Here is a 108,098-nt window from a genome sequence, read left to right on the forward strand (position 1 = left end):
ATTGACGCTCGGCACCTTGATCCTGTCGTCGCTCGCCGGCTACGGCTTTGCACGGCTGAATTTCCCCGGCCGAGACGTGCTGTTCGTGATCGTGCTGTTCGGCCTGGCGGTCCCGGAGCAGGCCGTGCTCGTCGCCCGTCACCAGATCTTCAGCATGCTGAAGTTCCACAACACCTATCAAGGGCTCATTCTGCCGGGCCTTTCGGCTCCGTTCGGCGTCTTCCTGATGACCCAGTATTTCAAAGCCATCCCGAAGGAGTTGGACGAAGCCGCCATGCTCGATAACGCCAGCCGGCTCAGGATTTTCTGGAAGGTGCTTCTGCCGCTCACGCTGCCTGCGCAGGCAACGCTCGGCATCTTTACCTTTCTCGGCGCGTGGAACGATTATTTCTGGCCGCTGATTTCGGCAACGAGGAAGGACATGTTCACGCTGACGGTCGGCATGGCCTCGACGCAGACCAACTTCGCCCAGTCCGAAGGCATCGGCTTCCTGATGGCGCAGGCGGTGTTTGCCGGTGCACCGATCCTGATCGTCTACCTGTTTTTCCAGAAATACATCGTCACGGCGGTCTCCGGCGCTGCGGTGAGATAACGAAGATTGCCTGACGGCCGGGGGGAATGCGCAGCGATTGAAGCACGAAGGCCAATCCAGGGTGGAGCGGCGGAAACTCAGTAGGAGGAACTGATATGAAACTGAAGAAAATGCTGTTTGCCGCAGTCTCTGCGGGCGCAATGATGCTCGCAAGTCCAAGCTTCGCCGCCACGGAACTCAGCGTGCAGCGCTTTTTCGGTGCCTGCGATGCCGATTTCGGCACCAACACCGATCCCACCAAAGCCGTTGGCGAATGCGGCATCATCACCTCGCTGATCAACAAGTTCAACGCCGACAATCCCGATGTCCACGTCAACGTAACCACCGTGGAATGGCCCGGCTATGATCAGCTGACCGCGCAGTTCGCTTCAGGCGACGCTCCAGACATCGTCACAATCCATGAATCCGTACTGTCGGATTATCAGTCGAAGGGCCTGTTGATGCCACTCGACGATCTCTTGAAGTCAGTCGGCGTGACACCCGACGCCTTCACCGACGCGGCGCGCAATGGCGCCACCAAAGACAGCAAGATCTATGGCCTGCCGATCGACAGCTGGACGATGCTCTATCACGTCAACATGGATCTTTTCAAACAAGCCGGCCTCGTCAATGCCGACGGCACGCCGATTTTCCCAAAGTCGCCCGAGGAACTGCTCGCCCAGGCCGAACAGTTCAAGCAGAAGACGGGCAAGCCTTATTTCGTCCAGAACCTGACCAATGAGACTGCGCTCTACACACGCAATCTCTACACTTATCTTTTCCAGCAGGATTCCGATTTCTTTGCCGATCCGAAGCATGTGAAGTTGAATACGCCGGAAGCCAAGAAGGTGGTCGAGATGTACAAGGCGATCTTCGAGAAGGGCTACACCACCAAGGACCTCGATTATGGCGGCTCGATCAATGCCTTCCTTGCCGGCGAGGGTGGCGTCCACCTCAACGGCACCTGGGTGGTCGGCGATTACAACGCCCAGTCCGAAACCAAGGGTACGGCGCTCAACAAGGGCGGCTATGCGGTTTATCCGTATCCGCAGCTGTTTGGCGGCACCCACGCGCAATATGCCGACGGCCACACCTGGGCCGTGTCGCAGAAAGACCGCACGCCTGAACAGATCGCGGCCATCGGCAAATTCCTGAAGTTCTTCGCCGACAACGATTTTGAGTGGTCGCGCACCGGTCACCTGCCGGCCTATAAGGCCGTCATCACCTCGGACGCCTTCAAGGCCCTGCCGCATCGCAACACGATCTCTGCGGTCGCCGACCTCGGCAAGCCGCTGCCGTCGGCCGTACAGCGCCAGTTTGCGATCCAGGACATTATCGGCGAAGAGATGAGTGCAGCAATCAGTGGCCAGAAGGACGTCGACACCGCCCTTGCCGACATGGAAAGCCGCGTCAACGAATTGCTCGCCAACATTTGACCACGGGTTTCGAAAGGCCCTCCCAAGGCGCCCCCGCGGCTGGAAACGGCCGCGGGGTTTTGGCGAGGTGGTGGTTATTGTCCTCGAATTGCGCGACTTGCCGCTGGCGACCGGGTCAAACACGCCAGCCACGGCGCCGCAACCTCGGCAGCAGCCGACGCAAGCCCTGGCTGGCGGATTCCGCTAGAACGCCGCGGCCATGGGCATTGCGACTTTGTTGGGGATCTGGATGTCGATCTCCAATCTCGACGTCGTTTCGCCGTGATCCATGCTCACCTGCAGGAAATCCTGGTCGACCTGAACATGCCGGGCGATCACCGCCATGATCTCCTCGCGCAACACGGAGACGAGATCGGGCTGGTTGCGGCTTCGACGCTCGTAAGCCAACAGCAGTTGCAAGCGCTCGCGCGCCACGGGTGCGCTGCCGCGGCGCTTGAAGATATCGAGCAGGTTCATGCTGCCCTCCTTCCCAACAGCCGGTCGAGGAGGCCCCTCCGCTCGAAAGGCAGAATGACCGGCAGGTCCTCGCCCTCGAGTCTTCTTGCCGCGTCGATATAGGCGCGTGCGGCGGGGTTGGTGTTTTCGCTGAGCGTAACCGGCGCGCCCACATTGGATGCGCGCAGCACGTCCTGGCTCTCGGGAATTATTCCCAGCAGAGGCGTGGACAGGATCTCGAGCACGTCATCGATGCTGAGCATCTCGCCGCGGGCAGCGCGGGCAGCGTCGTAGCGCGTGACGAGGACGTGTTTGGCAATCGATTCACCTTGCTCTGCTTTCATCGTCCTGGAGTCGAGCAGGCCGATGATGCGATCGGAGTCGCGGACCGAGCTCACTTCCGGGTTGGTCACGATAACCGCCTCGTCGGCAAAGCGCATCGCAAGCTGCGCGCCGCGCTCTATGCCGGCCGGGCTGTCGCAGAAGACATAGTCGAAAACCGAGCGCAGCTTGTCGATGACATCGGCGACGCCTTCCTCGGTGAGAGCATCCTTGTCGCGCGTTTGCGAGGCCGGCAGCAGGAACAGCGTGTCGAGCCGCTTGTCACGGATCAGCGCCTGCGAGAGCTTGGCGGTTCCCTGAATGACGTTGACGATATCGAAAACAACGCGCCGCTCGGCGCCCATGATCAGATCGAGGTTGCGCAGGCCGACATCGAAGTCGACGAGGGCCACCCGCTTGCCGGTTTTCGCGACCGCGGCGCCGAGAGCGGCCGTCGAGGTCGTCTTGCCGACACCCCCTTTGCCGGATGTGACAACCACTACCTTGCCCATATTTGTGCCTCCAATGTTGTTAGTTGAGCGGTGCGACGCAAAGTGCGCCGTCCTCGAGAAAGGCCTGTACCGGCCTTCCTCGCGAGGAGGCGTCCATCTCCTCGGCGGTGCGGTACCAGCCGTCTACCGCCAGAAGTTCGGCTTCATTTTTCCGGCAAAAGATACGAGCCGCGGAATTTCCGGTGGCGCCGGCGAACGCACGTCCACGCAGCGTGCCGTAGACGTGGATCGATCCTCCGGCGATGATCTCGGATCCGGAACTGACGGAGCCGACAATGACCACATCGCCATCGGGGTGAAAGATCGACTGGCCGGAGCGGATCGGTGCCTTGATCATCAATGAGTTCGGCGCCTGCGGCTCTTCCGTGTTGGCCTCAGCGGCGGCTTTCGGGTCCGGCTGCACGTAAAGCGCGTCAGCGGTGGCCTCCTTGGCGCCAACGAGGAGCGGCGGCAGATCAGCGTCGAGACCAACATTGCCGTCCGCCTCGATCGCGTAGATGCGAATCCCGCGCTCCGCGAGCTGTGAGACCAGATCTCCGATCTCGCCCGCCTCGGGCTTGAGTATATTCAGGTCGAGCACGACCGGGCGACCGGCAAAGAAGCCGGGAGAGTTTTCGGTCCAGTGATCCAGGCTTTGCAGCCATTCCCCCAACGGGGCCTCAGGGGTGAGGGTGAAGGCTACAAACGAGCGCGCTCGAAAGCGTATGGACTTGTTTTGGATGGGAGCGACGCAGGTCACAGAGGCGAGTCCTTACTGATTGGTTAAGGCTAGCCCGGCATGGTTAACGAAAAGTTAATGGCGGCTTTCCGAGGCTTCCATTCTTGCTGTTTCGGAGCACCAACGGTCGATCTGATTGGGCCCTGGAGACCCTCGCCCTTGCCGAAGACCGGCCGAAGGGCGGAAATGAGGCGTTGCGACGGTGCGGAGGTGCCATTCGACCTCCGCACCGCAATCGCCATGGCACTTTTGTCAGTTACCCATCATCTGCTTGGCGTTTTCCGGCGTGATCGCCGTCGTTGCAACGGTGACCGTCGGCTCGACGGATGTGGCGCAATCGAGAAGAACCGACTTTGCCATATCGATCGCCTCCTTGGCGCCCGTCGGATAAGTGAAGGTTGCAGCCCATTCGCCTTCGGCAACGGCCCGGATGCCGCCGGCAGGACCTGGCAATCCGTCGGTGCCGATGATCTTGATCTGCCCTTCCTTGCCGGCGCCCTTGGCGGCAAGGCGCGCTCCGGCGGCCATCATGTCGTTGCTGGCGTAGACCATCTTGATATCGGGATTGGCCTGCAGCATGGCTGCGAACGCCGTCTGTGCCTTGTCCGGCAGCCAGTCCGCCGCCTGCTCAGCGACGACCTTGATCTTGTCGTTCTCCTTGACGCCGTCCTTGAAGCCGTTGAGCCGTTCCACGGCAGGGGTCGAACTGGGCAGCCCTTCCAGAACGGCAACTTCACCGCCGTCAGGAAGCAGTTTCGTGGCGGTGTATTTGCCGGCTTCGAAGGCGATCTTGTAATTGTCGCCGCCAATAAAAGCCGTGTAGTCCTTGCCCGGATCGCCAACCGTCTTGCGGTCGAGCTCGATGACGGGGATGCCGGCCTCCATGGCCCGCTTCACCGCCGGCGTCAGCGGCGATGCTTCGAAGGGCGATATCAGCAGCAGGTCGACCTTCTGGGTGATGAAATTGTCGACCTGTGAGGTCTGGGTGTTCACGCTGCCGGCGCCATCGGCGATCTGCAAGGTGAACTGGGACACTGCCTTGGCGGCGGCGGTGAGTTCGTCATTGACGTGCTGGCGATACGGCTCGGCATTGTTGGCCTGAGAAAAGCCGATTACGAATTCGCCGGTCTTGGAGCAAGCCTTGACCAATGGTTCCGCAGCTTGAGCCCCTCCGGCGGCTGCGAGAAAGGTCCCGGCAAGCAGACACGTTTGCCAGGCCCTTTGTCTGCTATTGCGTGTGCTCCTGATAACCATGGTTGTTTCCTTCCTGTCGATGCCCTTGGCTCGACTGTTGGTTTGCTGAGCTTCACTCTCCCGACGCCGGGTAAGCTGGCGTTCAGGGGTCTTCCAATGTCGCCCACTTAACGGACCAGACCTTCGCGGCGACGGACGAGGGACTGAAGAACCGCCGCCAGGATGATGATCGCGGCTGTCGCGAGCAATTGCAGGGCGGGTGTGATGTTGTTGAGTTGCAGGACGTTGGCGAGCGCGCCGAGCATGATCGTGCCGGCGACCGTGCCGACCATCGATCCGGCTCCACCGAACAGGCTGGTACCGCCGATGACGACCGCGGCGATGGCGGTAAGTTCGTAACCGGCGCCGTCATTGGCACTGCCGAAGTTGAACTGCCCTGCATGGACGATGCCGGCGAGAGCGGCCGCGAAGCCGGTGATCGCATAGACGGTGATCTTGACGGCGGACACCGGAACGCCCGAGAGGCGCGCCGCCCGCTCATTGCCGCCGACGGCAAAGACATAGCGGCCAAAGCGGGTCGTGTTGAGAACCACTGTGGCGATCGCCGCAAAAGCGATGAAGACGATGGTTGCCACCGGCACCACATTGTTGAACAAGCGCTCGCCCAGAATGGCAAATACCGGAGGGGCAAGCCCGGGTCCGTCGCCATAGGAGATGTTGATGTACTCGTTGCCCGAGACGACCAGGGCCAGACCGCGCGCGGCCTGAAGGCCCGCGAGGGTGACGATGAAGGGCTCAAGGCGGAAGCGCGTCGAGATCGAGCCCTGAACGGCACCGAAGACCACGCCGGCAAGAAGCACGGCAAGAATCGTCGGCACGAGGCCAACACCGCCATTGATCATCATCGTAGCCGTGACGACACTGGCCAGGCCAAGCAAAGCGCCAACCGAGAGGTCGATCCCCGCAGTGATGATGACGAAAGTCATGCCGATCGCGATGATGCCGGTCTCGGACACGGCGCGTACGATGTTGGCGATGTTGTCCGGGGCGATGAACAGTATCTGTCCGTGCCGGCGCGGCGAGAAGATGATGCCGCCGATCACGACGACCACCAAGCCGATCAGGCTCTGGAAGCGGACGATGAGTGCAAGCGGATCGCGCCGCTTCTGAGCTGTCTTGCCGCTCGGCAGTTCGGTATCCGCCGTGCTGGTGTCGGACATCAGGAGGCCTTTCCGGTTGCGGCGGCAAGCACCGTGTGTTCATCGACGCCGCGCTCGAATTCCGCCACGTTGCGGCCCTCCCGAAGAACCACGATGCGATCGCATAGGCCAATCAGCTCAGGCATTTCGCTCGAGGCGACGAGTATGCCGAGGCCTTGCGATGCCAGATCGCGAAGCCTGGCATAGATTTCCGCCTTGGCGCCGACGTCGACGCCACGCGTCGGTTCATCCAGCAACAGCAGCCGCGGATTGCCGAGGATCTCCTTGGCGAGCACCACCTTCTGCTGGTTGCCGCCCGACAGCGCGCCGACCGGGATGGCCGCATTGCGCGGTCGTATGTCGAATTGGCCGAACGAGCGCGCCACAGCGGCTGCTTCGCGTGCAATCGACATGAAGCCGCGCGGTGAGATTCGTCGCAGCACCGACATGACCAGGTTGCGGCCGACCGTCGTACGCAGCATCAGTCCGCTTCCTCGCCTGTCGTCGGTGACGAAGGCGACGCCGGCCCTGCGCGCAGCTCTGATGGACTCGAGGCGCACCGGGCGATCGTCGACCTCGACGGTGCCGGCCCAACGGCCTGCCAGGCCGGTGCCATAGAGCGCGCTGAGCAACTCGGTACGGCCGGCACCCATGACGCCCGCCAGCCCGACAATTTCGCCCTCATGCACGTCGAGCGAAACGTTTTGGGGAACCTGCCAGCCGGCGCTGGCTCGAGCGGGATGGAAACGGGCGTCCTTGAGATGAAGGAGCCGGCGACCTACGGTGCGTGTGCGTTTCGGGTAAAGGTCCTCCAGAGGCCGGCCGACGAGAAGGCTGACCAGTTCGGCCTGTGGTGCGTCCGGGGCTGTCGTCCCGGCCACGCGGCCATCGCGCATCACCGTTACCCGGTCCGCAACTTGGGGAACCTCCTCAAGCCGATGCGAGATGTAGATGATGCCCACGCCGGTGGCACTGAGCTTGCGCATGATGGTGAAGAGCCTGTCCACCTCGCTGACCGTCAGGGCCGCCGTCGGCTCGTCCATGATCAGGACACGCGATGCATAGGACAGTGCCTTGACGATCGCCACGACCTGACGATGCCCGATCGACAGTTCGCCGACGGGCCGTTCGACATCGATGTCCAACTCGATGGCGGTCAGCCGGGTGCGGGCTTCTTCGCGCATCCTTGCGACATCGAGAAAACCGCCGGGCTTCACCAACTCGCGACCGAGGAAAAGATTGGCCGCGACATCGAGGCCAGGCACGAGATCGAGTTCCTGGAAGATCGTGGCGATGCCGGCGGCCTGCGCTTCGCGCGGATTGGCAAAATGCACCGGTGCGCCATCGATCGTGATCGTTCCTTCGTCAGGGGCGTGCACACCGGACAGGATGTTCATCAATGTCGACTTGCCAGCGCCGTTCTCGCCCAGCAGGGCATGGATCTCGCCCACGCGCAGTTCGAAATCGACGCCGCGCAAAGCGTGAACGCCACCGAAACGTTTAACGACGCCATTCATGGTCAGAAGCGGCGAAGTCATGCCGGTCTTCCGCAGGATGCGCGCAGGCGCAGCGTTGGCTCAAGGCGAACCGTGCGTCGTTGGCCATCTGGAAGTCCAATCCGCTCAATCAGCAACGCGGCTGCCTGCCGGCCCAAATCCTCGCAGGGCTGTTCGACCAGCGTCAGTCGCGGCTCGAAGTAATCGGCCCATTCGAAATCGTCGAAGCCGACCACCGATATGTCCCTGGGGACAGCGAGCCCTCGCTCACGGACCGCGCGCATCACGCCTATCGTCGACAGATTGTTGCCGGTCACCAGGGCAGTCGGAGGCACCAGCAGCGACAACAGCGCATGGGCGGCGGTGCTCGCACTGGCGGTGGTCGCGTTTCCCGTCACGACGTAGTCCGGCACAAACTCCAGGCCGTTGGCCTCCAGTGCCGCGCGAAATCCGTTCATGCGCTCCAGCGTGGTGGCAAATCCCCGCTGTCCGGCAACAAAACCGATGCGGCGATGTCCGAAGGACACGACGTGGTCGATCAGCGCGCGGATGGCCTCGAAATTCTCGACACCGACCTGATCAAAGCGATCGTCAGGTAGTCGGTCGATCAAGACGCAGGGCAGGGACCGTTCCGAGAGATATCGCAATGCAGCTTGCGGCGCGGCAGAGGGCGCCAGGATGATCCCGTCGACGCGTCGCTGGTGCAGTGCCTGGACGACAGCCAGTTCCTTGTCGGGATCGTCCTGCGTATCCGACAGGAACACCATGAGGCCAAGGCGCGCGCACTCGGTCTCGACGGCGCAGATGATGTCGCTGAAATAGGGGTTTGAGATCGCCGAAATCGCCAGGCCGACACTGCTCGTCGAGGCCAGCTTTAGCGAGCGTGCGACACTGTTGGGCATATAGCCGAGAGCAGCGATCGCCTCGCTCACCGATCTGGCAGTGGCCGGGGAGACATAGCGGGTTTGATTGACGACGTGTGAAACGGTCGACACCGACACGCCTGCCCTGCGAGCGACCTCGACGATCGTCGTCATCGCGGAGCTGTCGCGCTCGACGTGGTGACGGGCAAGCGCACGCACGCTCCTCCTCGAATCTTGCGTTTCCCAGTCTCACAATCTTTGAATCCGCCTGGGCGGCCGTTGTGACTTTCCGAAAGCTAGCGCCATCGAAACGTTTGCGCAACCGGTTTTCTGGCTTGATGTGACTTGCTTGCGCCGAAATCAGCCAGGACTTCCGTGCCGGCCATCAGCTGCGGCTGGATGCCACCGCGATCTGTTGGCCGGGCGCGACAACTAGAGCAAGGCTTCGTACCGATCGCCAATCTTGTCGACTGTGAAATCCGCCGCCCGGCTTTTCAGGACGGCAGCAGGGGTGGGGTGGTCCAGCATCTCGGCCATCGCCTTCGCCAGGGCTGCGGCGTCACCGACCGGCACCAAGCTGCCGAAACGGCCGTCACCGAGTATCTCGCGCGGGCCATGCGGAGCATCGGTGGAGATTACCGGGACACCGGCAGCCATGGCCTCGACCAACACGTTGCCAAAGCCTTCGCTGGTGGATGTAAGGAGGAACAGATCGGCTGCGGCATAACAGGCTGCCGGATCGTTGACGTAGCCGGCAAAGAGCACTTCCCCGCCTATGCCGGTCTCTTCGGCATAGGCGTGCAATTCGGCAGCCAGCGGACCTTCGCCGAAGATGACAAGCCGGGCAGGGCGGCCGGCGCGCAGGGCAGCGAAGGCCCGCAGCAAAGTCCGGTGGTCCTTGACCGGCACCAGGCGCCCGGCGGTGGCGATGACCGGGCCATATCCCATCGCTGCCAATTTTGCCTGCCAGGCATAGGAAGTCCCCTGCGGTGCTTCAGCCGGCGGCAGCGGGTTGCTGATGACCACGACCTTGGATTCGGGGAAGCCGCGGGCGATGATGTCACGGCCGACACCCGCCGAAACGGCGATGGCTTTGGTCGCGCGCGCTGCAACCAGCGCGGAAAGCCAGATCGCCAGCCTCGCGCCGAGGCCGCTCGCAGGCAGCGAGGCGGCGGCGTGGAAGCTTGGAAAGAATTTTGCGCGGCTTCTGGCCAACATGAGTGACAGCGCCATGACCAGATTGGCGAATTCCGGGGCACTATAGACCGCATCAGGATCAAGGCGGCGGAACAAATTTGCGCTTCGCACGATGCCTTTTAGCGTCGCCGACTTGGCGTAACCCTCGCCGCACAAGAGAAGGCCGAAGTCGACCAGATGCACGGCGGCGGAGCGCAGCGCCGCGTTAGGCCCTTGCGCGTTCCAGGTAAAAAGCGTGACCTCGTGGCCACGCGACGCCATTTCATTTGCCATCAGGACGAAGACACGCTCGGCGCCGCCGCCTCGCAGGCTGGCGATGTGGAAAACGATGCGCTTCGCCATGCCTTGCTTCAGGCTCGGCTGGCAGCAAGGTCTGATCTGTTCGGCGGCCGGCGCATGTCGCGGATAATGCCCATGCCAATGGCCAGCAGCATGCCCAGGGCAAAGCCTGCGAACGCTCCTGCGCCTGCCACCAGGGCAGTGCGCGGGGGCCATGAGCGCCCTGGCGGGGGCACCGCGGTCGAAATCACCTGTACGTTTGTGGTGTCGATCTGCTCGCGCTCGCTGATTTGGCGCGCACGTGACAGAAAGCTCTCATAGACCGCTCTCTTCGAGGCCGCATCGCGTTCAAGCTCACGCAGGGCGACTTCGGACTCGCTGTCGGTGAAAACGTTGCTCTTCAGATCGTTCATCCTGGCGTTGAGAGAGGCCAACGAGGCCCTGGCCTTGTCCAGGCTGGACTTTGCCGTTCCGACGGTGCGGGAGAACTCGGCTCGGAGTTGCGAGTTGACGGTCTCGAGCTCCGTCCTCAGCCTGACAATCGTCGGGTGGCGCGGACCGAAGGTCATCGACTGTGAGTCGATCTGCTGTCGCAGGCTGTTTGACCTGTCGCGCAGCGCCGCGAGCGCTTCCGAAACCGTGGGGTCGGGATTGGCCCCATTTATACCGGAGGCAACCAGGGCGTCGTAGCTTGCCTGCGCGGCGATCACGCGCGATTGCGCATCGACGATTTCGCCGTTGAGCTGCGTCATCGTCTGCGAACTGACGAGCTGGCCATTGCTGGAGGACAGGTTGTGGCTGCGCCTGTAGCTCTCGACCTTCTCTTCGGCTGCCTGGACGTCGCTCTTGAGTTGGCCAAGCCGGCTGTCGAGGGCAGCCGCGGCACGGCCGGCACCGGCAGCTTCGGCCTTGGCCAGTTCTTCCTGGAAGTTTTTGACTATGGCCTGCGAGATCAGGATCGCTTTGGCAGTGGTTTCAGCGGATACCGAGAGGGTTGTGACAAACGAGGTTGGGTCCGCAGCGGCGTTTACCCGGTCCGCCAGGTTCTTCAAGGCGATAAGCTTCGGGTCGGGCTTCGCCACCGCGCCAGACGTAGACGTGCTCCGGTCTGGATCGAAAAACTCTGGATCGTGAGTCAGATTCAGTTCGTCCACCACACGGGAAAGCACGTTGCCCGAGGTCAAGATGCGCTGCTTGCTGCGTGTGTTGAGCAGCTGGCTATCGACCTGGCCCGGTTGTGAGTAGAGGTCGTTTTCCACAACCTGCAAATTGGAGGGGTTGATGAGTACCTCTGTCGTGACGGTGTAACGCTGCTTGCTCAGCAATGCATAGGCGCCGCCGACAATGCCGCCGATTACCGCCAGCATGAACGCCAGGGCGAGACCGGCCCGCAGCCAGACGAACAGGCGTCGAAAATCGAGCTCGAGGAAATCGCCGATCTTGTCCAGGGTCACCGTCGCGACAGGCTCGGATGGTTGCGGCGTCACCGGTGCGGAGCTGCGCGCCGCGACTGGGTCATGCTGTTGCAGCATCGCCCTGCGCCGCGCATTGGCGATACGCTCGAACGCACTGTTATTGGAAGCCGTCGCGGAGATGGGGGGTGTGCCGGAACCGGCAGACATGGTGACAACCCTTGTTAAATCGTTACGCTTGGCCTGCTCTACAGAAACATCGTTAATATCTTATTTTCCAAGCTGGCCCATTTTGCCGTTCATCCCCCCTTCCGTCCGGCGGACGTTGAAGGGATTCGTTGCCCAGAATTTGGCGCGCATTCTTGCCGTCGCCCGATTTGCGTCCGCAACCGGTGAGTGATTTTCATGAAATCGGTAACGCGCACTTAACGGCGCGGTTGTATTGAAAAGATGGCAATGCCTTTTGAATGACATCTGAAGCACTGACCGCGACCTGCAGGATGGCGTCAGTCGCCTGCAATTGCAGGAGAGGAACGTGACGAAATTCTATTCGGTCCAGTATCTTCGCGCCTGCGCCGCTTTGTTGGTTCTGTTCGCGCACGCGTTTTCCTACCAGATCGGCATAGATAATCCGATTATCGTGACTGCGGGCCGCCTTGGTGTCATTCTGTTCTTCGTCATTAGCGGATTCATAATGGTCTATATTACGGGGAGCGGTCCCTTCTCTGCTCCAACCTTCCTGAAACGCCGAGCGATCCGGATCATCCCCCTCTACTGGCTTTTCACAAGCGTCGCCGCACTTCTGGCAGCTCTTGCACCAAGTCTCTTCCAGAAGACCGTCTTTACGTGGCCCCATTATCTCCAGTCGCTGTTCTTCGTTGTCCACCAAGCGCCCGAACGAGATGGCGTCAGCCCAATTTTGTCACTCGGCTGGACGCTCAATTATGAGGCCTATTTCTATATCGCATTCGCGGTGCTCGCATTCCTATCGGTGACCGCGCGCGCATTTGTGTTGACGGTCTTTTTCATTGCGATGTGGCTGGCCGGGCTGTTGATAGCTCCCACCAACCCTGTTCTCCAGTTCTATCTGAACGCTTCGCCGGTGGCCTTCGTCGTCGGCATGTGGATAGGCCGGCGCTATCTGGACGGCGGCTTTGCTTCCGACACACGCCATGTCTGGCTACTCGGCCCTATGGCCGCTGCAGGCGTGTTGCTTGCATTCGTCGATGACGGCACGCCGCTGATGAGCCAGATCAGCTTCGCGGGGCAGGTAATGTGGGCCGCCAGCCTGCTTCACCTTGGCCTCATTCTGGAACCGAAACTGAAGCACTGGAGCCTGCTCGAAGAGCTCGGCAACGCCTCCTACGCGCTTTACCTGTCGCATATCTTCGTGATCGGCGCCGTAGCCTACCTGGCCAGGCGCACCATCGGCTACGACCATCCGGCAACAGTGTTGCTGGTCTCGGTGGTCAGCATCGTGACTGCCTGCATAGCCAGCCTGGTGATCCACCAGATGATCGAGAAGCCGATTCTTCTCATTCTGAACGGCAGAAGGAAGGTTAGAGCCACATCGCTTCCTTACGCTGCCACGGGGAACAAATAAGGAGACCGTGCAAACGTCCGGGCATCGAACTTAACGGTTGTGGCAAACGCATGGCCCGGCATATTTTGACAACACACACGCCGCATCCGTTCGGCAGTCTCTTGAATGGATCTCGTGGCCGGAATGCCGTTTGAATACCTTCACTTGGATGGGCCATGAGCTATCCTGCTGCCGCATCGGAACGATTGTTGTCCAGCCAGGCGCGCCGTCAAAACGCGTTGTCGCTGCTGTTTTTCCTATGCGCCGCATTCGCGTTCCTGCTGCGCTTTACGGTGTCGCCGCAGGTGATGAACATGGTCGTCGACTATACGGCCCAGGGAGGCTCGTTCTACGAGAAGCTGCATTTCGGCACTTACGCGATCTTCCTGCTGCTTGCTGTCGTTCTTTTCAGCCGACCGTTTCTGCTGCAGGGCGACGAAATTGGAATATTCAAGGCGTTGATGCGCTATTCGGTGCTGATGTTCGCGCTGGTGCCTTATCTGTTCATTACCGGCCGTGCGGGCTCCTCCGGGTTCATCATCGATACCTATCTGGTGGCCGGCGCCACAGGCCTGTTGATGCTGGCATTAAACGCGGAGTCGCGGCGGGCGCTGGGCGACGTAGTGCTTGGAATGGCCATCCTGAGCGCCGTGATCGGCACTATCGAAGCGGTGACTCAACATCGATTCCTGCCTTACGGCATCAACGAACTGCAGTTCAGGCCGATCGGCCTAGCGGCCCATCCGCTGTCACTAGGCGCGCTCTGCGCCACAGTCATCGGATTCGTACCGCTGACGCGCTGGCGCATATGGGTGCGGGTGGTGGCGATTTTCGTATTGGTCGTCGGTTGTGCTGCATCGGGCGCTCGCGCCGCGCTTCTGCTCGCTGCCGGAGAAATCCTCATTCTGCTGCTGTTCGTGCCTTGGCCGGGCCTGTCGCTCAAGTATGAGCGGCAGGCCAAATTTGTCGTGCTGATGTTCACTATGACAGGCGGCGCGGTGCTTGTTGCGATGCTGTTTGCTGGCGGTCTGCTGAACCGGTTCAGCAACACCATTTTCGACCAAAATTTTATGGCGCGGGTGACGATCTACCAGGTGTTCGGACTTGTCAGCTGGAAAGACATCCTGTTTGGCATGAACGGCGACGAACTCCTGGCGATCGTCAACGAGAAGCTGCATCTGCCGTTCATCGAGAGCGCGCCGGTGGTCATCGTCATGCTCTTCGGCCTGCCCATAGCCGTGCTCTTTACGGTGCTGATATTCTGGTTCGTTTTTCGGCTGCTGCGCGGGGCGCCGCTGCCCGCATGGATAGGCATCATCACCTTCCTGCTTGCTGCGCTGTCGAACAACGCGCTCTCATCAAAATCGCCTGAAATCGCGATTATCGTGGTGTTGCTGCTTGCCTATAGGAAGCAGCCCGATAGAGGCCAGCTCGAGAGCATGCCTTCGGCCGCTGCATCCCACCCAAACCCGGCCGGGTCTCGTTAAGCACGGACCTCGGATCCGGTCAGCCGGCGCTATCCACGACCTCGACATCGCCGGCGCGATTGAGCGTGTGGATACCCGCCCGCGCCCATGCCGGCCCCGGATCGATTGGGCGGGGCAGTTCAAAACGGACGTCGAAATCATTAAGCCGATCCAGCCGCATCAACCCCAGGCCACCGCCATAGGCTCTCGAGCCGTTTTGCACCGGCAGCAGCAAGGCGTCGCCCTGACGGATGAAAGCGCCGCCCGGCCGAGTGGCCGAGTGATCGACGGCGACGGGATTGAGCGCATGCGCTACCCAAGGCCCACGCAGCGCCGTGGCGGAATAGACGGTCATCGTGTCCGACGCGCTGCCGTGACCGAACCGCTCCGTCCCCAGCAACCAGAAGCGGCCGTCGGATTCTAGCAGCGTGGCGTCGTTGAAATCCCTGTCCGCGATCAGCACCGTATCGCGTACCCAGCGATCCGGAAACTGCACGGCACGGTAGAGCACCAGTTCGCGTGCCGTAGCGCTTTCAGGAATCATGAAAATTTCGCCGGAGTGGGCGAACACCTGCGGATATGACAGGTGATGCGCTTCCTCCAGCACCAACCTCGGCACGCCGAAAACGCCGTCGTCGCCAAGTTCAGCGACGGAAATCACGCCGCGGCCGGTGGCGTAGGGGAACTCCTCGACAAAAAGATAGTGGCGGCCGTCGCGTTCGAGAACGAACGGATCGGCGTAGAATCGCTGCCCGTCATCGGCAAGCACGGTGAACGGCTTGCCATCCAGCTGTCCGGTTTCGGCGACGCCTGGACCGTCGATCAGCCGGTAAGCAACCTGCCAATAGAAGGGGCGCCGGCCACGTCGCAGTTTTTGCACGGCACGGTCGACCAATCCCCTGCCGAAAAAGGGCAGATAGTGCCGGATAAATCCGCCTTTCTGCAGGGGTGGCGCCGGGCTCTCGGCAATCGGCGCAAGTTTGCCCGTGGAAAAGCGGGCGACACATTGGGCAATCAGGGAGATGGCGCCGGCGAGCAGGTCGTTGCTGCTGCGGGACAGCCAGAGCCGATCGCTGATCATCGGCCGCGCCCTGGCGATGGCAACGCCGTCGAGGCGGGCGGTGAGTTCGGGTAGCCGCCCGCTCGCCAGTATCTCGGTCATGCCCGCGGCAAAGCTGCTGCGGCCACAAAATTCGAGCGTCAGGACAGGCGTGCCCCGTCGTGCGGCGGTAGCGGTGAGATCGACTATAAGGTCGGCGGGGCCGGTATCGCCGGACGGCAACGGCTCGGAACGGCTTGCCAGTGAGGGGCCGAAGCGCCGGCCCTCGAGCGCCAGCACATTATCCATCCCGCGCGCGTTGGCTTCAGGCGTCGGCGCGCGGCAACTCGAGACAACGTGTCCAGCCGCGCTCAACCGCACCAGAAGCTCATTTTCCCAGCGCCGGGATGCGTCGGCGTGGCCGATGATTAAAATATTAGTCAATCCAATATATTCTTTTTCAAGACTACTACCATAGACTATTTGTCAGCCCGACCTTTCACAAGAGTTAACCCGGGAGAACGCGGCCTTGGTTGTTAATCATATATTAAGAATTGAGATCACGAAGGCGTTTTCCGGCGCTATTATGGCTGTTGCGGACAATAGTCGGCATGTTTCGAGTGCTGCAGGCGGCCAGGATCAGCAATGAACGTCCTTTCACGTCCAAAACTGCCGTCCAGGCGGAAACTGCTGATCGTGTTCGGCACGAGGCCGGAGGCGCTCAAATGCTTTCCGGTGGCGCGCGCCGCCCTTGCTCATCCAGGCTTCATCACCGAAATATGCATCACCGCCCAGCATCGCGAGATGGTCGACCAGGTTGTCGAACTGACCGGCCTGCCGGTGCATCACGATCTCAACATCATGCAACCCGGCCAGTCGCTGTTCGACGTGACCTCGCGCGTGCTCTTGGGCATGGCCGAGGTGCTGGACAAGGCGAAGCCCGATATCGTCATGGTACAGGGCGACACCACCACGGCGATGGCCGCGGCTCTGGCTGCCTTCTACAAGCGCATCCCGGTCGCTCATGTCGAAGCAGGATTGCGCAGCCACAACATCAACTCGCCGTTTCCTGAAGAACTGAATCGCAAGATTGCCGGCGACATCGCCACCTGGCATTTTGCGCCGACCGTTCAGGCGCGCGACAACCTCATCGCCGAAGGAAAAGCCGAAAGCACTATCTTCGTGACCGGTAACACCGTGATCGACACGCTGTTGCATTTTTCAAGCGCGATCGATGCCGACAGGTTGATGAACGCGAAGCTCGCCGCCCGTTTCCCCTTCCTCGACCCTACGAAGAAAATGATCCTCGTCACCGGCCATCGCCGCGAGAATTTCGACGGCGGCATCCAGCGCATCTGTACGGCGTTGAAAGGATTGGCGGCGCGCGGAGACGTGCAGATCGTCTACCCTGTCCATCCAAACCCCAATGTGCGCTCGGTGGTCAACGCAGAGCTGGAAGGCGTGCCGAACATCCATCTGGTCGAGCCGCAGGACTATCTGCCGTTCCTGTATCTGCAGAAGCAGAGCTATCTGGTGCTTACCGATAGCGGCGGCGTGCAGGAAGAAGCGCCTTCGCTCGGCAAGCCGGTGCTGGTGATGCGCGAGAATACCGAGCGACCCGAGGGGATCGTGGCCGGCACCGCCCGCCTCGTCGGCACCGATGTCGAGAAAATCCTGTTCAACGCCAATCGCCTGCTCGACGATCAGGCTGCCTATCGCGGCATGGCGGAACGACACAACCCATATGGCGATGGCCGGGCCAGTAACCGGATTGTTGAGGAACTGCTGCATCATGGCTGAAATCAAAACCGTTTCCGTAATCGGCATGGGCTATATCGGCCTGCCGACCTGCGCCATTTTCGCCAGCCGAGGGCTCGACGTCATTGGCGTCGATGTGAACGGAGCGGTCGTCGAGAAAGTCAATCGCGGCGAAATCCACATCGTCGAGCCGGACCTTGACGGCCTGATCCAGAAGGTCGTGGCGAACGGCAAGCTCAAGGCCTACAGCACGCCGCAGCCGGCGGATGCGTATATCATCGCCGTGCCGACCCCGATGACCCACGACCATAGGCCGGACGTGACCTACGTGCTGGCGGCGGCACGAAGCATCGCCCCGGTGCTGAAGCGGGGAGACCTTGTTGTGTTGGAATCGACATCGCCGGTCGGCACGACACGCATCATGAACGGGCTGCTTGCCGAGTTGCGGCCTGACCTCAAATTTCCTGTCCTGCATGGCGAAGACGCCGATGTGCTGGTCGCCTATTCGCCCGAGCGCGTGCTGCCGGGAAAGGTGCTGACCGAGCTGATCAATAACGATCGCTCGATCGGCGGATTGTCCCGCAAATCGTCGGAACGGACCGCGGCACTCTATTCAAGCTTCGTCACCGGCGACCTGTTCATGACGACGGCCGAAAGCGCTGAGCTGGTGAAACTTACCGAGAACGCGTTCCGCGACGTCAACATCGCCTTCGCCAATGAGCTTGCCGCAGTGTGTCAGGACCTGTCGCTCAATGTCTGGGAAGTGATCGATCTCGCCAATCGGCACCCTCGCGTGAACATCCTCCAGCCGAGCCCGGGCGTTGGCGGTCACTGCATTGCGGTCGATCCATATTTTATCATCGACGCCGCACCCAACAGCACGCGGCTGATGGCTTCCGCACGCCGGATCAATTCCGAGCGGCCCATGTCGGTGGTCAGGGATATCGAGGCCTTGCTCGACCCCTCCCGCAAGCAAACGATCGCCTGTCTTGGCCTCAGCTTCAAAGCCAATATCGACGATTTGCGCGAGAGCCCGGCCGTCGAGGTGGTGAAGCTTCTGTCCGATAACCCCAATGTGAAGATCATTGCGGCTGAACCCAACACAAATGCGCTGCCGCATGAACTCGAGGGCAGGGGCATCGTGTTCACCGACGCACTTTCGGCCATCGACAAGTCCGATATCGTCGTCCTCCTGGTCGACCATCGGCAGTTCAATCTGGTCGACCCCGAAGCGCTTAAGGACAAGAAGCTCGTCGATACAAGGGGCCTATGGACCTGGCGCAAGGCACGCAAGCCCGACGCCCGTATCGAAGGCAAGAAACCAGAAGTCGCACAAGTGACGCTCGCAAGGGAGCAGGCTGCATGAACGCGCACGACCCGGCTTGGGCGCAGCATTCCCTGTTGGCATCACGGCGCCGGGAGTTCCTTGGCGCACCGATCCATGCGCTGACCATGGCCGAGACGCTGGCCATCGCCGACGAGGCGATGACCGTGCGGCGGCCGCTGCATCATGTGGTCGTGAATGTCGCCAAGCTGGTGACCATGCGCCAGAATGCCGAACTGCGCGAGGATGTTGCAGGGGCGGACGTGGTCAATGTCGACGGGATCGGCGTGCTTTGGGGCGCACGTCTGTGTGGCGTCGCGCTGCCCGAGCGGGTGGCGGGCGTCGACATCATGATCAATCTGCTGAGCCTCTGCGCGAAGCGTGGGTTCAGGCCCTATCTGCTGGGGGCCGAACAGCACGTTCTCGACGCGGTTGTAGCGAGACTTGCCAAGGACCATCCGAGCCTGGTCATAGCGGGGATGCGCAACGGCTATTTCAAGCCGGAGGATGAGGCCGGGATCGTTGCGGCGATCAACGCGTCGGGCGCCGACTGCCTGCTGGTGGCCATGCCGACACCGCGTAAGGAGCGATTTCTCAAGCGCTACCGCGACGAACTCGCCGCAAGCTTCGTGATGGGCGTGGGCGGCAGTTTCGATGTCTATGGCGGCAAGGTTGCCCGTGCGCCGAGGCTGATACAAGCAGCCGGCCTGGAGTGGCTGTTCCGCGTGGTCCAGGAGCCGCGACGCTTGTGGCGCCGCTACTACGACACCAACACTGCCTATGCCGGGCTGCTGTGCCGGGAGTTCTGGGAGCGTCGCTGGCGCCGAAACGCCGGTTTATGAGATCCGGCTGCCTCGACCAAACTTTTGCCTGAGATTGAGTTTCGCGCTCACGAGCCTGAGGCGCTGATCCAGTGCTTGCCGCTGGTCAACTGATGCTTCACGATGGGACGACGCCCGTCTCGAACGCGATATGCATTTCCAAGGTAACCGAGCACGCCGAGTTGGGCGTTCTCAGGAGCGTTCCTGGCCTGTCGGCTGCGGTTGCATCATTCATCTCATGACCGACAAGCGTAGAACGAACGTCCGATGCGCAAAGAACCGATCCATGAGACGGATGTTCGCCAACCAATGGCGAAAACAGAAAGGATATCGGTCATGGTTTCAAAACTGCATGTTGTCCTTGTTCTCACAGGCCTCGGACTCACCACCTCAAACGTTCTTGATGCGCAAGCTGCGGGGGCGCCAGAGCCAGGCGGGCCAAGAAGGCACGACTGCATTGGTTATGAACACCGGGATTTCGGTGGCGCAACCATTACTCAAAACGCCGGGAGGGGTTGGAGGTATGTAGGTGGCGGTTGGAACGATAAGATCTCGTCTTTCAGAATGAGGAACGGTTGCGGCATTCGCGCCTATCAGCATCGGGACTATCAAGGAGACAGCAAAGTGTTTCGCGGCAGCTACCGTTATGTCGGCGACCTGTGGAACGATCAGATCTCGTCATGGAAGTGCCAGTGCGACTGAGTGAAACATCAGTCAGACTTACTTCGGGGATAACGGCCGGGGTCTTCCTCAGCCGTGCCCTTCGCCGCTCAGCAGGATGCTGACCAGCTCCGCCTGGCGGCGCACGCCGGTTTTCTCAAAAATGTGGGTGAGATGCGTCCGAACAGTCGTCACTGAGACACCAAGCTGGGCAGCCACTGCATCACGCCCGCCTCCCTTAAGAACTTCCGCGGCCACATCGGCCTCGGCTTTGGTCAATCCAAACTGGCGGCGCATGTTCTCTTTTGTTTCGCCAGGCGGCACGTCAAAGGCTGCCCGGATCGGCGCCCCAATGAATATAGCCGCCGCCGCCTGAGGCTGCAGCCTTGCACGCTGCTGGCTGCCATTCATCGGCAGAACATGGGCGAAGATTGGCCGCGCTTCGGGTTCGGTTAAGCGGACGGCAAGGCCGGCCTTGCCGAGCATGACTTCGTTGTTGGCTGCAACGCGGATCGCCTTGCGCAGCTCATGCGCTGCCGCCGACGATTTCGCGCTGAGGACACCTCGTGTGCCTTGCACCGCCGCTCCGGTGCCAAACATGTGCTCCGCCGCGCGATTCGCGTGCAGAATGGTGGCTTTGTCGTCGGTCAGCACTACACCACAGCGGAGCGTATCGAGCACTTCGGCCATGCGCGCGCTTTCGACAGTGCGGGCGTCCAGCACATTGCTGATGGTGATCGCACGACGCAGGTGCGGGAGGAGAAGTGCCCCAATCTCAATTTCCCGATCAGTGATCGCGCCGTGCTGTTTGTGGCGTCCAATAACGAGTTCCGAGAAATGCGATGGGGTACGCATCAGGAATTGATGCATGACGTCGACAATGCCGAGCGGCTTCAGGCAGCGTTGGACGTATGGCGACCTCCGCAGGTAGTCGGGCGAGAGCTGCCGCGAGGCCACGTAAGGCTCGTTCACCGAGCATCCCTTAGCGAACCATTCCTCTAGCCGCGCATGGATTTCGGGAATATGCTTTTGTCTTTCCTCGAGCCCAAACCTATCCCAGCCTACGCTCTTGTCGATCAAGAGCCGGTTATGGCGGAGATCGTTAAGGGAGAGGATTGCGGATTCGCTTGACAGTGCCGCTGTGATTTCCGCCAACGTCTGCTCCCAGCGTGAGGGATCGAGCGCGCAGTCGTAAATGGCGCCAATCAGCGCCGGAAAGTAATCCGGCAATATCTGGCAGTCCTGAACCAGAATTCCAGGCTCGTTCTCTGCCGAAACGATGGAACTGCGCACGTTTCGTCCACTCCGCGATGAACGGCCGGGCAAGCCTTGGAAGACCAAAAATTTCCATTTCCGCAAGCCGCGGGATGTTGTTTGCAGATTTAGGAAAGAGCCGCTTACAGATCGCTTATGCGCCTACGCGATCCGTAGCCGCGCCCGCAGCTGGGCGAGGAATTGCGTCGCTGCCACAGGGTGGAATAGCGAGGTCAGCCCGAAGAAAACCGCAGCTCCGGCGGTGCCGCCGGCGATAAGCGAGAAGATTGCCGGCACATCGCCGGCCACCATGCTGGCAAGCTTGGCGGCCACCCCTGTGCTGAGCGAGATGATTGCCGAAACGCCAATGTCGCGCCACGGCACCGGCACCGGCGTGAGCCGTTCGCTGATGATGATGCAGGTTATGGAGCCCACCACCGAGCCGCCCGCCAGCGCCAAAGCGGCGCCGATCTCCGCCATCGAAGGGATCAATAGCAGAGACAATGCGATTGTTGCCGCCGAGCCGAAGAGATTGGCGATGATCAGCAGCCACGGCCGTTTGTGCGCGTGCACCACGACGCCATAGACGAAGCTGGTGAGGTTGGCACACAGCACGCTGAAGGCGATGATCGGAAACAGCAGGCCGAAGCGGCCGTGATATTGCGAGGGCAGCATGAGCTCAGTGATATCGCTGCTGAGCGCGACCAGCATAGCTGCAATCGGCAGGCAAAGCCGCATCATCAAGGCCATCAACTGCGATAGCAACCGACCCGATGCGGCGGGCCCGTCCTCGTCGAACCGGCTGACCACCTCGGGAAAGGCGCCCATGTTGATGGCGTTAGCGACCATGTCGATCGGTTGGCGGGCCAGCGCATAGGCTGCGGCGAAGATCGCCACAGCGCTGGCATCGTAATAGAACTTGAGGAACAGACGCTCCGCGCTGTTGAGCCCGAAGCCAACCAGCGCCATGATGATCAGCGGCACACCGAGCGCAAAGAAGTCTCTGTGGGTGAAGCGCGGCGGACCGGTAACGACGCGTCGGGATGCCATGATGCCCGCCACGATGCCGGCAATCAAGGCGCCGAGGCTCGAGCCGAGCGATACCGTCAGAAAGCTATCCTGGAAGATAAGGATGGCGCCGATCGGCAGCGCGAGTTGCAGCAGGGCACGCAGGGCTTCGAGCATCGAATAGACCGAGTGGCGCTGCTGCATCTGCAGCACCGTCAACGCGAAGCGGCTGATGGATCCGGCGACGAGATAGCCGCAGACCGCGATCGCGAACTCGACCCAGCGTTCCGGCACGACCACCGCCGACGCGCCTACCGATATGACCAGCGCCAGTGCCGTGGTGGCAAGCAACACCTGCCCGGCCAGCATCAGGCTGCCGCGGCTGACTTCGCCCTTGCCGCCAAGCCTGAGCAACGCGATGCGCAGCCAGTTGGTGACGGCAATGTCGGTCATTTCGCCGACGGTCACCACCAGAGTGAGCAGGCCATACTCGGTCTGGTCGATCAAACGCGTCACGACGACCAGCAGGAGCAACGCCGAGATTCGCGTCAGCAGGATCGCCGGAGCATAAATGAGCGTGGAACGGAGCAGCAAAGGCGTGTCCCTGGAAAATTCACCTTCGACTAGCCGCCGACTGGCGGAAAATCCAGCGCGATGACGGCGAAGGGTGAACAGATTCAGTTTGAACTAAAAGATTTGCCGTAAACCTTATCGGGAACGTTTGCTTTGCAGTTACCCGGTCTGTGTTATTTAGAGTACCATCATGTTGCAGCGCCTCATATCCGATCGAAAAATACATGTCCTGGTCGCGACGCCGTCGGGCGTTTCGGGCCAGGGCGGCATCGACCGCATCATGGGGGCGCTGAAGCAGGAGTTCGAACGGCAAGAAGTCACCGACATCGATGTGCGCTTCCTTGCCAGTCGTGGCTCGGGGCATGTCGGACTTTCGATCTTCTATATGCTCGGCTTTTGCTTACGGATGCTTAAAGCGCGTCTGGCTGGACGCGCCGATGTCGTTCATATCAACATCTCAGTCTCCGGCAGCACCTATCGCAAGATGGTGATCGCCGCCTGCGCACGGCTGCTGTCGATACCCTATGTCCTGCATTTGCACGGGGCGCAGTATCAGACATTCTGGAAAGACGATCACGGGTTCATAAGCCGCCGTATCAAAGCTCTGTTCGAGCATGCCGATCGGGTGATCGTTTTGGGCAGGCTTTGGCGCGATTTCGTCGCCAACCGGGCGCCAGGCGCTGCCGGCAATATCGTGATCGTGCCCAATGCGACCGAAGTCCCGTCGCTGGCGCATGTCGGTGGCGGCGGCCACGTGCATATCCTGTTCCTGGGTCGTATCGGCGACCGCAAGGGCGTACCGCAATTGTTGGACGCGCTGCATCGCATGAACCCCGTCAAGAACTGGCGCGCCACGATTGCCGGCGATGGCGAAATCGATGCGGCACGGGCAAAATCGGCCGGGCTGGGGATCGCAGACCGGATCGCCTTTCCGGGTTGGGTGGGACCCGACGATGTCGCGTCGCTGATCTCTTTCGCGGATATTCTGGTTCTTCCCTCCTTCGCCGAAAACCTGCCTATGTCGGTGATCGAAGGGATGGCAGCCGGTTTGGCGGTGGTGGCAACCCCGGTTGGCGCGGTCGAAGACATAATTACCGACGGGCAATCCGGGCTGCTGGTGCCGCCAGGCGATGTTACTGCGTTGACCGACGCGCTGGGCCGCCTCGTGGAGAGCCCAGCACTGAGGGCGAGGCTTGGTGCCGGTGCCATGGCCGTGCATCGGGAACGGCTTGAACTCGCCCCGTTTGTCGGCGCAATCTGCGATGTCTGGCGGTCGGCGGCGTCAAGCCGTCAACCGGTCAAGCGCTGAGGCTGATGATCGCGGCGGCGCCTCAAGCCCGAATTCGCGGTGGAATATCTCCAAATTCAACAGCGCCCATATCAGCTTTTCGTGGTCTGCGGCACCCGTGGTGTGTTCCGAGACGATTTGATCAAGCTGTTTCGGGCTCAAATAGCTGCGAATGACGGAGTTAGGCGAGCAAAGGTGGTCGTGCACGTAGTTCCTCATCGACCCCCGAAACCATTCGGCGACGGGCACCTTGAATCCGATCTTGCGGCGGTTGAGAATTTCCTCCGGAAGTATGTTGGCCATGCTGCTGCGCAAGATCAGCTTACCCTTCCGCCAACCCACCTTGTAGCGATCGGGCAATTTGCTGACGAACGCAACCAGATCGCGATCGAGGAACGGCATTCTTCCTTCGATTGAACCGGCCATCATCATCCGGTCGCCTCGTTCCAGGAGATTGTCGGGCAACCACGATGTCTGATCGAAAAATAGCGCGCGGCGAAGATGGGATGCTGTCGCGCTTGAGGAAAACGGTAAGTTGTTGCGTCCATTGCGGCAATTGGCCGGCGCACTGATGAGGCGACTGTGTTCCTGCTCTGTCATGGCTCCAAACCAGGAGATCATCCGGGTGGCAAAGTCCCTTTCACCCGCGCTTCGGGCAAATGTATCGAACTTGGCCGATGCGCCAGGCATGGCACGTATCAAAGGGGCGAGGAGGTTGTTGTGGAGCAAGGCTGGAACGAGCGACCGGTAGATTCCAGCCAGTGACTCTGCGCGATGTTTGGGATACCCGCCGAGAACCTCGTCTGCCCCTTCACCTGTGAGCACCATCTTGACGTCCTGTGAGGCTCGCTCCGACATCAGGTAAATCGGAATGTCCGAACTTTGTGAAACGGGCGCCCCCAGATGGCGAATCAACTTCGGCAGGTGGTCAATCAGGTCGTCCGCTTCTATGACCAGTTCGCAATGATCGGTCTTGAAATGATCGGCGACGCGTCGGGCGAATGGAAGTTCACTATAGGCCGGTTCGCTGAAACCGACCGAAAATGTGCGGATGGGCTTGTCGCTGTGCTTGGTCATCAGGGCGACGATTGCTGACGAGTCGAGGCCTCCGGAGAGAAAGGCGCCGAAAGGTGCATCGCTGCGCATTCTGATCTCGACGGAATGGTCGAGCAGTTCCAGAAATCGTCGCTTGGCGGTTTCGTGGTCGATGTCCTCGGTCAGGTCCGTTTGATCTGGAGGCGTATAATAGCGCGTTTCCGTCACAGTCCCTTGCGACCAAACGGCATAGCTTCCGGGGTTGAGCTTGCGGATTTGTTTAAAAAGCGTGCGCGGTCCAGGCACGTAACGCCAGCGCAGGTACTCGTGCACAGCGTCCAAATCGAGTTGCTGCGCATTTGGCTGCGATGACAACAACGCGTTGATCTCTGAGGCAAAGGACAGCAGTTTTTCGCTTTGCATGAGGTAAAGGGGCTTTTTGCCGAACGGATCACGGGCGAGGATCAATTCGTGCCTCTGAGCATCCCAGAGCGCAAAAGCGAACATGCCGCTCAACCGGTCGAACATGGACAACTGCCACTGATCATAAGCTCTGAGCAGCACCTCGGTATCGGAGCGCGTTCGAAAATGATGGCCGAGGCCGATCAGTTCCTGGCGCAGCTCGATATAGTTGTATATTTCGCCGTTGAAAATTATTCTGAGATGGCCGTCCTCGATATGCATCGGCTGATTTGACTCTGGCGCTAAGTCAATAATCGCCAGGCGGCGATGGACCAATGCCAATTGTTCCTCGCCAGTATTCAAGTCCAAGAACTCGATGCCTTCGGCATCGGGACCGCGATGCCGCAATGCATTTGACATTCTGGCGGCCCGCTCTTGTGGATTCTCGGCCCTTCGGCCGATCCACCCGGCAATTCCACACATTGTTCCCCCTAGGCGCGCGTATTCCTCACTCCAGTACAACAAATGTATTAAACACTTCGTGGCTAACAGATCGAGCCGCGAGGGAAAAACTGCCACAGGCCGTTCTCGATCCAACCTGGCGTTGAGAGGATCGAAGTTGACGGCTGCTCATCCGCGACGAGAACTGACGGCAATTAGGGCAGGCCCAGTGCCTGCAGCATCTCCGGGTCGGGCACCGGGGGGCCATCGGGCCGGATGAGGCTCATCCCATAGCGATTGGAGAACTCCCAGACAGACCATGGGATCGCGAAGCGTTCGGCCTCTCGGCGCACCGCCTTGAGATAGCGCGAACGGTCGGCCTCGAAGGCGCCCATGCGGCCGTCCGCTGACATGAGGATAGCGCCGAATTCGCCCATGAAGAGCCGCCGGCTTGGAATGCCATGGCCTTCAGCCCAGTCGACGGCCTGACGAAAGCTCGTCTCGAGTTGGCTCTGCCCCCAGTTCTGCTCGAAATATTTCGCTACTGCTTCGCGCGCGGTGGCCATGTTCATCATCTGCTCGACCCTGCTCAAGCCGGCAGCTTCCATCCGCGCCCTAAGGGTTTCGGTCACCACTTCGGGTGTACTGCTGTCGGCAGGCCAGGGAAGTCCCGAAACAAAGCTGTTTGTGTCGTCGGGCCGCTGGTGGGTGAAGCTGTGCGGCTCATACATATGGAAGCTGTAATAGAGGTTTGGGTCATCAAAGCCGGGGCTGAGGTTGACCAGTCCGGCAATGCTGCCGCCGCAGGCGCCGGTCGCAACGATGGTGAGTTCGCTGCTGACCGCTCGAATGTCGTGGACGGTCCCCGCCATGATCCGCTGCCAGTCATCGCTGCCGCTTGGATCGCAAGGGTAATATGCTGGCTCGTTGTAAGGTTCGAGGGCGACTTTGTCGGTGCCTATCTTGACCAGCATGGCGGCGACCGCCACAACCATCTGGCGGTAGCCGGCGACGCCCTCGCTGTCGGCGCCGCCGTAGATCATCTCCATGCTGTAGTCCGGAACCTGAGTGACGCCATGCAGGTCGAAAACCACCTTGAGGCCGGTCGACGTGATCCGCTCGACGGCGGCGGCAAGTATGTCCAGCGCCTGCTGCCGCCTGGCGCCCTCGCTGGCAAGCAGAGGGCCGGGATCGACGCTCAGCCGGACGAAGTCGAAGCCCATCGATCGGATGTGGGCAAACACCTCCCCGGCCGGCCAATCGGTGAACGGCCTGCTTCCCGCAAGCCACTCCTTTTCGCTGCGATAGGGCGGCCAAACGTAGGTTCCGTCTTTCTCCACCGGCGACCAGTTGAGCCACTCATGCACGCCAACGCCGCGCTTGAGAGGGATGGGCGCTGCCTCGGCCGCCATAACCAAGGCGAGCACCCAGGCAACAACACACACCGCTTTTCTCATCGCTCTCTCCGCATGGTCGCCGGAGATATTAACCGCAACGAACGGGAAAGAAGATTGCCGGCGCGCAGCTTTTCGACGGCATGGTATACAAGGACCGAAACGTTGACGGGGCGTGCATGAGAATCGGCTGGTACATCAACCGATTGCGCAGCATGGGACCGGCCGAGGTGTTGCACCGGCTGAGCGAGCAACGTCGAAGGATCGCGTCGCGCCGCCGCGATGATGGGTGGGAGCGCTATCCATCGCCGCAGTTGCACCCGGTGCTGCCGGGATTTCGCCACGCTGTGCTGGCAGCGACCGACGCTCAACGGCAAGCCATAGCGGCGGCCGCGCAAGAGACGCTTCAGGGCCGGTTTTCGGCACTCGGGCGGACATGGCCAAAGCGCGAGCCCGATGTTTTGTTTCCTGCTGAGCTTTGGCGTCTTGATCCGGTGACCGGCAGGCTTTGGCCTGGCTCCGAGGCTCATACTTTCGACATCGATTTTCGCCATGGCGGCGACCTTGGCGATATAAAATATGTCTGGGAAATCAACCGGCTGCAGCAATTGCCGCCACTGGCTGCACACCTGCTCCTCAGCGAGGACAATCGGTCCCGGAGGGCCATCGAGGTGGCAATCGGCAGTTGGCATTCCGCCAATCCGCCGTTCCGAGGCATTGGCTGGGCGTCCGGCATCGAGGTAGCGCTGCGAGCCATCAGCCTGATCGTCACCCTGGACCTCGTTGGCGACCGGCTTGACCCGGCGACCCTGCGGAAAGCCGGTGAGATACTCGCGGCAAGCGCCTATTGGCTGCCGCGGTTTCCATCGCGATATTCCTCCGCCAACAACCATCTCGTCGCAGAATTGGCTGGCGAATATCTGGTCGGCCTGGCGCTCGGGGCCGAATCCGAAATCGCCCACGGCGCCCTCCTGAATGAGACGCACAAGCAGATACTCGCCGACGGCGCCGGTGCCGAGCAAACGCCGACCTACGCAGCCTTCAGCGCCGAACTCATCTTGCTGTGCGCCGCCGCGGCACGCCAGGCGGGAACGCCGTTTCCCCCCGCTGTCGAAGCGCGTCTGGGTGCCTTCGCCAATTTCGTCGGCTGGCTGCCACTGAAAGCCGCCCGCTTCGGCGACGACGATGAGGGCCGCGTGCTGAAGCTGGGGGACGAGCCGAACTATATCCGATCCGTCGCGGCCGCCATCCAAGGCTTGCTGGGGACGCCGGGCAACGTGCCGGGGCCCGACGACTTTCGTTCGCTTTTCTTTGGTGCGCCGTCGGGCCCGGCACCGGCGGTGCATGGCTTGCAGACATTCGCGCGAGGTGGGCTCTCCGTCTGGCGCGGAGCAATGAATGGCCGCGATGTCGAACTGACGTTCGATCATGGACCGCTCGGTTATCTCTCGATAGCGGCGCACGGCCATGCCGACGCGCTGTCGCTCAGCCTGTGCATCGACGGTGAGCCGGTGCTGGTCGATCCGGGCACCTGGCTCTACGGTTCGGGAGGCGCATGGCGCGACTGGTTCCGCTCGACGCCGGCGCACAACACGCTGAATATCGAGGGTAAAAACCAAAGCACCATCGCTGGGAATTTCAACTGGTCGCACAAGGCAGTTGCGACGCTGGTGGACAGCGAGCCTGGAACGCACTGGAGGCTGTGTGGCCGGCACGACGGGTATAGAAGCCGCTTCGGCGTCATGCATCAGCGCACTTTGGCGCGCCAGGCCGATGGCATCCTCATCACCGACCAACTGCTCGGCGGCAAGCACCAGTCCGAGATCGTCTTCCAACTGGCCGCCGGCCTCCATACCGACCGGCATGAAAACACGGTCACGGTGTTGCGCGGCGACGAGGCGCTATTGGCCATCCGCTTTCCTGATGCCGCGCTCGACATCCGCGCCGGCGGTGACATGCCGGGGCAGGGCGGTTGGGTTTCACTGCGTTTTGGTACCAGGCAGCAAGCCGAACGCCTCGCCTGGCACGGTGAAGTGGGCGAAGCCGGAATCCATATCCATCTTGCTCCAATTCACCCGCCGCAACGGCAAAAACCGGCGCCAACGTAGAGTTGCCGGGCGAGTTCCAGCCGTATTCGACATTAATTACGTTTGGACATTTAGCGGTTTCGTTACTGTTGATCTGCTAGTCTCGCACCATCCAGCCTGCTTTGCCCGCTGCGCCCGCAACAGCCACTGGTTGCAGGCGGCGTAGCGGGTTTGGCGGGAATTTCGTGCTTTGCAATTCGCCCCAGGAGCCGCTGCAACGATGTTTTCCGAATTTGCCAGAGCGATTGTGGAAAAGCTTTCGAACGTCAATCTGACCACGCTCGGCCTGCTTCTCCTCACCGCACTGGGCAGCGCGGTGATCGCCTACTGGCGAACTGCCGAACATAAATCCCTCAGGGATTTTTTCGATTTCGCCTTCCCGGCGGAAGTCATCCTGCATCCGTCGGCGCGAGCCGACGCCCTGTTCTGGATCACGAAACGGGCGATGATGCCCTTCCTGCTCATTCCTGCCGGCGTCACCTTCGTCGTCGCGGTGGGCTACGGCACACGCGAGGCAATCGGCTGGCTCCTTAACACCCACGCGCCGCTTCTCGGCGGCCCGGCGGGACCGATGACGATCGTCATCTTCACCGCAACCATGCTGGTCGCCTATGATATTTCATACTACCTCTACCACGTCGCCCAGCACCGCTTCCCGTTCCTGTGGGAATTGCACAAGGTGCATCATTCGGCCGAGGTGATGGTGGGGATCACCAAGGACCGGGTTCATCCGCTGGACGATCTGATGAACCGTATGTGGGATGGCGTCATCCCGGGCATCTGCTTCGGCATCTGGAGCCTCATTGCACTCGATCCGGTAGAGGTCGCTATCTTCGGCATCAACGTCTACGTCATCCGCAACATCCTGATGATGGATTTTGTTCGCCATACGCATCTCAAGATCTCGTTCGGCCCGTTGAACAACATCATCCTGTGTCCGCACTGGCACCAGGTTCATCACAGCATCGACCCACGTCATTATGACAAGAATTTCGGCCTGCTTTTTTCGTTCTGGGATCGGCTGTTCGGAACGCAATTTGTCCCGGAGCCTGATGAAGACCTGAAATTTGGCCTGATCGATCGCGATGTGCGCGATTATCAGTCGCTCTTTGGGCTCTACATCCTGCCGCTCAAGAAGATGACAAGGCATGTCATGCGACTGTTTCACAGGCGGCCCAATGTGGTCGCGCAGCCACAGGACAGTTCTCCTTCATGAACACCGTTGTTTCCATCGACGTCCTAGGCGCGGAGCGTCTGGAAATCGTCCGTTCGGCGGATCGCCTGGCGGCGGTCGAAGCCGCTTGGATGGACCTTTGGCATCGTACCGACGGGCTGATCTTTCAAAGCCATGCCTGGATTTCGGCATGGTGGAGTACCGTACAACGCCGTGACCAGCGCGCGTTGCGGATCGGCCTGGTGTGGAAGGGCGAGAAACTCGTTGCCGTCGTTCCGCTGGCGATCGGCAGGCGCAGGGGGCTGCGGTTTCTCGAATGGGCGGCCGGCAGCTATACCGACTATGGAGATATTCTCGTTGCCCCGGACTGCTCGTTGTCGGCGCTGCAGGAGCTATGGAGCCAACTCTGCGATGCCGGTGGCTTCGATCTTGCCCTGATCAATCGTCTCTCACCGGATGCGGCGGCCCGCAAAATTTTCACGCCGGGAGCTTCCAGCGGCATCAGGCTTCGTCCGTTTCACCGAACGGAAGTCAGCTATCGCGTTGCCGGACAATGGGAAAGCGGAGCGGCATGGTTCGCGGATCAGTCGAAAAAGACGCGCCAGAACTATCGGCGCGGCATCAAAGCGCTGGAAGAAACCGGAGAGGTGAGATTTCGCCTGCTTGCCCCCGACGAGCCGCTGCAACCGGTACTGGAGCGCCTCGCGGCCTTGAAGCGGAAATGGCTGACCGAGCGCATGCGTGAGTCCGACCTGTTCGAAGAGGGCGTGCCGGTACTCGCCGCGCTCGTCGACGCGCTGGCGCACGCCGGCGTGCTGCATATCTTCGTCCTGGAATGCAATGGCATAATGGTCGCGGTGTCGATCAACTTCGTCCAGCACGACGTGATGATGGCCTTCGTAACGACCTTCGATCCGGATTTCGGCCGGGCGTCGCCGGGTGTGATCCTGTTGATGGATTACGTACAGTGGTCGATCGATCACGGCTTGAGCGTGGTCGATTTCCTCTGTGGTGCAGAGTCGTTCAAACACAAATTCTCAACGCAGGCGGTTACGCTGGAATCCGTCATCGGAACGCGCACGGCACAGGGCGCGCTTGCATCCCTTGCCGATCGTGTCCTTCAGACCGTCAGGCACATGCGCGAGCGTTCATTGGCACCACCAGAGGGGCGCGATATCCCCGCCCAAGCCGAAGCAGCCTTGGACTAGCGGGACGCTGGCAAAAAAGCTCAAATGAAGCGCGGTATTGGACCGTTTTGCGGCGTAGTGCGGTCGCCGAGGTCGAGGAAGATTTCGTCGATGTAGCACCATCCCCAGCCTTCCGGCGGATCGTAGCCTTCGATGACGGGATGGCCGGTTGCCCGAAAATGCTTGGTGGCATGACGGTTGGGCGAGTCGTCGCAGCAGCCGACATGGCCGCATGTGCGGCAGAGCCGCAGATGCACCCACTGCGAACCGCTCTTCAGGCATTCCTCGCAGCCGAGCGCGCTCGGCGTCACGTCGCGAATGTCCCCGGCATGCCTGCATTCGTCCGCCATCATGCGCTCCTGGCCAGTTGAGGCGCCACGGCGAGACTGCCGCCTTGCGCGAGATATGCATGCAGCGCCGCAACCACCTGGGCACCTTCACCGACGGCAGCGGCGACGCGCTTGATCGAGCCAGCGCGCACGTCGCCGATGGCGAACACGCCGCTGCGGTTCGTCTCCAGCGCACCCGCTTGGCCAATGTCCGGCCCAGTGCGCACGAAGCCCTTCGCGTCCAACGCCAAGCCGCATTGCGCCAGCCAATCGGTGTTCGGATCGGCGCCGATGAACAGGAAGAGATGGTGGATCGGACGTGCTGTCTCCGTGTCGCGGTTGCGCCAGCGTACATTGCCAAGATTGCCGTCGTCGCCTTCCAGCGCCGTGATCTGCGTCTCAGCCAGCACCTCGATGTTCGGCTGTGCCCTGACGCGCTCCACCAGATAGCGCGACATGCTCGCATCCAGGCTGCTGCCGCGCGCCAGCAGCCATACCTTCTTCACATGCGCCGCCAGATAAACAGCAGCCTGGCCAGCCGAATTGCCGGCGCCGACCAGGGCCACCTCTTGCCCGGCGCAAAGCCGGGCTTCGATCGGCGAAGCCCAATAGTGCACGGAGGTTCCCTCGAATTGCGCCAGGTTTGCCATATCAAGGCGGCGATAGCGCGCTCCGCTGGCGATCACCACCGACCGTGCCCGCACGGTCTCCCCGCCGCCGACGGCGAGCGTGTAATGGGCGCCCGGCGTGTCGCTTGCACTGCCCAGCCGCTTCGCTTCGTCCGGTATCACCATTTCGACGCCGAATTTCTGCGCCTGATTGTAAGCGCGCGCCATCAGCGCCATTCCCGAAATGCCGGTCGGGAAGCCGAGATAGTTCTCGATGCGCGAGGAGGCGCCCGCCTGTCCACCAAAGGCACGGCAATCGAGCACGATCGTCGACAGCCCTTCGGAAGCCGCATAGACGGCCGCCGCGAGGCCGGCTGGTCCGGCGCCGACAATGGCCACGTCGTACAGCTTGTCGGCGTCGATCGGCCTCACCAGGCCGATGCAGCGGGCGAGCTCGTTCTCTCCGGGATTGAGCAGCAGCTTGCCGTTCGGGCAGAGCACGATCGGCAAATGGTGGATATCGACATGGAAGCGTTCGATCAGCGTCTTGGCGCAGGGATCGGTAGCGGAATCGAGAACCCGATGCGGCTGACCGCTGCGGGCTAGGAAACCTTGCAGCCGCAATACGTCACCGCTGTCGACCGGTCCGACAATGATCGGTCCGGCTGTGCCGCTCTCGAGCAGGCCGACACGGCGCAGGATCAGCGCCCGCATGATGCGCTCGCCGAGGTTTGCTTCCTGTACCATCAGGTCCCGCAGCCTTTGCGAGGCGATGACGAGCGCCTCGACCGGCTCGACCGCCTCCACATCCACCAGTGAGGGCCGGGCTGAAAGCTGCGCCAGCTCGCCGACGAAATTGCCCGCACCGTGCGTGACGATCGTTTCGCGCCGGCCGAAGCTGCCGCCCTGGATTATATCCACTTTGCCGGACAGGACCACGATCAGACCGGGCGCCAGCTCACCGGCTTTGACGATCTGTTCGCCTGCAGCATAGGACACGGCTTCGCCGAAACGGCCCATGCGGTCCAGGTCAGGTTCAGCCAGCGCGGGAAACATCTGATCGCGACGGGCAATGGAGATCGGATTGGCAGATTGAGACATGGTTCGAGCCTATCGCCGCTGTCCGACAGATTGAAGCGGTTTTTTGCGGCTTGCGGGCCGTAGGAACCTAACCCGCCTGTCGGTAAACGCTGCGCCCCTTCGCTTCGCATTTCACTAACAGCGGGCCGTGCGCCGGTGCCGTCGCGAGGTGCCTCACATTCCGTTGCATCTCCCTGATTTGTTTGATTTGCGTATTCCGGCAAACCCGACGCATGCTGCTTCGGCCGGCGCCTGTCTAAGCCGGCCAGGCCCGGCGCGCCGTCCTGTGTCAAACTCTCGGCCGCCGGGCTTCTGAACAGGAGAAACGGCCTGCGTCCGCTAGGCGGCTACCTGAAGCACGATCTTGCCGCGCGTATGCTGCTTCTCGAGCCGTTCCTCGGCTTTGGCGACGTCCTCGAGAGGATAGATTGCCTGCACGAACGGCCTGACCTTCCCGGCGTCGATGAGGCGGCTGATTTCGGCAAGCTGTGCTGCGTTCGGCTTGGTCAGATAGGAGACGCCGCGAGCCCGATGCTGGCGGGCCTTTTCCGCCGACGGTTCGGAAAGCGTTGAGACGAGCGTGCCGCCGGGTTTGAGCACGTCCCACGAGCGGTCCTGTGTTTCACCTGCTACTAGGTCGAAGACGAGGTTGACGTCCTCGACAACCTCCTCGAAGCGCTGGTTCTTGTAGTCGACCGCCTGGTCGGCGCCAAGCGCGCGGACGAAATTGAAATCCTGCGCGGAAACGGTCGTCGCGACGAAGGCGCCCGCAACCTTTGCAAACTGCACCGCCAGATGACCGACGCCGCCGGCGCCACCATGGATGAGGACCCGCTGCCCGGATTTGAGGCCGCCGTGATCGAAAAGGCCTTGCCACGCGGTAAGGCCCGCAAGCGGCACGGCGGCGGCTTCGGCGTGGTTTAAGCGTTGCGGCTTCGCCGCCGCCTCCGTTGCCTTGACGACGACATATTCGGCGTTGCCGCCGCGGTCGTTGCCGAGCATGGCATATAGCGGATCGCCCTTCTTCAGCGTATGGGCCCGCGTGCCGCACAGTTCCACCACGCCGGATACGTCACGGCCGAGCGTGACGGGCAGATCCGCGCCCGAAGAGCCCTCGCGAACCTTGTAGTCGACGGGATTGACGCTTGCCGCGTAGACCTTGAGCGTGACCTCGTCGTCATGCGGCTGAGGCAACGGAACCGCGTCCAGCGAAAGAGCCTCCGGTCCACCAAAATCGTGGATACGGACGGCCTTCATGGTAATCATGGCTTGCTCCTCGTCGGTTTGCGGTCCAGTTCGCCTCTGAACAGTTTCACCGGCAGGCTGGCGTCTATCCGGCCGGCGGTTCGGTCGTGGCAAGGCCGGTCGACGGTGCGCCGTCAGTGTATCGTTTGCGAATGCTCGCCGCCGGGTTGCGAGATGCCGCTTAGCGCTTCACCGGCTGTCGCCGTCTCGCTGTTGGTGGCGAGGTCGCCCAGCGAAACGATGCCGACCCGGCGCTTGTCGCGATTAAGCACCGGCAACCGGCGCACTTTCAGATCAGCCATGTTGCGCAGAACATCCTCCGCGTCTTCGTCGTCGAAGCAATACCTGACCTCGGTGCTCATCACTTCCCGTACCTTGGCGTCAGGTGTCTTGCCTTGGGCGACGCCGCGGATTGCGATGTCGCGATCGGTTATCATGCCGACGAGCCGGTCGTTCTCGCCCACCGGCATCGCGCCGGCGTCGAGGCGACCCATCATTTCTGCCGCATCACGTAGGGTTTGCTGCGGACTGGCGATCTCGACGTCCTTTGTCATGCAGTTGCCAACTTTCATTTTAACCTCCGTTGGTTGCAGGCCCTGCCGCCGAATTCCGTGATGGAAGGGTGAATGAGCGCCAGCGCAAAACGTTCCATGGCAAGACCCGTTTCGAGCGCTCCGCCAAATCACCCTTGCCATCCTCCACTCCGACCGCCCTTCAGGCGGTCGGCCCGGGAAAAGTCGGTTCCGAAGGAATTTCGGAAGGGGTGCCAGGAGGAATCCCGATTGGCTCCTGGTCCGGCATTGGAATTGGATCCGGCGAGGGTGGGGGTACGCCTGGAGGTTCTCCCGGCGGAGTCTCCGGCGGGGCAGGCGGCCGGGCCGGCTCGGGATTGGGATTGTCCGGCAGTGGATTCGGGTTGTTCGGATCGGGATTGTCCATCGATCACTCCCCTGACATCTGTGGCCTGATCTCCGCTCAGAGTGGGTTGTCGCAGCGGCGATCAGGCTCTCTTGTCCTAAACCAAGGGGAAGCAAAAGCGTTCCCGATTCCGACGCCAAGCGCGGTGCGAATCTATCGGGCGGTTCCCAGGCTGGCATACATTCCGTTGGTGCGGAATTGCGTCGGGTTGATGCCGTAGAGGCGGCGGAAGACCTTCGAAAAATAATTGGCATCCTCGAAGCCGCACATGATGGCGACTTCCTTGACCGGCAGGAAATCGGCCTTCGTCAGCAACTTCGCCGCGCGCTGCAGTCGCTGCTGCAGCACGAATTCGGCGGGCGGAAGACCTTCACTCTCGGCGAAGCAGCGCGAGAAATGCGCGCGGCTCAGGCCGCTGATCTCGGCGAGATCGGCAACGCGGAGCGGCCTGTCGAGATTGGCCTTGATGTGATCGATGACCGGTTGCATGGCGCTCTTGTCGTCGGTGACGGCATGCGAGCCGAAGACATCGTCGTAGAGCGCCATGGCGGCTTCATAGGCGACAGCCGAGGCGGCTCCGGGCGAGACCGCGCCTGTGATCAGGCGTACGCTGCAATCCGCGAGATGATCGATCGTCGAGGGCTTCAGCCGAAGCACCGGACCGACGGCGGCAAGGATCGACTTGTGAATGCGCAGTGCCTCCTCGCCGTTCATCGATATCCAGAAGAATTCCCAGCGTTCGCCCCTGGCCAGCCAGTAACGGTGGTTGTGCGGCACGAGAACCAGTAACGTATCGCCCCTTTGCAGACGGTAGTTCCGGTTCTCGTAGCGCAATCGGCCGATGCCGCTGATCGTGTGCTGGAGCACGGTAAACGGCGTCTGGCCGCGCCTGCGCCCATCCCAGTCGTAGACCTCGTTCTCGCGCACTTCATAGCCCGTGCTTGTCGGCATGGTGTGCAGGCGCTGGCGGCCGCGCGGCAGCGATACCGTCCTGCCCGCCGGCCCGGCGTCGATCAAGTTCCGCAGCACAAAATTACCCCTAAAAGCATAATCCTTCTCTGGTCGCGTGCTGAATTAGGCGCATAATCCCTCGAGAAAAGCAAAAGAAACCGCGGTCAAAGAGCGGACGGGAGGAAGCGCCGGAGTCCAGCCTGCACGCCATGGCAGGCGGGCCAGGCCTGTTTTCGCCGCCTTTGCCCTAACATTCGATCAGGTCGAGGTGAGACTGATGAGTTTCAAGATCGCTATCATCGGTGCGGGAAGCGTCGGCTTCACCAAGAAGCTCTTCACCGACATTTTGTGCGTTCCTGAATTCAGGGATGTCGAATTCGCGCTGACCGATCTCAGCGAGCGCAATCTCCAGATGATCAAGTCGATCCTCGACAGGGTCGTCGAATTCAACAGGCTGCCGACCAAGGTTACAGCAACGACCGACCGCCGTGCTGCCCTCGAGGGTGCCCGCTACGTCATCAGCTGCGTTCGCGTCGGCGGTCTCGAAGCCTATGCCGACGACATCCGCATTCCGCTGAAGTATGGCATCGACCAATGCGTCGGCGACACGATTTGCGCCGGCGGCATCCTCTACGGCCAGCGCAACATTCCGGTGATCCTCGATTTCTGCAAGGATATCCTCGAAGTCGCCGAGCCTGGGGCGAAATTCCTGAACTATGCCAACCCGATGGCCATGAACACCTGGGCGGCGATCGAATATGGCAAGGTCGATACCGTCGGCCTCTGCCACGGCGTCCAGCACGGCGCCGACCAGATCGCCGAAGTGCTCGGCGCCAAGTCGCGCACCGAACTCGATTACATCTGCTCCGGCATCAATCACCAGACCTGGTTCATCGACCTGCGTCTCAACGGCCGCAAGATCGGTAAGGACGAGCTGGTTGCCGCCTTCGAGGCGCATCCGGTCTATTCGCAACAGGAAAAGCTGCGCATCGACGTCCTGAAGCGGTTCGGCGTCTATTCGACCGAAAGCAACGGCCATCTTTCCGAATACCTGCCCTGGTACCGCAAGCGGCCGGACGAAATCACCCGCTGGATCGACATGTCCGACTGGATCCACGGCGAGACCGGCGGCTACCTTCGTTATTCGACCGAAACGCGCAACTGGTTCGAAACCGAATTCCCGCAATTTCTGGAATCCGCCGCGAGGCCGATCGATCCTGCCAAGCGCTCCAACGAGCATGCCAGCCATATTCTCGAGGCGCTGGAGACGAACCGCGTTTATCGCGGTCATTTCAACGTCAAGAACAATGGCATCATCGCCAACCTGCCGCAGGATGCGATCGTCGAGTCGCCCGGCTTCGTCGATCGCTTCGGTATCAACATGGTGGCCGGCATCACGCTGCCGGAGGGCTGCGCCGCCACTTGCATTTCCTCGATCAACGTCCAGCGCATGTCGGTTCATGCGGCAATCTCCGGCGATATCGACCTGCTGAAGCTCGCGGTCCTGCACGACCCACTGGTCGGCGCGGTTTCGACCCCGGAAGAGGTTTGGCAAATGGTGGACGAGATGGTCGTCGCCCAGGCCCGCTGGCTGCCGCAATATGCCGATGCGGTGCCGGCCGCGAAGGAACGGCTTTCGAAATCCAGGGTCAAGACCCGAGAATGGGCCGGTGCGGCACGGCGCGACGTCCGTTCGATCGAGGAATTGCGTGCGGAAAAAACGGCTCTCAAGCAGGCCGTCTGAATTTCATCGGGACGGATTGCGGTAAAGTTTCGGAGGGATTTTCGGCGCCGCACCGTCTGCATAGCGTTCGAGGAGAAATGGAGCGGCGTCAACGCGCTCCTGAACAACAGGGAGGAGAGACGATGAGGAATTTTCGAAACATTGGCATTCTCGCAGGGCTGGCGCTTGGCGTCTCGGCCTCGGCGCTGAGCGCATATGCATCCGAGCCGACCGTGCCGCCGGTGCCCGCGCAATTTCCCGCCGAGGGAAAGATCAAATATGTCGCGCGCGACTCCATCCTGGAGTTCAAGGCACTTCCAGAATACCACGAACCCGATTGGGTCACCGACAAATACGTCAAGCCAGGCAAGCTGCCGCCGGTCAAGGACCGGCTCCCGAAGGAGCCGCTGGTCTTCAAGACCGGCAACATGCCGGACGGCGTCGGCGTCTACGGTGACACGATGCGCCATGTCATCGGCGGCCGGCCGGAGGGCTGGAACTACGGCGCGGGGCAGACGCAAGGCTGGGGCGGCATCGACATCGGCCTCTCCGAATGCCTTACGCGAACGGCCCCGCTTTTCCAGGTCGAAGCCAAGGACACCGAGCCGCTGCCGAACCTCGCCAGGGGCTGGGACTGGTCGAAGGACGGCCACACGCTGACGATGCATCTGGTCGAGGGCGCGAAATGGTCGGACGGCGTTCCGTTCAACGCCGACGATGTGATGTTCTACTGGGACGACGAGGTGATCGACCCCAATGTCTCGCCGCTGAACGGCGCCACGCAGGAGACCTTCGGCGTCGGCACGACGCTGAAGAAAATCGACGACTACACCGTCGAGTGGACCTTCAAGGACGCCTTTCCGAAGCAACACCTCTACGCCATGGCTTACGGCAAGTTCTGCCCCGGACCGTCGCACATCCTCAAGCCGCAGCATCCGAAATACTCGAAGAACACTTACGAGCAGTTCAAGAACGCGTTCCCGCCGGAATATATGAACATGCCCGTGATGGGTGCCTGGGTGCCGGTGGCATACCGCCCCGACGACATCATCGTCATGCGCCGTAATCCGTACTATTGGAAGGTCGACGAGAAGGGCAACCAACTGCCGTATCTCAATGAACTGCACTACAAATTATCGACCTGGGCCGACCGCGACGTTCAGGCGGTGTCGGGGGCGGCCGACATCTCCAATCTGGAGCAGCCGGAGAATTTCGTCGCCTCGCTGAAGCGGGCGGCGCAAAAGGACGCGCCGGCCCGGCTTGCCTTCGGTCCGCGGCTGATCGGCTATAATCTGCGGATGAACTTCTCCGCCAACGGCTGGGGCAATCCCGACGAGCGTGGGCAGGCGGTTCGCGAGCTGAACCGCAACGAGGATTTCCGCAAGGGCGTTACCATGGCGCTCGACCGCAAGGCGCTCGGCGACTCGCTGGTCAAGGGTCCGTTCACCGCCATCTATCCGGGCGGCTTCTCCTCGGGTACGAGCTTCTACGACCGGAAGTCGACGGTCTACTACCCCTTCGATCTCGAAGGCGCCAAGGCGGAACTCGCCAAGGCAGGCCTGAAGGACAGCGACGGCGACGGCTTCGTCAATTTTCCTGCCGGCACCGCCGGCGGAAAGAATGTCGAGATCGTGATGCTCGTCAACAATGACTACACCACCGACAAGAGCCTCGCGGAGGGCGTCGTCGGCCAGATGGAGAGGCTAGGTCTTCGCGTTGTCCTGAACGGGTTGAACGGCGTCCAGCGCGACGCGTCCATGTATTCTGGCCGTTTCGATTGGATGGTCAGGCGCAATGATGAGGAGCTCACCTCGGTCGTACAGAACACCGAGCAACTGGCGCCGATCGGCCCACGCACAAGCTGGAACCATCGCGCTCCGGAAAACGGCCAGGTCGATCTGATGCCGTTCGAGAAGGACCTCGTCGACATCGTCAACAAGTTCGTCTCGGCGCAGGACAACGACGAGCGCGCCAGCCTGATGAAGCAGTTCCAGAAGATCTCGACGCAACACGTCTATACCGTCGGGCTGACCGAATATCCCGGCGCGCTGATCATCAACAACCGCTTCTCCAATATTCCGCAGGGAACGCCGATCTTCATGTTCAACTGGGCCGAAGATTCGATCATTCGTGAAAGGGTCTGGGTCGCTGTCGACAAGCAGCAGAAATATGAACTGTTCCCCGAACAGCTTCCCGGAAAGCCCGGCGACAAGGGTCCGACGAACTGAGTTTCCTCCCCTGACTTGAAAATTCCCGGCCGCGCTGCTGGCGCGGCCGGGACAAAGCCAGCGGCAAGGGGATAACTGAAACCGAGCGAGGAGAGAAACGGCCGATGCTGCGATTTCTGCTTATGCGCATAGCATCCGCATTACCGGTTCTCGCCATTTTGAGCGTGGTTACCTTCGCGATCATCCAGGCCCCGCCGGGCAACTATGCCGACTACATCCGCTTGCAGCTCATCAACCAGGGTGGAGCCTCCTTTGCCGAGGCCGATGCGCAGGCGAAGGCTTATAGCGTGGAGCATGGCCTCGATAAGCCGGTTCCGCTCCAATACCTGAACTGGATCGCCGGCATCGTCACCCGCGGCGACTTCGGCTACAGCCTGTATTACAACAAGCCCGTCGCCGACGTGGTGGGCGAGCGGCTGCCGCGCACGCTGCTGCTTGCGCTTGTCTGCCATCTCTTGGCTTCGGTGCTGGGCATCGGCTTTGGCATCTGGGCGGCGACCAGACAGTACAGCTGGATCGACAGTACGCTGTCAGCGATTTCCTTCCTCGGCATGACGGTGCCGCGCTTCCTGATGGCGCTGATCATCGTCTACCTGCTGGTCTTCCAGTTCAATGTGTCCGAGATCGGCAGCTTCTTTTCGCCGCAATTTGGCGGGGCGCCGTGGTCCTGGGCGAAGTTCGTCGATCTCGTCCGGCATGTCTGGCCGGTTGTCGCCATCGCCACCTTTGGCGGGCTCGCCTACAACATGCGGGTGATGCGCGGCAATTTGCTCGACACGCTGAACGCGCAATATGTCGAAACCGCTCGCGCCAAGGGTCTCAGCGGTGGTGCGGTCGTGATGCGCCATGCGGTGCCCAATGCGCTGCATCCGCTGGTCATGTATCAGGGCGTGGTGCTGCCCTATATGCTGACCGGCGAGATCGAGACTGCGATCATCTTTGCCCTGCCGACCGTCGGCCCGGCGATCGTCGGTTCGATGGCGGTTGGCGACGTCTATGTCACGGCGACCTTCATGATGGTGCTGTCGGCGACGCTGATCGTCGGCAACATCATCGCCGACATGCTGCTCGTCATGCTCGATCCGCGTGTGCGCCAATATGCAGGGTCCTGAGATGCTTGTGTTCGAGCCCTCGCTGCCGCCACTTGCCGAGGAGCCGGCCAAGATCAAGCCGCGCGGCAATGAGAGCTACATCGCACTCGTCTGGCGCCGCCTGAAACGGTCCTGGACCGGCATGGCCGGGCTCATCCTGGTCGCGTTTCTGGTGCTGCTGGCGGTGTTTGCCGACTTCTTCGCACCGATGGATCCCAAGGTGACCGATGTCGGCTTCGCCCCGCCGCAGATGATGAGCTTCCATGACAAGGACGGCAACTTCGTCTTCCAGCCACGCGTCTATGCCCTGGCGGATTCGGAAGACCTCGACCCGGTTACCTTCCAACCCGTCGTCGGGCCGGACTACGACCATCCGCGGCTGCTCGGCTTCTTCGTCAAGGGAGCGGAGTACAGACTGCTCGGCCTGCTTCCCGCGAACCGGCACTTCTTCGGCTCGACCGACGGCCAGCCGGTGCACTTCCTTGGCACCGACAAATTCGGCCGCGATGTGCTGGCTCGTGCGATTTATGGTTCGCGCATCTCGTTGATGATCGCATTGACCGTGGTTTTCATCGTCACCGTGATCGGCACGACGGTCGGCATGGTGTCGGGTTATTTCGGCGGCACATTCGATGTCTGGGTCCAGCGCTTCGTCGAACTGGTGCTCGCATTTCCGCAATTGCCGCTTTATCTGGCGCTAACGTCGCTGGTTCCGGTGACGGCGCCGACAAATGTCTTCCTGGCCTTCGTGATCGTCGTCATGTCGGCGCTTGGCTGGGCGCAGATGTCGCGCGAGGTGCGCGGCAAGACCCTGGCGCTGGCGCGAATCGACTACGTCCGTGCGGCGATGGCGGTCGGCGCCACGGATGGCCGCATCATCATGCAGCACATTTTCCCAAACGTGATGAGCCACGTGATCGTTGCCGTCACATTGGCGATCCCCAGTGTCGTCCTGCTCGAATCCTTCCTCGGTTTTCTCGGCTTCGCGGTGAAGCCGCCACTGATCTCCTGGGGGCTGATGCTGCAAGACACCGCCACCTATTCGGTCATTGGCACCTATCCCTGGATCCTCTCGCCGGTCGGCTTCGTGCTTGTCACCGTCTTCGCGTTCAACGCGCTTGGCGACGGACTGCGCGATGCAGTCGATCCTTATTGACGTGACATGATGCAACACGCGCTCGTCAAATCTTTCGCACCGCCTGTCCGGCTCGACCATGATGGACGTTCGGAAAACCCGGTCATCGATGCCCGCAACATCGCCGTCGATTTCAAGGTCGAGCACGGCATGGTGGAAGCGGTCAAGGACATCTCCTTCCAGCTCTATCGCGGCGAGACGATCGCCATTGTCGGCGAGTCCGGATCGGGCAAGTCGGTGACGGCGCGCACCGTCATGGGACTGTTGTCGAAGCGTGCGGTCGTGTCGCCGAAATCGACCGTCGAATACAATGGGGCGAACATCCTGAAATTTTCCGAGCGTGCCCGGCGCAAACTGCGCGGCGACCGCATCTCGATGATCTTCCAGGAACCGATGAGTTCGCTCAACCCGATCTACACGATCGGCAGCCAGATCGTCGAGGCGATACGGGTGCATCGCAAGATGAGCCGCAGGCAGGCCGAGGCAAGGGCGCTCGAGCTGCTGCAGCAGGTGCAAATTCCTGAGCCCCAGGCGCGGCTGAAGCAGTATCCGCACCAGCTTTCCGGCGGTCAGCGCCAGCGTGTGATGATCGCCATGGCGCTGGCCAACGATCCGGACGTGCTGATCGCCGATGAGCCGACGACGGCGCTCGACGTGACGGTTCAGGCGCAAATCCTCAATCTCATCCGCAACCTGCAGAAGAAACTGCGCATGGCGGTGATCCTGATCACGCACGACCTGACCGTGGTGCGGCAGTTCTCCGACTATGTCTACGTCATGCAGCATGGGGAGATGCGCGAGCACAATGTGACGGAGAAGCTGTTCGCCAATCCGCAGCATCCCTACACATGCCACCTGCTTGCCTCCGAGCCGCGCGGCCAGGCAAATCCGTTGCCGGAAGGCGCCGACGTCATTCTTGAGGCCAAGGGTGTGCGCGTCTCCTTCATGCTGCGGCACGGCACGTTCATGAAGCCGGATCTGCGCGAACTTGTCGCCGTCGACAGCCTCAGCCTGACCCTCCGGCGGCACGAGACGCTGGGCCTCGTCGGCGAATCCGGATCGGGCAAGACCACGTTCGGCGAGGCGTTGCTCAGGCTCAACACCACGGACAGCGGCGAGATCTATTTCGATGGCCAGCCGATCCATGGCTGTTCGCGGGCGCAGATGCGGCCGCTGCGGTCGCGCATGCAGGTCGTCTTCCAGGACCCGTTCTCGTCGCTCAACCCGCGCATGACGATCGGCCAGATCATCGAGGAAGGGCTTGTCGTCAACCGCATCGGCGCCACGAGGAACGATCGGATCGAGCGGGTGCGCGAGGCACTGATCAGCGCCGGCATGCCGGGCGATATCCTGTCGCGCTTCCCGCACGAGTTTTCCGGCGGCCAGCGCCAGCGTATTGCGATTGCCCGCGCCGTCGCGCTCGAACCGGAATTCATCGTACTCGACGAGCCGACATCGGCGCTGGATCTCTCGGTCCAGGCGCAGATCATCGAACTGCTGCGCAAGCTGCAGCGCGAACGGGGCCTGAGCTACATCTTCATCTCGCACGATCTCAAAGTCGTGCGGGCGCTGTGCCATCGCGTCATCGTCATGCAGCACGGCCGGATCGTCGAAGAGGGGCCTGTCGACGAAGTCCTGTCCCATCCCAAAACCGCTTACACCGAACGGCTGGTCAAAGCCGCTTTCGAGGTAGCCTGATTGTTATGCCGGAGGTTATTGTGGCAAGAAATCCCAAGGTCGCTTTCATCGGAGCTGGCTCGACGGTGTTCATGAGGAACATCGTTGGTGACATATTGCAGCGTCCGGCTTTATCCGGCGCGACGATCGCACTGATGGACATCAATCCGCAAAGACTTGAAGAAAGTGCAATCGTCGTTGGCAAGTTGATCTCGACGCTTGGCGTAAAGGCCAAAGCCGAAACCTATTCGGACCAGCGCAAGGCGCTGGCGGGCGCCGATTTCGTCGTCGTCGCCTTCCAGATCGGCGGCTACGAGCCCTGCACGGTCACCGACTTCGAAGTTCCGAAGAAATACGGGCTGCGCCAGACCATCGCCGATACGCTCGGCGTCGGCGGCATCATGCGAGGCTTGAGAACCGTGCCGCATCTGTGGAAGATCTGCGAAGACATGCTCGCGGTCTGCCCGCAGGCTATCATGCTGCAATATGTCAACCCGATGGCGATCAACACCTGGGCGATCGCGGAGAAATACCCCGACATCAAGCAGGTCGGCCTCTGCCATTCGGTGCAAGGCACGGCAATGGAGCTGGCGCATGATCTCGACATTCCCTACGAGGAGATTCGCTATCGCTCGGCCGGCATCAATCACATGGCCTTCTACCTGAAGTTCGAGCATCGCCAGCCGGACGGCTCCTATCGCAACCTCTATCCGGATCTGCTGCGCGCCTATAGCGAAGGGCGGGCGCCGAAGCCGGGGTGGAACCCGCGCTGCCCGAACAAGGTGCGCTACGAGATGCTGAAGCGCCTCGGTTACTTCGTCACTGAAAGCTCCGAACATTTCGCGGAATACACGCCCTATTTCATCAAGGACGGGCGCGAAGATCTGATCGAGAAATTCGGTATCCCGCTCGACGAGTATCCGAAGCGCTGCATCGAGCAGATCGAACGCTGGAAGGGGCAAGCGGAAGCCTATCGCTCGGCTGACAAGATCGAAGTGGAGCAGTCGAAGGAATATGCGTCCTCGATCATGAATTCGGTCTGGACCGGCGAGCCGTCGGTGATCTACGGCAATGTCCGCAACAATGGCTGCATCACGTCATTGCCATATAATTGCGCGGCCGAGGTGCCGTGCCTCGTCGACGCCTCCGGCATTCAACCCACCTTCATCGGCGACCTGCCGGTGCAGCTTACTGCGCTAATCCGCACCAATATCAACGTCCAGGAGCTGACGGTCCAGGCGCTGATGACCGAGAACCGCGAGCACATCTATCACGCGGCGATGATGGACCCGCACACGGCGGCTGAGCTCGACCTCGACCAGATATGGTCGCTGGTCGATGATTTGCTGGTTGCGCATGCCGATTGGCTGCCGGCCTGGGCGCGCGGAGCGCGCAGCGTTCGGGCGGCCTGAGGCGCAGGGCTGTCTATTTCACTCGCCTATGCCGACCATAAAGCCCGCTTTGAAAGCGGCGCGGCGTTGCCGGCCGATGTCTCGAAATCGAAGAGCTTCTGCGTCACCAGTGCAGCCGCCCCTCTTGCCCAGGAATTGTCCTCCCAGTCCAGCAGCATTGGCGGTGCTTGTCGAAAGGTGTTTTGCCCGAGCATCACCCGCATCGGGCCAAACAGCGCGTCGCCAAACGATACCGCTTCACCGCCGACAACAATGACCTCCGGGTCGGTGATGTTGACAAGATTGGCGAGATGCCGGCCGATGCCACGTCCGGCTTCTTCGAGAATGGCGACGGCTCGCGGTTCGCGGTCTGCCAAGGCTTCCATAAGGGTCGCTTTGCAATCCGCTTCGTCGTGCCCGGTGGCTTCGCGCCATGTGCGCAGGATCGCCGGCTCGGCGTAATAGGCCATCAGGCAGCCGCGTTTTCCGCACTCGCAAAGGCGGCCGTTCTCCTCATAGGAGGTGTGACCGAATTTGCCGGCAGCACCGTTCGCACCGCGATAGAGTTTGCCTTCGAAGACGAGCGCACAGCCGATCCCGACGCCGATCGCCAGCACCGCCATATTGCGGTGCTGGCGTCCGAGGCCGAAGAGTTGCTGGGCAATGGCGTAGGCATTGGTGTCGTCCTCAAGCCACACGGGGACGTCCACCCGTTCGGCCAGCATCGGGCCAAGGGGAACGTTGTCCCAGTTATAGCGATTGCTGCGGATACACACGGCCTTCTGGTTGTCTATAACGCCAGGCATTGAAACGCCGATCCCGGCAAGCTTGGCGCCGGGCCGATCGACAATCGCAATCAGCTCCGGCACCGCCTTGGCCAACGCCTTTGTAATACGGTCGGGATCGCTGTCCGAGAGCTTGACGCGCATGGAACCCAGCGGATTGGTCGCAAGATCGGTGACCACGCATTCGACCGACCCGACCATCAGCTTGAAACCTATGGCGAGGCCGTTTGCGTAGTTGATATCCACCGGGATAGGGCGGCGCCCGGCCGAGCCCACGACTGTCTTGCCCTCGATCAGCAGGCCATCCTCGATGAGGTCCGCCACGACGAAGGTGACGGCCGCCGGACTGAGGCCGGTAACGGACGCTATGTCGGCCCGGCTGCGCGGACCCTCCTGCCGCAAGAGATTGAGGATCAGTCTCCGGTTCATCGCCCGGGTCGTGCTCGGGTCACCCTTGAGCTTCACGGATTTATTCCTTAATTTTGTAAATTAATTATTGCCTCTCGATCAAACATATGCGTAAGTTTGCCCAACTGTTCAACACCCGAACCGGGGTTAACGAAAATAATCCGGTTCATACCGGCAGCCACCGCGCTCTGAAGGAGCGGGCAAGCATGTTGTCTTGCCCGGGAGATGCGTTGTCGGGTTCGCACAGCGCCGGTGAGGGGGACGACCGCGTCGGCCGCGATGCCGGGCAGAATTAACAACAAGGGAGGAGTGACAATGACGTTCAAGTGGATCGAAAAGCCGTCGACGCGGCGCAATTTCCTTAAGGGAGCCGGTGGCGTTTCCGCCGCGGTGCTCACGGGCTTTCCAATGCCGGCACTCAGCCAGTCGAGCGAAGTCACCATCATTTCAGATGAAAACAATGCCGATGCCCTGCAGATTTTGCGGCGCATCGCGGCCGATTTCGAGAAGCAGTCAGGCACCAAAGTTGTGATCAACAACATGGATCACGAAGCCCACAAGACCGCGATCCGCAACTACCTTGTGGCCGGCGCGCCGGATGTCTGCTTCTGGTTCTCCGGAAACCGCATGCGTGCCTTCGTCAACCGCGGCCTGTTCGACGACATTTCGGATCTGTTCGAGAAGGAAAAATACAAGGACGTGCTGGGTGCTACGACCGGTGCCGTCACGGTCGACGGCAAGCAGTATGGACTGCCGACCGGCGGCACGATGTGGGGCATGTTCTATCGCAAGGACGTCTTTGCCGAGCACGGACTTACGGTACCGGCGACCTGGGACGAATTCCTCGCTTACGGCCAGAAATCCAAGGCCGCCGGCCTAATCCCCGTCAGCATCGGCACCAAGGAACTCTGGCCGGCGGCCGGATGGTTCGATCAGATGAACCTGCGCATCAATGGTCTCGACAAGCACTTCGCCTTGATGAACGGCAAGATGGCCTATACCGACCCGGCGCTGAAGCCTGTTTTCGACCACTGGGAGGAGCTGATCAGGCAGGGTTTCTTCACGCCGGATCAAACCTCGTTCGGCTGGCAGGAGGCCGGCGCCTTCCTCGCCCAGAAGAAGGCCGGCATGATGAACCTCGGTGCCTTCGTGAAGGCTACTTTCCCTGAGCAGGATCTCGAGCAGCTGACATTCGCGCCTTTCCCGAAGATTGACGCCGCCCTCGACCGCTACGAAGAATTCTCGGTCAATTCGGTCCACATCCCGGCCAACGCCAAGAACAAGGCGGGTGCCCGCGAGTTCCTCGCCTTCTTTTACCAGCCGGAAAATTTCGGCCCCTATCTGGAACCTGGCGGCAACGTTCCGCCGCGCAACGACCTTCCAGCCAGCAAGGACCCGCTGGTCAACGCGGCTGTGGAAAGCCTCAAGACGGTGGCCGGCACGTCGCAATATTACGACCGCGACACCGATCCCGACATGGCCCAGGCGGGTCTGGTCGGTTTCCAGGAATTCATGGCCAAGCCGGAGCGCCGGGATGCCATTCTTCAGCGACTCGAGGGAACCCGTCGCCGGATCTTCAAGATCTAGCGCCTCCCAGCCGAGGGGAGCGGGGTCTTGCCCGCTCCCCGATGCGTTCCGGTGAATGAGGTCTCCCAAAATGACGAAGCTTTGGCGCCGCCATCGCTGGTGGCTGACACCGACACTTCTGATCCTGCCCGCTGCTGTGCTGTTTTCCGTCGTCATTCTGGCCTCTGCGGTCGAGAGCCTATGGATCAGCCTGCACGAATGGGACGGCTTCAGCCCGATGGTCTGGATCGGCCTTGGCAACTACCGCGAATTGTTCGCCGACCCGCAGTTCTATGTTTCGCTGAAGAACAATCTGATCTGGCTGGTGATGTTCATGCTGGCGCCGCCGCTCGGCCTCGCCATCGCGCTGCTCGTCAGCCAGAAAATCCGCGGCATGCGCCTGCTCAAGTCGCTGTTCTTCATTCCGCTGGTGCTGGCTTCGGTTGCCGTCGGCGTTGTCTTCACCTGGGTCTATACGCCGGAATTCGGACTTCTCGCCCTGATCTTCCGCACCTTCGGCGCGACCGCCCCGGCAGTGCTGTCGGATGAAAACTTCGTCACCTTCGCCGTCGTGATCGCAGCGTTGTGGCCGCAGATCGCCTTCTGCATGGTGCTCTATCTCGCCGGCCTCAACAATCTCAGCGAGGACCTGATCGGCGCCGGGCGGGTCGACGGCGCCAGGGGCTGGAACATGCTGCGCCACATCGTGTTGCCGCAGCTGACACAGGTCACCTTTATCGCCATCGCTGTCACCGTCGTCGGCGCACTGCGTTCCTTCGACATGGTCTCGGTGATGACCAGCGGCGGCCCCTTCGGTTCGTCCGAGGTGCTTGCCTATCAGATGTTCGAGCAGTCCATCTTTTCCTACCGCTTCGGCTATGGCGCGGCCATTGCCTCGGTGCTGTTCGTGATCATGGCGGTCTTCATCGCCTGGTACCTGACGCGGATGATCCGCGCCGATGAAAGGGGCGGCTGATGTTTCCCCGCCCGATTCCCGAAACTGCTATTTGGCAGCGTCGCCTCTATGTCGTGCTGGTGGTCGGCATCCTGATTGTCTGGCTGGCGCCGCTCTTTGCCATCATTCTTACCTCGTTCCGCTCTACGCAGGATGTCATGGGCGGCAATCTGTGGGGCTGGCCGACCCAATTCGGCCTGGTCGACAACTACACGGCAGTCTTCACCCAGACGCCGATGGCCCGCTACTTCCTCAACAGCCTGACGATCACCATCCCCTCGGTGATCGGCGTTCTCATCTTGAGCACGCTCGCCGGGTTCGTGCTCGCCCGTTACCGATTTCGCGGCAACATGCTCGTCTTCGCCCTGTTCGTCGGCGGAAACTTCCTGCCGCACCAGATCATGATGATCCCGGTCCGCGATCTCATGGTGCGGCTCAACCTCTACGACACGATGTCGGCCCTGATCATCTTCCACATCGCCTTCCAGACCGGGTTTGCAACACTGTTCATGCGCAACTTCATCGCCGCCTTGCCGGGAGAACTGTTTCAGGCAGCCAGGGCCGAGGGCGCGACACCGTTTCAGACATTGGTACACGTCGTCGTCCCACTGGTACGGCCGGCTCTCGCGGCGCTTGCCATCCTGCTCTTCACCTTCATCTGGAACGATTATTTCTGGGCGGTCGTGCTCACCATCAGCGATACCGTAAAACCGGTCACCGCCGGCCTTGCCAATCTGCGCGGCGAATGGGTCTCGGCCTGGAACTTGATCTCGGCTGGAACCATCGTCGTGGCTTTGCCACCAGTCGCCATGTTCTTCCTTATGCAGAAGCACTTCATCACCGGCCTCACCATGGGAGCGGTCAAGGGATGAACGACCATGGCTTCAAGGCGTCGCCCATCCGATTCGAAACTGATTTTGCAAGCAGGGCTCCATGACCAGTCTTGAACTCAGGCAGATACAAAAGAATCATGGCACCTATCATGCACTGCGCGGCATTGATCTCAGCGTCGAACAGGGCGAGTTCATTGTCACCGTCGGGCCGTCCGGTTGTGGCAAGTCAACGCTGTTGAAGATCATTGCCGGGCTTGAAACCGTTTCGACCGGTGAAATTCTCATCAACAACCGTGATGTCACCACCACCGAGCCGGGTGAGCGCGGCATTGCCATGGTTTTTCAGTCTTATGCGCTTTACCCGCATATGACCGTCGCCGAGAACATGGGTTTCGGCCTGCGCATGGCGCATCGCCCCAAGGCCGAGATCGATGCCGCCGTGCTGCGAGCCGCCAAGATCCTTCGCATTACCGACCAGCTCGACAAGCGGCCGAAACAGCTTTCCGGCGGCCAGCGTCAGCGTGTGGCGATTGGCCGTGCCATAACCCGCTCGCCCGACGTGTTCCTGTTCGACGAACCGCTATCCAACCTTGACGCAGCGCTGCGCACGCAGATGCGCGTCGAGCTTTCCGATCTGCACGCCAGGCTCGGCGCCACCATGGTCTATGTCACGCACGACCAGACCGAGGCGATGACAATGGCGAGCCGTATCGTCGTGCTCAATCGCGGCTCGGTCGAGCAGGTGGGCGCTCCGCTCGAACTCTACCGCAATCCGGCCAATCTCTTCGTCGCGGGCTTCCTCGGCGCACCCCGAATGAATTTTTTCGAAGTGACCGTCGCTGCTGTCTCCGGCGGCGCCGCCACGCTGTCGACCGCCGGTCTTTCTACTTTGACTGTCGAACTGTCGGAAGCGGCATCCGTACAGGTCGGCGATAGGGTGACGATGGGGATTCGGCCGGAGAGCATCAGCTTGGCCGCGGAAGGGACAGCGAGTTTTGCAGGACGGGTGCGACTGGTCGAGCATCTCGGCCGCGAGACTATCCTCTATGCCGACGCCGGCCCGCTGCAATGCGTCAGTTCTGAAAGCGGCAGCGGCAACGTCACCGTCCAGATCGGCCATGCGAGCGCTGTCTCTGCCGACGCGACCGTCGGCTTAAAGGTCGAGCCGCGTGACGTCTATCTCTTTTCCTCTGTCGATGAGCGGACCATCAGTGCCCGTAAACCCACCATCACCGACTGACCTGCAGGAGTATCCTTCGTGAACAAGACTTCAAACGGCCGCGCCCTGTCGGTCTGGCGGACGATCCAGACCGACCGCTTTCTGGTCGGCGCGCCGCATTACCCCGAGCATGTGGACGAGAGTTACTGGGACAATGACGCCAGGCGCATGGCCGAGGCCGGCTTCAACGTCGCCCGCCTCGGCGAATTCGCCTGGCACATTTTCGAACCGCGTGAAGGCACCTTCGATTTCGACCTGTTCGACCGGGCAATCGAGGGACTCGCGCGTCATGGCGTCAACACGATCCTGTGCACGCCGACCGCCACCCCGCCGCGCTGGCTGACCGCAAAGCATCCGGAAATCCTGCGGCTTGATGGAAATGGCCGGTCGATGGGCCACGGCTCGCGCCAGTATGCCGACACCAGCAGCCCGGTGTTTCGCGACTATAGCCGCAAGATTACCAGGGCGATGGCGGACCACTACCGCGACAATGCAAATGTCGTAGGCTGGCAGACCGACAACGAACTCAACACCAGCATGCCGGAATCCTATTCGCCGTCGGCATTGAAGGAATTCCAGGCTTATCTCCAGGAAACCTACAAGACGATAGACAGGCTGAACTTCGCCTGGGGTGGCGATTTCTGGGCGACGGCTTACGGCGATTTCAGCGAAATTGTCTTCCCGCTGGATTTTTCCCCGTCCTTTCCCGGTCCCGGTCACCTCCAGGACTATCACCGTTTTCTCGCCTTTTCGACAGCACGGTTCCAGCACGACCAGGTCGAGATCCTGAGAGCCACGAATGCCGGTTGGTTCATCTTCCACAATCTCGGCGGATTGCGCGATATCGATTTTCGAGGCCAGTTCTCCACCGATCTCGACTTTGTCGGCTACGATATCTACCCGTTCCTCTATGACGAGTTCTTTCGCCTCGGCAACCACGCCAAGATCCAGGCACTGCATCTCGACATCTGCAGGGGATTTTCCGGCAACTACATAGTGCCGGAACAACAGTCGGGTTTTGGCGCCCAGCCGGGCTTCTGCACGCTGACGCCGGAGCCGGGCGAAATGCGACGCATGGCGATGTCGTCGGTTGCGCGTGGCGCCGATGGCATCATGTTCTTCCGCTGGCGTCCCGCGCATTTCGGCGCCGAGATATACTGGATGGGCATCATCGATCACGATAATGTCGCTCGCCGCCGCTATGACGAAGCGAGGCAGTTCGCCACCGAGATGATGGCGCTTAAAGACAAGATCCTAGGCACCCATGTGCGGATGGATGTCGGCATCGCCGGCTCGGACTTCGACAATCAGGAAGCCCACAAAACGTTCCCGATCGGCTTGCCAAGCCCGCAGGACGACGCAACCTTGCTACATCAGTATTGCTATGACCGCGGCATCGCCTGCGGCTTCATCCACCCGGAAGACGATCTGTCGAAGCTCAAGGTGTTCTACGTGCCGCATTGGGTGATCTGGAAGGACAGCTGGACCGAGCGGCTGCAAGTCTTTGCCGAAAATGGCGGTACCGTCATCGTTGGCGCGCGCACGGGAACCCGCGACGAAAACAACCACGTCATCCGCGAGACAGCGCCGGGCCGGTCGCTGTCGAAGCTGACCGGTGTTCGCGTCGAGGATTTCGGGCGGCTGGCGGCACCTGGGGCCAACGGCCTGTTCAACACCATGTCGCGCTCCGGCGGGCTCGTCATTCCCCCCGACAGACCGGCCGAATCCAGCCGCCGCATCCGTCGTTATACCTTCGGCAACCACGAGTTCGATGCCGGTTATTTCTATGAGAACCTCGCAGTCGAACCGGAAGTCGAAATTATCGGGGTTTGGTCGAACCGCTACGCGGTGGGAGCGCCTGCAATCACTTCCCGCGCCGTCGGCAAGGGCCGTGTGCTCTATGTCGGCACCTACCTGACTCCGGAACTGACGGCTCAGCTCGCAACCCGCACTTTCGCCGACGCGAACGTGGAGCCTCTGGTTCCGGATCTGCCGGACGGCGTCGAGGTGACGATGCGCGAGAATGATGAACGCCAGCTTCTGTTCATGCAAAACATCAAGGACACGCCGGTTGCGGTAACCGGCGTTCCCGCCGGCAGCAACCTGCTCGACGGCAAAAGGCCTGTCTCCGGAGTGCTGACCCTGGACGGCTATGGCTGTGCTATCATCGAATTGATCTGATGCGATACGATATGCCGCCAGCAGGTTCAAGATAGAAGAAGAGGGAGGTCAGTTTCCAGTCCACAGAATATCGAAAATGGTGAGAGCGTTGATTTTTTGGTAATGTTCTACTGGGAGATTTGGTAGACTGTTGACAGAGGAGGAGAAGTTCTGTGGACGAGATGCCGAAAACTACTCGGAATTTGCGTTTCTCCCTGGCGCTTGGAATCGTGTCCTGGCTGTTGCTCGGTTCGTCCGTTCCGGCCGCGGCTGCCAGGCTTTCGCCAGCGCAGGCTTCGGTCGTTACGGCGGAGATAGCAAAGCTCAAACATCCTGAGGAGCGTGCGCTCGCCAAAGGTTGGACGGATGCGAAGAAAGTAGCCGAGTTCATCTGCCGCCCAGCTGCCATGAAAGCGCTAAAGCGTCGCATCAAGGGTGTCGATCGGGTGTTTCTGGGGACCGACGATCCCAGCACGCTGCAGCTCGTGAGCAACCGTCGGCTGACGGGCAGCGGCCAGGCCCGAACGGGCGACGACTGGCAAGCCTTCAGCTTTTCCTGCGGGCTGAACCCACAGACCGGGAAAGCCATATCTTTCGAGATTGCCCCCTTGCCGTCAACCAGTTCGGTTCCCGCTGCCGAGGACAAGCCCGCGCCTAAATGGCCGCGTTACTTCGGGCCTGGGCCAGTGCGTTCTCCCACCTTCAATCCAAAGAAGTGGCCTGGTCAAACTCCGTAGCTGCGACGAGCACGGCGTTTGCCGATGCGCCTCTACCCGGATTGTGAAACCAGCCGGACCGAAACGATGCCGGCGAATGGCCCTAAAGTCACGCAAAGAATGATGAACGGCGAACAGCTGTTGACGCTGGAGCAAAAGGGTAATGTCGCACAGGATATTCACATCCTAAATAGAGCTCTTGCGCCTTACAACTGGCAGGATTGTCATAAAACGTTCCAACGATTTTCATGACATGGCAAGACTGTTCTGCTTTTCGGCGAATACCGCCATTGCGGAACGGCCCCGACTCGCGAACTATACATGGGAGGCGAGCCGACCAACTGTCCGGTCCGGCACTTGGCCAGTCGGGGAGGCGGTATGAACGGCAGGGTTTCGCGGCGCCAGTTCATCGCGGCGGCTGCCGGCGCGGGAATTTCGGTCAAGGTCGGTTTTCTGGGTCGGCCTGCATCGGCGGCGCTCATTGCCAATCCGTCGGACGGTTCGCTGAACTGGATCGGACCGGATGGTCGGCCGCGCTTTCGGATGGATGCCGTGGCCAAGGTCACCGGCGACAAAACCTTCACCCGCGATTTTCGCGCCCGCGACGTGGCGGGCTGGCCGCAGGAACAGAGCCACGCCTTCCTGATCCGCGGAACCCGGGCCGACGCTCCGTTCGACGGACTGGACCTCTCATTGCTCGGCGAGGATCTCAAACCCGACCGACTTGTCCTCGGCGAAGACCTTGTGCGCGATGGCCTTGTGCCGCCGGAAACAACGGCCCCTGGCTTTTATGGCGACATGTTCCTGGTGCCGAAGGGGCGCACGCCGCGCCTGCTCGGCCAGCCCGTTGCGCTCTTGATCTACAAGGATTTCGCGCGGTTCGACGCCGCGAAGCGGCTGGTCCGTTTCGCAGACGGCGTCGTGCGCTGGCGGGCGACCAGCGGCTACGACACGCCGCCGCATTACGGCGCCGGCCGTTTCGTGCGCATCGGCGGCGCGACGTCGGGCGATCCCGACATTTATGCCCCGCTCGAAGGCACGACGATCTACGGCGACTTCGACGGAGATCAGGTCGTCTGGCCGAAGCCGGATCAGAGCGGTGATGCCGCGGCGCGTGCCATGTGGGCGGCGGGCGAGATCGAGCGCGAAATCGCGGCCACCGGCGACGACGCATTGATCCTGAAGCGAAGCTATTTCTCGCAATCGGTCGACGCCTCGGCGATGGAGGCCGACAACGGCAATGTCTGGTTCGAGCCGGCCAGCTTGACGCTACATGCAATCATCGCAACCCAATCGCCCTATGAGGTCGCGACCTCGACCCTGGCGATGCTGTCCACATCGCGGTTCGCACTCAAGGCGTTCGATCTCTCGATCGGCTATACCGTCGGATACGGCACCAAGGACCACTCGATCTTTCCCTATTACGCCGTCCTGGCAGGCCTCTATGGCGACGGGCGGCCGGTGCGCCTTGCCAACGACCGGTTCGAGCAGTTCCAGATGGGGCTGAAGCGCCACGCCTTCTGGATGGAGAACACGCTTGTCGTCGATCGCTCCACGCACGCCTTCCGCATCATGAAGGGGAGCTATCGTACGGATGCTGGTGGGCGGCGCAATTTCTCGCCCGACGTCGGCAACGTCGGCGCCAGCGCTTCGCAGAGTATCTATTACCTACCGAAGAGCGATTTCTCGGTCGAGGTCCGCGCCTCGCGCGCCGTTGACGCCGGCTCGACGCGTGGATACGGCACGCTGCAGACCATGGCGGCGACCGAGATGATGGTCGACGAGGCGGCCGAACTGCTCGGCATCGATCCGATCGAGCTTCGCCTCAAGAATGCGTTCAAGACCGGCATGAAGAACTCGCAGGGTGCCATTCCCGGCGGGGCGCTGAGGACGGAAGAGATCCTGGAGCGGGCCCGTGCCCATCCGCTCTGGAAGGATCGCGCCGCGAAGAAAACTGAGTTCGACACCGCTAATCCCGGCAATCACTATGGCGTCGGTTTCGCGCAGGTGCAGAAGGATTACGGGACCGGAGCCGACGCAGCGGTGACCACGCTGTCGCTGGATCCGTCCGGTCGGTTGGCGATGCGGCAGAACGGCAACGATATCGGCACGGGCCTGACCACCTCGCAGGCGGTCATGGTCGCCGACATCATCGGCCGGGTGCCGGACGAATGCGCCTTCGGCGTCGTCGACTGGCCGGAAATGCCGCTCGTTTCGACCGAGGAGCCCTATACAACGCCACAGGACAAGGAGGATGCGCTGGCGCAGAATCCGCGCTGGACGCCCTCCTTTGTTTCACCGATGAGCGCTTCCAACAGCGCCTATTTCGTCGGCCACGCAACGCGGACGGCGGCGCGCGCACTGCTGCGCCTGTCGCTCTGGCCGGCGGCAGTCGCGCTCTGGTCGAGCGGGCCGGGTGGCGGGCAGGCGCGGCCGCTCGCGATCGATATCGGGGATGCGCGGGTGGTCGATGGCAGGCTGACGGCCGGTGGAATGGAGCCGCTCGGACTGGAGCAACTCGCGGCAGCGGCGCACAAGCTTGGCCTGGTCACGGGCGTCAGCGTCCATGTCTTCAACCGCTGGCAATGGGCGGAGGCGGTGTTCGACGTGCCGAATGTCGGCACGGTCCGGTTGCCAGCCGATGCACTGTCGGCGTGCTATGGCCAAGGCGCGCCGGCTGAATTGAAGGCCCTGATGACCTCGGATGGCTTCCATTTCCTTGACCGGCGTGAGGTGTTCTACCCGCCGGTGCAGCGCCTGAATGCTGCCGTCACCTATTACACCGGGATGGCGACGATCGCCGAGATCGCCGTCGACACCGCCTCAGGCGAGGTGAAGCTCCTGTCACATCATTCGATCCTCGAATGCGGCACTCAGGTCGTGCCGGAACTCGTCTCCGGTCAGATCCAGGGCGGTCTGGCGATGGGAGTCGGGCACGCCTTGCTCGAGGAGTTGCCACTCTATGAGGACGGCCCCGGCGACGGCACCTGGAACTGGAACCGTTATCGCTTGCCGCATGCAACAGACGTCGCGGTCTGGACGCAGACGTCGGAGGTGCTGCCGCCGCTTTCTGAAACCGATCCGCCGAAGGGAATGGCCGAGGTAGTGATGATCGCGATCGTTCCGGCGATCGCCAATGCCGTGAACCATGCCATCGGCAGGCGCTTCTATCAGACGCCGATCACATCCGAGAAAATCCTGGAGGCCCTGTCGTGACCCTCGCCACGCGACCACTCTCCATGACCGTCAACAATCGGACGGTCGGCCCGGTCGATGTGCCGGACGATCTGATGATGATCGACTTCCTGCACGAATATCTGAACCTTACGGGATCGCGGCTCGGCTGTGGCCAGGGCATCTGCCATGCCTGCGCGATCATCCTCGATGGGCCGGATGGAAGCTCCCGGGAAATCCGGAGCTGCATCACCGGAGCGCATTTCTTCGAGGGCAAATCTGTCCGCACCATCGAGGCACATGCCGAACGCGACGCGAACGGCAATGTCGTGCGCCTCTCTCCGGTCCAGCAGGCCTTCATCGAGCATTTTTCCTTCCAGTGCGGCTATTGCACGCCGGGCTTCGTCACCGCCGCGACCGTGTTGATCGAGCATCTGAAGACGGCGCCCGTCCGGCGTGCCGACGTCGAACAGACGATCGAGCAGGCGCTTGCGCCGCATATCTGCCGTTGCACCGGTTATGTCCGCTATTACGAGGCCGTTCGTGACGTGATCCTGAGCACGCCCGGGCTGGTACAGGGCTGAGGCGCGATGATGAGGCGCCCCTGGATATTCCGCCTGCCGCGCTTTCTAATTCTCGGTCTGGCGGTCACTGTGATCGCAGCGCTGGCGGTCTTCCTCGGCCTGTTCGAAAAGAGCGCCGTCAGCGCGGTGGTCGATAGGCCGTTGTCAGCCGAGGAGATGCAAAAATTGGCTCCGCAGGGCCGGTATCTTGCCCAGGCGGCCGATTGCGCCGCCTGTCATACGGCGCCGGGCGGCGCGCCCTTCGCCGGCGGTCTCGCCTTTGCCATGCCCTTCGGCACGCTCTACGCCTCCAACATTTCGCCGAACAAAGAGACCGGCATCGGCGCCTGGACCCGGGCCGACTTCCATCGCGCCGTCCGCGACGGCGTCGGGGCGCATGGCCGGCATCTTTATCCGGCCATGCCCTATACGTCCTATCGGCGGCTCACGGAGGCAGATGTCGATGCGATCTACGCCTTCCTGATGACACGCGAGCCGATCCGGCAGGCGAATCGGGCGGGCAGCTTTCCGTTCCCCTATGTCCGCCGGTTCATGACCTTCTGGAACCTGATTAATCTTCCCTCCCGAACGGTTGCCGAGGACGCGGCCAAATCGCTGGACTGGCATCGCGGACGCTATCTGGTTGATGCACTCGGCCATTGCGGCGAATGCCACACGCCACGCGATTTCACCATGGCCACGATCCCGAGCCGATATCTCCAGGGCGCGCGGATCGACAATGTCGACGCACCGGACATCACCACGGCCAGCCTGGCGCGGTTCGGCTTCGACCGCGACGGTCTCGCCGCTTACATGCGCGCCGGGCTTGGGCCGGAGGGGGTGATGAGCTTCGGCATGTTCGACGTGGTGCACAATTCGACACGGCATCTGGACGAGGCGGACGCCAAGGCGATGGCGACCTATCTGATCGGCGAGGCGGCGTCCGCACCCGAACCCGGCAAGCCGTCTGCCGCGACCGAGGCGGCCGCCGGCCGACGCGTCTATGTCGAGGCCTGTTCCGGCTGTCATGGCCTGAACGGCGAAGGCACGCCGCATGTCGCGCCGGCAGTGACCACCAATGTGTCGCTGCGCCTGCCGAGCGCCCACAATTTGCTGGTAATCGTGCTGGACGGCCTTCCGGCTCGCATCTATCCGAACGGCGAAGCGCGGCAGGACATGCCGGGCTTCCGTGAACTGCTGACCGACCAGGAAGTCGTGGATCTCGGCAATTACTTGCGCGTCAAGTGGGGCGGGACCAGTCCCGACATTACGCCGCAAAGCGTCGCGGACGTGGCAAAACGAAACTGAGTAAGCCTGATCCTGGAAGTCGACCGGTATCGGCAGCTCACAGGCTGGTATCGCCATTGCCGTTGCTCACATTCGATGCCGGCAGCTACACTACCGTTTCGACCATCGAGATCGATGGCGGCATCTCGTTTCATCGTTGTGAGCGCCATGAATTTCGACATCCCCGTCCGCACCGAGGCCTTCCGCAGCCGGATCGCCGATTTCGTCGAGCGCGAAATCCTGCCGCTCGAGGCAGACAAGGCTTCCTATGACGGCCATGGCAACATCGCGCTGCCGCTGCTCGAAACGCTGCGGCCAAAGGCGAAGGCGGCTGGCCTGTGGTGCCTGCAGTTGAAACCCGAGACTGGCGGGGCGGGCCTTTCCAAGGTGGATATAGCTGTCTGCTATGAGGCGATGAACCGCTCGATCTTCGGTCCGGTCGTGTTCAATTCCGCGGCTCCCGACGACGGCAACATGATGGTGCTGGAACGGTTGGGGACGCCGGAGCAGAAACAGAGATGGCTGAAGCCGATCGTCGATGGCAAGGTGCGCTCGGCTTTCGCAATGACGGAACCGCATCCGGGCGGCGGGTCGGACCCGTCGATGATCATGACCAGAGCCGAGCGGCGCGGCGACAGATATGTCGTCAGCGGCCGCAAATGGTTTATCACCGGGGCGCAAGAGGCGAGCCATTTCATCCTTGTCGCACGCACCTCGGACGATCCGCGTCACGGCCTTTCGGCCTTGCTGTTCCACAAGGACCAGCCGGGCTGGCGGATCCTGCGGCGCATCGAGATCATGGGACCGGAAGAACATGGCGGCCATTGCGAGCTGGAATTCGACGGGCTTGAAATCCCGGTCGAGGACGTGCTTGCCGGCGAAGGCAGCGGCCTCAGGGTTACCCAGGTCCGGCTCGGTCCAGCGCGGCTCACCCATTGCATGCGCTGGCTCGGCCTTTCCAAGCGCTGCGTCGAAATCGCGCGCGCTTATGCCGCCGAGCGTAGCGGCTTCGGGCAGCTTTTGGCCGACCGCGAGAGTATCCAGCTGTTGCTCGGCGACCTTGCCATGCGCATCGAGATCGGTCGCTTGCTGGTGATGAAGGCGGCCTGGGAGCTCGATCGCGGTGGCTTTGCCCGCAAGGAGGTTTCCATGGCCAAGATCCAGGTCGCCAATGTGCTGCATGACGCCGCCGACGTGGCGATCCAGATCAACGGCGCCCGCGGCTATTCGAAAGACACTGTGCTCGAATGGATCTACCGCTATGCCCGCCAGGCTCGCCTGGTCGACGGCGCCGACGAGGTTCACAAGATGGTGCTCAATCGCTTCCTCAACGAGGAAGGTACAGGCTTCTGGCGCTGGCATGTCGAAGCCGGCACGCAAGATGACACAGGTCGCAGCGGGAACGGCTGAGCCGGCAATGAGGACGGATTTCGATCCAACGCGCCTGGAGGATTTTCTGAGAGCGCATTTTGGCGATGGCCAGATGTCGCTTGAGCGGATCGTCGGCGGCCAATCCAATCCGACCTATTTCGTCGACTATGGCGGCCGCCGCATGGTGCTGCGCAAGAAACCTCCGGGACCGATCCTGCGCGGCGCTCATGCCGTCGATCGCGAATACAGGGTGATCGAAGCGCTCGCGGAGACAGAGGTGCCGGTGCCGCGGCCGGTGCTCTTTCACGACGGCGACGAGCCGCTTGGCACGCCGTTCTATCTGATGCAGCGGCTCGACGGCCGGGTGTTCCACGATGGTGCGTTGCCGGGACTGGCGCCGGACGAGCGGCGCGGCATCTATTTCGGCATGGCCGAGGCGCTGGCAAAGCTGCACGCAGTCCGGCCGGACGAAGTCGGGCTCGGCGATTATGGCCGTCCCGGGAACTATTTTGAGCGACAGATCGCGCGCTGGACCAGACAGTTGCGGGAATCGCCGAGCGAGCGCATCACCGCGCTCGAAGCCGTCGCCGAATGGCTGCCGCGACATCTTCCGCCAGATGACGGCCACGTCTCGATCGCGCATGGCGACTTCCGTTTCGGCAATCTCATCTTCCATCCCGAGCGGCCCGAAGTGATCGGCATACTCGACTGGGAGTTATCGACGCTTGGCAATCCGCTTGCCGATCTCGGCTTCTGCTCGATGCCCTGGCATTCCTCGCCTGACGAATATGGCGGCATCCTCGGCCTCGATCAGGCCGCGCTCGGGATTCCGACACAACGCGAATTCCTCGATCATTACTTCGCCCACGCCGTGCCGACGGCGCCGCTGCAACGGTTCCATCTGGTGTTTGCCATGTTCCGGTTTGCGGTGATCTTCGTCGGCATCGCCGACCGCGTGCTGGCCGGCAGCGCGGTTGCGGCCGATGCGGCGGATGTGGCACCGCTGGCCGGCCATTTCGCTGCACGCGCCATGGAAGTCATCGACGGCGCGCGGCCCTGGTGAGGAGAGGCTGGCAATCGGCTGAGCGAGCCGCACGCGATACGCGTTCAGTTCATTCGAACTTCCGGTTCCGCCAGCAGTGGAATCTCCAGGCCACGCCGCAAGCCGGTGGCGACGACCGACACCCTGAATTTTCCGGCGAGTGCCTTGTCGAAGATGGCGCCGACGATGATGTCGGCATCGTTGTCGACCTCCTCGCGGATGCGGGTAGCCGCTTCATCGACCTCGAACAGCGTCATGTCCATGCCGCCCGATATCGAGACAAGGACGCCCTTGGCGCCCATCATCGAAGCTTCGTCGAGCAGCGGGTTGGCGATTGCCGCTTCCGCCGCCTTCTTGGCACGGCCTTCTCCGGCGGCCTCGCCGGTTCCCATCATGGCGCGGCCCATGTCGCGCATCACCGACTTCACATCGGCGAAGTCGAGATTGATCAGCCCTTCCTTGACGATCAGATCGGTGATGCAGCCGACACCTGCATAGAGAACCCGGTCGGCCATGGCGAATGCGTCGGCGAACGTGGTTCTGGCGTCGGCGATCCTGAACAGGTTCTGGTTGGGGATGACGATGACGGTATCGGCGCTTTCGCGCAGGCGCTCGATGCCGTCATCGGCAGCGTGCATGCGGCGCCTGCCTTCGAAGACGAATGGCTTGGTGACGACGGCGACGGTCAGTATTCCAGCTGCCCGCGCTGCCTGCGCTATAACAGGCGCGGCACCTGTTCCGGTTCCACCTCCCATGCCGGCGGTCACGAAGCACATATGCGTTCCAGCAAGGTGATCCATGATCTCGTCGATGGATTCCACGGCCGCGGCACGGCCGACCTCGGGCAGGGACCCGGCGCCCAGACCTTCGGTGATATGAGCGCCCAACTGGATCAGCCTCGTTGCCTTCGACATGGCAAGGGCCTGGGCATCGGTGTTGGCGACGATGAATTCCGCGCCCTGCAGGCCTTCGGCGATCATGTTGTTGACGGCGTTGCCGCCGCCGCCGCCGACCCCGACGACGGTGATCTTAGGTCTCATCTCCGAGATTACCGGCCTCGTCGCGGTGTTCATTGCCGTTCTCCCTGGATACGCCGAGTGGTCGCTGGAAGCTTGTCCCGGGCGCACTGCGAAAACTTTGAACCGGGCAGTGCGAATCAGAACAGCCCAGAATGCAGGGAATCAGAGCGCGGAGCGGGCTGCAAGTGCGCGATGTGCCTCTTAGGCGACTTGCGCCTGAAAGTTCACGCAATGCGCCTCAGATCGTGGCGCGGGCGCCGCACGCTACAACTTCGGCGCGAGGCGCTGCGCGACATGATCGGCAATCGCCAGGCAGGAGGTCAGGCCGGGGCTTTCGATGCCGAACAGGTTGAGCAGGCTGTCCACGCCATGCACCGCCACGTCCTGGATGACGAAGTCGGCATTGGCCTCACCGGGACCGGACAGTTTTGGCCGGATGCCGCTATAGGCGGGCTGCAGGCTGCCATCGGCCAGGTCCGGCCAGTATTTGCGGATCTCGCTGTAGAAGCGCTCGCCACGAGCTGGATCGACGCGATAGTCGAGTTGATCAGTCCATTCGACGTCCGGCCCGAAGCGGGTGACGCCGTCGAGATCGAGCGTCAGATGAACACCGAGTCCGCCTGGTTCGGGTACTGGATAGATCAGCCGCGAGAAGGGCGCCCGGCCGGCCACCGAAAAATAATTGCCTTTGGCGTAATGGAGCTTTGGCACGAACTGCTGATCTAGCCCTTCAAGCGAGCGGGCAAGCGCTGCGGCGCTAAGCCCGGCCGCATTGACGAAGCGTGTGGTGGCAATCTCGAAGCGCTCGCCGCCGGTAGCGTCCACCGTGTCGAGCACGACGCGGCCCGCTTCGATGCGGCCGGCGGCGACGCGGGTGTTGAGGCTGAGTGCCGCCCCGTGCTCCTCGGCATCAGCCAGCAAGGCAAGCATCAGGGCATGGCTGTCGACGATCCCGGTGGCCGGCGACAGCAGCGCCGCCGTGCACTTGAGGCTGGGCTCCAGCGCATGTGCCTCGGCTTCGCTCAAGGGCGCCAGGTCGCCGGCGCCGCAAGCGCGCGCATTGGCCCGGATCGAGGCGAGCACCGGCTCCTGTTCGGCATTTGTGGCGACGATGAGCTTGCCGCAGCGCAAATGCGGGATCGCACGCTCGTCGCAGTAGCGATAGAGCTTTTCCCGGCCCGCCACGCAGAACCGGGCTTTCAGCGATCCAACTGGATAGTGGAGGCCGGCGTGGATGACCTCGGAATTGCGCGAACTTGTTCCGGTGCCGATGGCGCTCTCGGCTTCCAGCACCAGCGTGTCGATGCCGCGCTTCGCCATCTCTCGCGCGATCGCCAGGCCAACGACGCCGGCGCCGACGACAATGCAGTCGATTTGGTCCACGATCAGGTCAAGCCGAAGTTCTGCATGCGTCCATCCATCCGCTGGCCCTGTCGAAAGCGCTTGACACTATATCGTTCGAGAAAGATGCATCAAACCGCATAATGCACGGGGCCTGCCGATGCGGACCCACACAGGAGCCATCATGGACGCACGACCGAACTCCCCCGAAGCCCGCGACATAAGCTTTCACATGCATGGCTACACCAACGCCCGCAAGCATCAGGAGGCAGGGCCGCTCGTCATCGAGAAGGGCGACGGCATCTATGTCGAGGACCTCGCCGGCAACCGCTATATCGAGGCGATGGCCGGGCTTTGGAGCGTCGCGGTCGGTTTTTCGGAGAGGCGGCTGGTCGATGCGGCGGTACGGCAAATGTCGAAGCTGCCTTACTATCACGACTTCGGCTCCAAATCGCATTCACCGCTGATCGATCTTGCCGAGAGACTGGTGCAGATGGCGCCGGTGCCGATGAGCAAGGCGTATTTCACCAATTCCGGCTCCGAGGCCAACGATACGGCCATGAAGATGATCTGGTACCGGTCGAATGCGCTCGGCCAGCCGGCGCGCAAGAAGATCGTCAGCCGCAAGAAGGGCTATCACGGCGTCACCATTGCCTCGGCGAGCCTGACCGGACTGCCCAACAACCACATCTCGTTCGATCTGCCGATCGCCAATGTGCTGCATACCTCGACACCGCACCATTGGCGCGAGGCGCTGCCGGGTGAAAACGAAGAGCAGTTTTCGAGCCGGCTCGCCGACGAGCTGGAAAAGCTGATCCTGGCCGAAGGACCGGAAACCATCGCCGCCTTCTTCGGCGAACCGATCATGGGTGCTGGCGGCGTCATTGTTCCGCCTTCCGGCTACTGGGAAAAGATCCAGGCGGTGCTGTCGAGATACGACATCCTGCTGGTCGCCGACGAGGTGATCTGCGGCTTCGGCAGGACAGGTGAGATGTTCGGCTCGCAGACCTTCGGCATCAGGCCCGACATCATGGTGCTGTCGAAGCAGATCTCTTCGTCCTATCTGCCGATCTCGGCCTTGCTGATCAACGACAAGGTATTCCAGCCGATTGCCGACGAAAGCAATCGTATCGGCACCTTCGGCCACGGCTTCACCGGCGGCGGCCATCCTGTTGCGGCAGCGGTCGCGCTCGAGAACCTGAAGCTGATCGAGGAGCGCGACCTTGTCGGCAATGCGCGTGCGGTCGGCGCGCATATGCAGAAGCGGCTGCGCACGCTCGCTTCGCACCCGCTTGTCGGCGAGGTGCGCGGCATCGGCCTGATCGCGGCGGTCGAACTGGTCGGCGACAAGGCGAACAAGGCGCCGTGGGGGAAGACCGGTGAACTGGGCGGGCTCGTCAACGGCTTCATGCAGCAGAACGGCGTCATCTCGCGCAATATGGGCGATGCGCTGGCTTTCTGCCCGCCGCTGATCATCACCGAGCCGCAGGTCGACCAGGTGATCGACGCGTTTGAAAGATCGCTCGAGGCTGCCGTCAAGCAGGTCCGATCGCCAAGCTGATCGCGCTATTTAGCGATGCCGACCGCATCCGGCACGACGACCAGCTTGCCAACGAAATCCTTGGCGATGAAATCGGCTTGGGCGCGATGGAAATCGGACAGCTTGTAGACGCCGCCGACCAGCGGCCGGATCTTCTTCTCCTCGATGTAGCGCACGATGCGGCGGAAATCCGCCCGTGTGCCCTGGCTCGAGCCATGCAGTTGCAGCTGTTTCAGATACATGGTGCGCAGATCTAGCTGCACGACGGGGCCGGCAATTGCACCAGCCGTGGTGTAGCGGCCTTCCGGCCTCAAGATGCGCAGGAGGTCGTTGAAGATCGCGCCGCCGACCAGATCGGCGACGACGTCGATCGGCTGGCCCCCGGTCGCCGCGCTGACGGCGGCCGGCAGATCGGTAACGCCACGGGTGATCACCGCCTCGGCGCCGATGTCACGCACGGCCTGTTCCTTGCCCTTGCCGGCAATTGCATAGGGAATGGCGCCGCGCGCCCGCGCCAGCTGCACGATGCCGGAGCCGACGCCGCCCGAGGCGCCGGTGACCAGCACACGCTCGCCGGCTTTCAACGCGGCGCGTTCCAGCATCTGCTCGCCGGTGAGATAGGCGCAGCAGAAAGTGGCGAGCTCGACATCGCTAAGATCGGTGTCGACGACATGGGCGTTCTCGGCAGGCACTGTCTGGTATTCGGCATAGCCGCCGTCGCGGCCATGGCCCATATAGTCGATGTCGGCCAATGAATCGTCGTCGCGATTGTAGATAGAGAAATCGACCATCACCCGCTCGCCGATGCGGGCCCGCGACACGCCGTCGCCGACGGCAACGATGTTGCCGACCGTGTCGGTGCCCTGGATGCGCGGGAAGGTCAGCGTATTGCCCTGTCGACGCCAGGTCGACACAGCGGCGGCATCCTCCTCAGTGCCATACGCGCCCTGTCGCACCCAGACATCGGTGTTGTTCATACCGCAAGCGGTGACCTTGACCAGCACCTCACCCGGGGCGGGCGAGGGTACTTTGACGTCGGTGCGGTAGACGAGCTTTTCCGGTCCGCCGTGCCCGATCAACTGCACGGCGGCCATGGTGGCGGGGATGGTCTTGGTCATGGCATTCATGTCGGTTCTTCAGATGTTGGCATGTCGGTTCTTCAGATGTTGGCAAACACGCTCTTCACCGCATCGGCCGTCTTGGAGACGACGATGTCTGCCTCTTCCCGCGTCAGGCAGAGCGGCGGCGCAAAACCGAGAATGTCGCCCTGCGGCATGGCGCGGCCGATGACGCCGCTTGCCGCAAGCGCGGTCGCGATCTGCGGACCGATCTTCTGCGAGGCATCGAAGAACACGCGATCGTTCTTGTCGGCGACGAACTCGATTGCCGCCAGCATGCCGTCGCCGCGCACCTCGCCGACGTTTTTGTGGCCACCGACGGCTTTCGTCAGCTCGGCGCGGAAATAGGCGCCGGTCTCGCCGGCGTTCCGTACTAGGTCCATCTCGTCGATCAGTTCCAGGTTGGCGACGCCGGCGGCGACGCAGATCGGATGCGCCGAATAGGTCCAGCCATGGCCGAGCGAGCCGAGCTTGTCGGAACCCTGCACCAGCACCTGCCAGACCTTGTCGGAGACGATGACTCCGGAGAGCGGCGCATAGGCCGAGGTCAGGCCTTTGGCGATGGTAATCAGGTCGGGCTTGATGCCGTAATGGTCGGAGCCGAACATGGTGCCCAGCCGGCCGAAGCCGGTGACGACCTCGTCGGCAACCAGCAGCACGTCGTACTTCTTCAGCACCGCCTGGATCTTCTCCCAGTAGCCGGCCGGCGGCGGCACGATGCCGCCGGTGCCGAGGATCGGCTCGCCGATGAAGGCGGCGACCGTTTCCGGCCCTTCGGCCAGGATCATCTCCTCGAGCTTGTCGGCGCAGTATTGCGAAAACTGCTCCTCGCTCAGCGAGCGGTCGGCGCGGCGGAAATAGTAGGGCGCCTCGGTGTGCAGGACCGGCGCACGCGGCAGGTCGAAGGCGTTGTGGAAAAGGTCGAGGCCGGTCAGCGATCCGGTCATGATGCCGGAGCCGTGATAACCGCGCCAGCGCGAGATGATCTTCTTCTTCTCGGGCCGGCCGAGCACGTTGTTGTAGTACCAGATCAGCTTGATGTTGGTTTCGTTGGCGTCGGAACCGGAGAGCCCGAAATAGACCCTCGACATGCCTTGCGGCGCGCGGTCGATGATCATCTTGGAAAGCGTGATCGATGCCTCGGTGCCGTGGCCGACATAGGCATGGTAATAGGCGAGGTTCTTGGCCTGTGCGGCGATGGCGTCGGCGATCTTCTGGCGGCCATAGCCGACATTGACGCAGTAGAGCCCGGCGAAGGCGTCGATGCTCTTCTTACCGGTATTGTCCCAGATGGTGACGCCTTCGCCACCGGCAATCACACGCGTCGGGCTCTCGCCACGCGCATGGGTGCCCATATGGGTCGAGGGATGGAAGAAGTGATCGCGATCCCAGGCGGCGAGTTCGTTTGACTGGTCGAGCATTTTTTTACTCCTGAGAAAAATGTGTCGGGCGCGGCTCACGCAACGTCGAGGCAGAGATATTTGAGATCGGTAAAGGCTTCGAGCCCGTGACGCGAGCCCTCGCGGCCGATGCCGGACTGCTTGACGCCGCCGAACGGGACCGGCGCGCCGGTGATCTTGACGCGGTTGATGGCGACCATGCCATAGTCGAGCGCGCGACCCATGCGCAATTGCCTGCCGCCATTCTCAGTCACGACATAGGCAACCAGGCCGTATTCGGTGGCGTTGGCGCGGGCGATGACCTCGTCCTCGCTGTCGAAAGGCGTCACTGCCGCAACCGGACCGAAGGTCTCCTCGCGCATGATCAAAGCGTCGTCTCCAACGTCGGCAAGCACGGTCGGCTGGTAAAACAGCGGCCCGGCCGGATGGCGCTTGCCGCCGGTCAGGCAGCGCGCGCCTTTGGCGAGCGCATCGGCCACCTGCTCCTCGACCTTCTTGACGGCGCGTTCATGCATCAAGGGTCCGATTTCGGTGTCGTCAGTCAGGCCGTTGCCGGCCCGCAATGCCTGGACGCGTTTGGCGAAAGCAGCGCAGAACCGATCGTATAGCGGACGCTGGACATAGATGCGGTTGGCGGCGAGGCAGTCCTGGCCGGAGGTGGCGAATTTGGCGTCGACCGCGATGGCCACAGCCTTGTCGAGATCGGCGTCGGCGAAGACGATCAGCGGCGCATGACCGCCGAGCTCCATCACCAGACGCTTCATCGTCGGCGCACTCTGCGCGGCGATCAACCTGCCGATCTCGGTCGAGCCGGTGAAGCTCATGGCGCGAACGCGCGGGTCTTCGCACATCCGCCCAACGATGGTCGAAGCCTTGCCGGTCAGAACGTTGAGCACGCCTGCCGGCAGGCCGGCACGTTCGCCAAGCTCGGCCAGCGCCAGTGCGGACAGCGGCGTTTCCGAGGAAGGATGCGCGGCGATGGTACAGCCGGCGGCAAGAGCGGCAGCCGCCTTGCGGGTCAGCATGGCCGCTGGAAAATTCCACGGCGTGACCACGCCGACGACGCCGAGCGGCTCGCGCCGCACCATCATCTCCGCGCCCGGCAGATGACTGGTGACGCTTTCGGCGTTGAGGCGTTTGGTCTCCTCGGCATACCATTCGACAAAAGAGGCGGCGTAGTCTATCTCGCCGAGCGATTCCTTCAGCGGCTTGCCTTGTTCTAGCGTCATCAGCAGCGCCAGATCATTTTTGGCGGCGACGATCAGATCGAACCATTTGCGCAAGATTTTCGAACGTTCCTGCGGCAGCAATGCGCGCCAGGCGGGAAAGGCGCGCGATGCCGCATCGATCGCCGACGTCGTCTGCCGGGCATCGAGCGCGGCAACGAAAGCGACGGTGGATCCGGTGGCCGGATCGGTCACCTCGAAACTCTCCGCGGTCTCGCTTGCCGTCCAGTGGCCATCGACATAGGCGAGTTCACGCAGCAGCCGTCGGTCGGCGAGGCGATCAAGCGCTTCATGGCGCTGCGAGCGGGCAAAATGTGCGGACATCATCGGGCTCCCGGTTCGGGTGATGCCGCAAGACTATCTCTGCCGCGCAAACAGAGAGGCTGTTTCGGTGCCTGAAGGTAGAGAGATTGTCTCTATTGCATCGCCCGGGCAGACGATCTCTCCTGTATCACGACGACGCCGGCAACAGATCCGCCACTGGCAGCACACTCTCCTCCTTCACCGTCTTGGTGACGATGTAGGTGAAATAGCGGTCTATGCCGATCTCGCGTTCGAGCAGAGTGTCAACCAGCCGCTGATAGGCGTCGATGTCGCGCGCCATCACCTTCAGCAGGTAATCGACGCCGCCACCGACAGACCAGCAGGCGACGATCTCGGGGATGTCGCGGATGACGCGCTCGAAACGGTCGAAATCGGCCTGGCGGTGGCTGGCCAGCGTCACCTCCATCAGCACGGTGGCGACCGGTGCGATGGCGCGCATGGCGATCCTGGCATGGTAGCCGGAGACGATGCCGGCCTTTTCCAGCTTGCGCAGCCGCATCCAGCACGGCGTCGGCGACAGGCCGACCTTCTCGGCCAGCGCCAGCTTGGTGATGCGGCCGTCGCGCTGGATGGCCTCGAGGATTTTCAGGTCGATCGGATCGAGTTTCGCTGCAGCCATGATCGTCCACTTCCAGTGCCGGACACCATGACGGCGCATTATTTCGATTGTCAATTGCACTGATTTCGATCTCTAATAAGTCATGACATTTTGGCGTCCAGATCCCGCTCTTATCCGGCGGCCGGCCTATCAATCGCTCGCCGACCAGTTCGCGCGCGCCGTCCATGACGGGCGCCTTGCCAATGGCGCCCGGTTGCCGACGCACCGGCAGCTCGCCGACGATCTGAAACTTTCAGTGCAGACGGTCAGCCGCGCCTATGAGGAGCTGATCCGCCGCGGGCTGGTGTCCGGCGAGGTCGGCCGCGGCAGCTTCGTGCAGACACAGCGCCGCGAGCCGGAGCCGCCCTATCTGCCGGAGCGGCTGGGCGAGGTCATCGACCTCTCCATCCTGAAGCCGGTCTGCGAACCGATGCATCTGGACCGTCTGAAACAGGCGCTGGGCTGGCTCGCCGAAAACCTGCCGTCGAGTTCGGCGCTGTCGTTCAGGCCGAACATGGTGTTCCCGCGCCACCGCGCTGTGGGTGTCGAGTGGCTGCGGCTCTGCGGCCTTGACGTGTCGTCGCAAAACATCAGCCTGACCAACGGCGCCACGGCCGGTATGACGGTAGCGCTGATGAGCGTGGCGCCGCCCGGTTCGACCGTCGCCACCGAGGCGATCGGCCATCACACGCTGATCCCGCTGGCGCGCTATCTCGGTTTCAATCTCGAAGGCTTGCCGATCGACGACAATGGGCTGATCCCGGAAGCGCTGGACGAGGCCTGCCGGCTATCCGACATCCGCGCGGTGTTCGTGCAGCCCTCGGTGATCAACCCTACGGCGACGCTGATGGACGCCGCCCGGCGCGAACAGATTGCCGCCGTTGCGCGCAGGCATGACATCGCCATCATCGAAAACGACGTCCTCGGCCCGCTGGTCGAGGACCGGCCGCCGCCGGTCGCGGCGTTTGCACCCGAGCGCACGCTCTACGTCACCTCCTTCACCAAGGTCGTGGTGCCGGGCCTGCGCATCGGCTATCTCGCGGCACCCGATCGTTATGTCGCCGCGGTTGCCAACCGCCACCTCGTCTCGAACTGGATGGCGACGCCGCTGGTGGCCGAGATCGCCACCAAATGGGTGACCGACGGCACCGCGATGGAACTCGTTCGATGGCAGCGGATGGCTTTGCGGCGGCGTCTGGACATCGCCGCCGAGGCGCTCGCCGGAGTGGACTATCGGGCTCATCGCGACGGGCTGCATGTCTGGCTGCAACTGCCCGATGATCGCGGCGAGGAAGGCTTTGTTTCCCAGGCCCGCCTGCAGGGCGTGGCGATCGCGCCCGGCACGTCGTTTCGCATTTCGCAGATGCCTTGGCATCCAGCCGTGCGGATTTCGCTGGGCTCGACCACGGAGGGGGAACTGCGTGCCGGTCTCGGCGTTGTCACCAAGCTTCTGCTCGGCGATCCCGAGCATCTCCTGCTTGCGATCTAGGCAACAATTGGCGGGGAATTGTGCGGAGTCCGAAATATTGTCATGATATTATTTTCTTGATTGACATGATTTGCCGCGATCCGCATCGTTAAAGGCACAGCTTCTCCATCACGGGAAATTCATTGTCGGCGCCCATCATCAAGATCGACGGCATTTCGAAAAGCTTCGGCACCTTCAAGGTGCTGGATGGCCTCTCGATGCAGGTCATGCCCGGCGAGAAGCTGGCGCTGATCGGCCCGTCGGGTTCGGGAAAAACGACGATCCTGCGCATACTGATGACGCTAGAGCGTATCGACAGCGGCCATATTCAGGTCGACGGCGAGCAGCTGTACCACATGGAGCGTAACGGCCGGCTGCTGACGGCGGATGAACGGCATTTGGCAAAGATGCGCCAGAAGATCGGCATGGTCTTCCAACTGTTCAATCTGTTTCCGCACAAATGCGTCATCGACAATGTGACGCTGGCACCGATGCTGACCAAAGGCATGCCGCGGGCCGCCGCCGAAAAGCGGGCGATGGAGCTGCTCGACATGGTCGGCATGGTCGACAAGGCCAAAGCGATGCCGGCGCAGCTTTCCGGCGGACAGAAGCAGCGCGTCGCGATTGCCCGGGCGCTGGCGCTGTCGCCGAAGATCATGCTGTTCGACGAGGTCACCTCGGCGCTCGACCCGGAACTCGTCGACGAGGTGCTCAACGTCATGCGCAAGCTCGCCGCCGAGACCGACATGACCATGCTGCTGGTCACCCACGAGATGGGTTTCGCCCATGACTTCGCCGACCGGGTGCTGTTCTTCGATCGCGGCAGAATAGTCGAGGAAGGCAAGCCCGACGAGATTTTCCGCCATCCCAAACAGGAGCGTACGCAAGGTTTCCTGAAGAAGATCATTGCGGCCGGACATCGGGTCTGACTGCCATGCGAGGCGGCGACGCCTCAAGCAAGCCAAGAAGACAGACAAACAAGGAGTTGGGAACAATGAAGAAATTTGCCATTTTGGCCGGCGTCGCCGGTATTGCGCTGACGGCGGTGCTGGCCGCCTCGACGACCGGCTCGGCCGATGACAGCAAGCTCGAAGAGCTCAAGGCGCAAGGCTTTGCCCGCGTCGCCATCGCCAACGAGCCGCCCTATACGGCGGTCGCCGCCGACGGCAAGGTCTCGGGTGCGGCGCCTGACGTTGCCCGTGAAATCTTCAAACGCCTTGGCGTCAACGACATCGTCGCCTCTATCTCGGAATATGGTGCCATGATCCCCGGCTTGCAGGCCGGCCGTTTCGACGTCGTCACCGCCGGCCTGTTCATGAAGCCGGAACGTTGTGCTGCGGTCGCCTATTCGGAACCGGTGCTGTGCGACGCCGAGGCGATGCTGGTGAAGAAGGGCAACCCGAAGGGCTTCAAGAGCTACGAGGACGTCGCCAAGGACACCAGCGCGACGATCGGCGCACCCGGTGGCGGCACAGAGGAAAAGCTGGCGCTCACCGCAGGTGTGCCGCGCGAGCGCGTCATCGTCGTGCCGGACGGCCAGAGCGGCCTGAAGATGCTGCAGGACGGCCGCATCGATGCTTATTCACTGCCAGTGCTGTCGATCAACGACCTGGTCAAGAAAGCCAATGATCCGAACCTCGAAGTCATCGCGCCGGTGGTCGGTGCGCCGGTCTATTGCGATGGTGCGGCCTTCAAAAAGGGCGACGAAGCGCTACGTGACGCCTATGATGTCGAGCTGGCGAAACTGAAGAAGTCCGGCGAGTTCGCCAAGATCATCGAACCCTACGGCTTCTCGGCGGCGGCGGCGATGTCGACGAGCCGCGACAAGCTCTGCTCGGCGAAGTAGGCGCGTTGTTCCTTCTCCCCGTTGACGGGGAGAAGGTGGCCCGAAGGGCCGGATGAGGGGCGACGCCCAGCTTTTGACAGATTGGCTCTGCCCCTCATCTGCCTGCCGGCATCTTCTCCCCGTGAACGGGGAGAAGGACGCTGAAGTGATCGCCTCGCCAAATATTCAATGCGGAGCCCTTTCGACCAATGACCCAATGGTCCGGCTATTTCGGCCTGATTTTGCAAGGAGCGCTTGTCACCATCGAGCTGACGCTGATGGGGTCGGTGCTGGCCTTGATCATGGCCTTTCTTGCCGGGCTGGGGCGGCTGTCGCGGTTTTTTGTGCTACGCGCGCTGGCCACCGCCTATATCGAGTTCTTCCGCGGCACCTCGATCTTCGTGCAGCTGTTCTGGGCCTATTTCGTGCTGCCTTTCGCCGGCATCTCGCTGACGCCGCTGCAGGCCGGCGTGCTGGCGCTGGGCCTGAATGTCGGGGCCTATGCGGCGGAAGTGGTGCGCGGCGCCATCAAGTCGATCGGCCGCGAACAATACGAGGCCTGCACCGCGCTCAATCTCGGCCGCTGGCAAGCCATGCGCCATATCATCCTGCCACAGGCACTGCTGGTGATGCTGCCGACCTTCGGCAACAACGCCATTGAATTGCTCAAGGCCACCGCCGTCGTCTCGCTGATCTCGCTTGCCGACCTGACCTTCCAGGCGCAGGTGGTGCGCTCGCAGACCGGCAACACGCTGGTGCCGTTCAGCACCATTCTCGTCATCTATTTCGTGCTGGCGCTACTCATCTCATGGGGCGTGCGGTCGCTGGAACGCCGCATGGCGCGCGGCCTCGACGGGGTGCGCGTCTGATGGATCGGGCTCTGTAATGGAATGGGATTGGGATTTTGTCCGGCAGATCCTGCCGACGCTGATCCAGGGGGTGAAGATCACCATCCTGGCGACGCTGCTCGGCTCGGTGCTGGCGGCCATCGTTGGGCTGGGCATCGCGTTGGCGCGCCGTTCGCCGAACAGGGCTCTGTCGCGCACGATCGGCTTCCTTGCCGAGTTCATCCGCGGCACGCCGCTATTGGTGCAGCTCTATTTCATCTTCTACGTGCTGCCGGATTTCGGCGTCCTGTTGCCGCCGCTGGTGGCGGGCGTCATCGGTCTCGGGCTGCATTACGGCACCTACACAGCCGAGGTCTACCGCGCCGGCATCGATAATGTGCCGCGCGGCCAATGGGAAGCGGCCAAGGCCTGCAATCTGAACGCCACGCAGACCTGGACGCACATCATCATGCCGCAGGCGATCCCGCCGATGATCCCGGCGCTTGCCAATTATTTCATCGCCATGTTCAAAGAGACGCCGCTGCTGTCGGCGATCACCGTGCTGGAACTGATGAACCAGGCCAAGAGCGTCGCCAATACCTATTATCGGTATATCGAACCGATCACCTTGGTCGGCGCCTTCTTCCTCGCCATCAGCCTGTTCTCGGTGGTGCTGCTGCGCTGGCTGGAACACCGTTATGGGCGGATCGAACGATGAGCGCTGCACCCGATATCCGCCTGCGCTCGGCCCGTCCAGCGCTCGATGCACGTCCGCTGGAAAAGCGGGTCGGCCTGATTATCCTTGCCACCGACCATACGAGCGAACCGGATTTTCACCGCATGGTGGCAAGCGATCGTATCGGCGTCTATGTCGCGCGTATTCCCTACGCCAACCCGACGACGCCGGAGAATTTGCGCAAGATGCAGCCGTCACTGACGGCGGGCGCGGCCCTGATCCTTCCTGACGAACCGCTCGGTGCGATCTGCTATTCCTGCACCTCGGCCTCCGTCGTGATCGGCGATGCCGAAATCGAGGCGGCGGTGAAGGCCGCGAAACCCGGCGCGCCGGTGGTGACGCCGCCGATGGCCGGAGTGCGCGGCCTGAAGGCGCTGGGCGCCAGGACAATCAGCATCCTCACCCCCTATACGGTCGAGACGAGCCGGCCAATGGCGGCCTATTTCGCGGCACACGGTTTCGAGATCGCCAGCTTCACTTGCCTCGGCTTCGAGGATGACCGCGAGATGGCGCGGATTGCGCCGAAATCCTTGGTCGATCTGGCCCGCGAGGCGACGGCCCCGCAGGCCGACGCGCTGTTCGTGTCCTGCACGGCGCTGCGGTCGGCGCTGGCAGTTGTCGGTATGGAAGAAGCCATCGGCCGTCCCGTCGTCACCAGCAACCAGGCGACAGCCTGGAATTGCCTGCGGCTTTGCGGCGACGACGAGCCACGCCCCGAATTCGGCCGCCTGATGACGCTGCCGTTGATTGCAGAGCCATGACCACGTCCAGGATAAGCCTCTCCGACATCCGCGCCGCACGCGAGCGCATCGCAGGCAAGGTCGAGCGCACGCCGACCGTCACTTCCCCGAGTCTTTCCCAACACTTGGACGCTCCTGTTTATCTCAAGCTCGAACATCGGCAGACCACCGGCGCCTTCAAGTTGCGCGGTGCCTCGAACGCTATCGCCTCGTTGACAGACGAGGAGAGCGCGCGCGGCGTCGTCGCGGCCTCGACCGGCAACCATGGCCGGGCGCTTGCCTATGCCGCTCGACTGCAAGGCATCCACGCGACGATCTGCATGTCGCGGCTGGTGCCTGAGAACAAGCTCGAGGAAATCCGTCGGCTCGGCGCCGAGATCCGCATCGTCGGCAACAGCCAGGACGATGCGCAGCGGGAGGTCGAACGGATGGTCGCGGAAGAGGGGCTGATCATGCTGCCGCCTTTCGATCATCCTGCGGTCGTTGCCGGGCAAGGAACACTTGGGCTGGAGATCATGGAACAAGTTGCGGACGCCGCGCTGGTGTTGGTGCCGCTTTCCGGCGGTGGACTGGCGGCGGGTGTTGCCGCTGCCGTGAAGGGCGTCAGCCCGGCGACGAAGGTGGTGGGCGTTTCAATGGCGCGCGGTGCGGCAATGAAGGCGAGCCTCGACGCCGGGCATCCGGTGTCGGTCGAGGAACTGCCGACGCTGGCCGACTCGCTCGGCGGCGGCATTGGGCTCGACAACCGACTGACCTTCGCCATGTGCCGTGATCTGCTCGATGATGTGGTCCTGCTCAGCGAGGACGAGATCGCCGCCGGCATCCGCCATGCTTATGAGCAGGAGCGCGAGATCGTCGAAGGCGCCGGCGCGGTCGGCATTGCGGCTGTGCTTGCCGGCAAGGTCGGGGCGAACGGCCCTACAGTGCTCGTGCTGTCCGGCCGCAACATCGATATGACACTGCACCGCAAGATCATTTGCGGCGAAGCAATTGCGGAGAGCGCAGCATGAGCCGGCTGACGATCCTCACCGAAGCTGAATTGCGCAAAATCGTGAAGCTCGATCTCGATGCCGTCGCCTGTGTCGAGAACGCGTTTCGCGCGCTCGCCACCTTGCCGGTGGCGATGCCGCCGATCCTGCGGCTCGACATTCCCGAGCATCGCGGCGAGGTCGATGTCAAGACCGCCTATGTGCCGGGCATCGACGGTTTTGCGATCAAGATCAGCCCCGGCTTTTTCGATAATCCGAAGCTCGGCCTGCCTAGCGTCAACGGCATGATGGTGCTGCTGTCGGCGAAGACCGGGCTGGTCGAGGCGCTGCTGCTCGACAATGGCTATCTCACCGACATCCGCACGGCGGCGGCCGGCGCGGTCGCCGCCAAACATCTGTCGCGTCCGGACTCCTCCGTTGCCGCAATCTTCGGCGCCGGTGCTCAGGCCGGACTGCAGCTCGAGGCGCTGATGCTGGTGCGGCCGATTACCGAGGCCCGCATCTGGGCAAGGGATGCTGCCAAGTCCGAAGCGGCGGCGGACGCATTGTCCGAAAGACTGGGCATCGCCGTTCACGCCGAGCCGGACGCGGCAAAGGCTGCGGCCGATGCCGACATCATCGTCACCACGACGCCGTCGACCGAGCCGCTGATCAAGGCCGGCTTCGTCTCCGCCGGCCAGCACATCACCGCGATGGGCTCGGACGCGGAGCACAAGAACGAGATCGCGCCGGCGATCCTGCGCATGGCCGACCTCTACGTCGCCGACAGTGCGAAACAGACGCGGCGCCTGGGCGAACTGCACCATGCCATCGCGGCGGGCGTGATGGCGGCCGATGCCGAGATCACCGAGCTTGGCCACATCATCGCCGGCGAAAGGCATGGCCGGCGTTCGGGCAGCGACATCACCATTGCCGATCTGACCGGCACCGGCGTGCAGGACACGGCGATCGCCACGCTCGCCCGCGACCGTGCGCGTGCAGCCAAGACCGGTACGATTTTCGAAAGCTGATACCGGCCGCAAGGCCCAACAAACGAGGACCAAGAACAATGCAGCCTAATTTGAAATTCTCGCGCGGCGAATATGCGGAGCGCCTCGCCAAGACGCGGAAGGCGATGGAGGCCAAGGGCGTCGATCTGCTTGTTGTCAGCGATCCGTCCAACATGGCCTGGCTGACCGGCTATGACGGCTGGTCGTTCTACGTACACCAGGCGGTCGTAGTGCCACCGTCGGGCGAGCCGGTGTGGTACGGGCGCGGCCAGGACGCCAACGGCGCCAAGCGCACCGCCTATCTCGCGCACGATAACATCGTCGGCTATGCCGACAACTATGTGCAGTCGACCGAGCGCCATCCGATGGATTTTCTGTCCAGCGTGCTCGCCGATCGTGGCTGGGGCAAGCTCAGCATCGGTGTCGAGATGGACAATTACTGGTTCTCTGCTGCTGCCTTCGCATCGCTGCAGAAGCACTTGCCCAATGCCCGCTTCGTCGATGCCACGGCACTGGTCAACTGGCAGCGCGCGGTGAAGAGCCCGACCGAAATCGACTACATGCGCAAAGCCGCCCGCATCGTCGAAGCGATGCACCAGCGCATCGTCGACAAGATCGAAGTCGGCATGCGCAAATGCGACCTGGTCGCCGAGATCTATGATGCCGGCACGCGCGGCGTCGACGGCATTGGCGGCGACTATCCGGCGATCGTGCCGCTGCTGCCGTCCGGCGCCGACGCATCGGCACCGCATCTGACTTGGGACGACAGGCCGATGAAATCGGGCGAGGGCACTTTCTTTGAGATCGCCGGCTGCTACAACCGCTACCATTGTCCGCTGTCGCGCACCGTTTTCCTCGGCAAACCGACGCAGGAATTCCTCGATGCCGAAAAGGCGACGCTGGAAGGCATGGAGGCCGGGCTTGCCGCCGCCAAGCCCGGCAACACCTGCGAGGACATCGCCAACGCCTTCTTCGCGGTTCTGAAGAAATACGGCATCGTTAAGGACAACCGCACCGGCTATCCGATCGGGCTTTCCTATCCGCCGGACTGGGGCGAACGCACGATGAGCCTGCGCCCAGGCGACCGCACCGAGCTCAAGCCCGGCATGACCTTCCATTTCATGACCGGCCTGTGGCTGGAGACGATGGGCTTGGAAATCACCGAATCCATCCTGATTACCGAAACCGGGGTCGCGTGCCTGGCCAATGTGCCGCGCAAGCTGGTGGTGAAGAATTGAGCCCGATGTCCAGCCTTCGCCCATCACCGATCACGCCGAGCGTCGATTTCGAGCGCGACGGCGTGCAGCACGGTTTCTTGCGCCTGCCTTACAGCCGTGACGATTCCGCCTGGGGATCGGTGATGATCCCGATCTGCGTCATCCGCAACGGCAACGGGCCGAGTGCATTGCTCACCGGCGGTAATCATGGCGACGAATATGAGGGGCCGCTGGCGCTTTACGATCTCGCCCGCACGCTCGATCCGAGGCAGGTCAGCGGCACGGTCATCATCGTGCCGGCGATGAATTATCCGGCGTTCCGCGCCGGCACGCGCACCTCGCCGATCGACAAGGGCAATCTCAACCGCAGCTTTCCCGGCCGGCCCGACGGTACGGTGACCGAGAAGATCGCCGATTATTTCCAGCGCGAACTTCTGCCGCGCACCGACATCGCGCTCGATTTCCATTCCGGCGGCAAGACGCTCGACTTCGTGCCGTTCTGCGCCGCCCATATCCGGCCCGACAAGGTGCTGGAAGAGAAGGGGTTCGCTGCGGTTGAAGCTTTCTCGGCACCCTGGTCGATGAAGATGCTGGAGATCGACGCGGTCGGCATGTTCGACACTGCCGCCGAAGAGATGGGCAAGCTGTTCATCACCACCGAGCTCGGCGGCGGCGGAACTTCGCGCGCGGAAACGGTGCGGATCGCGCGTCGCGGCGTGCTCAATGTGCTGCGCCATGCCGGCATCGTCGCCGGCGCGGTCGAGATGCAGCCGACCCGCTGGCTCGACATGCCATCGGGAGATTGCTTCTCGTTCGCCGAGGACGACGGGATGATCGAAACCATGATCGATCTCGGCGAGCCGGTGGCAGAAAACCAGGTGCTGGCGCGCATCCATTCGATCGGCCGCACCGGCGGCGCTCCGCAGGAGATCCGGGCCAAGATGTCCGGTCTGTTGGCGGCGCGGCATTTCCCCGGATTGGTCAAGGCCGGCGACTGTGCTGCCGTGGTGGCCGTGCTGGTCGATTGAGGCTAGGAGGCCGATGTCGGAAACGGCTCGGCCTTGCCTTTAGGGCGGTCGCCGATGGCAAAGACGGCGCTCGCCTCGCTGACGATCGAGACATGGTCCTTGGCGGCTGTTCCGGCGGCCGTACTGTCGCCGCGCATGATTGCGGTAACGATGGCGTCATGCTCTTGCCAGGACTGGGCCAGCCGGCCGGGCAGCATGAATTGCGCGCGCCTGAACGGCGCCAGCCGGCCGCGGGTCATGACGGTCAACTCATAAATGTGCTTGCTGTGCGCGCCGCGATAGAGCCGGGTGTGGAACCCGGTGTTGAAAAGCTCATACTCTTCTTCGGCCCCGAGCTGCACAAAGCGCGCGGAGGCTTGATGCTCAGCCTCCAGCGTGCGGCGCTCGCCGGCGGTCATGCGCTCGGCCGAGAAGCGCGCGCAGATCGCTTCGAGCTCGGCCATGCTCTCGAACATCGAGGCGAGGTGCTCCTGCGTCATCACCGCGACGGTGGCGCCGCGGTTGGGCCGCCTTTCGACCAGTCCCATGGCACTGAGCCGGCTGAGCGCTTCCCGGATCGGCGTACGTGAGACGTCGAAGCGGGCGGCGAGCGAGGCTTCGTCGAGTTTTTCGCCGGGACGCAGGAAACCGGTGACGATCCGGTCGCTGATCGCCCTCACCATCTGATCGACGGTCGTGCCCGACCTGATCAAATTGCGCTTTGCCGACACGTCTCCTCCGTCCAGTCTCTTCGCGCAGCCATAAGCCACGCACCGGCTTCGATTCCTCCGCAGCTCTGTATGCCTATGTTTTAGCCTTCATGTCAAATTGGCCGTTTTAGAGGCAAAAAGTGTATGCAATTGCTCCGGCTTTGTGCAGGCCACATCGGCACACTCGTTGATATTGCTGAATAAATCCCATTTCTGAAACTGGCACGCTGATTGCATACACTTCTTTCATTGAGGTGTTAACCGGCCCCAAAGGCCCCATAGAGGGAGCATTCACATGACCGAGCGATTCATGCTTAGCCGCCGCGACCTGCTCAAGACTTCCGCCGCCGGAGCGGCGCTCGGTCTTGCGTCCGCATCGTTTCCGATCAGCAGGGCCTTCGCCGCGACCGCAACCGTCGGCTTCATCTATGTCGGGCCAAAGGACGATTACGGCTACAACCAGGCGCATGCCGAAGGCGCCGCTACGCTGAAGGGGATCGAAGGCATTTCCGTCGTCGAAGAGGAGAACGTGCCGGAGACGGTCGACGTGCAGAAGACGATGGAATCGATGATCAATCTCGACGGTGCGTCGCTGATCTTCCCGACCTCGTTCGGCTATTTCGATCCGCATATGCTGGCCATGTGCGCGAAATTCCCCGACGTGCAGTTCCGCCATTGCGGCGGCATGTGGAACAAGGACAAGCATCCGATGAATGCCGGTTCCTATTTCGGCTATATCGGCATGGGCCAGTATCTGAACGGCGTCGTCGCCGGCCACACCAGCAAAACCAAGAAGCTCGGCTTCGTCGCGGCAAAGCCGATCCCGCAGGTGCTGCTCAACATCAATTCCTTCCTGCTCGGCGCGCGCTCGGTCGACCCGACCATCACCTGCCAGGTGATCTTCACCGGCGAGTGGTCGCTGGCGGTCAAGGAGGCGGAGGCCACCAATGCGCTGGTCGACCAGGGCGCCGACGTCATCACCTGTCATGTCGACAGCCCCAAGGTGGTGGTCGAGACGGCGGCCGGGCGTGGCGCCTTCATCTGCGGCTATCATGCCAACCAGAGCCCGCTGGCGCCGGAGAAATACCTGACCGGCGCGGAATGGAACTGGGCCAAGGTCTACAAGATGTTCGTCGACGATCTGGTGGCCGGCACGCCGCTGCCCAATTTCACACGCGGTGGCCTGGCAGACGGCTTCGTCAAGATGAGCCCGCTCGGCCCCGCCGTCGGCGATGCCGCCCGCAAGCAGTTCGACGGCACGCTGGCCGAAATGATGAAAGGCGGATTTTCCGTCATCAAGGGTCCGCTGAAGAGCAACAAGGGCGTCGTCGTCGCGACCGAGGGCCAGGCCTTCGTCGAGACCGCGCTCGAGCTCGAAAGCATGGACTACCTCGTCGAGGGCGTCGTCGGTTCGACCGCCTGAACCGGATCGGAGACGGGCCATGGCAGACACGGTCAGCACTGCGGGCGCACCGGCGCTGTTTGGCGCCAGGAATTATCGGGCGGCACTCGAATGGGTGGCACGGCGCGCCGAAGCCTTCGTCATCCCGCTCGCGGCGCTGATCGTCGGCATGGTGCTGTTCAGCCTATTCATCGCGCTGGTCGGCAAGTCGCCGGTCCAGCTCTACGAGACGATGTGGCGCGGCGGCTTCGGCTCGTGGTTCTCGATCCAGAACTCGCTGTCGCGGGCAGCACCGCTTCTGCTGGCAGCGCTCTGCGTGGCGCTGCCGGCTCGGCTCGGCCTCGTCGTCATCGGCGGCGAAGGCGCGATTGTGCTGGGCGGCGTTGCCGCCGCCGCCATCGGCGTCGCGGCGAATGGCGCGCCGGCTTTTGTGGTCATCCTGCTGATGGGCGTGGCGGGCATGGTCGCTGGCGGCATCTGGATCGGTGCCGTCGGCGCACTCCGCCACTACCGCGCCGTCAACGAAACCATATCCAGCCTGCTGATGGCCTATATCGCCATCGCGCTGATGAACCATCTGGTCGAAGGGCCGCTGCGCGATCCGGCCTCGCTCAACAAACCCTCGACCGAGCCGCTGGCGGATGCCTACCGCATCGGCAACATTCCAGGCATGGACGTGCACTGGGGCCTTGTCGTCGGCATCGTCGCCTGCGTCCTGTCCTGGCTGTCGATCGAAAAGACGCGCTGGGGGTTTGCCGCCCGCATTGCCGGCGGCAATGTCAGGGCGGCCCAGGTGCAAGGGCTTGCCGTCGGCCCGCTGATCGTCGGCTTTACCGGGCTCGCCGGCGGCTTTGCCGGGCTGGCCGGCATGCTGGAAGTCGGCGCCGTGCAAGGCAGCGCCAACGCCTCGCTCGCCGCCGGCTACGGCTATACCGGCATCCTCGTCGCCTTCCTCGCCCGCCACAATCCGCTCGCCATCATCCCGGTCGCTTTCCTGCTCGGCGGCATCGGCGCTTCCGGCGGGCTGATCCAGCGCCGCATGGACCTGCCCGACGCCACCGTGCTGGTGCTGCAAGGCATGCTCTTCGTGGTCATCCTGTTCAGCGAAACCTTTTACGGCCGCTTCAAGGTTTTCAATCCCGATCTGTGGAAGAGGGGCTCCTGATGGACGCGACCGAGATCGGCCTGTGGGGCGTGCCGCTCGCCATTCTCGGCGGCGCCATCCGCGTCTCGACGCCGTTCATCTTCGTGTCGCTCGGCGAAGCCATCACCGAGCGCTCCGGCCGCATCAATCTCGGCCTCGAAGGCACGCTGGTCTTCGGCGCAATGACCGCCTATGCGGTAGCAGTGGTGACCGGCTCGCCATGGCTCGGCGTGCTGGCTGCCGCCGGTGCCGGTCTTTGCTTCGGGCTGTTCCATGGCTGGATCTGCAAATTCCGCGGGGTTAACGACATCGCCATCGGCATCGCGCTGATGCTGTTCGGCTCGGGTCTCGCCTTCTTCTTCGGCAAGCCGTTCATCCAGCCCTCGGCGCCAGACCTGCCGGCCATCGCCTTCGGTGGCTGGTCGAATATTCCGCAGGTGCAGGCGGCGCTCAACGTCAACGTGCTGTTCCTGATCGGGGCCGCACTTGCGCTGTTCCTGTGGTGGGCCTTCCGTAACACCCGCGCCGGCCTGATCGTACGCGTCGTCGGCGACAGCTCCGATGCGGCGCGCGCCATGGGCCTCAATCCCAACACCGTGCGCCTGCTTGCGACAGGCGTCGGCGGCGCGCTCGCTGGCATCGGCGGCGCCTATCTGTCGCTCTATTACCCCGGCAGCTGGACCGAACGCATCTCGTCGGGGCAGGGGCTGATGGCGGTGGCGCTGGTCATCTTCGCACGCTGGAACCCGCTCGGCTGCTTTGCCGCGGCACTGTTGTTCGGCGGCGCCGGGGCGCTAGGCCCGGCGTTGCAATCGGTCGGGGTAACGCAGGGCTACTATCTCTTCTACGCCGCACCTTACATCCTCACGCTCATCATCATGATCGCCACCTCGTCGCCGAGCCGCTCGCTTGCCGGCGCGCCGGGCGAGTTGTCGATCACCAAATGACTGGAGTTTTCCCGATGAACGCCAGAGCCGAGATCACCCAGCGCTACATCGACGCCGACCCTTATCCATGGCCCTACAATGGCGAGCTGCGGTCGGACAATACGGCTCTGATCATCATCGATATGCAGACCGATTTCTGCGGGCCGGGCGGCTATGTCGATCATATGGGCTACGATCTTTCGCTGGTGCGGGCGCCGATCGAGCCGATCAAGTCGGTGCTTGCAGCCATGCGGGCCCAGGGCTACACCATCATCCACACGCGCGAGGGCCACCGGCCCGATCTCGCCGACCTGCCGGCCAACAAGCGCTGGCGCTCACGCCGCATCAATGCCGGCATTGGCGACCCCGGACCTTGCGGGCGCATCCTGGTGCGCGGCGAACCAGGCTGGGATATCATCCCCGACCTCTATCCGGCGGCGGGCGAACCGATCATCGACAAGCCGGGCAAGGGCTCGTTCTGCGCCACCGATCTGGAGCTGATCCTGCACCAGCGCGGCATCGAAAACATCGTGCTGACCGGCATCACCACCGATGTCTGCGTCCACACGACCATGCGCGAGGCCAATGATCGCGGCTTCGAATGCGTGATGCTTGAGGACTGCTGCGGCGCGACCGACTACGGCAACCATCTCGCCGCGATCAAGATGATCAAGATGCAGGGCGGCGTGTTCGGCGCGGTGTCGAGCTCGGCGTCCTTCGTCGCGCAGCTGCCGTGAGGGGGCGATCTTGAGCGGAACCATCGTCAAGAAAGCCGTCGGCGTCGAGACTATCGGCATGACCATGCGCTTCGGCGCCTTCACCGCGCTGGACGATGTCTCGATCAAGGTGCCAGCGGGATCATTCCATGCGCTGCTCGGCGAAAACGGTGCCGGCAAGTCGACGCTGGTCAAATGCATGATGGGTTTTTACCGCCCGACCGCCGGCGACATGCTGGTCGATGCCCGCGAGGTCGCGATAGCCAGCCCGAAGGATGCCTCGGCGCTCGGGCTAGGCATGGTCTATCAGCATTTTACCCTCGTCCCGTCGCTGACCGGTGCGGAAAACCTGGTCATTTCCCGCGAGAAAGTGCCGGGCGTCATCGACTGGCGCAAGGAGCGCGCCGCACTTGCGCAATTCATGCAGCGGATGCCGTTCAAGCTGCCGCTCGACGTCAAGGTGGCGGAACTTGCGGCCGGCGAGAAGCAGAAGCTCGAAATCGTCAAGCAGCTCTATCTCGGCCGCAGTTTCCTGGTGCTCGACGAGCCGACTTCGGTGCTCACCCCTGGCGAGGCACAGGAAGTGCTTGGCCTGGTGCGCGACATGACCAGGACAGGCGACCTCACCGTGCTGATGATCTCGCACAAATTCCACGAGGTGACGGCCTTTGCCGACGACATCACCGTGTTGCGCAAGGGCAGGCTGACCGGAACCGGAAAGGTCTCCGAACTTTCGCACAAGCAGATGGCGGCGATGATGATCGGCGACCAACCGATTGCAGCACTCGACAGTCGCGCTCCGGTGCCGGCCGGCGCCAGGCAGGTGCTGACGGTAAAGTCGCTGAAGGCGCCTGACCGCACCGGCTTGAAAAGCATCGACATCGGCGAGCTCGACGTGAAGTCCGGCGAGATCGTCGGCATCGCCGGCATCTCCGGCAACGGCCAGAAGGAGTTTCTCGAAGTCCTTGCCGGACAGCGGGCACGCAATGCGGGCGACGTTCTGGTGAAAGGCTCGCCCTATGGTGCCAGCCGCAGCGAGGCGCGCACGCTCAATGTCCGCTTCATTCCGGAGGAGCCATTGCGCAATGCCTGCGCACCGCGGATGACGGTGGCCGAAAACATGGCCTTCCGGACCTTCGACCTCAACGAGGCCGGCAAGCCGGTCAACTGGATCAGGATGAGCGCGATCAGGGACTACGCGGCCCGTCTTGTCGAACAGTTCAAGGTCAAGACGGCCTCGCTCGCTTCGCCGATTTCATCATTGTCGGGCGGCAATGTGCAGCGCGCGGTGCTGGCGCGGGAACTGACCGGCGAGGTCGATTTGCTCATCGTGTCGAACCCCTGCTTCGGCCTCGACTTCTCCGCCGTCGCCGAAATACGCGCCCGCATCATGAAGGCGCGCAATGCCGGTGCTGCAGTGCTTTTGATGTCGGAGGACCTCGACGAGCTGCTTGAGCTCTCGGACCGCATCTTCGTCATGTCGGATGGCGCGCTGGTCTACGAGACGCCGATCGCGCAGGCGAGCGTGCAGACGATCGGCGAGCACATGGCGGGACATCATTGATGGCGGAGATCGAGGCGCTGCCGTTCCCGTTTGCCTTCAAGCCTGAGGCGATGGCGCTGGTCGTCATCGACATGCAGCGCGATTTCGCCGAGCCCGGCGGCTTCGGCGCCAGCCTCGGCAACGACGTCAGCCGGATCACGGCGATCGTGCCGACGGTGAAAAGGCTGCTCGAAGGGTTTCGCGCCGCTGGCCTGCCGGTGATCCACACGATGGAGTGCCACAAGGCAGATTTTTCGGATCTGCCGCCGGCCAAGCGCAATCGCGGCAATCCGTCGATCCGCATCGGCGATATCGGCCCCATGGGTCGCGTGCTGATCGTCGGCGAACCGGGAACGGCGATCCTCGATGAACTTGCACCATTGCCTGGCGAGATCGTCATCGAAAAACCCGGCAAGGGCGCGTTCTATGCCACCAGCTTCGGCGATGACCTCAAGCGGCTCGGCGCACAGCAACTGGTCTTTGCCGGGGTGACGACGGAGGTCTGCGTGCAGACGACGATGCGCGAGGCCAACGACCGCGGCTATGAATGCCTGCTGGCGGAGGATGCGACGGAGAGCTATTTTCCGGAGTTCAAGACGGCAGCCCTTGCCATGATCAGGGCGCAGGGCGCGATCGTCGGCTGGACGGCGACAACGGACCAGGTGCTCGAGGGAATTTCCAATGCCTAACATTGCATACCAGGCCCTCATCCAAGGGGGCTGGCGTGATCTGCCATTCGAGCCTTTTCGCGAAGGCATCACGGTGCATTGGCTGCTCAAGGGGGGATCGACGGAACCGTCGGTCGCGATTCTCAACTACCGGGCGGGCGCCGGCGTGCCGCGTCACCGCCACGCCGGGCTGGAAACGATCATCGTGCTGGAAGGCTCGCAGAGCGACGAGAACGGCGATTATGCAGCGGGCAGTGTGATCCTGAACCCGGTTGGAACCGAGCATTCGGTGTGGACAAAAGACGGCTGCGTCGTACTCATCCAGTGGAACCTGCCGGTCGTCATTCAGGGCGAGGCCGAATGAGCGACATCCGCTTCGACATAGCGAGCCTGCACGCCGCCTATCAGGCCGGCCCCAGTATTGGCGATATGATCGATACGGTCCATGCGCGGCTCGCGGCGGCCGATGACCCGGGCATCTTCATCCATCTGGCGAGCAGGGCGGAGATGCTTGCCGAGGCGGAAAAGCTCGGCCCGTTCGATCCGTTGGCAAAGCCACTGTGGGGCGTTCCGTTCGCGGTCAAGGACAACATCGATGTTGCCGGCATGCCGACCACGGCGGCCTGCGCGGAATATGCCTACTTGCCGGCGAACGACGCCACCGTCGTCGCGCGGCTCAAGGCCGCCGGCGCGCTGGTCGTCGGCAAGACCAATCTCGACCAGTTCGCTACCGGCCTGGTCGGCGTGCGCACGCCCTATCCAATCCCGAGGAATGCGATCGACCCGACACTGGTGCCGGGCGGCTCCTCATGCGGCTCGGCCGTGGCGACGGCGCGTGGCATCGTCTCGTTCGCGCTCGGCACCGACACCGCCGGTTCGGGCCGCATACCCGCCGGCCTCAACAACATCGTCGGGCTGAAGCCGAGCGTCGGCGCGCTGTCGGCCGCCGGCGTCGTGCCGGCCTGCCGCACGCTCGACTGCGTCTCCGTCTTCGCACTCAACGTCGACGACGCCTACAGCGTGTTCGACGTCGCGGCGGCGAAGGACGACGCCGATCCCTATTCACGTGACCTCGGCATCCAACCGCTTGCCGCGCGCCCACCGGTGCTGACGGTTGGCGTGCCGGCCAAGGCCGATCGGACGTTCTTCGGCGACCAGGCGATGCAGGCGGGCTTCGAGGCCGCTCTTGCCTCGCTGGAGACGCTGGGCTGCAGGCTGGTCGAAATCCCGTTCGGCGATTTCTACGCCACCGCCAATCTGCTTTACGAGGGCGCCTGGGTGGCCGAGCGTTACACCGCGATCAGGGACTTCATGGATGCCAACGAGGCGGCCATGCATCCGGTGACGCGGCAGATCATCGGCGGTGCGCGAAAACTTTCCGCAGCGGACGCCTTCAACGGGCTCTATGCCTTGCAGGCCTACAAGGCCAAGCTTGCGCCGGTTATCGCCTCGGTCGATCTTTTCTGTGTGCCGACCGCGCCGACGCATTACACAGTCGAAGCGGTGTTGGCTGACCCTATCGTCACCAACAGCCGGCTCGGCACCTACACCAACTTCGTCAATCTGCTCGACATGTGCGGCATCGCCGTGCCGACCGGAACCCGCAGCGACGGTTTGCCGATGAGCGTCACCTTGCTTGCCGCGGCGGGCAAGGACCATCTGACGGCGTCGCTTGCGCGCGATGTCCATGCGGCAAGCGGCCTTGCGCTGGGCGCTACCGGCTGGCCGCTGCCGCCGCGTGGCGATATCCGCGTGGACGTGGATGAAGGCACGATCGAGCTGGCCGTGGTCGGCGCGCATCTATCGGGGATGGCGCTGAACGGCCAGTTGCAGCAGCTCGGCGCGATTTTCGCCCGGGCTGCGAGAACGGCGCCGCTCTACCGGCTTTACGCACTCGCCGGCCAGTCGGTGTCGAGACCGGGGCTCGAGCGCACCTGCAATGGCAAGGGCACAGCCATCGAGGTCGAAGTCTGGCGGCTGTCGCCGCAAGCCTTCGGTCGCTTCGTCGCGGCGATCCCGCCGCCGCTCGGCATCGGGACGCTTCTGCTCGACGACGGAACTTCGCCGAAAGGCTTCCTCGTTGAAAGTGCCGGCCTTACCGATGCAGAAGAGATTTCGCATTTCGGCGGCTGGCGCAATTTCATGGCGGATCAGCAGCTGCGGAGCTGACGCCATCACTCGACCTTTTGCCGGAACTTCGAGTGGCAGCTCGAGCAATCCTGCAAGATGAGATGCAGGAGGTGCTCCGCCGGCAATTTGGCGGGATCGGCTTCCGCCGTCCCCGGTCGCTTGCCAAGCAGGCTGCCACCGCCCATCGCCGGGCCGGAACCCATTCTCATGTCGTCGGTAATGCGCGGCGGCACCCGCTCGGCGTCGGAGGCCAGGGCGCTGGCCAGCGTCCCGATGTGGCGAGCCAGCCCTTCGAACTCCGCGCGGGCAGGGTCGATATCCAGCTTGGCGCCTGAAGGCGCACCCAATGTCGCGCTGGGGAATTCGGCAATGAGGGAAGGGCCGGTGCGGGCGCGGATGGCCTCGGCCGCCGCTTTGAAAGCCGCGGCGTCATACGCCCGCTCGCCGTCGAACATCCCGGCGATCGCCTTTGCCGCCGCAGCCATTTCCTTCATCGAGGCCTGGCGAGCCTCGATGACCGCATCACGGCTCGAATGGGCGGCAGCGAGCACGACAGAGACGCAGGCAAGCGACAGCACTGTTAGAGCGGCTGCGAGCCTCACTGGGCCACGCCTTGTCCCGCCAACTCGTCGATGATCGGGCACTCCGGCCGCTCGTCGCCGTGGCAGTGACTGACCAGATGGTGAAGCAAGCCGCGCAATCCGACCAGTTCGGCGATCTTCCTGTCGATCTCCACCAACTTGGCTTTCGCGATCGCCTTCACGTCAGCGCTGTCACGTTCCCTGTCTTGGTACAGCGAGAGCAACTGGCGGCATTCGTCGACCGAAAACCCCAGGCTTCGCGAGCGCTGCAGGAAGCGCAGCCGGTGAATATCGGCCGTCGAGTAATCGCGATAGCCATTGTCTGTCCGGGCCGGGTGCAAGAGCCCGATATCCTCGTAGTAGCGGATCGTCTTGGCCGGTAGGCCGGATTTTTCGGATGCGACGCCGATGTTCATATCGGAAATCTCCTTTATCGGAGGAAATAGACCTTCCAGTAGATGGAAGGTCAACATGATGTGGCGATTTTGGATGCCCGACGCAACCGCCCGCCGGCTCCAACCGTTTGCCTGCCAACAGCGCATACTGAACCTTCGGGAAGAAATCAGTTTTCGGAAACGTTTATCGAACAGCGCTCAAACTCGGCGCCCGGCACCAGGTACCGATCAGCAAGGACCCTCCGGCGGCACGTTACGCCGTGCAGACGCCGAGGAGATAGAACATGCCCGTCAAGGCCTATATCAACCGGATCGCGACAGCGGTGCCGGAGCACGAGGTTCATCAATTCTACCTGCGTTTCGCGGCCTCGATGCTCGCGGCCGATCGCCGGAGGATCTTCGAACGCATGGCCGATCTTGCCGGCATCGAGCACCGCTATTCCTGCTTTGCGCCGGCGTCCGATCCCGAAGGACCATCCGCCGACCTGGCCGGGACCTTCATTCGGGGCGCGTTTCCCGGAACGGCCATGAGAATGGCGATGTTCGACGATGCCGCACCTGTTCTGGCGCAAAAGGGCATCGACGGATTGCAACTTGGCGACGACGCTTCCCGCATCACCCATCTTATCGTCACTACCTGCACCGGTTTTTCGGCGCCGGGCATCGATCTCGAGCTGGTTGCGCGTTGCGGGCTGCCGGACGGGGTCGAACGCACGATGATCGGTTTCATGGGTTGCTACGCGGCGATCAACGGCCTCAAGCTGGCGCGTCACATCGTCCGCTCCGACCCGCAGGCCAAGGTCCTGCTGGTCAATATCGAGCTCTGCACGATGCACCTGCGTCAAACCACCGAACTGGAAAAACTGCTGTCGTTCTGCCTCTGGGGCGATGGCTGTGCGGCTGCGCTCATCACTTCCGAGCCGCTCGGCATCGAGCTCGATAGCTTTCACTGTCTGGTGGCGAGGGAGCGGCGGGATCTGATGCGCTGGAATATTCGCGACCACGGATTCGAAATGGTTCTTTCCGGCCAAGTGCCGGCAGCGATTCATGAAGCGTTGCGGAGCAACCAGGCCGCCATCCTCGGTGGCCGGCCGACCGAGGCGATCGACCTTTGGGCCGTGCACCCGGGTGGGCGTTCGGTGCTCGATGCCGTCGAAAGGGCTCTGGAACTGGAGCCCACCGCGCTGGAACCATCGCGCGCGGTGTTGCGCCAATACGGGAACATGTCGTCGGCGACCGTCATGTTCGTGATGAAAGAGATGCTGAAGGCGCCTGCCGGCCTGCTCGGCTGCGGCATGTCGTTCGGACCCGGGCTGACGGCCGAAACCATGCTCTTTCGAACGGTGTCATGAGCGGCCTGGAGCATCGGCAGCTTGCGCCGGAAATCCTTGACGGCCTTGCGGCCGACGATCCGCGAGCGCTGACCGCGCGCCGCGACCTTCGGCGCATCAATATGCTGATGTTTCAGGTGCCGATCATGACGTCGTTGCTCAGGAGGTTTGTGCCAAAGCCGCCACGCCGCATTCTGGAGATCGGCGCCGGCGATGGCTCCTTCATGCTGGCGGTGGCGCGGCGCATGGCCAGGCATTGGCCTGGGGTCGAACTGATGATGCTCGACCGCGTCAGCCTCGTCACCGCGCAATTGCGCGGCGATTTTGACAGGCTGGGATGGAAGGCTGAAGGGATCACCGCCGATGTCTTCGACTGGGCAGGAAAGATCGAGGGCGCACGGTTCGACGCCGTCACGGTCAATCTGTTCCTGCATCATCTCGACGATGCGCAGCTCGTGCGTCTGTTTTCGCTGATCAGGCCGAAAGCCCCGTTGCTGCTGGCGACTGAGCCGTTGCGGGCGAAACTGGCGCTGGCCGCGACCCGTCTTCTCCCGGCAATCGGCGCCAATGACGTCACACGAAACGATGCGGCGCAAAGCGTGCGTGCCGGCTTTCGCGGCAGCGAGCTTTCCGGTCTCTGGCTTGCGGCCAACGGCAAACCGGTCGAGGAGCGGCGCGCCGGCCTCTTCTCCCACATCTTCGTCGGCGCCAGTGCCGGCAGCGACTCATGACGCGATTGTCGACTCATGACGCGATCGTCATCGGTGCCGGCCCGGCGGGGACGTCCGTCGCGCTCACGCTGGCCCGGCGCGGATGGGCCGTGGCAATTGTGGAAAAGACCGCATTTCCGCGCCGCAAGGTCTGCGGCGAATACATCTCGGCAAGCAATCTTGCGCTTCTCGACCAGCTGGAGATCGGCGATGCCTGGCGTACCGATGCCGGCCCCGAAATCCGCCGCGTCGGTTTGTTTTCCGGCGAAACCTGCGTCGAGGCGGCAATGCCACGTGCAGGAGCTGGGCCTCCTGCAAAAGACGGCTTCGGCCGGGCACTCGGCCGGGACATTCTCGACTCTCTGCTTTTGCAGACGGCGCGATCGGCGGGTGTCGAAATCTTCCAGCCCTGCCGCGCCGTCGCCATCGACCGGGACGGCGAGATGCAAAGGGTACGAATTCAAGCCGGGGACGAAACGGCGATGTTGCGCGCGCCGGTGATTGTCGCCGCACACGGCTCCTGGGAACCGGGGCCGCTGCCCAGCCAGCTCGCAAAGGCCAATCGCCCGTCGGACCTGCTCGGCTTCAAGGCGCATTTCACCGGGTCGTCGCTGGCGCCGGATTTGATGCCTCTGCTGGCCTTCCCCGGCGGCTATGGCGGCATGGTCTCGGCCGATCATGGCCGCTTGTCGATCTCGTGCTGCATTCGCCGCGATATGCTGGCGCGGTTGCGTAAACAACATGGCCCCAAACACCGGAGCCATGTGCCGGCCGCCGATGCGGTCTCCCGCCATCTCGTCGACTCATGCCGGGGCGTGCGGGACGCTCTGGAACCGGCGCTTCTCGACGGTCCGTGGCTTGCCGCAGGTCCGATCCGGCCGGGAATTCGCTCGTTCTACGAAGAGGACATCTTCCGCGTCGGCAACGCAGCCGGAGAGTCTCATCCTGTTATCGCCGAGGGTATCTCGATGGCGCTGCAGTCCGGCTGGCTGCTGGCTTGCGAACTCGCATCCGCGCCAAGCGGCCAAGCGGGACGCGAGGCCGCTGCCAGACGCTATGAGGCGGCCTGGAAAAGACTGTTTTCGACACGGGTCTACGCTGCCGCGGCCCTTGCCGGAATTGCCCTTCGCCCCGGCAGCGCCACCTTGATGGCGGCGATCGTCCGGAATTTCCCGCAGACACTGACACTGGGCGCGCAACTGAGCGGCAAGACCAAGCGGGTTCCCGGCTTTGCCTGACGAGTGACGCGGCGTCGTGCTGCCCTGGTCGCCTTACATGCCACCGCCACAGTTGGCAGCAGCTGGCTCCTTCTCCCCGGAATTTGTCATCGCATAGTCGTATACCTGACTGCGTCCGCGGCTTCAGGTTCGCAGGTATTTGACCAAGGCTGCAATCGCGAGCAAGAGGGCGACGAACACCAGGACCCAGACGAGTGCCATGCCGCCCATCATCCACGTATCCATTGGACCATTCATCATTGCAATCACCTTTACGGTCAGTGAAGGCCCGCCTTCGTCGGTAAGCATCGGCGACTGCGAAGGCAATTAGCTCGCCGGGGACTTCGGTCAAGACGACCAGGAAACCGATCGGCCGCCTGTCGCCTTGTCCCGCCAACCGGAAGTGTCCTGTCCTTTCCGTCTCACATACCTCCGCCGCAGCCGTCCGAGAGATCCCAGACGTCGACGACCTGCTTGCCGGTGAAACCTTGCTCGCGGATCAGGAACTTCGCCAATCCGCCATACACTTTCCAGCGCCAGCATTGGCAGCAGCAAGGGCCTTTCTCGTTGGAATTGGCCATCGCATAGTCATAGGCCTGCTGCTCGTCGCCGGAGAGTTTCACATCGTAGTAGGGCATCATCTTCTGTGCGATGCCGGCCGGAATATCGTACGGATCGTTCGGGATCATCGCGATCTCGCGGTACCTGGCCAAACCGTTCACCTGCTCGGCATAGCGCTTTGTCTCCATTGGGCTGCAGCACGAACCCGTGATCCGCGACATCGCCGGCATGGTCGCAATCGACTCCGTGAACTTGGCCGAACACGTGCTGTTGCCGTTCTGGCTGAGATATTTGAAGCGGCGCACCAGATCGGAATCCTCCGCGGCGATCGTCAAATCCGGCCCCTTGAGCAAGCCGACGACCGCAGCGACGCCAAAGGCGCTGCCCAGAACAACCGTCCGTCGGGTTGGATGGCATATCCGGCTCATTTGCTGTTCCTCGCTTGCTCGATCAGTTTCTTCATCGTTGCGAGGTCGGTCGCGCCGGGGAAAATCTGCTCGCCAACGACGAAGCTTGGCGTTCCACTGATCTTCAGCGCCTGTGCCAGTTGCGTATTCCGGTCGATCGACGCCTGGATATCGGGCCGCTGCATGTCGGTCTTCAGCTTAGCCACATCGAGACCGACGTCGGCAGCAACCTTCAGCACGACCGCTTCGGTCACCCGCGTCTTCACCGCATACAAGGCCTTGTGGAATGCCATGTACTTGCCCTGGCGCATTGCGGCGAGAGCCGCCTTGGAAGCAAATACGGAATCCGTGCTGAGGATCGGGAATTCCTTGTAGACGATTTTGAGCTGCGGATCGTCGGCCACGGCTTGCGCCAGGATCGGCGCAACCTGGCGGCAATAGGGGCAGTTGTAGTCAAAGAACTCGACCATGATGACGTCGCCTTCGGCGTTGCCGCCGACCGGGCTCGCCGGGTCCCGGAAGATATCGTCGGCCTTGGCCGCCAGGGCAGCCTTCGCCTCTTTTGCCGCGGCCTCGCGCTGGCGGGCATCGAGGCTCTGCAGCGCCTCCATGACGACCTCGGGATGCGCGAGGATATAATCGTGGATGCGCTGGTCGAACTGGTCCTGGGACATCTCGCCCGCGGCGATCGCCTGACCGTGGATACCGAGCGCGAGCCAGGCCGTCGCACCGGCCAGGACGAAGGCACGGGCCATTTTGCCGATGGCTCCGCGCCATGAATTGGATTTGTGGATCACAGGGTTCTCCTTCCCTCTGTTTCGCCGGACCGCCGGCATGTGAATGGTGCCTCAGAACATGCCCTTGATCGTCGCCCACCATCCCGTTTCCGGCTCATGGTGCGGGCGCTCGACATTGTTGGTGAGCGCATTGACGAAGGTGACGAGATTGACCGCAGCGAAATTCAGGCCATGGAAATTCGCCCGCCAGCGGCCCTCCTTGTCGATCACATGGGTGACGGTGCCGTGCATCTGATAACCATCGTCCGTCAGTGTGAACTTGTGGCCGAAGGCCTCCGCCAGTCTGCGGGTCGCATCCTCCGGCTGATCCGCCGTCGTGGTCAGGAACAGCCAATTGACGGGATCGAGCCCGTGCGTCTGCCCGTAGCTGCGCAGCACGTCCGGCGTGTCCCTGGCGGGGTCGGTGGTGATGGTCACAAAGCTGACCTGGCCTCTCATCGGCGTGCCGTTCACCATTTTCTGGACCTCGGCGATCTTCTCGGCATGCAGGGGGCATACATCCGGGCACGATGTGTAGATGAAGTGGAGGACGACCACCTTGCCGCGCAGATCTGCCGTTCGCACGACACGCCCATCGGCGGTGCGCAGCGTGAATTCAGGCGCCGGCTTGTCGATCGTTTGGAAATATTTCTCGTCGCCCTCAAGCATGGTGTCGATTTCGTCGAGCGAGTGGGCTTGCGCCCGATACGAAAACCCCACGGTCAGCGCCGCAATGGCAATGGCGCCCAGCAGCAAACACCTCCACTCGTTCAAAGCCGATGCAAGGCAGTGAGCCTTCAACCCGGACATATCTGTTCCTTTCTCACTCGGCAGCGATGCGGCTGCCGATGAAGTCGACCATGTCGGGCGCGTCCCATTCGGCCGGCCCAATCAGCCGGCCGATCTCCTTGCCGTCGCGATTGATCAGCAGGGTTGCCGGAAGGCCGACGGAGCCGATGGCGAACATGGCCTTGCCCGAGGCATCGATGTTGAGGGCGAGGTGCTTGATGCCGATCTCGGCAAAGAACTTCTTCACAATCTCAGGACCGGCACGGTCCATGGACAGCGCGACGACCTCGAAATCCGGACCGCCCAGTTTGGCTTGCAGACGATCGAGCGTCGGCATCTCCTTGCGGCAGGGCGCGCACCATGTCGCCCAGATGTTGAGCAGCACGACCTTGCCGTGGAAATCCGCAAGCGTTTTCGGCTTGCCATTGCCATCCTCGAAGCTGATTTCCGGTACGGGGGCGGGCGCCTCGTGAACGACAAAGTTCTGCGTCGGCTCGGCGGCTGATACCGGCAGCGAAAATGCCAGCAGCATGCCAATCAGGACCATGGCCAGTTTGCTCACAATAGCCTCACTCGGTCGCGTAGACGGTGGGTGCCTTGCCGTCCTTGGTGAAGGCGTAGACGACGAAGGGGCCTTGCTTCTCACCACCCATGCCTGGAGCGCCCGTCGGCATGCCGGCCAGCGTTATGCCGGTGATGGCAGGGCGTTCGGTCAAAAGCTTCTTGACGATTTCGACCGGCACCAGGCCATCGACGACATAGCCGTCGACCATCAGCGTGTGGCAGCCTTCGAGGTCGGCCGGCACGCCGGCATCGCTGCTGATCTGAGAGAGATTGTTGACCGGCTTGATGTCGACCTTGAAGCCGTTGTGCTCGAGATAGTTGGCGTAGGATTCGCAGCAGCTGCATTGCGGGTTCTTGTACATGACGGCGTTGATCGTGGCGGCGAAGGCAGGCAGCGGCGTTGCGATCAGCAGGGACAGTGCGGCTAGGCGGTAGGTCAGTTTCATTGCAGTTCTCCTTGGTTGGACAAAACTTTCAGGTCACGCGGAACACTGTCATCAGGCCGGCCATCTGGTGATCGGCGACATGGCAGTGCAGCATCCAGTCACCGGGATTGTCGGCAACGAAGGCGCATTCGATCGTGTCCTTGGGGGCGAGCAGCACCGTGTCCTGCCATTGCCGGTGCGGTACCGGCGAGCCGTTGCGCGAAAGCACCGACAGGCTGAAGCCGTGAACGTGCATGGGGTGCCACCAGGCGGTTTCGTTGCGCATGGTGAGACGGCAGGTGGCGCCGCGTTCCAGCGTGAACTGCGGCGCCATGCCCGCATGGCCATCGCCGGTCATCGACATGCCGTTGATTGCCCAGGCGGCGGCGCCGTTCATGCCGGGCATCGCCATGCCCATCATGCCGCCGACGCCGGCCAGCTTGCCTCCGCCCATCATGCCGCCCTGCAGGACGATTTCATGCCGTTCGGCCTTGGCCAGGTCGGGGGCCGGCAGCGGATTGGCCGGCAAGCGAAGCGGCGCATCGAGAGGATGATCGCGCAGCGGTGCTCCGGCGTCATAGGCGAGCGCGGTCAGGGAGTAGGCAAGGCCGTCGTAGAACTCATCGATCACCGCGTAGCGCTTGCCCGGGTCGCCCTGCATGTCGAGCACGACATCGATGCGCATGGCGGGCGCAAGCACCAAGCGTCCGCCCTCCGGCTCATGCGGGTGGCAGGGCTGGCCGTCGATGGCGACGATGACCGGACGGTGGCCTTCGAAACGCAAAGCCATGATGCGAGCGAGTGACGCACTGGCCAGCCGCAACCTGACGCGCTCGCCGGCCTTCACGGTCAGGTCGGCCGGCGGTGCACCGTTGACGGTGACGACATTGCCGACGCGGCCCGACATCGCTGCATCCATCATGTTGCCGAAGCCGGCAGCGATTTGCCCATCCTTGGTGAGCCGCCAGTCCTGCAGCAGCCATAGAAGCTCGCGGTCGACCGCGACCGGCTCAGCCTCCTCGACGATCAGCGCGCCGGCAAGGCCACGGCCGAGCTGCACGAGGCTGTCGGCATGCGGATGGTACCAGAAGGTGCCGGCATCGGGCGGGGTGAACTCGTACACGAAATTTTCGCCGGGCCTGATCGGCGGTTGGGTCAATCCCGGCACGCCGTCCATCGCGTTCGGCAGCCGGATGCCATGCCAGTGAACCGTGGTGTCCTCGTCCAGTCCGTTCTCGACGATGATGCGAGCGGGCCGCCCCTGGCGCAAGCGCAGTGTCGGGCCGGGGACCGTGCCATCATAGGCCCATACCGGAGTGCGCGGACCATCGAGGCCGGTGAGCCGTGTCTGGCCTGGCGCCACCCTGATCCGGTGTTCGCCGGTAGCCAGCGCCAGTGCGGGGCGGATCGGCGCGGAGGCGGCAATGCTTGCCGCCGCAAGCAGGAATTTGCGGCGCGTTATGAACGGACTTGAAACGGAATTCACCCTTGTGACCCCTGCGGTAACCGACGGCGAACATCGCGACATCGATTGAATTGCTGCCGCGCCCGTTGCGCAGTACGCGCAACCGGACGATCAAACGCCGTCAATCAACCGCGGAAACGGCAGAAACGGCGTCAGACGAGAGCGCTGGGTCTTGGAGGGAATGGCTCGGGCAACAGACTTCGCCCGTGCAGGAACGCGGCGGGAAGCGCCGGCGGCAGCTCTACCCGCAGCAGTCCCGTCACGGGGAGAGCTTCCGGCAGCACCGCCAGAACCGGTGCGACGCAGGTCGGCGCACATTGCATCGGTTTGTCGTTGTCGGCCGAGCTCTTGAGGCAAGCGCTGCAGTCGCCGCCCTTGGCATCGGCCATCTTGGCCATGTCGGCGTCGGTGGTGCCGGCATCTGCGGCCATGGTCATGCGGCTGTCGATCGCCATCCTGGCCGACATGACGGCAGCCTGAGCGGCGGACAGGCTGAACCCGGCGATCACAAGGACCGCGAGCAGCATAGTCAGGAGGTGTTTTGGTGACAGACGTGCCATGTTCGGCCTAGGCTGGCCTCAAATAGCGGTTTTTGCAAGCCCCTGCGAGATCGAGACCATCGAGAGCCGGGGCGGCCAGCAATAACATCAACACCATCACATCGGGACAGACCATGCAGCAAGCCATTACGTCGGACGGCCTTCGCCGGGTGGTGCTTGTCGTCGCGCTGCTGAACCTCGGTTATTTCGGCATTGAATTCGCCGTGGCGCTGGCGATCGGCTCGGTGTCGCTGTTCGCCGACAGCGTCGATTTCCTGGAAGATGCCTCGGTCAACCTCCTGATACTGCTCGCCATGGGATGGTCGCTGCGTGCCCGCTCGCGGGTCGGCATGGCGCTGGCGCTTATCCTGCTGGTGCCGGGCCTGGCGACGCTGTGGACCGCGTGGGAAAAGTTCAACATGCCGGTGCCGCCGCAGCCGACGGCCCTGACGCTGGCGGGGTTGGGCGCCTTGGCGGTCAACCTGTCATGCGCCTACATGCTGGCGCGCTACCGCCACCACAGCGGCAGTCTTACCAGGGCGGCATTCCTCTCGGCCCGCAACGACGCCGTCGCCAACATCGCGATCATACTGGCCGGACTGGTGACGGCCTTCCTATGGCGCTCGGCATGGCCGGATCTGATCGTCGGGCTGGGAATCGCGGCACTAAATGCAGACGCGGCGCGCGAGGTCTGGGAGGCTGCCCGGGAAGAGCACCGAGCCGTTTCGTGAAGCCAAACGCTCAGCGCGCTGCCGGATTGCTAATCCGCCAATGCAGGCCGCATACCGGCCGGCAGTCATCCAGAAACTTGCGTGATCTCTAATATAAACGCACACTTGCAAAGCGGACCGAGAGAGAAACCGCCACGAACATCATCAAAAAGGCCGCGTCCCGGACGAGGACGCGGGCCGGTTTTCGTTGGCATGCGCTAGGCAGGTATCAAGACGGCGATGCGGTGGATGCCGACCACCTTGCTGGTGTTGGCTGCCGCCTCGGTCTTGCCCTTGGAGCAGGTATACATGTCACCTTCCTTGAGCTTGAATTGCTTGTCGGCTTTCTTGACCGTGAATTCACCGGCGGCAATGGTGCATACCATGTCGTTGTCCATTACCATTGCGGGAGCGGCTGCTCCCGGCTGAAAGACCACATCGACAATTGAGATGCTCTTGTAGGCGGGGATATCGGAATTGCCGGTGCCGACCTCAACTACCCTGACGCCGGGGGCTATTTCCTTGCCTTCCTTCGGGCCGTATTTCTTGACCTTTGCAGCTGCCGCCAGCGTGAACAAAGGCGTTACCGCGGCCGCCGTCACGCCGAGCGCAATTGCAGACCTGCGATTTATGGTTTTCATCGCGTCCTCCCATTATGTTGGCCGCGCACCAATGTGCATGGCCACTCTATATTAGCACATTTGCAGATAACTGCAGAACGCCGTTTCGGAGGGTCCATGAGCGAACCGCCGCTCGGTCGAATGCGATCGAAAAACAGACAATTCCATGCTATGCTGACGAGCCATCAAACGGACGGCGGGGGATAGCAATGTTGGAAACGGACAAGGTGTTCGCTGGCTCGATTCCGGAAAACTACGACCGCTATATGGTGCCGTTGATTTTCGAGCCGTTCGCCGCAGATCTTGCACGACGGGCCGCGTCCTTGTCGCCCAGGGTCGTTCTGGAAACCGCCGCGGGCACCGGGGTTGTCACCCGCGCATTGGCGCCAAAACTGGCCCCCAGTGCAAGCTATGTCGTAACCGACCTCAACCAGCCGATGCTCGACTACGCCGCTTCGCGGCAAGCTCCCGACGATCGCATCGAATGGCGTCAGGCCGATGCTCTGGCGCTGCCGTTTGAAAATGCGGCCTTCGATCTCGTTTGTTGTCAGTTCGGTGCGATGTTCTTTCCCAACCGCTCATCTGCCTACCGCGAAGCCCGGCGAGTTCTGAAGCCTGGCGGACATTTCCTATTCAGCGTATGGGATCGCATCGAGGAGAATGTATTTGCTGACGATGTGACGAATGCTCTGGCGCGGATTTTTCCGAACGATCCGCCGCGCTTTCTGGCACGCACGCCGCATGGCTACCACGATACGGCACTGATCCGCCGCGAACTGGAGGACGCAGGTTTTTCCGGTGTGGTGATCGAGACGAGGGCCGAACAAAGCCGTGCCTCCTCGCCGCGCCTTCCGGCCGTTGCTTATTGCCAGGGCACTCTCCTTCGCAACGAAATCGAGGCCAGGGAGGCGGGAAAACTGGATGCTGCAACCGACTACGCCGCAGCCGCGATTGCAGACAGGCATGGCAGCGGCGAGGTTGCTGCCAAAATCCAGGCTCACATAATCATGGCTGTGGTCTGAACGGTTCATCGTTTTCCGGGCGGAAAACCGTTTCACACTTTTCCTGGAATTTGCTTGAGGTGCTGGATATTCCGTTCCAGCGCTGAGCAGTAAACGTCTTGCCGCTATCCTGAATTCCCAGACGTTAATCGTTCATTCGCCCAAGTGGCAGGTCGACAAGTGGCAGGTCGATAATCGCCAGTTCGACCGATCGCCGGGGCTTGATGGCGGCGGCTGCCGGCGGCGCGATTCTGGTCGGCCTGGCTTCACTTTGGCAGCCGTCGCCGACTCCGCCCAGCAAGGTCTAGTCATTTCGCTTTCTTGACTCGGCCGACAAAAACGGGCAGCAAAGTCATCATTGGAGGGCAGTTTTGCCAACTATGTAGGTTTTGGAGGGCGTTTTTCGGTGTGACCGTCGCCCAATCGGCGGTCGGTAGAGGGATTGGTTAACCAACTTTGTCCATCTTTTGAATCAATCGGCAACAGACGCGAAGTGTGCTGGGGGCACCAGGCGAACTGTGAATGTCACGGCTGCGAAATCCGCTAGCCGGCAACGGCCGATTGAGAGTGGTTGAATGGCGTTTGTAAGTGCGAAAACCCGGGGTGACAGTCCTGCAACTGGATTGACTTCGATGAGGCCCGGCGTGCGCTGGGTCGCGGTTCCGGCCGTCGGCGCAGCCATTGCTTTATGGTCGGTGGCGACCTTGGCCGGCCTTTATTCGATGGGAACCTCGCTCACCGCTGCTTCCAACGGTCTCCCGCAAAGCCTGCTCGCGCCGCGCACCATCGCGCTCGCCGATCCTCGGCGCAGCCTTGCAAAGGCGCAGGCCCCGACATGGGCCGCGGCAAACGCAGCGCTGTCGGCCCAGCTGCTGCAGCACGGGTGCGATGCTAACTGCCTGCGGTCGGCGTCGAACTTCGTTCACCAGGGAAAATCGGCGCGTCTCAAGCGCAATACCGTGCCGCTTGTCGCCGATGCATCGCGGCAATCCAGCTTCGACGACGTGGTGGCCAAAGCCGCGCTGTCGCCGCAAAAGCTTGCCGCTGCCTTTGCCCGTGCCTCCTCCGGCTCACCCGTCATGCTCGCCAGCCTGCCGGCCGATGCCCGGTTCGCCGAGCCGGTACGCATACCCGACCCGAACGGCCCGGCATCGGTGCGCTTCGGGCCGGCGGTGGCGGAGATCGAACGCTCGTCGCGCCTGGCGCTGGCGCTGGCGAATACGTTGCCGGAGCAGATGATCGACGTGCTCCCGGCAGCCGTCATGGCAAGCGAGCCCGCAGTTTCACAAGAGCCGCAAGAACCTGAGGTCCAGTTGGCCTCGCTGCCGCCGCAGGACGACATGCCCGACAGCATTCCGCTGCCGACGCTGCGTCCGCGGGCGGTCATCGATCAGCCGGCGCCCCAGACTCAAGCCTCGAAAGACCGGGCGCCGAAAGACCGGACGCCAAAGGATCAGGCAGCAAAAACGGAGCCGCCCCAGGCATCCAAGGCCCAGGCATCGAAGACCCAGGCATCCAGGGCGAGCAAGGTCCAGACGGCCGATGCTCCGCCGGCCGAGACGCAACCCGGCAGCCTGTCGCCTCGCAATTCGTCACAAGCGGCAGTGCCGGCGGTGTCGGGCAAGCCGGGCAAACGGTCGAAGACGCAGGGCGGCGACATGCTGGCCTATGCCAAGCCCGACATGCCTTCCGGCGGACTCGGCGGGGCCTTCAGGAACCTGTTCACCACGCCTGGCATGGGCAGCGGCGTCGCCGTCTACGACATCTCGGCCAAGACCGTCTATATGCCCGACGGCTCGCGGCTGGAGGCACATTCGGGACTGGGCGCGATGGTCGACCAGCCGCGCTACGTTCACAAGAAGAATGTCGGTCCGACGCCACCCGACACCTATAATCTGACGCTGCGGGAATCGCGCTTCCACGGCGTCGAGGCACTGCGTCTCACCCCTGCCAGCGGCAGCAACAAATATGGCCGCGACGGCCTGCTCGCCCACACCTACATGCTGCGCGGCGGGCGCGCCGAATCCAATGGCTGCGTCGTCTTCAAGGACTATGCCCGCTTCCTCGCCGCCTACAAGAAAGGCAAGATCAAGCGCCTCGTCGTGGTGCCGCGGCTGTCGAAGCCGCTGACACGCGTCGCCCAAGAGGGCCGCGGCGCTTAGGTTGTTCGCAGGCAGCGCAAACATGTGAGACGTCGGCGGGAACAGCGCCGGCATCGCTGGTTTTGCCGCGTGGACTTTCCCGCCCGATTTCCAATAGATTGTCAGCAGCCGGCCGCGAAACGGTTTTCATTCCCGGCCGGGGATATTATGACTGACCGGTCGGGCGGCTCCAGCTTCAAACAATCAAGAGGACATCATGACAATACGCGCTGTCGTTTGGGGCGAGAATATCCATGAGCGGACCAATGAGGTGGTCGCCGGCATCTATCCCGAGGGCATGCACGCGACGATTGCCAATGCGCTGAAGCTCGACCCCGAGATTTCGGTGTCGTGGGCAACCCTGGAGCAGCCGGAGCATGGGCTGCCGGCCGACCGTCTGGCCGAGACCGATGTCTTGCTGTGGTGGGGGCACAAGGACCATGGCGCCGTCGCCGACGAAGTGGTCGAGCGCGTGGCGCGCCGTGTCTGGGAGGGCATGGGGCTGATCGTTCTCCATTCCGGCCATTTCTCGAAGATTTTCAAGAAGCTGATGGGCACGCCCTGTACGCTGAAATGGCGCGAGGCGGGCGAGCGCGAGCGGCTTTGGGTGACCAGCCCCAACCACCCGATCGCAGCCGGGATCGGCGAGTATTTCGAGCTCGAGAACGAGGAGATGTATGGCGAGCAGTTCGCCGTGCCGGAGCCGCTCGAGACCGTGTTCATCTCGTGGTTCCAGGGCGGCGAAGTGTTCCGGTCGGGGCTGACCTATCGCCGCGGCGCCGGCAACATCTTCTATTTCAGGCCCGGCCACGAGACCTATCCGACCTATCACGATGCCAACGTCCACAAGGTGCTGCGCAATGCGGTGAAATGGGCGCACAACCCGCTCGGCTCCAATCCGGCCATCCTCGATGCGCCGAACGTGCCGGCGGAAAAGGCGCTCGAGCCGATCGTCGAGCGCGGCGGAAAACTTCATTCCGCCGGCGAAGCCGGCTTTCGCTAGACCACAAATCCATGGTCGAACAAGAAGATAAAGCCCTGTCCTAAGGATAAGAATCATGCGCCTCTTGATACTCGGCACCGGTTGGATGGCGGAGGAGCACGCCAGGCAGTTCGGCAAGATCGAGGGCGTCGAACTGATCGGCGCCGTCGATCTCGACCGTACGCGTGTCGACAAGTTTTCGGACATCTACGGTATCCCCAACCGGTTCGCGTCGCTGGACGAGGCGCTGGCATGGGGCAAGTTCGACGCGGTGGCGAACGTGACGCCGGATCGCATCCACCATCCGACCACCATGATGCTGATCGCGGCAGGCAAGCCGGTGCTGTGCGAGAAACCGCTGGCCGAAAACTTCGAGAAGGCCAGTGAGATGGCCGATGCCGCCGAGCGGGCCGGCATCATCAACATGGTCAACCTGACCTATCGCAACGTCGCGCCGCTGCAGAGAGCGCGCGCCATGGTGCTGGCCGGCGAGATCGGCACGGTCAGGCATGTCGAGGCGTCCTATCTGCAGAGCTGGCTGGTGTCCAAGTTCTGGGGCGACTGGCGCACCGATCCGAAATGGTTGTGGCGGCTGTCGCGCGGCCACGGCTCCAATGGCGTGCTGGGCGACGTCGGCATCCATATCCTCGATTTCGCCAGCTATGGCGCGGCGCTCGACATCGACCATGTGTTCTGCCGGCTGAGATCCTTCGACAAGGCGCCCGGCAACCGGATCGGCGAGTACGGGCTCGACGCCAATGACAGTTTCACGATGTCGCTGGATTTCAGCAATGGCGCCTTCGGCGTCGTCCATGCCAGCCGCTGGGCGACCGGCCATTTGAACGAACTCCGTCTGCGGATCTACGGCGACAAGGGCGGCATCGAAGTCGTGCACAATCTGACCGGCTCAGAGCTGAAAGCCTGCATCGGCGAAGACGTCGAGAACGCCAAATGGCAGGTTCTGGACGCCGGAACGGTGCAGACCAACTACCAGCGCTTCGTCGATGCAGTGCGCAACGGCGTCCAGGCCGAACCGTCGTTCCGGCATGCTGCCGAATTGCAGAAGGTCCTCGACCTCGCCGTCGTCTCGGATGAGAAGCGGGCTGAATTGAGCACGCACGCGGATGCGCAATAGGCCTGGGTTCCTCGCGGCGGGGCGGGGGCGGTCAGGGTCAAAACAAAACCAATCCCTTTGAACGACCGAGTTTGCATCTCGGCCATTCACGGCAGGAAGTCACGGCTCTGAAAGCAGAGTTCATTGTCTTGGAGAGAGGCCATCGAGCAGGAAGCCGAGACCTTTCCGGAAAGCACCATCCCAATCGCTATCCAACAGCAGACGAGAGCGTTCGATCGTCGGATAGCGTTGGCTGAGCCCTGTAAGGCGCTGCTGCGTGGCGGCCCTGCCGTCGTCCGAGAGGTCGAAGTTCGCCCGGCTGATGGTGGCGCCCATCACATAGTTCCACAGCGACCATATCGCGACGTTCAAATCTGCGTCCGCCACACCGGCCCTGGACAAGGTCTTGCTCAGCAGTTCAAGGCGACTGAGGATGTTCGCGCCGAGCGCCCGGCGCGGCAACAGCGATGCCGACCAAGGATGGCGCAGCATGCTGGCGCGCCAGTCTTCGAGCATATGGACGACTTCTCCGCGCCAGTCTCGAGGCTCAACCAGTTGCGGCGGTCCGCCATATTCGAGCACCGAATCGAGCGCCAGGTCAAAGACATCCTCTTTGTTGTCGACGTGCCAATATAGGCTCATCACGCCCGAGCCGAGGCGATCGGCCAGCCGACGCATCGTCAATCCGTCGACCCCTTGAGCGTCCAGCAGTTCTACCGCGGTCGCCACGATACGTTCCCGCGAGAGAGGCGGTTCACTGCGCGGCTCCTGCACGGGCTGGAGCGACCCGCTTGTCCGCTGAGACCGCGTGCTCCGGGCGCCGCTACGTTTGGCTGCCATCCGTCTTCCTCGCTGTTCGGGCCGTCGATTTTGACCGGCAACGCGACGAATGTCGATCCTGAACGATTGACTCGTACGACGTACTATGCGACTGGCTCGTGCGGCGTACGAGTCGGTCGCCGATATCAATCATGCCGGCCGCGAGGGTGTCTTGCTCGCAGTCGGCAGAGCCAAGAGAAAATCATGCCACGCGCCAAGCGCCTGCTTATCGGAGGGTTAATCGTGATGACCATGGGCGTTTCCACTGCCACAGCGAATGATCTCAAGCTGACCATCGTCAATCCACAAAACCTCTATGACCCATCGCCGAATGGCTACAGCACGGCGGTGATCACGCCCCGCGGAGCCCGGCTGGCCTACATCTCCGGACAGGGCGGCCAGGACAGCACGGGAGCCTTGTCGCCCGACTTCGCTGTCCAGGTTGCGCAGGCCTACGCAAATTTGCGCACCGCCCTCGATGCGCTCGGTGCCAGGCCGGATCAGGTCGCCAAGCTCACGGTCTTTGTGGTCGATCACGATATGTCCAAGCTTGGGGTCTTGACCAGGAACGTCAAGGAGATGTTCGGCGAGGCGCTGCCGGCGCAGACTCTAATTCCCGTTCCCAAGCTTGCAATCGACCCGATGCTCTTCGAGGTGGAGGCCGTGGTCGTGCTTGACTAGGTGTGGAGCCTCAACAGGTTGTCCTCGGTTAGAGCGAGGCGACTGATAGGTGTTTTTGACTTTAGGCTGCCGTGGGGGCGATGCCA

General features: G+C 62.4%; 96 protein-coding genes and 1 pseudogene (1 of these 97 cut by a window edge). 58 read left to right on the forward strand and 39 right to left on the reverse strand.

Annotated elements, in window-relative coordinates:
• Positions 1-592: the 3' portion of a carbohydrate ABC transporter permease gene (locus NKH01_RS17130; protein WP_352484059.1), read on the forward strand. 257 nt of this gene lie to the left of the window's left edge; 592 of the gene's 849 nt are visible here — the last part of the coding sequence; the start codon falls outside the window, past its left edge; its stop codon occupies positions 590-592.
• Between the two features lie 95 nt (positions 593-687).
• Positions 688-2,007 carry an ABC transporter substrate-binding protein gene (locus tag NKH01_RS17135; protein ID WP_353021332.1) on the forward strand — a complete coding sequence of 440 codons (1,320 nt, stop codon included), beginning with the start codon at positions 688-690 and terminating at the stop codon, positions 2,005-2,007.
• A 183-nt stretch (positions 2,008-2,190) separates the two neighbouring features.
• Here NKH01_RS17135 and minE read toward each other — a convergent pair whose 3' ends face one another.
• The 9 genes from minE to NKH01_RS17180 all read right to left on the reverse strand — a co-directional run bounded on the left by minE (position 2,191) and on the right by NKH01_RS17180 (position 11,843).
• Positions 2,191-2,463, reverse strand: coding sequence for a cell division topological specificity factor MinE (minE, locus tag NKH01_RS17140; RefSeq protein WP_023677151.1), 273 nt, complete (start codon positions 2,461-2,463; stop codon positions 2,191-2,193).
• Complete coding sequence (minD, locus tag NKH01_RS17145; protein WP_352472499.1) at positions 2,460-3,275, reverse strand: septum site-determining protein MinD; 816 nt, start codon at positions 3,273-3,275, stop codon at positions 2,460-2,462. The genes minE and minD overlap by 4 nt, the downstream gene beginning before the upstream one ends.
• Positions 3,276-3,294: 19 nt before the next feature.
• Entirely contained in the window at positions 3,295-4,014 is a 720-nt protein-coding gene (minC, locus tag NKH01_RS17150; RefSeq protein ID WP_352484057.1) for a septum site-determining protein MinC, read from the reverse strand.
• Between the two features lie 231 nt (positions 4,015-4,245).
• Positions 4,246-5,247, reverse strand: coding sequence for a substrate-binding domain-containing protein (locus NKH01_RS17155; RefSeq protein WP_031194494.1), 1,002 nt, complete (start codon positions 5,245-5,247; stop codon positions 4,246-4,248).
• 107 nt (positions 5,248-5,354) lie between these two features.
• Positions 5,355-6,407 carry an ABC transporter permease gene (locus tag NKH01_RS17160; protein WP_352484056.1) on the reverse strand — a complete coding sequence of 351 codons (1,053 nt, stop codon included), beginning with the start codon at positions 6,405-6,407 and terminating at the stop codon, positions 5,355-5,357.
• Positions 6,407-7,924 (reverse strand): sugar ABC transporter ATP-binding protein, encoded by a 1,518-nt coding sequence (locus NKH01_RS17165; RefSeq protein WP_352484055.1) that lies wholly within the window; start codon positions 7,922-7,924, stop codon positions 6,407-6,409. The genes NKH01_RS17160 and NKH01_RS17165 overlap by 1 nt, the downstream gene beginning before the upstream one ends.
• Positions 7,921-8,919: a LacI family DNA-binding transcriptional regulator gene (locus NKH01_RS17170; RefSeq protein ID WP_352484067.1), complete on the reverse strand. Its 999-nt coding sequence runs from the start codon at positions 8,917-8,919 to the stop codon at positions 7,921-7,923. Before NKH01_RS17170 ends, NKH01_RS17165 begins: the two co-directional genes overlap by 4 nt.
• A gap of 258 nt (positions 8,920-9,177) precedes the next feature.
• Positions 9,178-10,284: a glycosyltransferase gene (locus NKH01_RS17175; protein ID WP_353021335.1), complete on the reverse strand. Its 1,107-nt coding sequence runs from the start codon at positions 10,282-10,284 to the stop codon at positions 9,178-9,180.
• An 8-nt stretch (positions 10,285-10,292) separates the two neighbouring features.
• Positions 10,293-11,843, reverse strand: a complete 1,551-nt coding sequence (locus tag NKH01_RS17180) for a GumC family protein (protein ID WP_352484053.1) — start codon at positions 11,841-11,843, stop codon at positions 10,293-10,295.
• Between the two features lie 325 nt (positions 11,844-12,168).
• On the opposite strand from NKH01_RS17180, the gene NKH01_RS17185 reads away from it, so the two are divergent.
• Both NKH01_RS17185 and NKH01_RS17190 read left to right on the forward strand, forming a co-directional pair.
• Positions 12,169-13,236, forward strand: coding sequence for an acyltransferase family protein (locus tag NKH01_RS17185; RefSeq protein WP_023720700.1), 1,068 nt, complete (start codon positions 12,169-12,171; stop codon positions 13,234-13,236).
• Between the two features lie 155 nt (positions 13,237-13,391).
• Positions 13,392-14,702: a VpsF family polysaccharide biosynthesis protein gene (locus tag NKH01_RS17190; protein ID WP_023720699.1), complete on the forward strand. Its 1,311-nt coding sequence runs from the start codon at positions 13,392-13,394 to the stop codon at positions 14,700-14,702.
• Between the two features lie 19 nt (positions 14,703-14,721).
• On the opposite strand, the gene NKH01_RS17195 is transcribed toward NKH01_RS17190, so the two are convergent.
• Positions 14,722-16,029, reverse strand: a complete 1,308-nt coding sequence (locus tag NKH01_RS17195) for a glucosamine inositolphosphorylceramide transferase family protein (protein WP_353021338.1) — start codon at positions 16,027-16,029, stop codon at positions 14,722-14,724.
• A 336-nt stretch (positions 16,030-16,365) separates the two neighbouring features.
• Here NKH01_RS17195 and wecB point away from each other — a divergent pair, with 336 nt between their 5' ends.
• The 4 genes from wecB to NKH01_RS17215 all read left to right on the forward strand — a co-directional run bounded on the left by wecB (position 16,366) and on the right by NKH01_RS17215 (position 20,325).
• Entirely contained in the window at positions 16,366-17,520 is a 1,155-nt protein-coding gene (gene wecB / locus NKH01_RS17200; RefSeq protein WP_352484050.1) for a non-hydrolyzing UDP-N-acetylglucosamine 2-epimerase, read from the forward strand.
• Positions 17,513-18,844 carry a UDP-N-acetyl-D-mannosamine dehydrogenase gene (wecC, locus tag NKH01_RS17205; RefSeq protein ID WP_353021340.1) on the forward strand — a complete coding sequence of 444 codons (1,332 nt, stop codon included), beginning with the start codon at positions 17,513-17,515 and terminating at the stop codon, positions 18,842-18,844. Before wecB ends, wecC begins: the two co-directional genes overlap by 8 nt.
• Positions 18,841-19,644: a WecB/TagA/CpsF family glycosyltransferase gene (locus NKH01_RS17210; protein WP_023720694.1), complete on the forward strand. Its 804-nt coding sequence runs from the start codon at positions 18,841-18,843 to the stop codon at positions 19,642-19,644. The genes wecC and NKH01_RS17210 overlap by 4 nt, the downstream gene beginning before the upstream one ends.
• A gap of 246 nt (positions 19,645-19,890) precedes the next feature.
• Entirely contained in the window at positions 19,891-20,325 is a 435-nt protein-coding gene (locus NKH01_RS17215; RefSeq protein WP_156948150.1) for a peptidase inhibitor family I36 protein, read from the forward strand.
• 48 nt (positions 20,326-20,373) lie between these two features.
• On the opposite strand, the gene NKH01_RS17220 is transcribed toward NKH01_RS17215, so the two are convergent.
• The gene (locus NKH01_RS17220) at positions 20,374-21,576 is read right to left on the reverse strand and encodes a helix-turn-helix transcriptional regulator (protein WP_031194491.1); all 1,203 of its coding nucleotides are present in this window, start codon (positions 21,574-21,576) and stop codon (positions 20,374-20,376) included.
• A 123-nt stretch (positions 21,577-21,699) separates the two neighbouring features.
• Positions 21,700-23,139, reverse strand: a complete 1,440-nt coding sequence (locus NKH01_RS17225) for a lipopolysaccharide biosynthesis protein (RefSeq protein ID WP_023720692.1) — start codon at positions 23,137-23,139, stop codon at positions 21,700-21,702.
• 169 nt (positions 23,140-23,308) lie between these two features.
• Between NKH01_RS17225 and NKH01_RS17230 the strand changes: the two genes are divergently transcribed.
• A complete protein-coding gene (locus NKH01_RS17230) occupies positions 23,309-24,427 on the forward strand; it encodes a glycosyltransferase family 4 protein (protein WP_352844703.1) in 1,119 nt (372 codons plus the stop codon).
• Here the strand turns inward: NKH01_RS17230 and asnB are convergent.
• Positions 24,401-26,326, reverse strand: a complete 1,926-nt coding sequence (gene asnB, locus NKH01_RS17235) for an asparagine synthase (glutamine-hydrolyzing) (RefSeq protein WP_353021343.1) — start codon at positions 26,324-26,326, stop codon at positions 24,401-24,403. The two genes, NKH01_RS17230 and asnB, sit on opposite strands and share 27 nt — an antisense overlap.
• Positions 26,327-26,499: 173 nt before the next feature.
• Positions 26,500-27,741: a glycoside hydrolase family 5 protein gene (locus NKH01_RS17240; RefSeq protein WP_023720689.1), complete on the reverse strand. Its 1,242-nt coding sequence runs from the start codon at positions 27,739-27,741 to the stop codon at positions 26,500-26,502.
• 116 nt (positions 27,742-27,857) lie between these two features.
• Here NKH01_RS17240 and NKH01_RS17245 point away from each other — a divergent pair, with 116 nt between their 5' ends.
• From NKH01_RS17245 to NKH01_RS17255, 3 genes are all read left to right on the forward strand, one after another.
• The gene (locus tag NKH01_RS17245; protein ID WP_353021346.1) at positions 27,858-29,786 is read left to right on the forward strand and encodes a heparinase II/III family protein; all 1,929 of its coding nucleotides are present in this window, start codon (positions 27,858-27,860) and stop codon (positions 29,784-29,786) included.
• 199 nt (positions 29,787-29,985) lie between these two features.
• Positions 29,986-30,981: a sterol desaturase family protein gene (locus NKH01_RS17250; protein WP_353021348.1), complete on the forward strand. Its 996-nt coding sequence runs from the start codon at positions 29,986-29,988 to the stop codon at positions 30,979-30,981.
• A complete protein-coding gene (locus NKH01_RS17255) occupies positions 30,978-32,147 on the forward strand; it encodes a GNAT family N-acetyltransferase (RefSeq protein WP_352494478.1) in 1,170 nt (389 codons plus the stop codon). The genes NKH01_RS17250 and NKH01_RS17255 overlap by 4 nt, the downstream gene beginning before the upstream one ends.
• A 20-nt stretch (positions 32,148-32,167) precedes the next feature.
• On the opposite strand, the gene NKH01_RS17260 is transcribed toward NKH01_RS17255, so the two are convergent.
• The 5 genes from NKH01_RS17260 to NKH01_RS17280 all read right to left on the reverse strand — a co-directional run bounded on the left by NKH01_RS17260 (position 32,168) and on the right by NKH01_RS17280 (position 37,257).
• Complete coding sequence (locus NKH01_RS17260) at positions 32,168-32,479, reverse strand: UBP-type zinc finger domain-containing protein (protein WP_036238601.1); 312 nt, start codon at positions 32,477-32,479, stop codon at positions 32,168-32,170.
• The gene (locus NKH01_RS17265; RefSeq protein WP_352484041.1) at positions 32,476-34,164 is read right to left on the reverse strand and encodes an FAD-dependent oxidoreductase; all 1,689 of its coding nucleotides are present in this window, start codon (positions 34,162-34,164) and stop codon (positions 32,476-32,478) included. Before NKH01_RS17265 ends, NKH01_RS17260 begins: the two co-directional genes overlap by 4 nt.
• Before the next feature lie 318 nt (positions 34,165-34,482).
• Complete coding sequence (locus tag NKH01_RS17270; RefSeq protein WP_245278648.1) at positions 34,483-35,409, reverse strand: NADP-dependent oxidoreductase; 927 nt, start codon at positions 35,407-35,409, stop codon at positions 34,483-34,485.
• Positions 35,410-35,522: 113 nt separating this feature from the next.
• Positions 35,523-35,960 carry a CBS domain-containing protein gene (locus NKH01_RS17275; protein ID WP_353021351.1) on the reverse strand — a complete coding sequence of 146 codons (438 nt, stop codon included), beginning with the start codon at positions 35,958-35,960 and terminating at the stop codon, positions 35,523-35,525.
• A gap of 499 nt (positions 35,961-36,459) precedes the next feature.
• Positions 36,460-37,257, reverse strand: a complete 798-nt coding sequence (locus tag NKH01_RS17280; protein ID WP_084642854.1) for a helix-turn-helix domain-containing protein — start codon at positions 37,255-37,257, stop codon at positions 36,460-36,462.
• A gap of 277 nt (positions 37,258-37,534) precedes the next feature.
• Between NKH01_RS17280 and NKH01_RS17285 the strand changes: the two genes are divergently transcribed.
• The 6 genes from NKH01_RS17285 (at position 37,535) to NKH01_RS17310 (ending at position 46,523) form a co-directional block, all read left to right on the forward strand.
• Entirely contained in the window at positions 37,535-39,001 is a 1,467-nt protein-coding gene (locus NKH01_RS17285; RefSeq protein ID WP_352494473.1) for an alpha-glucosidase/alpha-galactosidase, read from the forward strand.
• A gap of 122 nt (positions 39,002-39,123) precedes the next feature.
• Positions 39,124-41,208, forward strand: a complete 2,085-nt coding sequence (locus NKH01_RS17290; RefSeq protein WP_023720678.1) for an ABC transporter substrate-binding protein — start codon at positions 39,124-39,126, stop codon at positions 41,206-41,208.
• 104 nt (positions 41,209-41,312) lie between these two features.
• The gene (locus NKH01_RS17295; protein WP_031194486.1) at positions 41,313-42,320 is read left to right on the forward strand and encodes an ABC transporter permease; all 1,008 of its coding nucleotides are present in this window, start codon (positions 41,313-41,315) and stop codon (positions 42,318-42,320) included.
• Position 42,321: 1 nt separating this feature from the next.
• Entirely contained in the window at positions 42,322-43,455 is a 1,134-nt protein-coding gene (locus tag NKH01_RS17300) for an ABC transporter permease (protein ID WP_031194485.1), read from the forward strand.
• 9 nt (positions 43,456-43,464) lie between these two features.
• A complete protein-coding gene (locus NKH01_RS17305) occupies positions 43,465-45,132 on the forward strand; it encodes an ABC transporter ATP-binding protein (protein WP_352639489.1) in 1,668 nt (555 codons plus the stop codon).
• A 20-nt stretch (positions 45,133-45,152) separates the two neighbouring features.
• The gene (locus NKH01_RS17310) at positions 45,153-46,523 is read left to right on the forward strand and encodes an alpha-glucosidase/alpha-galactosidase (protein WP_353021355.1); all 1,371 of its coding nucleotides are present in this window, start codon (positions 45,153-45,155) and stop codon (positions 46,521-46,523) included.
• Between the two features lie 26 nt (positions 46,524-46,549).
• Here NKH01_RS17310 and NKH01_RS17315 read toward each other — a convergent pair whose 3' ends face one another.
• Positions 46,550-47,752 carry an ROK family transcriptional regulator gene (locus NKH01_RS17315; RefSeq protein WP_023720673.1) on the reverse strand — a complete coding sequence of 401 codons (1,203 nt, stop codon included), beginning with the start codon at positions 47,750-47,752 and terminating at the stop codon, positions 46,550-46,552.
• Positions 47,753-48,010: 258 nt separating this feature from the next.
• Between NKH01_RS17315 and NKH01_RS17320 the strand changes: the two genes are divergently transcribed.
• From NKH01_RS17320 to NKH01_RS17375, 12 genes are all read left to right on the forward strand, one after another.
• On the forward strand, positions 48,011-49,282 hold the full coding sequence (locus tag NKH01_RS17320; protein WP_023720672.1) for an ABC transporter substrate-binding protein: 1,272 nt from the start codon (positions 48,011-48,013) through the stop codon (positions 49,280-49,282).
• 70 nt (positions 49,283-49,352) lie between these two features.
• A complete protein-coding gene (locus tag NKH01_RS17325; protein ID WP_023720671.1) occupies positions 49,353-50,237 on the forward strand; it encodes a carbohydrate ABC transporter permease in 885 nt (294 codons plus the stop codon).
• On the forward strand, positions 50,237-51,088 hold the full coding sequence (locus NKH01_RS17330; RefSeq protein ID WP_352484037.1) for a carbohydrate ABC transporter permease: 852 nt from the start codon (positions 50,237-50,239) through the stop codon (positions 51,086-51,088). Before NKH01_RS17325 ends, NKH01_RS17330 begins: the two co-directional genes overlap by 1 nt.
• 61 nt (positions 51,089-51,149) lie before the next feature.
• Positions 51,150-52,289 carry an ABC transporter ATP-binding protein gene (locus tag NKH01_RS17335; RefSeq protein ID WP_353021358.1) on the forward strand — a complete coding sequence of 380 codons (1,140 nt, stop codon included), beginning with the start codon at positions 51,150-51,152 and terminating at the stop codon, positions 52,287-52,289.
• Positions 52,290-52,307: 18 nt separating this feature from the next.
• The gene (locus tag NKH01_RS17340) at positions 52,308-54,449 is read left to right on the forward strand and encodes a beta-galactosidase (protein WP_353021360.1); all 2,142 of its coding nucleotides are present in this window, start codon (positions 52,308-52,310) and stop codon (positions 54,447-54,449) included.
• A 152-nt stretch (positions 54,450-54,601) separates the two neighbouring features.
• Complete coding sequence (locus tag NKH01_RS17345; RefSeq protein ID WP_353021362.1) at positions 54,602-55,165, forward strand: hypothetical protein; 564 nt, start codon at positions 54,602-54,604, stop codon at positions 55,163-55,165.
• Between the two features lie 24 nt (positions 55,166-55,189).
• A complete protein-coding gene (locus tag NKH01_RS17350) occupies positions 55,190-55,396 on the forward strand; it encodes a hypothetical protein (protein WP_352494471.1) in 207 nt (68 codons plus the stop codon).
• Positions 55,397-55,522: 126 nt separating this feature from the next.
• Entirely contained in the window at positions 55,523-58,360 is a 2,838-nt protein-coding gene (locus NKH01_RS17355; protein ID WP_353021364.1) for a xanthine dehydrogenase family protein molybdopterin-binding subunit, read from the forward strand.
• 23 nt (positions 58,361-58,383) lie between these two features.
• Complete coding sequence (locus tag NKH01_RS17360; RefSeq protein WP_352494542.1) at positions 58,384-58,902, forward strand: (2Fe-2S)-binding protein; 519 nt, start codon at positions 58,384-58,386, stop codon at positions 58,900-58,902.
• Positions 58,903-58,911: 9 nt separating this feature from the next.
• A complete protein-coding gene (locus NKH01_RS17365) occupies positions 58,912-60,189 on the forward strand; it encodes a cytochrome c (RefSeq protein ID WP_353021367.1) in 1,278 nt (425 codons plus the stop codon).
• Between the two features lie 147 nt (positions 60,190-60,336).
• Positions 60,337-61,578: an acyl-CoA dehydrogenase family protein gene (locus NKH01_RS17370; RefSeq protein WP_352494541.1), complete on the forward strand. Its 1,242-nt coding sequence runs from the start codon at positions 60,337-60,339 to the stop codon at positions 61,576-61,578.
• Positions 61,550-62,602 carry a phosphotransferase family protein gene (locus tag NKH01_RS17375; protein WP_502912639.1) on the forward strand — a complete coding sequence of 351 codons (1,053 nt, stop codon included), beginning with the start codon at positions 61,550-61,552 and terminating at the stop codon, positions 62,600-62,602. Before NKH01_RS17370 ends, NKH01_RS17375 begins: the two co-directional genes overlap by 29 nt.
• Positions 62,603-62,646: 44 nt before the next feature.
• Here NKH01_RS17375 and ftsZ read toward each other — a convergent pair whose 3' ends face one another.
• Both ftsZ and NKH01_RS17385 read right to left on the reverse strand, forming a co-directional pair.
• Positions 62,647-63,654: a cell division protein FtsZ gene (gene ftsZ / locus NKH01_RS17380; protein WP_023720665.1), complete on the reverse strand. Its 1,008-nt coding sequence runs from the start codon at positions 63,652-63,654 to the stop codon at positions 62,647-62,649.
• Between the two features lie 210 nt (positions 63,655-63,864).
• Positions 63,865-64,983 (reverse strand): NAD(P)/FAD-dependent oxidoreductase, encoded by a 1,119-nt coding sequence (locus NKH01_RS17385; protein WP_353021369.1) that lies wholly within the window; start codon positions 64,981-64,983, stop codon positions 63,865-63,867.
• Between the two features lie 142 nt (positions 64,984-65,125).
• On the opposite strand from NKH01_RS17385, the gene NKH01_RS17390 reads away from it, so the two are divergent.
• Complete coding sequence (locus NKH01_RS17390; RefSeq protein ID WP_353021371.1) at positions 65,126-66,502, forward strand: aspartate aminotransferase family protein; 1,377 nt, start codon at positions 65,126-65,128, stop codon at positions 66,500-66,502.
• Between the two features lie 5 nt (positions 66,503-66,507).
• On the opposite strand, the gene NKH01_RS17395 is transcribed toward NKH01_RS17390, so the two are convergent.
• The 4 genes from NKH01_RS17395 to NKH01_RS17410 all read right to left on the reverse strand — a co-directional run bounded on the left by NKH01_RS17395 (position 66,508) and on the right by NKH01_RS17410 (position 71,168).
• Positions 66,508-67,608 (reverse strand): alcohol dehydrogenase family protein, encoded by a 1,101-nt coding sequence (locus NKH01_RS17395; RefSeq protein ID WP_352589530.1) that lies wholly within the window; start codon positions 67,606-67,608, stop codon positions 66,508-66,510.
• Positions 67,609-67,640: 32 nt separating this feature from the next.
• Positions 67,641-69,020: an aspartate aminotransferase family protein gene (locus NKH01_RS17400; RefSeq protein ID WP_352494465.1), complete on the reverse strand. Its 1,380-nt coding sequence runs from the start codon at positions 69,018-69,020 to the stop codon at positions 67,641-67,643.
• Positions 69,021-69,055: 35 nt separating this feature from the next.
• Entirely contained in the window at positions 69,056-70,549 is a 1,494-nt protein-coding gene (locus NKH01_RS17405; protein WP_353021374.1) for an NAD-dependent succinate-semialdehyde dehydrogenase, read from the reverse strand.
• A 127-nt stretch (positions 70,550-70,676) separates the two neighbouring features.
• Positions 70,677-71,168, reverse strand: a complete 492-nt coding sequence (locus tag NKH01_RS17410) for an Lrp/AsnC family transcriptional regulator (RefSeq protein ID WP_352548887.1) — start codon at positions 71,166-71,168, stop codon at positions 70,677-70,679.
• 82 nt (positions 71,169-71,250) lie between these two features.
• Here NKH01_RS17410 and ehuR point away from each other — a divergent pair, with 82 nt between their 5' ends.
• The 10 genes from ehuR (at position 71,251) to doeB (ending at position 80,966) form a co-directional block, all read left to right on the forward strand.
• Complete coding sequence (ehuR, locus tag NKH01_RS17415; RefSeq protein WP_353021376.1) at positions 71,251-72,636, forward strand: MocR-like ectoine utilization transcription factor EhuR; 1,386 nt, start codon at positions 71,251-71,253, stop codon at positions 72,634-72,636.
• A gap of 122 nt (positions 72,637-72,758) precedes the next feature.
• Positions 72,759-73,544: an ectoine/hydroxyectoine ABC transporter ATP-binding protein EhuA gene (gene ehuA / locus NKH01_RS17420; protein WP_352524912.1), complete on the forward strand. Its 786-nt coding sequence runs from the start codon at positions 72,759-72,761 to the stop codon at positions 73,542-73,544.
• 65 nt (positions 73,545-73,609) lie between these two features.
• The gene (ehuB, locus tag NKH01_RS17425) at positions 73,610-74,461 is read left to right on the forward strand and encodes an ectoine/hydroxyectoine ABC transporter substrate-binding protein EhuB (protein WP_352484026.1); all 852 of its coding nucleotides are present in this window, start codon (positions 73,610-73,612) and stop codon (positions 74,459-74,461) included.
• Between the two features lie 188 nt (positions 74,462-74,649).
• Positions 74,650-75,309 carry an ectoine/hydroxyectoine ABC transporter permease subunit EhuC gene (ehuC, locus tag NKH01_RS17430; protein ID WP_023720654.1) on the forward strand — a complete coding sequence of 220 codons (660 nt, stop codon included), beginning with the start codon at positions 74,650-74,652 and terminating at the stop codon, positions 75,307-75,309.
• Between the two features lie 16 nt (positions 75,310-75,325).
• Positions 75,326-75,985, forward strand: coding sequence for an ectoine/hydroxyectoine ABC transporter permease subunit EhuD (gene ehuD, locus NKH01_RS17435; RefSeq protein ID WP_023720653.1), 660 nt, complete (start codon positions 75,326-75,328; stop codon positions 75,983-75,985).
• On the forward strand, positions 75,982-76,764 hold the full coding sequence (gene eutA, locus NKH01_RS17440) for an ectoine utilization protein EutA (RefSeq protein WP_353021380.1): 783 nt from the start codon (positions 75,982-75,984) through the stop codon (positions 76,762-76,764). Before ehuD ends, eutA begins: the two co-directional genes overlap by 4 nt.
• Complete coding sequence (eutB, locus tag NKH01_RS17445; RefSeq protein WP_353021381.1) at positions 76,761-77,753, forward strand: hydroxyectoine utilization dehydratase EutB; 993 nt, start codon at positions 76,761-76,763, stop codon at positions 77,751-77,753. The genes eutA and eutB overlap by 4 nt, the downstream gene beginning before the upstream one ends.
• Complete coding sequence (locus tag NKH01_RS17450) at positions 77,750-78,742, forward strand: cyclodeaminase (protein WP_353021384.1); 993 nt, start codon at positions 77,750-77,752, stop codon at positions 78,740-78,742. The genes eutB and NKH01_RS17450 overlap by 4 nt, the downstream gene beginning before the upstream one ends.
• Positions 78,743-78,780: 38 nt before the next feature.
• Positions 78,781-79,959 carry an ectoine hydrolase DoeA gene (doeA, locus tag NKH01_RS17455; protein WP_031194479.1) on the forward strand — a complete coding sequence of 393 codons (1,179 nt, stop codon included), beginning with the start codon at positions 78,781-78,783 and terminating at the stop codon, positions 79,957-79,959.
• 5 nt (positions 79,960-79,964) lie between these two features.
• The gene (gene doeB / locus NKH01_RS17460) at positions 79,965-80,966 is read left to right on the forward strand and encodes a N(2)-acetyl-L-2,4-diaminobutanoate deacetylase DoeB (protein WP_352494460.1); all 1,002 of its coding nucleotides are present in this window, start codon (positions 79,965-79,967) and stop codon (positions 80,964-80,966) included.
• Between the two features lie 2 nt (positions 80,967-80,968).
• On the opposite strand, the gene NKH01_RS17465 is transcribed toward doeB, so the two are convergent.
• Positions 80,969-81,658, reverse strand: a complete 690-nt coding sequence (locus tag NKH01_RS17465; RefSeq protein ID WP_502912640.1) for a GntR family transcriptional regulator — start codon at positions 81,656-81,658, stop codon at positions 80,969-80,971.
• A 292-nt stretch (positions 81,659-81,950) separates the two neighbouring features.
• Here NKH01_RS17465 and NKH01_RS17470 point away from each other — a divergent pair, with 292 nt between their 5' ends.
• Genes NKH01_RS17470 through atzF form a run of 8 tightly spaced genes read left to right on the forward strand, consistent with a single transcriptional unit; the run spans position 81,951 to position 90,223 of the window.
• Positions 81,951-83,078 carry a BMP family ABC transporter substrate-binding protein gene (locus NKH01_RS17470; RefSeq protein ID WP_353021386.1) on the forward strand — a complete coding sequence of 376 codons (1,128 nt, stop codon included), beginning with the start codon at positions 81,951-81,953 and terminating at the stop codon, positions 83,076-83,078.
• A 19-nt stretch (positions 83,079-83,097) separates the two neighbouring features.
• Complete coding sequence (locus NKH01_RS17475; protein WP_353021388.1) at positions 83,098-84,222, forward strand: ABC transporter permease; 1,125 nt, start codon at positions 83,098-83,100, stop codon at positions 84,220-84,222.
• Positions 84,222-85,148 (forward strand): ABC transporter permease, encoded by a 927-nt coding sequence (locus NKH01_RS17480; protein ID WP_023720644.1) that lies wholly within the window; start codon positions 84,222-84,224, stop codon positions 85,146-85,148. The genes NKH01_RS17475 and NKH01_RS17480 overlap by 1 nt, the downstream gene beginning before the upstream one ends.
• A 14-nt stretch (positions 85,149-85,162) precedes the next feature.
• A complete protein-coding gene (biuH, locus tag NKH01_RS17485; RefSeq protein WP_023720643.1) occupies positions 85,163-85,864 on the forward strand; it encodes a biuret amidohydrolase in 702 nt (233 codons plus the stop codon).
• Between the two features lie 10 nt (positions 85,865-85,874).
• On the forward strand, positions 85,875-87,407 hold the full coding sequence (locus tag NKH01_RS17490; protein WP_023720642.1) for an ABC transporter ATP-binding protein: 1,533 nt from the start codon (positions 85,875-85,877) through the stop codon (positions 87,405-87,407).
• Complete coding sequence (locus tag NKH01_RS17495; RefSeq protein ID WP_023720641.1) at positions 87,407-88,075, forward strand: cysteine hydrolase family protein; 669 nt, start codon at positions 87,407-87,409, stop codon at positions 88,073-88,075. Before NKH01_RS17490 ends, NKH01_RS17495 begins: the two co-directional genes overlap by 1 nt.
• A complete protein-coding gene (locus tag NKH01_RS17500; RefSeq protein WP_023720640.1) occupies positions 88,068-88,418 on the forward strand; it encodes a cupin domain-containing protein in 351 nt (116 codons plus the stop codon). The genes NKH01_RS17495 and NKH01_RS17500 overlap by 8 nt, the downstream gene beginning before the upstream one ends.
• Positions 88,415-90,223 carry an allophanate hydrolase gene (gene atzF / locus NKH01_RS17505; RefSeq protein WP_353021391.1) on the forward strand — a complete coding sequence of 603 codons (1,809 nt, stop codon included), beginning with the start codon at positions 88,415-88,417 and terminating at the stop codon, positions 90,221-90,223. The genes NKH01_RS17500 and atzF overlap by 4 nt, the downstream gene beginning before the upstream one ends.
• A gap of 5 nt (positions 90,224-90,228) precedes the next feature.
• Here atzF and NKH01_RS17510 read toward each other — a convergent pair whose 3' ends face one another.
• Together NKH01_RS17510 and cueR are read right to left on the reverse strand one after the other, a co-directional pair.
• Complete coding sequence (locus NKH01_RS17510; protein ID WP_353021393.1) at positions 90,229-90,786, reverse strand: cytochrome c; 558 nt, start codon at positions 90,784-90,786, stop codon at positions 90,229-90,231.
• The gene (gene cueR, locus NKH01_RS17515; RefSeq protein ID WP_031194477.1) at positions 90,783-91,181 is read right to left on the reverse strand and encodes a Cu(I)-responsive transcriptional regulator; all 399 of its coding nucleotides are present in this window, start codon (positions 91,179-91,181) and stop codon (positions 90,783-90,785) included. Before cueR ends, NKH01_RS17510 begins: the two co-directional genes overlap by 4 nt.
• Positions 91,182-91,444: 263 nt before the next feature.
• Here cueR and NKH01_RS17520 point away from each other — a divergent pair, with 263 nt between their 5' ends.
• Genes NKH01_RS17520 through NKH01_RS17530 form a run of 3 tightly spaced genes read left to right on the forward strand, consistent with a single transcriptional unit; the run spans position 91,445 to position 94,439 of the window.
• Entirely contained in the window at positions 91,445-92,512 is a 1,068-nt protein-coding gene (locus NKH01_RS17520; protein WP_352494454.1) for a type III polyketide synthase, read from the forward strand.
• Positions 92,509-93,222, forward strand: coding sequence for a methyltransferase domain-containing protein (locus tag NKH01_RS17525; RefSeq protein ID WP_023720635.1), 714 nt, complete (start codon positions 92,509-92,511; stop codon positions 93,220-93,222). The genes NKH01_RS17520 and NKH01_RS17525 overlap by 4 nt, the downstream gene beginning before the upstream one ends.
• Positions 93,219-94,439, forward strand: a complete 1,221-nt coding sequence (locus tag NKH01_RS17530; protein ID WP_353021396.1) for an NAD(P)/FAD-dependent oxidoreductase — start codon at positions 93,219-93,221, stop codon at positions 94,437-94,439. Before NKH01_RS17525 ends, NKH01_RS17530 begins: the two co-directional genes overlap by 4 nt.
• 123 nt (positions 94,440-94,562) lie before the next feature.
• Here NKH01_RS17530 and NKH01_RS17535 read toward each other — a convergent pair whose 3' ends face one another.
• The 8 genes from NKH01_RS17535 to NKH01_RS17570 form a co-directional block, all read right to left on the reverse strand.
• A complete protein-coding gene (locus NKH01_RS17535; protein ID WP_352589569.1) occupies positions 94,563-94,727 on the reverse strand; it encodes a hypothetical protein in 165 nt (54 codons plus the stop codon).
• Positions 94,728-94,840: 113 nt separating this feature from the next.
• Positions 94,841-95,407 (reverse strand): hypothetical protein, encoded by a 567-nt coding sequence (locus tag NKH01_RS17540; protein ID WP_023720632.1) that lies wholly within the window; start codon positions 95,405-95,407, stop codon positions 94,841-94,843.
• Complete coding sequence (locus tag NKH01_RS17545) at positions 95,404-96,183, reverse strand: DsbA family protein (RefSeq protein WP_352484015.1); 780 nt, start codon at positions 96,181-96,183, stop codon at positions 95,404-95,406. The genes NKH01_RS17540 and NKH01_RS17545 overlap by 4 nt, the downstream gene beginning before the upstream one ends.
• A 51-nt stretch (positions 96,184-96,234) precedes the next feature.
• On the reverse strand, positions 96,235-96,972 hold the full coding sequence (locus NKH01_RS17550) for an SCO family protein (RefSeq protein ID WP_031194475.1): 738 nt from the start codon (positions 96,970-96,972) through the stop codon (positions 96,235-96,237).
• A 13-nt stretch (positions 96,973-96,985) separates the two neighbouring features.
• Positions 96,986-97,513, reverse strand: a complete 528-nt coding sequence (locus tag NKH01_RS17555; RefSeq protein ID WP_198030522.1) for a TlpA family protein disulfide reductase — start codon at positions 97,511-97,513, stop codon at positions 96,986-96,988.
• 7 nt (positions 97,514-97,520) lie between these two features.
• On the reverse strand, positions 97,521-97,961 hold the full coding sequence (locus NKH01_RS17560) for a DUF411 domain-containing protein (RefSeq protein ID WP_023720628.1): 441 nt from the start codon (positions 97,959-97,961) through the stop codon (positions 97,521-97,523).
• 28 nt (positions 97,962-97,989) lie between these two features.
• A complete protein-coding gene (locus NKH01_RS17565) occupies positions 97,990-99,426 on the reverse strand; it encodes a multicopper oxidase family protein (protein WP_353021399.1) in 1,437 nt (478 codons plus the stop codon).
• A gap of 131 nt (positions 99,427-99,557) precedes the next feature.
• A complete protein-coding gene (locus tag NKH01_RS17570; RefSeq protein ID WP_353021401.1) occupies positions 99,558-99,965 on the reverse strand; it encodes a hypothetical protein in 408 nt (135 codons plus the stop codon).
• Between the two features lie 113 nt (positions 99,966-100,078).
• Here NKH01_RS17570 and NKH01_RS17575 point away from each other — a divergent pair, with 113 nt between their 5' ends.
• Entirely contained in the window at positions 100,079-100,675 is a 597-nt protein-coding gene (locus tag NKH01_RS17575) for a cation efflux transmembrane domain-containing protein (RefSeq protein ID WP_023720625.1), read from the forward strand.
• 197 nt (positions 100,676-100,872) lie between these two features.
• Here the strand turns inward: NKH01_RS17575 and NKH01_RS17580 are convergent, their stop codons facing one another.
• Complete coding sequence (locus NKH01_RS17580; RefSeq protein WP_352494450.1) at positions 100,873-101,295, reverse strand: hypothetical protein; 423 nt, start codon at positions 101,293-101,295, stop codon at positions 100,873-100,875.
• Positions 101,296-101,483: 188 nt separating this feature from the next.
• On the opposite strand from NKH01_RS17580, the gene NKH01_RS17585 reads away from it, so the two are divergent.
• The 4 genes and pseudogenes from NKH01_RS17585 (at position 101,484) to NKH01_RS17600 (ending at position 106,533) form a co-directional block, all read left to right on the forward strand.
• Positions 101,484-102,296 (forward strand): class I SAM-dependent methyltransferase, encoded by an 813-nt coding sequence (locus NKH01_RS17585; protein WP_353021403.1) that lies wholly within the window; start codon positions 101,484-101,486, stop codon positions 102,294-102,296.
• A 1,622-nt stretch (positions 102,297-103,918) separates the two neighbouring features.
• Positions 103,919-104,437: pseudogene (locus NKH01_RS35310) on the forward strand (DUF2778 domain-containing protein); the annotation flags it as partial.
• A gap of 196 nt (positions 104,438-104,633) precedes the next feature.
• Positions 104,634-105,419, forward strand: a complete 786-nt coding sequence (locus tag NKH01_RS17595) for a ThuA domain-containing protein (RefSeq protein ID WP_023720619.1) — start codon at positions 104,634-104,636, stop codon at positions 105,417-105,419.
• A gap of 55 nt (positions 105,420-105,474) precedes the next feature.
• The gene (locus tag NKH01_RS17600; protein WP_352856410.1) at positions 105,475-106,533 is read left to right on the forward strand and encodes a Gfo/Idh/MocA family protein; all 1,059 of its coding nucleotides are present in this window, start codon (positions 105,475-105,477) and stop codon (positions 106,531-106,533) included.
• Between the two features lie 120 nt (positions 106,534-106,653).
• Here the strand turns inward: NKH01_RS17600 and NKH01_RS17605 are convergent, their stop codons facing one another.
• Entirely contained in the window at positions 106,654-107,352 is a 699-nt protein-coding gene (locus tag NKH01_RS17605; protein ID WP_353021406.1) for a TetR/AcrR family transcriptional regulator, read from the reverse strand.
• Between the two features lie 183 nt (positions 107,353-107,535).
• Between NKH01_RS17605 and NKH01_RS17610 the strand changes: the two genes are divergently transcribed.
• The gene (locus NKH01_RS17610; protein WP_352494445.1) at positions 107,536-108,012 is read left to right on the forward strand and encodes a RidA family protein; all 477 of its coding nucleotides are present in this window, start codon (positions 107,536-107,538) and stop codon (positions 108,010-108,012) included.
• Positions 108,013-108,098 lie beyond the last annotated feature (86 nt).

It is taken from the genome of Mesorhizobium sp. M1403, from assembly GCF_040317695.1.
Classification (GTDB): Bacteria; Pseudomonadota; Alphaproteobacteria; order Rhizobiales; family Rhizobiaceae; genus Mesorhizobium.

Bases quoted from the DNA above. Each gene is read 5' to 3' on its own strand.
- NKH01_RS17135 (WP_353021332.1), top strand. From the start codon at position 688: ATGAAACTGAAGAAAATGCTGTTTGCCGCAGTCTCTGCGGGCGCAATG.
- minE (WP_023677151.1), bottom strand. From the start codon at position 2,463: ATGAACCTGCTCGATATCTTCAAGCGCCGCGGCAGCGCACCCGTGGCG.
- minD (WP_352472499.1), bottom strand. From the start codon at position 3,275: ATGGGCAAGGTAGTGGTTGTCACATCCGGCAAAGGGGGTGTCGGCAAG.
- NKH01_RS17155 (WP_031194494.1), bottom strand. From the start codon at position 5,247: ATGGTTATCAGGAGCACACGCAATAGCAGACAAAGGGCCTGGCAAACG.
- NKH01_RS17160 (WP_352484056.1), bottom strand. From the start codon at position 6,407: ATGTCCGACACCAGCACGGCGGATACCGAACTGCCGAGCGGCAAGACA.
- NKH01_RS17165 (WP_352484055.1), bottom strand. From the start codon at position 7,924: ATGACTTCGCCGCTTCTGACCATGAATGGCGTCGTTAAACGTTTCGGT.
- NKH01_RS17170 (WP_352484067.1), bottom strand. From the start codon at position 8,919: ATGACGACGATCGTCGAGGTCGCTCGCAGGGCAGGCGTGTCGGTGTCG.
- NKH01_RS17175 (WP_353021335.1), bottom strand. From the start codon at position 10,284: ATGGCGAAGCGCATCGTTTTCCACATCGCCAGCCTGCGAGGCGGCGGC.
- NKH01_RS17180 (WP_352484053.1), bottom strand. From the start codon at position 11,843: ATGTCTGCCGGTTCCGGCACACCCCCCATCTCCGCGACGGCTTCCAAT.
- NKH01_RS17190 (WP_023720699.1), top strand. From the start codon at position 13,392: ATGAGCTATCCTGCTGCCGCATCGGAACGATTGTTGTCCAGCCAGGCG.
- NKH01_RS17195 (WP_353021338.1), bottom strand. From the start codon at position 16,029: ATGGATAATGTGCTGGCGCTCGAGGGCCGGCGCTTCGGCCCCTCACTG.
- wecB (WP_352484050.1), top strand. From the start codon at position 16,366: ATGAACGTCCTTTCACGTCCAAAACTGCCGTCCAGGCGGAAACTGCTG.
- wecC (WP_353021340.1), top strand. From the start codon at position 17,513: ATGGCTGAAATCAAAACCGTTTCCGTAATCGGCATGGGCTATATCGGC.
- NKH01_RS17210 (WP_023720694.1), top strand. From the start codon at position 18,841: ATGAACGCGCACGACCCGGCTTGGGCGCAGCATTCCCTGTTGGCATCA.
- NKH01_RS17215 (WP_156948150.1), top strand. From the start codon at position 19,891: ATGCGCAAAGAACCGATCCATGAGACGGATGTTCGCCAACCAATGGCG.
- NKH01_RS17230 (WP_352844703.1), top strand. From the start codon at position 23,309: ATGTTGCAGCGCCTCATATCCGATCGAAAAATACATGTCCTGGTCGCG.
- asnB (WP_353021343.1), bottom strand. From the start codon at position 26,326: ATGTGTGGAATTGCCGGGTGGATCGGCCGAAGGGCCGAGAATCCACAA.
- NKH01_RS17240 (WP_023720689.1), bottom strand. From the start codon at position 27,741: ATGAGAAAAGCGGTGTGTGTTGTTGCCTGGGTGCTCGCCTTGGTTATG.
- NKH01_RS17245 (WP_353021346.1), top strand. From the start codon at position 27,858: ATGAGAATCGGCTGGTACATCAACCGATTGCGCAGCATGGGACCGGCC.
- NKH01_RS17250 (WP_353021348.1), top strand. From the start codon at position 29,986: ATGTTTTCCGAATTTGCCAGAGCGATTGTGGAAAAGCTTTCGAACGTC.
- NKH01_RS17255 (WP_352494478.1), top strand. From the start codon at position 30,978: ATGAACACCGTTGTTTCCATCGACGTCCTAGGCGCGGAGCGTCTGGAA.
- NKH01_RS17260 (WP_036238601.1), bottom strand. From the start codon at position 32,479: ATGATGGCGGACGAATGCAGGCATGCCGGGGACATTCGCGACGTGACG.
- NKH01_RS17265 (WP_352484041.1), bottom strand. From the start codon at position 34,164: ATGTCTCAATCTGCCAATCCGATCTCCATTGCCCGTCGCGATCAGATG.
- NKH01_RS17270 (WP_245278648.1), bottom strand. From the start codon at position 35,409: ATGATTACCATGAAGGCCGTCCGTATCCACGATTTTGGTGGACCGGAG.
- NKH01_RS17275 (WP_353021351.1), bottom strand. From the start codon at position 35,960: ATGAAAGTTGGCAACTGCATGACAAAGGACGTCGAGATCGCCAGTCCG.
- NKH01_RS17280 (WP_084642854.1), bottom strand. From the start codon at position 37,257: ATGCCGACAAGCACGGGCTATGAAGTGCGCGAGAACGAGGTCTACGAC.
- NKH01_RS17285 (WP_352494473.1), top strand. From the start codon at position 37,535: ATGAGTTTCAAGATCGCTATCATCGGTGCGGGAAGCGTCGGCTTCACC.
- NKH01_RS17290 (WP_023720678.1), top strand. From the start codon at position 39,124: ATGAGGAATTTTCGAAACATTGGCATTCTCGCAGGGCTGGCGCTTGGC.
- NKH01_RS17295 (WP_031194486.1), top strand. From the start codon at position 41,313: ATGCTGCGATTTCTGCTTATGCGCATAGCATCCGCATTACCGGTTCTC.
- NKH01_RS17300 (WP_031194485.1), top strand. From the start codon at position 42,322: ATGCTTGTGTTCGAGCCCTCGCTGCCGCCACTTGCCGAGGAGCCGGCC.
- NKH01_RS17305 (WP_352639489.1), top strand. From the start codon at position 43,465: ATGCAACACGCGCTCGTCAAATCTTTCGCACCGCCTGTCCGGCTCGAC.
- NKH01_RS17320 (WP_023720672.1), top strand. From the start codon at position 48,011: ATGACGTTCAAGTGGATCGAAAAGCCGTCGACGCGGCGCAATTTCCTT.
- NKH01_RS17325 (WP_023720671.1), top strand. From the start codon at position 49,353: ATGACGAAGCTTTGGCGCCGCCATCGCTGGTGGCTGACACCGACACTT.
- NKH01_RS17330 (WP_352484037.1), top strand. From the start codon at position 50,237: ATGTTTCCCCGCCCGATTCCCGAAACTGCTATTTGGCAGCGTCGCCTC.
- NKH01_RS17335 (WP_353021358.1), top strand. From the start codon at position 51,150: ATGACCAGTCTTGAACTCAGGCAGATACAAAAGAATCATGGCACCTAT.
- NKH01_RS17350 (WP_352494471.1), top strand. From the start codon at position 55,190: ATGCGCCTCTACCCGGATTGTGAAACCAGCCGGACCGAAACGATGCCG.
- NKH01_RS17355 (WP_353021364.1), top strand. From the start codon at position 55,523: ATGAACGGCAGGGTTTCGCGGCGCCAGTTCATCGCGGCGGCTGCCGGC.
- NKH01_RS17360 (WP_352494542.1), top strand. From the start codon at position 58,384: ATGACCGTCAACAATCGGACGGTCGGCCCGGTCGATGTGCCGGACGAT.
- NKH01_RS17365 (WP_353021367.1), top strand. From the start codon at position 58,912: ATGAGGCGCCCCTGGATATTCCGCCTGCCGCGCTTTCTAATTCTCGGT.
- NKH01_RS17370 (WP_352494541.1), top strand. From the start codon at position 60,337: ATGAATTTCGACATCCCCGTCCGCACCGAGGCCTTCCGCAGCCGGATC.
- NKH01_RS17375 (WP_502912639.1), top strand. From the start codon at position 61,550: ATGACACAGGTCGCAGCGGGAACGGCTGAGCCGGCAATGAGGACGGAT.
- ftsZ (WP_023720665.1), bottom strand. From the start codon at position 63,654: ATGAACACCGCGACGAGGCCGGTAATCTCGGAGATGAGACCTAAGATC.
- NKH01_RS17390 (WP_353021371.1), top strand. From the start codon at position 65,126: ATGGACGCACGACCGAACTCCCCCGAAGCCCGCGACATAAGCTTTCAC.
- NKH01_RS17395 (WP_352589530.1), bottom strand. From the start codon at position 67,608: ATGAATGCCATGACCAAGACCATCCCCGCCACCATGGCCGCCGTGCAG.
- NKH01_RS17400 (WP_352494465.1), bottom strand. From the start codon at position 69,020: ATGCTCGACCAGTCAAACGAACTCGCCGCCTGGGATCGCGATCACTTC.
- NKH01_RS17405 (WP_353021374.1), bottom strand. From the start codon at position 70,549: ATGTCCGCACATTTTGCCCGCTCGCAGCGCCATGAAGCGCTTGATCGC.
- NKH01_RS17410 (WP_352548887.1), bottom strand. From the start codon at position 71,168: ATGGCTGCAGCGAAACTCGATCCGATCGACCTGAAAATCCTCGAGGCC.
- ehuR (WP_353021376.1), top strand. From the start codon at position 71,251: ATGACATTTTGGCGTCCAGATCCCGCTCTTATCCGGCGGCCGGCCTAT.
- ehuB (WP_352484026.1), top strand. From the start codon at position 73,610: ATGAAGAAATTTGCCATTTTGGCCGGCGTCGCCGGTATTGCGCTGACG.
- ehuC (WP_023720654.1), top strand. From the start codon at position 74,650: ATGACCCAATGGTCCGGCTATTTCGGCCTGATTTTGCAAGGAGCGCTT.
- ehuD (WP_023720653.1), top strand. From the start codon at position 75,326: ATGGAATGGGATTGGGATTTTGTCCGGCAGATCCTGCCGACGCTGATC.
- eutA (WP_353021380.1), top strand. From the start codon at position 75,982: ATGAGCGCTGCACCCGATATCCGCCTGCGCTCGGCCCGTCCAGCGCTC.
- eutB (WP_353021381.1), top strand. From the start codon at position 76,761: ATGACCACGTCCAGGATAAGCCTCTCCGACATCCGCGCCGCACGCGAG.
- NKH01_RS17450 (WP_353021384.1), top strand. From the start codon at position 77,750: ATGAGCCGGCTGACGATCCTCACCGAAGCTGAATTGCGCAAAATCGTG.
- doeA (WP_031194479.1), top strand. From the start codon at position 78,781: ATGCAGCCTAATTTGAAATTCTCGCGCGGCGAATATGCGGAGCGCCTC.
- doeB (WP_352494460.1), top strand. From the start codon at position 79,965: ATGTCCAGCCTTCGCCCATCACCGATCACGCCGAGCGTCGATTTCGAG.
- NKH01_RS17470 (WP_353021386.1), top strand. From the start codon at position 81,951: ATGACCGAGCGATTCATGCTTAGCCGCCGCGACCTGCTCAAGACTTCC.
- NKH01_RS17475 (WP_353021388.1), top strand. From the start codon at position 83,098: ATGGCAGACACGGTCAGCACTGCGGGCGCACCGGCGCTGTTTGGCGCC.
- NKH01_RS17480 (WP_023720644.1), top strand. From the start codon at position 84,222: ATGGACGCGACCGAGATCGGCCTGTGGGGCGTGCCGCTCGCCATTCTC.
- biuH (WP_023720643.1), top strand. From the start codon at position 85,163: ATGAACGCCAGAGCCGAGATCACCCAGCGCTACATCGACGCCGACCCT.
- NKH01_RS17495 (WP_023720641.1), top strand. From the start codon at position 87,407: ATGGCGGAGATCGAGGCGCTGCCGTTCCCGTTTGCCTTCAAGCCTGAG.
- NKH01_RS17500 (WP_023720640.1), top strand. From the start codon at position 88,068: ATGCCTAACATTGCATACCAGGCCCTCATCCAAGGGGGCTGGCGTGAT.
- atzF (WP_353021391.1), top strand. From the start codon at position 88,415: ATGAGCGACATCCGCTTCGACATAGCGAGCCTGCACGCCGCCTATCAG.
- cueR (WP_031194477.1), bottom strand. From the start codon at position 91,181: ATGAACATCGGCGTCGCATCCGAAAAATCCGGCCTACCGGCCAAGACG.
- NKH01_RS17520 (WP_352494454.1), top strand. From the start codon at position 91,445: ATGCCCGTCAAGGCCTATATCAACCGGATCGCGACAGCGGTGCCGGAG.
- NKH01_RS17525 (WP_023720635.1), top strand. From the start codon at position 92,509: ATGAGCGGCCTGGAGCATCGGCAGCTTGCGCCGGAAATCCTTGACGGC.
- NKH01_RS17530 (WP_353021396.1), top strand. From the start codon at position 93,219: ATGACGCGATTGTCGACTCATGACGCGATCGTCATCGGTGCCGGCCCG.
- NKH01_RS17535 (WP_352589569.1), bottom strand. From the start codon at position 94,727: ATGCTTACCGACGAAGGCGGGCCTTCACTGACCGTAAAGGTGATTGCA.
- NKH01_RS17540 (WP_023720632.1), bottom strand. From the start codon at position 95,407: ATGAGCCGGATATGCCATCCAACCCGACGGACGGTTGTTCTGGGCAGC.
- NKH01_RS17550 (WP_031194475.1), bottom strand. From the start codon at position 96,972: ATGTCCGGGTTGAAGGCTCACTGCCTTGCATCGGCTTTGAACGAGTGG.
- NKH01_RS17560 (WP_023720628.1), bottom strand. From the start codon at position 97,961: ATGAAACTGACCTACCGCCTAGCCGCACTGTCCCTGCTGATCGCAACG.
- NKH01_RS17570 (WP_353021401.1), bottom strand. From the start codon at position 99,965: ATGGCACGTCTGTCACCAAAACACCTCCTGACTATGCTGCTCGCGGTC.
- NKH01_RS17575 (WP_023720625.1), top strand. From the start codon at position 100,079: ATGCAGCAAGCCATTACGTCGGACGGCCTTCGCCGGGTGGTGCTTGTC.
- NKH01_RS17580 (WP_352494450.1), bottom strand. From the start codon at position 101,295: ATGAAAACCATAAATCGCAGGTCTGCAATTGCGCTCGGCGTGACGGCG.
- NKH01_RS17585 (WP_353021403.1), top strand. From the start codon at position 101,484: ATGTTGGAAACGGACAAGGTGTTCGCTGGCTCGATTCCGGAAAACTAC.
- NKH01_RS17595 (WP_023720619.1), top strand. From the start codon at position 104,634: ATGACAATACGCGCTGTCGTTTGGGGCGAGAATATCCATGAGCGGACC.
- NKH01_RS17600 (WP_352856410.1), top strand. From the start codon at position 105,475: ATGCGCCTCTTGATACTCGGCACCGGTTGGATGGCGGAGGAGCACGCC.
- NKH01_RS17605 (WP_353021406.1), bottom strand. From the start codon at position 107,352: ATGGCAGCCAAACGTAGCGGCGCCCGGAGCACGCGGTCTCAGCGGACA.
- NKH01_RS17610 (WP_352494445.1), top strand. From the start codon at position 107,536: ATGCCACGCGCCAAGCGCCTGCTTATCGGAGGGTTAATCGTGATGACC.